This window comes from Mesonia sp. K4-1 (assembly GCF_008017825.1).
Taxonomy (GTDB): Bacteria; Bacteroidota; Bacteroidia; order Flavobacteriales; family Flavobacteriaceae; genus Mesonia.
The window spans coordinates 1-115,343 of sequence record NZ_VRLS01000026.1 but is presented as its reverse complement, the minus strand read 5'-3'; the positions used below and the strand labels follow the sequence as shown (position 1 = coordinate 115,343).

Annotated in this window: 107 protein-coding genes, 2 tRNA genes and 1 other RNA gene (1 of these 110 running past the window's edge); 55 read left to right on the top strand and 55 right to left on the bottom strand. The window is 32.6% G+C overall.

Annotated features, from left to right (window positions below; genetic code table 11):
- From FT986_RS04785 to FT986_RS04775, 3 genes are all read right to left on the bottom strand, one after another.
- Positions 1–347, bottom strand: the 5' portion of a protein-coding gene (locus tag FT986_RS04785) for a PLP-dependent cysteine synthase family protein (RefSeq protein ID WP_147864094.1). The gene continues 634 nt to the left of window position 1, outside the view; the window shows 347 of its 981 coding nt (coding positions 1–347); it begins with the start codon at positions 345–347; its stop codon lies beyond the left edge, outside the window.
- A gap of 250 nt (positions 348–597) precedes the next feature.
- A complete protein-coding gene (locus tag FT986_RS04780) occupies positions 598–981 on the bottom strand; it encodes an acyl-CoA thioesterase (RefSeq protein ID WP_147864093.1) in 384 nt (127 codons plus the stop codon).
- Positions 982–991: 10 nt separating this feature from the next.
- Positions 992–2,233: an FtsX-like permease family protein gene (locus FT986_RS04775; protein WP_147864133.1), complete on the bottom strand. Its 1,242-nt coding sequence runs from the start codon at positions 2,231–2,233 to the stop codon at positions 992–994.
- Positions 2,234–2,240: 7 nt separating this feature from the next.
- Here FT986_RS04775 and FT986_RS04770 point away from each other — a divergent pair, with 7 nt between their 5' ends.
- Positions 2,241–3,482, top strand: coding sequence for an exo-beta-N-acetylmuramidase NamZ domain-containing protein (locus FT986_RS04770; RefSeq protein WP_147864092.1), 1,242 nt, complete (start codon positions 2,241–2,243; stop codon positions 3,480–3,482).
- Here FT986_RS04770 and FT986_RS04765 read toward each other — a convergent pair.
- Positions 3,479–3,970 carry a YkgJ family cysteine cluster protein gene (locus FT986_RS04765; protein ID WP_147864132.1) on the bottom strand — a complete coding sequence of 164 codons (492 nt, stop codon included), beginning with the start codon at positions 3,968–3,970 and terminating at the stop codon, positions 3,479–3,481. The genes FT986_RS04770 and FT986_RS04765 overlap by 4 nt on opposite strands.
- Before the next feature lie 33 nt (positions 3,971–4,003).
- Between FT986_RS04765 and FT986_RS04760 the strand changes: the two genes are divergently transcribed.
- Both FT986_RS04760 and FT986_RS04755 read left to right on the top strand, forming a co-directional pair.
- Positions 4,004–4,711, top strand: coding sequence for a class I SAM-dependent methyltransferase (locus FT986_RS04760; protein ID WP_370451121.1), 708 nt, complete (start codon positions 4,004–4,006; stop codon positions 4,709–4,711).
- Positions 4,712–4,767: 56 nt separating this feature from the next.
- Complete coding sequence (locus tag FT986_RS04755; protein ID WP_147864091.1) at positions 4,768–5,541, top strand: hypothetical protein; 774 nt, start codon at positions 4,768–4,770, stop codon at positions 5,539–5,541.
- 127 nt (positions 5,542–5,668) lie between these two features.
- Here FT986_RS04755 and FT986_RS04750 read toward each other — a convergent pair whose 3' ends face one another.
- From FT986_RS04750 to FT986_RS04740, 3 genes are all read right to left on the bottom strand, one after another.
- Positions 5,669–7,288 (bottom strand): amidohydrolase, encoded by a 1,620-nt coding sequence (locus FT986_RS04750; protein WP_147864090.1) that lies wholly within the window; start codon positions 7,286–7,288, stop codon positions 5,669–5,671.
- Positions 7,289–7,393: 105 nt separating this feature from the next.
- Positions 7,394–9,142 (bottom strand): TonB-dependent receptor, encoded by a 1,749-nt coding sequence (locus tag FT986_RS04745; RefSeq protein ID WP_147864089.1) that lies wholly within the window; start codon positions 9,140–9,142, stop codon positions 7,394–7,396.
- 27 nt (positions 9,143–9,169) lie between these two features.
- A complete protein-coding gene (locus FT986_RS04740) occupies positions 9,170–12,193 on the bottom strand; it encodes a tetratricopeptide repeat protein (protein WP_147864088.1) in 3,024 nt (1,007 codons plus the stop codon).
- Between the two features lie 174 nt (positions 12,194–12,367).
- Between FT986_RS04740 and FT986_RS04735 the strand changes: the two genes are divergently transcribed.
- The 5 genes from FT986_RS04735 to FT986_RS04715 are packed head-to-tail and all read left to right on the top strand — an operon-like array spanning position 12,368 to position 17,682.
- Positions 12,368–13,051, top strand: coding sequence for a cell division ATP-binding protein FtsE (locus FT986_RS04735; protein ID WP_111541771.1), 684 nt, complete (start codon positions 12,368–12,370; stop codon positions 13,049–13,051).
- 6 nt (positions 13,052–13,057) lie between these two features.
- Positions 13,058–14,377 (top strand): hypothetical protein, encoded by a 1,320-nt coding sequence (locus FT986_RS04730; RefSeq protein WP_147864087.1) that lies wholly within the window; start codon positions 13,058–13,060, stop codon positions 14,375–14,377.
- A 7-nt stretch (positions 14,378–14,384) separates the two neighbouring features.
- The gene (locus FT986_RS04725; protein ID WP_147864086.1) at positions 14,385–15,320 is read left to right on the top strand and encodes a glycosyltransferase family 2 protein; all 936 of its coding nucleotides are present in this window, start codon (positions 14,385–14,387) and stop codon (positions 15,318–15,320) included.
- A 55-nt stretch (positions 15,321–15,375) separates the two neighbouring features.
- Positions 15,376–16,812: an MBOAT family protein gene (locus FT986_RS04720; RefSeq protein WP_147864085.1), complete on the top strand. Its 1,437-nt coding sequence runs from the start codon at positions 15,376–15,378 to the stop codon at positions 16,810–16,812.
- A 36-nt stretch (positions 16,813–16,848) separates the two neighbouring features.
- Entirely contained in the window at positions 16,849–17,682 is an 834-nt protein-coding gene (locus FT986_RS04715; protein ID WP_147864084.1) for a hypothetical protein, read from the top strand.
- A gap of 57 nt (positions 17,683–17,739) precedes the next feature.
- Here the strand turns inward: FT986_RS04715 and FT986_RS04710 are convergent, their stop codons facing one another.
- The 4 genes from FT986_RS04710 to typA all read right to left on the bottom strand — a co-directional run bounded on the left by FT986_RS04710 (position 17,740) and on the right by typA (position 23,606).
- Positions 17,740–18,594 (bottom strand): glycosyltransferase family A protein, encoded by an 855-nt coding sequence (locus tag FT986_RS04710; RefSeq protein ID WP_147864083.1) that lies wholly within the window; start codon positions 18,592–18,594, stop codon positions 17,740–17,742.
- A 1-nt stretch (position 18,595) separates the two neighbouring features.
- The gene (locus tag FT986_RS04705) at positions 18,596–19,765 is read right to left on the bottom strand and encodes a sulfatase-like hydrolase/transferase (RefSeq protein ID WP_187248575.1); all 1,170 of its coding nucleotides are present in this window, start codon (positions 19,763–19,765) and stop codon (positions 18,596–18,598) included.
- 560 nt (positions 19,766–20,325) lie between these two features.
- Entirely contained in the window at positions 20,326–21,645 is a 1,320-nt protein-coding gene (locus tag FT986_RS04700; protein WP_147864081.1) for an O-antigen translocase, read from the bottom strand.
- Between the two features lie 161 nt (positions 21,646–21,806).
- Positions 21,807–23,606 (bottom strand): translational GTPase TypA, encoded by a 1,800-nt coding sequence (gene typA, locus FT986_RS04695; RefSeq protein ID WP_147864080.1) that lies wholly within the window; start codon positions 23,604–23,606, stop codon positions 21,807–21,809.
- A 416-nt stretch (positions 23,607–24,022) separates the two neighbouring features.
- Between typA and FT986_RS04690 the strand changes: the two genes are divergently transcribed.
- The 4 genes from FT986_RS04690 (at position 24,023) to kdsA (ending at position 28,599) form a co-directional block, all read left to right on the top strand.
- Positions 24,023–25,183 carry a hypothetical protein gene (locus tag FT986_RS04690; RefSeq protein ID WP_147864079.1) on the top strand — a complete coding sequence of 387 codons (1,161 nt, stop codon included), beginning with the start codon at positions 24,023–24,025 and terminating at the stop codon, positions 25,181–25,183.
- 12 nt (positions 25,184–25,195) lie between these two features.
- Positions 25,196–26,809 carry a BCCT family transporter gene (locus FT986_RS04685; RefSeq protein ID WP_147864078.1) on the top strand — a complete coding sequence of 538 codons (1,614 nt, stop codon included), beginning with the start codon at positions 25,196–25,198 and terminating at the stop codon, positions 26,807–26,809.
- Positions 26,809–27,666, top strand: a complete 858-nt coding sequence (locus tag FT986_RS04680) for a universal stress protein (RefSeq protein WP_147864077.1) — start codon at positions 26,809–26,811, stop codon at positions 27,664–27,666. The genes FT986_RS04685 and FT986_RS04680 overlap by 1 nt, the downstream gene beginning before the upstream one ends.
- A gap of 114 nt (positions 27,667–27,780) precedes the next feature.
- Positions 27,781–28,599, top strand: a complete 819-nt coding sequence (gene kdsA, locus FT986_RS04675; protein WP_147864130.1) for a 3-deoxy-8-phosphooctulonate synthase — start codon at positions 27,781–27,783, stop codon at positions 28,597–28,599.
- 77 nt (positions 28,600–28,676) lie between these two features.
- Here the strand turns inward: kdsA and FT986_RS04670 are convergent, their stop codons facing one another.
- On the bottom strand, positions 28,677–29,531 hold the full coding sequence (locus FT986_RS04670) for an endonuclease/exonuclease/phosphatase family protein (protein WP_147864076.1): 855 nt from the start codon (positions 29,529–29,531) through the stop codon (positions 28,677–28,679).
- Positions 29,521–30,723 carry an NAD(P)-dependent oxidoreductase gene (locus FT986_RS04665; RefSeq protein WP_147864075.1) on the bottom strand — a complete coding sequence of 401 codons (1,203 nt, stop codon included), beginning with the start codon at positions 30,721–30,723 and terminating at the stop codon, positions 29,521–29,523. Before FT986_RS04665 ends, FT986_RS04670 begins: the two co-directional genes overlap by 11 nt.
- A 249-nt stretch (positions 30,724–30,972) precedes the next feature.
- Here FT986_RS04665 and ssrA point away from each other — a divergent pair.
- The 5 genes from ssrA to FT986_RS04640 all read left to right on the top strand — a co-directional run bounded on the left by ssrA (position 30,973) and on the right by FT986_RS04640 (position 34,652).
- Positions 30,973–31,372: a transfer-messenger RNA gene (gene ssrA, locus FT986_RS04660) on the top strand.
- Between the two features lie 135 nt (positions 31,373–31,507).
- A complete protein-coding gene (locus FT986_RS04655; RefSeq protein ID WP_147864074.1) occupies positions 31,508–32,686 on the top strand; it encodes a hypothetical protein in 1,179 nt (392 codons plus the stop codon).
- Positions 32,687–32,849: 163 nt separating this feature from the next.
- Positions 32,850–33,029, top strand: coding sequence for a tetratricopeptide repeat protein (locus tag FT986_RS16280; protein ID WP_147864129.1), 180 nt, complete (start codon positions 32,850–32,852; stop codon positions 33,027–33,029).
- Between the two features lie 150 nt (positions 33,030–33,179).
- Positions 33,180–33,383: a tetratricopeptide repeat protein gene (locus tag FT986_RS04645; RefSeq protein ID WP_147864073.1), complete on the top strand. Its 204-nt coding sequence runs from the start codon at positions 33,180–33,182 to the stop codon at positions 33,381–33,383.
- A gap of 39 nt (positions 33,384–33,422) precedes the next feature.
- Positions 33,423–34,652, top strand: coding sequence for an outer membrane beta-barrel protein (locus FT986_RS04640; RefSeq protein ID WP_147864072.1), 1,230 nt, complete (start codon positions 33,423–33,425; stop codon positions 34,650–34,652).
- A 38-nt stretch (positions 34,653–34,690) separates the two neighbouring features.
- On the opposite strand, the gene FT986_RS04635 is transcribed toward FT986_RS04640, so the two are convergent.
- The gene (locus FT986_RS04635) at positions 34,691–35,452 is read right to left on the bottom strand and encodes an XRE family transcriptional regulator (protein WP_147864071.1); all 762 of its coding nucleotides are present in this window, start codon (positions 35,450–35,452) and stop codon (positions 34,691–34,693) included.
- A 97-nt stretch (positions 35,453–35,549) separates the two neighbouring features.
- Here FT986_RS04635 and FT986_RS04630 point away from each other — a divergent pair, with 97 nt between their 5' ends.
- Both FT986_RS04630 and FT986_RS04625 read left to right on the top strand, forming a co-directional pair.
- Positions 35,550–36,812: a putative DNA modification/repair radical SAM protein gene (locus tag FT986_RS04630; protein WP_147864070.1), complete on the top strand. Its 1,263-nt coding sequence runs from the start codon at positions 35,550–35,552 to the stop codon at positions 36,810–36,812.
- A gap of 3 nt (positions 36,813–36,815) precedes the next feature.
- Complete coding sequence (locus FT986_RS04625; protein WP_147864069.1) at positions 36,816–37,580, top strand: TIGR03915 family putative DNA repair protein; 765 nt, start codon at positions 36,816–36,818, stop codon at positions 37,578–37,580.
- Positions 37,581–37,868: 288 nt separating this feature from the next.
- Here the strand turns inward: FT986_RS04625 and FT986_RS04620 are convergent, their stop codons facing one another.
- The 6 genes from FT986_RS04620 to FT986_RS04595 form a co-directional block, all read right to left on the bottom strand.
- Positions 37,869–38,144, bottom strand: coding sequence for an ATP-dependent Clp protease adaptor ClpS (locus tag FT986_RS04620; RefSeq protein ID WP_147864128.1), 276 nt, complete (start codon positions 38,142–38,144; stop codon positions 37,869–37,871).
- Between the two features lie 53 nt (positions 38,145–38,197).
- Entirely contained in the window at positions 38,198–39,031 is an 834-nt protein-coding gene (prmA, locus tag FT986_RS04615; RefSeq protein ID WP_147864068.1) for a 50S ribosomal protein L11 methyltransferase, read from the bottom strand.
- A 1-nt stretch (position 39,032) separates the two neighbouring features.
- Positions 39,033–39,782, bottom strand: a complete 750-nt coding sequence (tpiA, locus tag FT986_RS04610) for a triose-phosphate isomerase (protein WP_147864067.1) — start codon at positions 39,780–39,782, stop codon at positions 39,033–39,035.
- Positions 39,783–39,792: 10 nt separating this feature from the next.
- Positions 39,793–40,869, bottom strand: coding sequence for an ABC transporter permease (locus FT986_RS04605; protein ID WP_147864066.1), 1,077 nt, complete (start codon positions 40,867–40,869; stop codon positions 39,793–39,795).
- Between the two features lie 161 nt (positions 40,870–41,030).
- Positions 41,031–42,128, bottom strand: a complete 1,098-nt coding sequence (locus FT986_RS04600; protein WP_147864065.1) for a BT_3928 family protein — start codon at positions 42,126–42,128, stop codon at positions 41,031–41,033.
- 14 nt (positions 42,129–42,142) lie between these two features.
- Positions 42,143–42,688 carry a DUF1599 domain-containing protein gene (locus FT986_RS04595; RefSeq protein WP_147864064.1) on the bottom strand — a complete coding sequence of 182 codons (546 nt, stop codon included), beginning with the start codon at positions 42,686–42,688 and terminating at the stop codon, positions 42,143–42,145.
- 67 nt (positions 42,689–42,755) lie between these two features.
- On the opposite strand from FT986_RS04595, the gene folP reads away from it, so the two are divergent.
- Together folP and cdaA are read left to right on the top strand one after the other, a co-directional pair.
- Positions 42,756–43,574, top strand: a complete 819-nt coding sequence (gene folP / locus FT986_RS04590) for a dihydropteroate synthase (RefSeq protein WP_147864063.1) — start codon at positions 42,756–42,758, stop codon at positions 43,572–43,574.
- A gap of 33 nt (positions 43,575–43,607) precedes the next feature.
- A complete protein-coding gene (gene cdaA / locus FT986_RS04585) occupies positions 43,608–44,393 on the top strand; it encodes a diadenylate cyclase CdaA (RefSeq protein ID WP_147864062.1) in 786 nt (261 codons plus the stop codon).
- Between the two features lie 4 nt (positions 44,394–44,397).
- Here cdaA and FT986_RS04580 read toward each other — a convergent pair whose 3' ends face one another.
- Both FT986_RS04580 and truA read right to left on the bottom strand, forming a co-directional pair.
- The gene (locus tag FT986_RS04580; protein WP_147864061.1) at positions 44,398–46,167 is read right to left on the bottom strand and encodes an ABC transporter ATP-binding protein; all 1,770 of its coding nucleotides are present in this window, start codon (positions 46,165–46,167) and stop codon (positions 44,398–44,400) included.
- 4 nt (positions 46,168–46,171) lie between these two features.
- Entirely contained in the window at positions 46,172–46,912 is a 741-nt protein-coding gene (truA, locus tag FT986_RS04575) for a tRNA pseudouridine(38-40) synthase TruA (RefSeq protein ID WP_147864060.1), read from the bottom strand.
- Positions 46,913–46,985: 73 nt separating this feature from the next.
- Between truA and FT986_RS04570 the strand changes: the two genes are divergently transcribed.
- Positions 46,986–47,480 (top strand): metallophosphoesterase, encoded by a 495-nt coding sequence (locus FT986_RS04570; protein ID WP_147864059.1) that lies wholly within the window; start codon positions 46,986–46,988, stop codon positions 47,478–47,480.
- Positions 47,481–47,642: 162 nt separating this feature from the next.
- Here FT986_RS04570 and FT986_RS04565 read toward each other — a convergent pair whose 3' ends face one another.
- The gene (locus FT986_RS04565; protein ID WP_147864058.1) at positions 47,643–48,053 is read right to left on the bottom strand and encodes a DUF4293 domain-containing protein; all 411 of its coding nucleotides are present in this window, start codon (positions 48,051–48,053) and stop codon (positions 47,643–47,645) included.
- Positions 48,054–48,258: 205 nt separating this feature from the next.
- Between FT986_RS04565 and rho the strand changes: the two genes are divergently transcribed.
- The gene (gene rho, locus FT986_RS04560) at positions 48,259–49,884 is read left to right on the top strand and encodes a transcription termination factor Rho (protein WP_147864057.1); all 1,626 of its coding nucleotides are present in this window, start codon (positions 48,259–48,261) and stop codon (positions 49,882–49,884) included.
- Between the two features lie 149 nt (positions 49,885–50,033).
- Here the strand turns inward: rho and rpsT are convergent, their stop codons facing one another.
- From rpsT to proS, 4 genes are all read right to left on the bottom strand, one after another.
- Positions 50,034–50,282 (bottom strand): 30S ribosomal protein S20, encoded by a 249-nt coding sequence (gene rpsT, locus FT986_RS04555; protein WP_111541739.1) that lies wholly within the window; start codon positions 50,280–50,282, stop codon positions 50,034–50,036.
- A gap of 28 nt (positions 50,283–50,310) precedes the next feature.
- Positions 50,311–50,382 (bottom strand) — tRNA-Glu (locus FT986_RS04550).
- 43 nt (positions 50,383–50,425) lie between these two features.
- A tRNA-Glu gene (locus tag FT986_RS04545) sits at positions 50,426–50,497 on the bottom strand.
- A gap of 80 nt (positions 50,498–50,577) precedes the next feature.
- On the bottom strand, positions 50,578–52,056 hold the full coding sequence (proS, locus tag FT986_RS04540) for a proline--tRNA ligase (protein ID WP_147864056.1): 1,479 nt from the start codon (positions 52,054–52,056) through the stop codon (positions 50,578–50,580).
- 99 nt (positions 52,057–52,155) lie between these two features.
- Between proS and FT986_RS04535 the strand changes: the two genes are divergently transcribed.
- Together FT986_RS04535 and FT986_RS04530 are read left to right on the top strand one after the other, a co-directional pair.
- Positions 52,156–53,253, top strand: a complete 1,098-nt coding sequence (locus FT986_RS04535) for a hypothetical protein (protein WP_147864055.1) — start codon at positions 52,156–52,158, stop codon at positions 53,251–53,253.
- Positions 53,254–53,282: 29 nt separating this feature from the next.
- Entirely contained in the window at positions 53,283–54,800 is a 1,518-nt protein-coding gene (locus tag FT986_RS04530) for an OmpP1/FadL family transporter (RefSeq protein ID WP_147864054.1), read from the top strand.
- 6 nt (positions 54,801–54,806) lie between these two features.
- On the opposite strand, the gene FT986_RS04525 is transcribed toward FT986_RS04530, so the two are convergent.
- Positions 54,807–55,808, bottom strand: coding sequence for an FAD:protein FMN transferase (locus FT986_RS04525; RefSeq protein WP_147864053.1), 1,002 nt, complete (start codon positions 55,806–55,808; stop codon positions 54,807–54,809).
- A complete protein-coding gene (locus tag FT986_RS04520) occupies positions 55,808–56,167 on the bottom strand; it encodes a Na(+)-translocating NADH-quinone reductase subunit F (RefSeq protein WP_147864052.1) in 360 nt (119 codons plus the stop codon). Before FT986_RS04520 ends, FT986_RS04525 begins: the two co-directional genes overlap by 1 nt.
- Before the next feature lie 118 nt (positions 56,168–56,285).
- On the opposite strand from FT986_RS04520, the gene FT986_RS04515 reads away from it, so the two are divergent.
- Positions 56,286–56,750, top strand: a complete 465-nt coding sequence (locus FT986_RS04515) for a Na(+)-translocating NADH-quinone reductase subunit F (RefSeq protein ID WP_147864051.1) — start codon at positions 56,286–56,288, stop codon at positions 56,748–56,750.
- A gap of 72 nt (positions 56,751–56,822) precedes the next feature.
- On the opposite strand, the gene nqrF is transcribed toward FT986_RS04515, so the two are convergent.
- Genes nqrF through FT986_RS04485 form a run of 6 tightly spaced genes read right to left on the bottom strand, consistent with a single transcriptional unit; the run spans position 56,823 to position 62,884 of the window.
- Positions 56,823–58,130 carry an NADH:ubiquinone reductase (Na(+)-transporting) subunit F gene (gene nqrF / locus FT986_RS04510; RefSeq protein ID WP_147864050.1) on the bottom strand — a complete coding sequence of 436 codons (1,308 nt, stop codon included), beginning with the start codon at positions 58,128–58,130 and terminating at the stop codon, positions 56,823–56,825.
- 1 nt (position 58,131) lies between these two features.
- Positions 58,132–58,878 carry an NADH:ubiquinone reductase (Na(+)-transporting) subunit E gene (gene nqrE / locus FT986_RS04505; protein WP_111541730.1) on the bottom strand — a complete coding sequence of 249 codons (747 nt, stop codon included), beginning with the start codon at positions 58,876–58,878 and terminating at the stop codon, positions 58,132–58,134.
- Positions 58,879–58,906: 28 nt separating this feature from the next.
- Entirely contained in the window at positions 58,907–59,554 is a 648-nt protein-coding gene (locus FT986_RS04500; RefSeq protein WP_111541729.1) for an NADH:ubiquinone reductase (Na(+)-transporting) subunit D, read from the bottom strand.
- A gap of 3 nt (positions 59,555–59,557) precedes the next feature.
- The gene (locus FT986_RS04495; protein ID WP_147864049.1) at positions 59,558–60,307 is read right to left on the bottom strand and encodes a Na(+)-translocating NADH-quinone reductase subunit C; all 750 of its coding nucleotides are present in this window, start codon (positions 60,305–60,307) and stop codon (positions 59,558–59,560) included.
- Positions 60,308–60,309: 2 nt separating this feature from the next.
- Complete coding sequence (locus tag FT986_RS04490) at positions 60,310–61,527, bottom strand: NADH:ubiquinone reductase (Na(+)-transporting) subunit B (protein WP_147864048.1); 1,218 nt, start codon at positions 61,525–61,527, stop codon at positions 60,310–60,312.
- A gap of 4 nt (positions 61,528–61,531) precedes the next feature.
- Positions 61,532–62,884, bottom strand: a complete 1,353-nt coding sequence (locus tag FT986_RS04485) for a Na(+)-translocating NADH-quinone reductase subunit A (RefSeq protein WP_147864047.1) — start codon at positions 62,882–62,884, stop codon at positions 61,532–61,534.
- Positions 62,885–63,066: 182 nt separating this feature from the next.
- Between FT986_RS04485 and FT986_RS04480 the strand changes: the two genes are divergently transcribed.
- Genes FT986_RS04480 through apaG form a run of 3 tightly spaced genes read left to right on the top strand, consistent with a single transcriptional unit; the run spans position 63,067 to position 65,735 of the window.
- Entirely contained in the window at positions 63,067–64,317 is a 1,251-nt protein-coding gene (locus FT986_RS04480; RefSeq protein WP_147864046.1) for a DUF5103 domain-containing protein, read from the top strand.
- 20 nt (positions 64,318–64,337) lie between these two features.
- On the top strand, positions 64,338–65,345 hold the full coding sequence (locus FT986_RS04475; protein ID WP_147864045.1) for a DUF3667 domain-containing protein: 1,008 nt from the start codon (positions 64,338–64,340) through the stop codon (positions 65,343–65,345).
- Positions 65,346–65,348: 3 nt separating this feature from the next.
- Positions 65,349–65,735 carry a Co2+/Mg2+ efflux protein ApaG gene (gene apaG / locus FT986_RS04470; protein ID WP_147864044.1) on the top strand — a complete coding sequence of 129 codons (387 nt, stop codon included), beginning with the start codon at positions 65,349–65,351 and terminating at the stop codon, positions 65,733–65,735.
- Here apaG and FT986_RS04465 read toward each other — a convergent pair.
- Complete coding sequence (locus FT986_RS04465; protein ID WP_147864043.1) at positions 65,728–66,426, bottom strand: NRDE family protein; 699 nt, start codon at positions 66,424–66,426, stop codon at positions 65,728–65,730. The genes apaG and FT986_RS04465 overlap by 8 nt on opposite strands.
- A 129-nt stretch (positions 66,427–66,555) precedes the next feature.
- Between FT986_RS04465 and pruA the strand changes: the two genes are divergently transcribed.
- Positions 66,556–68,184, top strand: a complete 1,629-nt coding sequence (gene pruA / locus FT986_RS04460; RefSeq protein WP_147864042.1) for an L-glutamate gamma-semialdehyde dehydrogenase — start codon at positions 66,556–66,558, stop codon at positions 68,182–68,184.
- 110 nt (positions 68,185–68,294) lie between these two features.
- Here the strand turns inward: pruA and rsmG are convergent, their stop codons facing one another.
- Positions 68,295–68,924, bottom strand: a complete 630-nt coding sequence (rsmG, locus tag FT986_RS04455) for a 16S rRNA (guanine(527)-N(7))-methyltransferase RsmG (RefSeq protein WP_147864041.1) — start codon at positions 68,922–68,924, stop codon at positions 68,295–68,297.
- Between the two features lie 56 nt (positions 68,925–68,980).
- Positions 68,981–69,709: a TrkA C-terminal domain-containing protein gene (locus FT986_RS04450; protein WP_147864040.1), complete on the bottom strand. Its 729-nt coding sequence runs from the start codon at positions 69,707–69,709 to the stop codon at positions 68,981–68,983.
- 189 nt (positions 69,710–69,898) lie between these two features.
- Here FT986_RS04450 and FT986_RS04445 point away from each other — a divergent pair, with 189 nt between their 5' ends.
- Positions 69,899–70,999 (top strand): acyl-CoA desaturase, encoded by a 1,101-nt coding sequence (locus tag FT986_RS04445; protein WP_111541720.1) that lies wholly within the window; start codon positions 69,899–69,901, stop codon positions 70,997–70,999.
- A 14-nt stretch (positions 71,000–71,013) separates the two neighbouring features.
- A complete protein-coding gene (locus FT986_RS04440) occupies positions 71,014–72,201 on the top strand; it encodes a pyridoxal phosphate-dependent aminotransferase (RefSeq protein WP_147864039.1) in 1,188 nt (395 codons plus the stop codon).
- Positions 72,202–72,280: 79 nt separating this feature from the next.
- Here FT986_RS04440 and FT986_RS04435 read toward each other — a convergent pair whose 3' ends face one another.
- The 3 genes from FT986_RS04435 to trkA all read right to left on the bottom strand — a co-directional run bounded on the left by FT986_RS04435 (position 72,281) and on the right by trkA (position 76,168).
- On the bottom strand, positions 72,281–73,234 hold the full coding sequence (locus tag FT986_RS04435; RefSeq protein ID WP_147864038.1) for a T9SS type A sorting domain-containing protein: 954 nt from the start codon (positions 73,232–73,234) through the stop codon (positions 72,281–72,283).
- Positions 73,235–73,322: 88 nt separating this feature from the next.
- Complete coding sequence (locus tag FT986_RS04430; protein WP_147864037.1) at positions 73,323–74,819, bottom strand: TrkH family potassium uptake protein; 1,497 nt, start codon at positions 74,817–74,819, stop codon at positions 73,323–73,325.
- The gene (trkA, locus tag FT986_RS04425; RefSeq protein ID WP_111541716.1) at positions 74,819–76,168 is read right to left on the bottom strand and encodes a Trk system potassium transporter TrkA; all 1,350 of its coding nucleotides are present in this window, start codon (positions 76,166–76,168) and stop codon (positions 74,819–74,821) included. Before trkA ends, FT986_RS04430 begins: the two co-directional genes overlap by 1 nt.
- A gap of 129 nt (positions 76,169–76,297) precedes the next feature.
- On the opposite strand from trkA, the gene ubiE reads away from it, so the two are divergent.
- The 4 genes from ubiE (at position 76,298) to FT986_RS04405 (ending at position 79,184) form a co-directional block, all read left to right on the top strand.
- Positions 76,298–77,026, top strand: a complete 729-nt coding sequence (ubiE, locus tag FT986_RS04420) for a bifunctional demethylmenaquinone methyltransferase/2-methoxy-6-polyprenyl-1,4-benzoquinol methylase UbiE (protein ID WP_111541715.1) — start codon at positions 76,298–76,300, stop codon at positions 77,024–77,026.
- A gap of 4 nt (positions 77,027–77,030) precedes the next feature.
- Entirely contained in the window at positions 77,031–77,723 is a 693-nt protein-coding gene (locus FT986_RS04415; protein ID WP_111541714.1) for a porin family protein, read from the top strand.
- Positions 77,724–77,790: 67 nt separating this feature from the next.
- Entirely contained in the window at positions 77,791–78,519 is a 729-nt protein-coding gene (locus tag FT986_RS04410; RefSeq protein WP_147864036.1) for a carboxypeptidase-like regulatory domain-containing protein, read from the top strand.
- A gap of 392 nt (positions 78,520–78,911) precedes the next feature.
- On the top strand, positions 78,912–79,184 hold the full coding sequence (locus tag FT986_RS04405; RefSeq protein WP_147864035.1) for a hypothetical protein: 273 nt from the start codon (positions 78,912–78,914) through the stop codon (positions 79,182–79,184).
- Positions 79,185–79,317: 133 nt separating this feature from the next.
- Here the strand turns inward: FT986_RS04405 and FT986_RS04400 are convergent, their stop codons facing one another.
- Positions 79,318–80,040, bottom strand: coding sequence for an RNA methyltransferase (locus tag FT986_RS04400; protein WP_147864034.1), 723 nt, complete (start codon positions 80,038–80,040; stop codon positions 79,318–79,320).
- Positions 80,041–80,074: 34 nt separating this feature from the next.
- Between FT986_RS04400 and FT986_RS04395 the strand changes: the two genes are divergently transcribed.
- The 3 genes from FT986_RS04395 to accD are packed head-to-tail and all read left to right on the top strand — an operon-like array spanning position 80,075 to position 84,661.
- The gene (locus tag FT986_RS04395; RefSeq protein ID WP_147864033.1) at positions 80,075–82,642 is read left to right on the top strand and encodes a BamA/TamA family outer membrane protein; all 2,568 of its coding nucleotides are present in this window, start codon (positions 80,075–80,077) and stop codon (positions 82,640–82,642) included.
- Between the two features lie 54 nt (positions 82,643–82,696).
- Complete coding sequence (gene fbaA / locus FT986_RS04390; RefSeq protein WP_147864032.1) at positions 82,697–83,770, top strand: class II fructose-bisphosphate aldolase; 1,074 nt, start codon at positions 82,697–82,699, stop codon at positions 83,768–83,770.
- A 33-nt stretch (positions 83,771–83,803) separates the two neighbouring features.
- Complete coding sequence (gene accD / locus FT986_RS04385) at positions 83,804–84,661, top strand: acetyl-CoA carboxylase, carboxyltransferase subunit beta (RefSeq protein WP_147864031.1); 858 nt, start codon at positions 83,804–83,806, stop codon at positions 84,659–84,661.
- Between the two features lie 56 nt (positions 84,662–84,717).
- Here accD and FT986_RS04380 read toward each other — a convergent pair whose 3' ends face one another.
- The 3 genes from FT986_RS04380 to FT986_RS04370 all read right to left on the bottom strand — a co-directional run bounded on the left by FT986_RS04380 (position 84,718) and on the right by FT986_RS04370 (position 87,969).
- Positions 84,718–85,083: a heavy-metal-associated domain-containing protein gene (locus FT986_RS04380; RefSeq protein ID WP_147864030.1), complete on the bottom strand. Its 366-nt coding sequence runs from the start codon at positions 85,081–85,083 to the stop codon at positions 84,718–84,720.
- 20 nt (positions 85,084–85,103) lie between these two features.
- On the bottom strand, positions 85,104–87,350 hold the full coding sequence (locus tag FT986_RS04375) for a TonB-dependent receptor (protein WP_147864029.1): 2,247 nt from the start codon (positions 87,348–87,350) through the stop codon (positions 85,104–85,106).
- A 199-nt stretch (positions 87,351–87,549) separates the two neighbouring features.
- A complete protein-coding gene (locus FT986_RS04370; RefSeq protein ID WP_255505902.1) occupies positions 87,550–87,969 on the bottom strand; it encodes a hypothetical protein in 420 nt (139 codons plus the stop codon).
- 215 nt (positions 87,970–88,184) lie between these two features.
- Between FT986_RS04370 and rpsO the strand changes: the two genes are divergently transcribed.
- The 11 genes from rpsO (at position 88,185) to FT986_RS04315 (ending at position 102,715) form a co-directional block, all read left to right on the top strand.
- Positions 88,185–88,454, top strand: a complete 270-nt coding sequence (rpsO, locus tag FT986_RS04365; protein WP_111541706.1) for a 30S ribosomal protein S15 — start codon at positions 88,185–88,187, stop codon at positions 88,452–88,454.
- Positions 88,455–88,627: 173 nt separating this feature from the next.
- Positions 88,628–90,793 carry a polyribonucleotide nucleotidyltransferase gene (locus FT986_RS04360; protein WP_147864027.1) on the top strand — a complete coding sequence of 722 codons (2,166 nt, stop codon included), beginning with the start codon at positions 88,628–88,630 and terminating at the stop codon, positions 90,791–90,793.
- 309 nt (positions 90,794–91,102) lie between these two features.
- Complete coding sequence (proC, locus tag FT986_RS04355; RefSeq protein ID WP_147864026.1) at positions 91,103–91,912, top strand: pyrroline-5-carboxylate reductase; 810 nt, start codon at positions 91,103–91,105, stop codon at positions 91,910–91,912.
- A 19-nt stretch (positions 91,913–91,931) separates the two neighbouring features.
- Positions 91,932–92,711, top strand: coding sequence for a glutamate 5-kinase (proB, locus tag FT986_RS04350; protein ID WP_147864025.1), 780 nt, complete (start codon positions 91,932–91,934; stop codon positions 92,709–92,711).
- 46 nt (positions 92,712–92,757) lie between these two features.
- Positions 92,758–93,957, top strand: coding sequence for a glutamate-5-semialdehyde dehydrogenase (locus FT986_RS04345; RefSeq protein ID WP_147864024.1), 1,200 nt, complete (start codon positions 92,758–92,760; stop codon positions 93,955–93,957).
- Positions 93,958–94,051: 94 nt separating this feature from the next.
- Positions 94,052–94,759 carry a hypothetical protein gene (locus FT986_RS04340; protein WP_147864023.1) on the top strand — a complete coding sequence of 236 codons (708 nt, stop codon included), beginning with the start codon at positions 94,052–94,054 and terminating at the stop codon, positions 94,757–94,759.
- 10 nt (positions 94,760–94,769) lie between these two features.
- On the top strand, positions 94,770–97,559 hold the full coding sequence (locus FT986_RS04335) for a TonB-dependent receptor (RefSeq protein WP_147864022.1): 2,790 nt from the start codon (positions 94,770–94,772) through the stop codon (positions 97,557–97,559).
- The gene (locus FT986_RS04330; protein ID WP_147864021.1) at positions 97,559–98,797 is read left to right on the top strand and encodes a DUF4249 domain-containing protein; all 1,239 of its coding nucleotides are present in this window, start codon (positions 97,559–97,561) and stop codon (positions 98,795–98,797) included. The genes FT986_RS04335 and FT986_RS04330 overlap by 1 nt, the downstream gene beginning before the upstream one ends.
- A complete protein-coding gene (locus FT986_RS04325) occupies positions 98,790–100,022 on the top strand; it encodes a DUF4249 domain-containing protein (protein ID WP_187248574.1) in 1,233 nt (410 codons plus the stop codon). The genes FT986_RS04330 and FT986_RS04325 overlap by 8 nt, the downstream gene beginning before the upstream one ends.
- Positions 100,015–101,718: a hypothetical protein gene (locus tag FT986_RS04320; protein WP_147864019.1), complete on the top strand. Its 1,704-nt coding sequence runs from the start codon at positions 100,015–100,017 to the stop codon at positions 101,716–101,718. Before FT986_RS04325 ends, FT986_RS04320 begins: the two co-directional genes overlap by 8 nt.
- Before the next feature lie 133 nt (positions 101,719–101,851).
- Positions 101,852–102,715 carry an RNA polymerase sigma factor RpoD/SigA gene (locus FT986_RS04315; RefSeq protein ID WP_111541700.1) on the top strand — a complete coding sequence of 288 codons (864 nt, stop codon included), beginning with the start codon at positions 101,852–101,854 and terminating at the stop codon, positions 102,713–102,715.
- 88 nt (positions 102,716–102,803) lie between these two features.
- Here the strand turns inward: FT986_RS04315 and FT986_RS04310 are convergent, their stop codons facing one another.
- On the bottom strand, positions 102,804–103,808 hold the full coding sequence (locus tag FT986_RS04310; RefSeq protein ID WP_147864018.1) for a lipoate--protein ligase: 1,005 nt from the start codon (positions 103,806–103,808) through the stop codon (positions 102,804–102,806).
- Between the two features lie 142 nt (positions 103,809–103,950).
- Between FT986_RS04310 and rpe the strand changes: the two genes are divergently transcribed.
- Genes rpe through FT986_RS04295 form a run of 3 tightly spaced genes read left to right on the top strand, consistent with a single transcriptional unit; the run spans position 103,951 to position 106,348 of the window.
- Positions 103,951–104,616, top strand: a complete 666-nt coding sequence (gene rpe / locus FT986_RS04305) for a ribulose-phosphate 3-epimerase (RefSeq protein ID WP_147864017.1) — start codon at positions 103,951–103,953, stop codon at positions 104,614–104,616.
- 1 nt (position 104,617) lies between these two features.
- Positions 104,618–105,589, top strand: a complete 972-nt coding sequence (locus tag FT986_RS04300) for a YpdA family putative bacillithiol disulfide reductase (RefSeq protein ID WP_147864016.1) — start codon at positions 104,618–104,620, stop codon at positions 105,587–105,589.
- Positions 105,590–105,619: 30 nt separating this feature from the next.
- Positions 105,620–106,348, top strand: a complete 729-nt coding sequence (locus FT986_RS04295; RefSeq protein ID WP_147864015.1) for an NYN domain-containing protein — start codon at positions 105,620–105,622, stop codon at positions 106,346–106,348.
- A gap of 105 nt (positions 106,349–106,453) precedes the next feature.
- Here FT986_RS04295 and FT986_RS04290 read toward each other — a convergent pair whose 3' ends face one another.
- A complete protein-coding gene (locus FT986_RS04290; protein WP_255505901.1) occupies positions 106,454–107,308 on the bottom strand; it encodes a zinc-dependent peptidase in 855 nt (284 codons plus the stop codon).
- Positions 107,309–107,485: 177 nt separating this feature from the next.
- Between FT986_RS04290 and FT986_RS04285 the strand changes: the two genes are divergently transcribed.
- Positions 107,486–108,526, top strand: coding sequence for an NAD(P)/FAD-dependent oxidoreductase (locus FT986_RS04285; RefSeq protein WP_147864014.1), 1,041 nt, complete (start codon positions 107,486–107,488; stop codon positions 108,524–108,526).
- Between the two features lie 4 nt (positions 108,527–108,530).
- Here the strand turns inward: FT986_RS04285 and FT986_RS04280 are convergent, their stop codons facing one another.
- From FT986_RS04280 to FT986_RS04245, 8 genes are all read right to left on the bottom strand, one after another.
- The gene (locus FT986_RS04280) at positions 108,531–108,944 is read right to left on the bottom strand and encodes a DoxX family protein (RefSeq protein ID WP_147864013.1); all 414 of its coding nucleotides are present in this window, start codon (positions 108,942–108,944) and stop codon (positions 108,531–108,533) included.
- A 34-nt stretch (positions 108,945–108,978) separates the two neighbouring features.
- Positions 108,979–109,422 (bottom strand): hypothetical protein, encoded by a 444-nt coding sequence (locus FT986_RS04275; RefSeq protein ID WP_147864012.1) that lies wholly within the window; start codon positions 109,420–109,422, stop codon positions 108,979–108,981.
- Between the two features lie 80 nt (positions 109,423–109,502).
- Positions 109,503–110,426 (bottom strand): SdrD B-like domain-containing protein, encoded by a 924-nt coding sequence (locus FT986_RS04270; protein WP_147864011.1) that lies wholly within the window; start codon positions 110,424–110,426, stop codon positions 109,503–109,505.
- Between the two features lie 40 nt (positions 110,427–110,466).
- Positions 110,467–111,819 carry a S9 family peptidase gene (locus FT986_RS04265; RefSeq protein ID WP_147864010.1) on the bottom strand — a complete coding sequence of 451 codons (1,353 nt, stop codon included), beginning with the start codon at positions 111,817–111,819 and terminating at the stop codon, positions 110,467–110,469.
- Positions 111,820–111,824: 5 nt separating this feature from the next.
- The gene (locus FT986_RS04260) at positions 111,825–112,403 is read right to left on the bottom strand and encodes a hypothetical protein (protein ID WP_147864009.1); all 579 of its coding nucleotides are present in this window, start codon (positions 112,401–112,403) and stop codon (positions 111,825–111,827) included.
- Positions 112,393–112,668, bottom strand: coding sequence for a DUF2089 family protein (locus tag FT986_RS04255; RefSeq protein WP_147864008.1), 276 nt, complete (start codon positions 112,666–112,668; stop codon positions 112,393–112,395). Before FT986_RS04255 ends, FT986_RS04260 begins: the two co-directional genes overlap by 11 nt.
- A 72-nt stretch (positions 112,669–112,740) precedes the next feature.
- Positions 112,741–113,433, bottom strand: coding sequence for a nitroreductase family protein (locus FT986_RS04250; RefSeq protein WP_147864007.1), 693 nt, complete (start codon positions 113,431–113,433; stop codon positions 112,741–112,743).
- Between the two features lie 15 nt (positions 113,434–113,448).
- The gene (locus tag FT986_RS04245; protein WP_147864006.1) at positions 113,449–114,399 is read right to left on the bottom strand and encodes an endonuclease/exonuclease/phosphatase family protein; all 951 of its coding nucleotides are present in this window, start codon (positions 114,397–114,399) and stop codon (positions 113,449–113,451) included.
- Positions 114,400–114,593: 194 nt separating this feature from the next.
- On the opposite strand from FT986_RS04245, the gene FT986_RS04240 reads away from it, so the two are divergent.
- Positions 114,594–115,229 carry a hypothetical protein gene (locus FT986_RS04240; protein WP_147864005.1) on the top strand — a complete coding sequence of 212 codons (636 nt, stop codon included), beginning with the start codon at positions 114,594–114,596 and terminating at the stop codon, positions 115,227–115,229.
- Positions 115,230–115,343 lie beyond the last annotated feature (114 nt).

Sequence of the window (115,343 nt, the reverse complement as noted above, 5' to 3'; positions counted from 1 at the left end):
CAAACCACTACTTCACTCCCTACTGCTCTAAGAATATCTATTTTTTCTTTACTTTGCTTATCGGCGATAACGCAAACCATTTTGTAACCTTTCACAATTGCTGCTAAAGCAAGCCCCATTCCTGTATTTCCTGAAGTTCCTTCAATAATTGTTCCTCCTGGTTTTATTAACCCTTGCTCTTCTGCATCTTCCAACATTTTCACCGCCATTCTATCTTTAACAGAATTTCCCGGATTAAAAGTTTCGTATTTAGCTAAAACCAAGGCAGGAATTTCTTCGGCTAACTTATTTATTTTAACCAATGGGGTGTTCCCAATTGTTCCTAATATATTTTCCTTATAATCCATTTTTTATTTTTTTTAATGCGCAAAGGTAAGAAAGAATTTTGCACTAGTAAAATTGAATAACCATAGAAAACATACCTTGAATTGGGTATTGATAATCAGATGTGTAAATTTTAATTTAGTTTTCTTAATCAAGTATTTTCAATGACTAAAAGGAATAAACACCAATCTATTTATTCACTTTCATAAGAGTTGCTTTTTTCTAAAGCAACTCTTTTTATCTGAAGAGATAAGAGTAATAAGAATTAAATACCTATAAAATTTGAGTGGGTTTTTTGTTTTCATCTATTGCTACAAATGTAAACTCCCCCGAAACAGCTTTCTCACGGCTATCTTCATACATTTGTTCAATAAAAATATCTACGCGTACTTTAATACTTGTATTGCCTAAGTAAGTTACACGACCAACCAGCTCTACAATTGTTCCTGCGGGAATTGGCTTTTTAAAGTCTATACGATCACTGCTTACCGTTACCATTGGCTGTCTACTAAATCTTGTTGCAGTAATGAATGCTGTTTCATCCATCAATTGCATTGCAGTGCCACCAAACAGAGTGTCATAATGATTGGTTGTGTTAGGGAAAACAGCTTTAAAAATAGTTGTTTTAGAGTTATTTATTTTTTCTTCTAATGTCATTTTCTGGGTTTTACTCAAACTTAATTGCTCTACTAGGGCTAATTCTCGTAATTAAATATGATGGAACCAATAGCATTAATAAACATAAAGCTAAAGTTCCTATATTTATTAAAAGCACATATTCCCAATTAATATTCACTGGTGCTTCGGTCACATAATAGGTCTCTGGATTTAGCTTCATGATCTTTCCATATTTTTGCAAAAACAATAAGCCTAGACCTATTAAATTCCCCCAGAATAGTCCTTTTATAATAAGATATGCTCCATTATACAAGAATATTTTTCTTACACTCCAATCGTTACTTCCCAAAGCTTTTAACATCCCTATCATAGGGGTTCTTTCTAAAATAAGAACCAATAAAGCTGTAATCATATTAATCCCCGAAACAATTATCATAATACCTATGATCAAGGCTACATTAAAATCAAATAAAGACAACCATTCAAATATAGAATTATAAGATTGCTGTATAGTTTTGGCCTCTAAGAATGTATTGATATGTTCATTTACTTCTCCTCCTTTTTCTTCAATTTGATTAAAATCATCTACAAAAACCTCAAAGTTCCCTATTTGATCTTCTCCCCATTTATTTAAACGCTGAATTTGAGTGATATCGGCTATTAAAAAAGTTTCGTCAAACTCTTGAAAACCCGAATCGTAAATTCCAACAATTTCAAAAGCAGTAAGTCTTGCTCTTTCTTGATTAGCATCATTTAAAAAATAGATCACAACCTGATCATTTAACTCAAATCCCAATCGGTTTGCCATATAGGCAGATAGTAAGATCTCTTTACTGTATTTTTTTTCTTTCGTATAGGTAGGTATTCTTCCTTCGACCAAATACTCTTTTAGATAATCCCAACGATAATCTGCACCTACACCTTTTACAACAATACCTTCAAAATCGGTTTCAGTTCTAATCACTCCGTATTTTGTAGCTACTACCTGTATATGATCAATGCCTTCTACCTCATCAAAGTCTGGATAAAAATCTTGTTGTGAAGAAATGGGTTTAATTGAAATTTGAGAATTATTATTATTTAAATTCCCAATCGTAATATGGCCATTAAAAGCTGCAATTTTATCTCTAATTTTTTGTTGTAAACCTGTGCTTGTCGCCACCGAAACCAACATCATAATCACTCCAATCGCAATAGCTGCCACCGCAATTTTTATAATTGGTGCCGATATGCTACTTTTATAATCTTTAGCGCTTATTAAACGTTTAGAAATAAAGAATTCAAAATTCAAGTCTCGTATGTTTTTACATTTTTTCAAAAATACATTTTTTATCGGTGTCATTGCTATTGTTTCTTGCATTAGTCCGTCATCAAAAAAATCTCCTGTTCACGCTTCCGCGGAAGCAAAAACTAACACAACCCTCAATAATGAAAATAAATTAATCATAGGCGCCAATCAAACCGAAGCTTACCTCCCACTTTTAAAAGGTAAGAAAGTAGGCATTGTAGGCAATCAAACATCGGTAGTATTTAAAGGTAATGGAGGTTACACGCATTTGGTAGATTCTTTGGTTTCCTTGAATATTGATGTCGTAAAAGCTTTTTCTCCCGAACATGGGTTCAGAGGAAAAGCCGATGCTGGCGAAAAAGTGGTGGATGGATTTGATGCAAAAACGGGAATCTCTATCGTTTCTCTTTACGGAAGTAATAAAAAACCAACTCAAAAGCAGTTGGAAGGTTTAGATATTTTAGTCTTTGATATTCAAGATGTAGGCGTTCGATTTTACACCTACATTTCTACCTTACATTATGTAATGGAAGCTGCTGCAGAAAAAGGTTTAACGGTTTTAATTTTAGATCGTCCCAACCCAAACGGACATTATATAGACGGACCTATTTTAGAAAAAGAACACCAAAGTTTTGTGGGCATGCATCCAATTCCCATCGTCCACGGAATGACGATTGGAGAATATGCTCAAATGATTAACGGGGAAAAATGGTTACAAAACAATCTCATTTGTGATCTTATGGTCATTAAAATGATAAACTACTCTAAAAAAGATCATTATTCATTGCCTATAAAACCATCACCTAACCTACCCAACAATCAATCTATTAATCTCTACCCAAGTTTATGTTTTTTTGAGGGCACTCCCGTAAATGCAGGACGTGGAACTTCTAAACAGTTTCAAGTTTTTGGATCTCCAACCTTAGACTCCAATTATTTTGATTATAAATATACTCCGCAACCCAACGACGGAGCCAAACATCCCAAGAATCAAGGAAAAATCTGCTATGGTAAAGATTTAAGTGAAGAACCTCTACTTTCAACAATTGAATTAAAATGGTTGTTAGAAGCTTATGAAAAATCAGAAAATAAAAATGATTTCTTTACTCCGTTTTTTAGCAAACTAGCAGGAACCAAAAAATTACAACAACAAATTAAACAAGGTTGGGACTCTAACAAAATTAAAGCGAATTGGAAAAAAGGTATTGAAAACTATGGTAAAATGAGACAGCCTTATTTATTATACCATTAAGGTAGTCGCTTTTTCATTTCTTCCACAATATTATAAGCCGCAGGACAAATCGCTACATTTTTTAAGGTTAAATGGGCTATTTGCTGAAATTTCCTGCGATCGGTATGAGGAAATTTCGCGCAAGCTTTAGGTCTCACATCATAGATAGAACACATATTATCAGCTCCTAAAAATGTACAAGGCACTTGCTGCAACACATAATCATTTTCCTCATCAACCCTTAAATAAGCATCTATAAACGCTTGGGGTTTCATTTTAAAAAATTTAGAAATACGCTCCACATCCTTATTTGTAAATAAAGGACCTGTAGTTTTACAACAATTTGCACATGTAAGACAATCTGTTTTTTCAAATTCATCATCGTGTAATTCTTGCATTAAAAGATCTAAATGCTTTGGTGGCTTTTTTTTAAGTTTAGCAAAAAGCTTTTTATTCTCCTTATGTTTATCTTTGGCTTGCTTTGGCAAGTTTTTTAAAACCTCATCCATAGCTGCAAATATAAACATCTAAAAATATTACCTTTGATTGTACCCGACATTTTTGGCCAAGCTGTATTAGACTATTATCATCATAATGATTCAGAAAACATTAAAGTTCTCTCAGAAGATTTTGACGAAGACGAAATCCCAACAGATTATCTTTTTAGACAACTAAAAGAAATGCCTGCATTAGAGCAAAAGGCACTAAAATTATGTAAAGGAAAAACTTTAGATGTGGGTTGTTGCGCGGGCAGTCACGCCTTAGCATTACAAGAAAAAGGAATAGAAGTTAAAGCAATTGACATTTCTCAAGGTGCCATAAAAGTTGCTCGCTTACGCGGAATTAAAAATGCTGTGGTACAAGATTTCTTTGAAGAAAGAGAAAGGTTTGACACCATTTTAATGCTTATGAACGGAATTGGAGTTGTTGGTAAACTCAAAAATCTCACTCAATTTTTTCAACACCTTAAAACCATTTTAAACCCTGAAGGTAAAGTTTTGTTAGATTCATCAGATCTACAATATTTATTCGATAAAGAAGAAGATGGTTCTATTTGGGTAGACCCTAATCAATATTACGGAGAACTTAATTACCAAATCAAATATAAGAATGAAATTTCTGCTATTTTTGATTGGCTCTATGTAGATTTCAATTCTCTGCAATTAGCTGCAGAAAGCAACGGATTCTCTTGTAAGTTGATTCAAGAAGGAGAACATTATGATTATTTAGCGGAATTAAAGTTATCTTAAAGCCTCTGTAATTTGAAGAAGAGCTACTTATATTTCAAAAAAATAAATATCTATTTATGAAAAAAATTAGCGTACTCTCATTAATGTTTACCTTATTATTAATTGTTGGCTGTAGCAAAGATGATTCTAATGATAACGGAGACTCTCCTTCTGGTATTCCTGGTAATAACCTTAACCTTGGGGCTTCTGCAGAAGATTTATTAGGAAATGATATTTTTCAGAATTTAGAAGTTGAGGTGGTTTACCCAGATGGTTTTCAGCCACAAGCTCAGAGTTTAGAAAATTTAAAAAGTTTTATACAAACAAGAACTTTTAAAACTAATGTAAATATAACTCAGAGACAGATTGCTGCTCCGAGTGACGCTCCCTTTTCTATTGAAGAAATAAGAGAGATTGAAGCAAATAACCGAACGGCATTTAATGATGATAGTACAATCAAAGTTTTTGTCTTCTTTGCCAACGGAAATAGTGCGAATGATGAAGGAAATCAATTTACCTTAGGTACCGCTTATCAAAATACTTCAATGGTTATCTATCAAAAAACCATTCAAGAGACTACATCTGGTCTAACAGCACCTACTATTGTAGATGTAGAAACTACTGTTTTAAAACATGAATTTGCTCATTTATTAGGACTTGTAGATGTGGGGACACCGCTACAAAGCGACCATAAAGATCCAGAATCTGACGGGCATTGTATTACAGAAGGTTGTTTAATGCGCGCTCAAGCGGAATTCGCTTCAGGAATGATTGGAATGCTAGAGCAAGGAGAAACACCAAACTTAGATGCCGCTTGCATTGCCGATTTACAAGCTAATGGCGGAAGATAAATTTTAAAACCAACTTCTTTATCACACTTCGCATCAACATAGAAAAACTCATTCTGGCGGAAGGTCTGTAAATACTAATTTCTAAACCGTATTATTCTCGACTCCGCCCGAATTGACATTCAAAAAATTATTTTACTTGTTCTCCACCCACAAAAGTAGCCATTACCTTTGTTTTGGGTATTAATTTTGAATCTACTTGCATTATATCTTGATCTAACACAATAAAATCGGCTACTTTTCCTTTCTCAATACTTCCTTTCTCTTTTTCCTCAAAGTTAGCGTAAGCCGCCCAAATGGTCATACCGCGTAAGGTCTCTTCTCTAGATAAAGCATTTTCTTTTTGAAATCCTTCTTTAGGATATTGGTGAACATCTTGTCTAGCTACTGCTGCATAAAAAGTTAAAAACGGACTTACTTTTTCAACAGGAAAATCGGTTCCCAAAGCAATTTTTCCGGTTTGTTCCAAAAGCTTTTTATAAGCATAAGCATTTTTTAATCGCTTCTCTCCTATTCGTTCTTTGGCCCAATACATGTCGCTCGTCGCGTGTGTAGGTTGAACTGATGGTAAAATATTTCCGCCAAAGTATTTAAAATCTTTTTCGTCTATAATCTGGGCGTGTTCTACCCTCCAGCGCTTATCATTTTCGTGTTTTAAAATAGAATCATAAGTTCTTAATACAACAAAATTGGCAGAATCTCCAATGGCGTGCGTATTCATTTGATATTCGGTATTGCTTATTTTAGCCGCCAATTTTTTAAACTCATCTATACCAATCACCATAGCTCCAAAATGTTTTTTCTTATCGGAATATGGTTTTTTCAAGGCTGCTCCTCGTGATCCTAAAGCACCATCAGCATAAACTTTGACAGATCTAACATGAAGCCTATCTGTTTTCATAATTCCTTTATTCAAGAAATAATCTAAGTCCTCTTCTTGATTTTGAACCATAGCATAGAGACGCATTTTTAAATCTCCAGATTTTTGCAAACTATCGATAAGCATTATACTTTCTCTATTTAAACCAGCATCATCTATAGTTGTAAGCCCCAAATTGAAAGCAATTTTTTGAGCATCTAATAAGCCTTTGATTGCTTGTTCTTTGCTGGCTTTAGGAATAATATTCTCAACCAAGCTCATAGGGTTATCTATTAAAATTCCTGTCAGTTTCCCTCGCTTTAATTCTACTTCTCCACCTTCCACTTTAGTGTATCTATTAATCCCTGCGAGTTCTAAAGCTTTTTTATTCACTAACATTGCATGACCGTCAATTCGGGTAACTGCAATAGGAGTGTTAGGAAATAATTTATCTAAAGTATCTTTTGTGGGGAAATTTTTATCCTCCCAATCGTTTTGATCCCATCCTCTTCCCGTGATAAAACTAACTTGATTCTTTTCTTGAAATTTTATAATACGTTCTACAACCTCATCATAACTTTTGGTATTGGTTAAATCTACTTTTTGAAGTTGTAAACCTAGACCGTAAAAATGTGCATGGGCATCTATAAACCCAGGATAAACCGTACGTCCTTTAGCATCATAAACCTCTTTCCCTTTATATTTTAACTGTAATTCTTCTGCATCGGCTACTTCTATAATTCTCCCATTATTTACGGCAAAACCTTTAGCTATATTAAATTTCCCGTCTACGGTGTAGACTTTTGCATTTCTAACAATTAAATCTACTTGTTGCTTCTTTTGACAAGCTTGTAGACTTATTAATATAAAGAGGAATAATATTTTCTTCATGGAGTTATTTTTTACAAAAATAAAAAGCGTTTGCCATTGACAAACGCTTTTTAAATCAATATATTCTATTTAACTATTTTTTAATCAATTGTTGGTTGAGGATTTCTACCAATCAAATTGATAACTAGCTCCTGCCATAACTTGTAAACCTTGTGTTGGGTAACCTAACCAAGGTCTGTAGTTTTCGGTTAATAAGTTATTCCCACGTGCAAATAAAGAAAGTCGGTCGTTTAATTTATAGCCTACTCGCAAGTTAGCATCTAAGTAAGCATCCATTGTTCCTTTGGTTTGGTAAGTGCTTTGTACTCCTTGAAAGTCTAAATAAACATTACGTTCTCCTACGGCAAACATACTCGCACCTGCAAACCACTTTTCGGTAATTTGATAATCTAAAGCTAAAGAACCTTCAAACTCAGGTAAGTTCCAAACTTCATCCTGTGTATCGGCGCTATAGTTATTATAAGTTCCGTTAAGTCTCACATTAAAATCATCACTTAATGCAAATTGCAGTTCTCCAAAAAAAGAAACCGTCGTGACGTCATCATAAACCACTCCAAATGAATTGAAATTTTCATAGCCTTCCTTTGGAGTATTTCCTGTCGCTACATAAGGATTGTGAATAAACATAGGTTTATTGACTTCAGATTTATAGCTTCCGCGGATGTTATAACTTATTTGATCTGTAAATTTTCCTTTTCCTCCAAGGTAGATATCATATTGCTTATCGGTTGGTGCTACTAGTAAGGTTGGAGAAACAAACGGATTTTCTTGTACGAATTCATAATATGTATTTTGCTTTAATTCTCCTTCCGCTCCAGCGTAAGCGATAAAATAATCTCCCGCTACACGGTAACTCCCTGTCACTTTTGGATACAAATACAGGTTATTGTCTTCATTTTCTATATCCATAGAATACACCAACTGAGCTCCTAAGTTTACAGAAAGGTCTTCATTTTGTATTTGAATGCTTGGCGCTACACCTAAATTAAAGAAACCGTATTGATTGCTTACGGGAAGATTTTCGTAGCTTTCATCAAAATTTCCATTCACAAAGTCAAAAGAAAGCTCTGTCCCAATAAGTTGTTCTACAACCGGAAATTCTAACTTCGGAGTCCATTTTACATGGTTTTCACCGCTTCCAAAATTATCACCAAATCTTCTGTATTTAAACTTAGCTTCATCAAAAATCCCTTGTTCCATATCTATATTTGCCCCAAATGTCGCAGCATAATAAGAATGTTGAGGGTCGATTCCTGCTAATTCAATGTCTGTGGGTTGGAAATAATCTGGAATTCCATACCAGTTATAAACTTGGTGCTGAAAACCAGCATCTACTCCCCAAGTAAAATTACGTTGTTGAGCTTTATAACCAATTTCTAAACCTGTGTCATAAAACTTATCATCTAGACGAGCTTCATCTATTCCTCCTTGAGAAGAGTTATGCACCAAACCAATAGAAACTTCTTTACCTCTATCTAAGTTAATAGTGCTGTAAAATTCTGCCGCAATGTTAGAGTAATTACCAAAGCCTAAAGAAGCATAATTATCATAGAGTCGTGGCATAGATTTTCTAGTAACTCCAGCAGCTGTACCTTTTGCAGGTGTAAAAGTTGAAGCTACAGGGAACGAAAAAATATCGTAAGAAACTTGCTTCTTTTTGTTTTCTGTAGAGTCATTTATTACTGGGGTTTGCTTTACCTTAAACGCGTCACTTACGGTAGGCGAATAGGGTTTTACAATAATGAGCCTTTCGGTATCGATATCGCCTTCTTCATCTTCTTGAGCAAAAGCTACTCCAGTGAATAAAAAAGTGATACTGTATAAAAATACTTTACTTAATGAAATGCGTTGCATATAAGAAAGATTAGTTTGAGTTTAAAATTAGTTTGGGTTGGTTTCTACAGAAGAATTGGTTTTAGCTTCTTCAGTTTTAATACGAATCAATTCCGCTTTAGCTTCCTCTACCACTTTAGGAAAAGCTTCAAAATTATGGATAACATTTTCCAAGATATAGGTGGCTTGGTAAGCATCTTCAAGATCATAAAAGTTTTTAGCCATAATTACTAGACCTTTTGCTCCGTACATTTTATAACCAGAAAAATCTTTTGCCAACACCTGAACGGCAGCATTTGATTCTTTAAATTTAGAATCTTTTCTTAAGAAATAAGCCTCGTAATATTGTGCCTCGGCTGCTAGTTCACCTTTAGCAATTTTTTGAACTTCTTGGTAAGCGCTTTTAGCTCGATTTTCGTCTCCCGTCTTAATCGCAGATCTTGCAATAAACACTTGCGCATCACTTTTTACTTGATTTTCTATCTTTCCATTTTGTAAAACACGTTCTGCATATACAATGGTTTGTGCATAATCTTCTTGTTGATAGTAAGATTTCATTAGGTTAGATTGTGCAAATGTGATGTTTTGAGGAAAATCTGCCTCAGTTTCTAAACGTTTTAAAACAGGGATTGCTTTTTGATAATTTTTTTGCTCTAAATAAATTTGAGACAATCTTGCTAAAGCTTGCTCTGTAAACTCACTTCTTGGTTGCTGAATCACATAATTATAATGCGGCGCAGCTTCTGCTTTCTTATCGGTTTTAAATTGCAATTGAGCTAAGTAAAAGTTGGCCGAAGTCGCGTGAAGTCCGTTAGGGAACTCTTGTAAATACTTTTCAAAACCTTTTATAGCAGGATTCGTATTGTTTTGAATAAACTGTTGCTCTGCCGCCTCGTAAGTAGCATTATCAATATCAGAATCGGCTACCTCAACAAAATCTAAATTCTGTACCCAACTAGCATACTCATCGGTTCTACCTAAGTCTACATAAATACCTCGCGCCGTTTTTACCGCTTGTACCGCTTCATTGGTATTTGGATAATCTGCAACTACTTTTTTGAATTTAGTTAAGGCTTTATCGCTTTCATTTCCGTTATAGAAAATTAATCCTTGTTTCAATAATGATTTAGAAACAAAGGAGCTAGATGGCGTCTCGCTTTGTAATCTATCGTACGCTTTTAACGCTGCCGCGGAATTTTCTTCAGCCACGTAGGTGTTTCCTAATTCGTAAAGAGCGTCATCTTTGTAAATACTCTTTGGGTATTTTGAAACAAAGCTTTCTAAATCTTTAATTTTATCTTGGTTTTTATTGACGAAACCATAACTGATGGCTTTTTGGAAGTAAGCATAATCAGAATCAATTCCTTTTAAAGCAATCGATTTGTTGTAAGCTTCCATCGCTGGCCAATAATTACTCGTTACAAAATGACTGTCTCCCAATCTTAGGTAAGCATCATTTTTTTGAGTTAACGGAATATTGTTTTTTTCCGCGTAAGCATTAAAATGACTAATCGCATTGGCATATTCTTTCTTTTTAAAATACACATACCCAATGTTATAATCTATAGCTTTAAACTCTTCGGTTTGTTTGGCTGCGGTCATTCCCATAAACTCTTTGTAGCCAATTAATGCCGACTGGTAATTTTCTAAATTATAATCACTTTCTGCTTTCCAATAGGTGGCTTTTGCAGTAAAAGCGGCATCGTTTCTTTCTTTAAGCGACTTATTAAAATGTACTAAAGCTGCCGAATAATTTCCTTCATTATATAACTCTGTTGCTCTATAATAAGCTACTTTTTGATAAACCAGCTTGTCGTTATACTTGTTACTTCCTTCTAAAATGCTAAGTGCTTTTTGGTAGTTTTTAGAAGTAATGTAAGAGTCTATTAAAAGTTTTTCTATTTCCGTCGTAGCGGAATTATTAGGGTATTTTTCTAAAAAAGCGGTAAGTACTTCTGGAATGCTTTTGTAGTTATTCCCAATCTCGTAGCTCAATTTAGCATAATTTAAAGCAGCATCTTCCTGAATTTTTTCATCAAAATTCATTTCCGAAGCATTCTTAAACGCATTCAATGCTTGTTGCTTTTGGTTTAACTCTACATAAGATTCTGCTAGATGGTAATAGGCGTTTTGTGCCACGTGATTTTGGCCATCAATAATTTTATTAAACTCATTGATCGCATTTTGATATTCTCCTTGCTTATAATAAGCATATCCTAATTGGTAATAATCGGTATTATTCCATTTACCACGTTTACCTTGATATTCTTTTAAATAAGGAATAGCCTGGTCGTATTGTTCTAAATTAAAATAACTTTCTCCAATAATTTTATTAAGCTCAGATTTTTCTTGACGGTTAGAACGATCTAATTGAGCTTTCCCTAATTCTATCGCTTTCTCGAATTTTCCTAGCTTAAAATTCATATCACTTTGAAAGTAAGAAAGAGATTTATCTAATCTCCCATCCCCTTTCACCTCCTCAAACATATCATTTGCCTCTTGGTAATTGTCGCCTTCATAAGCAATAAACCCAAGGTAATATTTGGCTTGAGAACCATATTCCTTACTGTCTCTTACTCTATTAAAGTACGTCTTAGCTTCTTCTTTTCTCCCTGCTTTAAAATAAGCGTAACCGTTATTAAAATTAAATTCTTGCTGCTCTGCTCTAGAGAGACCTGCAGTATCTACTTTTTCATACCATTGTCTTGCTCTATTATAATCGCCATTATTAAAATAATAATTTGCTACATTTATATAAGCAGAATTACGCTTGGTGCTGGTAGGATGTTCATTTACAAAATCCTCCATCAAAGCATCGGCATTAGATTGGTTTAATCTTACGGCACAAATAGCAACGTAATAAGCACAATCGGCTTTAAGCTCTAAACTACTAACTTCTTGCTCTACTTTTTGAAATAAAGTTTGAGCTGCTTTGTACTGATTATTTTCAAAAAGTACCATCGCTCTATTATAATCTGCAAAATCGTTCGTGTATATGGCGGTTTGCTGACTCATTACTGGTACCGAAATACTTGCCGTTAAGGCCAAACAAAGACTTATTTTCTTTAACATGCAGCTAAATTTAATTATTATTTAATGGATCAAATATAGTGGAATTGCTATTTTGATAACGAAACTTTCTTGTGATAATTATGTTAATGTTAAATAAATCTTCTTAGATAGATTTTTGAGCCTTGTTTTTTCTTTACAAATATTCAATTACCTTTAAGCCTTAAAACTTTTAGTATGTCAAACCCTATTTTAGAACTCAAGAATGCTGCGGTTTACCAAAGAGAAAACCTTATTCTTTCTGATGTGAACGTAGAAATTAATAAAGGTGATTTTGTTTACCTTATCGGAAAAACAGGTACTGGTAAAAGTAGTTTTATGAAAACGCTTTACGGAGATATTCCGTTAAAAGAGGGAGAAGGGAGTATCGTAGGCTTTGACTTAAGACAACTAAAAGAAAAAAACATCCCATTTTTAAGAAGAAAATTGGGTGTAGTCTTTCAAGATTTCAAATTATTGAATGATCGTACGATTAAAGACAATCTTATGTTTGTTTTAAAAGCTACGGGTTGGAAAGAGAAAAAAGCGATGGAAAGTAAAATCGATCAGGTTTTAGATAAAGTGGGGATGAAAACTAAAAACTTTAAATACCCTTATCAGCTTTCTGGTGGCGAGCAACAACGTATTGCCATAGCGCGTGCGTTATTAAATGACCCTGAGTTAATTTTAGCCGATGAGCCTACAGGAAATTTAGATCCGCAAACTTCTGTTGAAGTCATGGAGGTTTTACAAGAAATTAACCGTAACGGAAACACCATACTTATGGCTACACACGATTATGCACTTCTCTTGAAATATCCGTCAAAAACATTAAAATGCGACGGACAAAAAGTATTTGAAGTAGTACAGAAAACTGCATAATTTATAATGGAAGTTTTATGTATAAGCTATTATGATAAATTTTCTCGTTTTTTTATAGGCATAGAAAAAGAGCTTAAAAAAACAGATCCATCTACTCAATTTGAAATATTAAGCCTTTACCCTAGCGGGTATTTTTACAGTTTATTTAGAGGAGTTACCTCTACACTAGCTTCTTTTAAATGTTGGCTTAGTGCTCATATAAATAGAAAAAAATATGCTTCAATACTTTCGCAAAAAAAACCAGTTTATAAAGAATTTGATTTAGACAAGTTAATCGATTATCAAATTAAATTAAACAAGAATATAAAAAGAGAATCACTTCTCTTGCAGGCGATAGAATATATTAACTTTATTGATAAAAAAACAACTACCTCCCCAGATGTAATTCTTCTTATAGGTGATTCTAGATTACTAATAGACATTACCAAAATCATTGCCAAAAGAAAAGGCATCAAGACTTACTTTGTAGAACAAGGTCCATATAACACTACCTTCTTTGACACTAAAGGCGTTAATGCAAATTCTTCAATTACTGGTTACCAGCCTGACATTACAGAAAATCGTAGTTTTAAGAAAGAAAAAATAAATCAGTTTATAAATAGAGTAAAAGATAAAAAATACAACCGGCTCCCGTTCTACAGAGGATTTGATCATATATTAGAGTTTTTGATTCAACATACCGTTTTATTACCTCCAGACTTAAAAAATCCTGCGACAAAAACATATAAAAAAGCACATTTATTAAAGGACCTCAAACTTGTTGAAAAAGAAAAAAATGTATTTCTATTAATTTGTCAAGTTCCTTTTGATGTTAACCTTACGCACCACAGTCCGTTTTATAGCAGTCACACTCAAATTTTAAAAGACGTTTATACACATCTTCCTGAAGACAGTGTTTTGATAGTTAGGGAGCATCCTTTATATAAGAAAAAATACGCAAAAGAGTTTTATGAATTTATCTCTACGCAACCTGATATTTATATTGATACCAACAAAAGTTTTTACGAAGTTTTAGAAAAAACCCATGCGGTTATTGTAAATAATTCAACTGTAGGCTTAGAAGCTATAATAAAAGGTAAACCTGTACTTGCGTTGGGAAATTCTTATTACGATCGAAGCGGAATATGTTTAAAGCTTCAGCATAAAAATGAATTAAAAGAATTATTAAAAGAAGTACTTCACTTTTCCGCAGAAGAAAATAAAATAGATATTTATCTTTATGAACTCTTTACGAATCACTTAATTAAAGGACATATTATTGATGAAAATTTAAATGCAGCAAAACAAATTGCTCATAAATTAAAAACTTTAACCCTTTCTAAATAAATTGAATATGCCTTTTTTCTCTGTCGTTATTCCTTTATATAATAAAGAAGTTCAAGTCAAAAAAACCTTGGAAAGTGTTCTATCTCAAAATTTTGAAGATTTTGAAGTGATTATTGTGGATGACGGTTCTACAGATGCTAGCTTCTCTGTAGTTAAAAGCTTCACTGACCCAAGAATTAAGTTATTTCAGCAAAAAAACAGCGGAGCATCTTCAGCGAGAAATTTTGGAATTAGTAAATCTAATAGCGAATATATTGCACTAATTGACGCTGATGATACTTGGAATAATCATCATTTAGAAGAGTTCTATAAAAGTATAAAGCTATTTCCTCAAGCTTCATTTTTTTGTAATGCATATAAGTTAAAATTAGGAGAAAATTACACACATAACGCCACGTATAAATTACAAGAACGACATAAAATCCAAATTGTTGAAGATTACTTTAAAGCAAGTATAATTCACCCGTTGGCTATGACTTCGGGCGTAGCTTTCACAAAACAATCTTTCTTAGATATTGGTAGTTTTAATACCACCATTTCTTCTGGACAAGATATTGATTTGTGGATTAGATTTGCTTTGCAAAAGACGATAGTTTTTAATCCTGCTGTTACTGCATGTTACGATAAAACCGTACCTAACAGCCTATCTAAAAAACAGCTAAGAAAGGTTAAGTATGAATTTCTAAATTCATACAAAGAAGCTGAACACACAAATGCATCTTTTAAAAAATACCTCGACCTAAATCGATATGCTGTAGCAATACATTGTAAATATCATAATGATACCGAGGTTTTAAATAAGTTTTTAAAAGTAATTGACCCCGAATCACTTAACGCCAAACAACGTTTCTTATTAAAGCTTCCTAATTCTGCCTTGATAGGTTTAAAGAAATTTCAACTATTGCTTATTAAAAAAGGAATTTATTTGACCGCTTTTAGGTAAGGCCAATGATTTTGCAAAAAATAGTAATCATAATAATATAGAATAAATAGAAAAAATGCTTTTTAACTCTATTGATTTTGCAATATTCTTACCGATAGTTTTTATTTTGTATTGGTTCGTAACAGAAAAAAACTTAAAACTACAAAACTTCCTAATTGTTATTGCTAGTTATTTATTTTATGGATGGTGGGACTGGAGGTTTCTATCATTAATTTTGTTTAGTACCCTTGTTGATTATTCTGTAGGCTTGAGATTGAAAGATGAAGAAAATCAGAATAAGAGAAAAATACTATTATGGATAAGTATATTGGTAAACTTAGGATTTCTTGGTTTCTTTAAATACTACAATTTCTTTTTAGAGAATTTCACAACTGCTTTCTCTTTTTTTGGAACAGAAATTAATGCTAATTCATTAAATATCATTTTACCTGTTGGGGTTAGTTTTTATACGTTTCAAACTTTAAGTTACACGATTGATATTTACAAAAGAAAACTTGAACCTACAAAAAATTATATTGCATTTTCAGCATTTGTAAGCTTCTTTCCACAGTTAGTTGCCGGACCTATTGAAAGGGCTACAAGTTTACTTCCTCAGTTTTATAAAAAAAGAATTTTTGACTACTCGAAGGCAGTTGACGGTATGCGACAAATTCTTTGGGGTTTATTCAAGAAAGTTGTAATTGCCGACAATTGTGCAGAATATGCTAACTTAATTTTTAATAATTCTGACAATTATTCGGGAAGCACATTAATTGTTGGTGCTATATTTTTTACATTTCAGATTTATGGTGACTTTTCAGGCTATTCAGATATTGCTATAGGAACATCAAGACTTTTCGGTTTTGACTTAAAGCGAAATTTTGCTTTTCCCTACTTCTCAAGAGATATTGCTGAATTTTGGAGAAGATGGCATATTTCACTTTCAACTTGGTTTAGAGATTATCTTTACATTCCTTTAGGGGGGAGTCGCGGTGGAACTTGGATGAAAGTTAGAAATACATTTATCATTTTTATCGTAAGTGGATTTTGGCACGGTGCAAATTGGACATTTATGGTTTGGGGGGCCTTAAATGCGATTTATTTTTTACCACTTTTATTGACTAATATCAATAGAAATAATTTAGAAATTGTAGCTCACGGAAAGTTATTACCAAATATGAGAGAATTAATATTGATGCTTACCACGTTTAGCTTAACTGTTCTCGCTTGGATATTCTTTCGAGCTGAAAATATCACACATGCTTTCAGATATATTTCAGAAATTTTTTCAATCTCAACATTTTCTATCCCCCAAGAACACCCTAAAAATATCATTTTACTATTAATGTTTTTTGTATTAATTGAGTGGTTGGGAAGAGAAGGTCGGTATGCTATTTCTCACCTTGGCACTACTTGGAGACGATCTGTGAGATATGCATTTTATTATGCAATATTAATTGCCATATTTTGGTTTGGAGGCAAAGAACAAGAGTTTATTTATTTTCAATTTTAAATGATGTATCGATTTATACGTAAAATAATCATTTTTATGATGTTACCCATTTTGTATTTTGGCACAAATATGATCATCAACTACTTTATATATAACAAACAACCTGTAGATATAAAAAACACTAACGTTATTATTGTAGGTGATTCACACCCAGAAAAAAGTTTAATCCCAAAGTATTTTTATGATGCCCAAAACATTTCTCAACCAGGGGAACCTTATGTATTAACCTATTGGAAATTGAAAAAAATCTTTAATTCATATATTCCCGATACTTTAATAATTGGATTTGCGCCTCAAAATATCACTCAATACAATGATTTAAAATTTTCAGATGAAAGGTGGTCCAGTGAAATGTTTAAAAGAAGTTATCCAATTCAAGAATTTACTGAAATTTCAAATGCAATTTCTGTTAACTATAAGACTTTTTATAAGGTACTGTGGAAGCAAACTGCGTTTTACCCTAAAACAAATCATGTTAATTACATAGGCAATTACTCTAACATTAATAGAAGTGACCTTAGCGATTCTATATTTGCTATAGAAACCCATTATTATCATAAAGGAGCAGAATTGAATGTATCAAAAACAGCTGTTAATCACCTAGATTCTATCATTCAATTATGCAATTCAAAAAATATTGAATTAATTATGACAAGTAATCCAGTTCATGAAAAATATCTTAAAAAAATCCCTGATGTTATCATGAATAAATATGTTGGTTTAACTAATAAATATCGTATTGACCATATTATGTATAACAAAACTACAGAGAAATATCCTGACTCACTTTACCTAAACTCAGATCATTTAAATGATAATGGAGCAAAAAAATTCACACAAGAATTTATTGATTATCTAAAAAATCGATGATAAATTTATAAAAATAAATAGTTGAGAGAACCCATAAGCTAATTTGCAATAATCACCTTAGTTTCTTTTTTCTAAACCTTTTTTTAATAAGATTTTGTAAGCGGCAATTCCTGAAAACCCCACCTTAACTTTGGGTAGGATTTCTTTAAATGAAATTCGGTTACTTACATACAAAAACCGCACATACTTAAACACCCACAAATAAGCTAACCCTCCATAATATTTATAATGAAAAGCACTTCTAGCTTTAATAACTTTTTCATTTTCACCAAAACTACCTGTGCTAAAATTAGGATGCACAAGTATAGTCTCTGGAACAAAATAGGCTTTAGCCTTGGCAGCTAATACATTTTTCATGAAAACATACTCATTAGCACATTCAAAAGTAGAACCAATACCAAAATATTTATTGTATAGAATATTTTGACCTTTTAATCTTTCAAGATCAAAACTGATAACAACTCCATTTACTTTTATAATAGATTTTTGTGTATGTAGAAAACTAAAGTCTTTATAATCTTGATATTCTTCACCATCTTCATTTAACATTTTAAAGGTGATTACCGTAGCTTCATTAAATTCATTATAAGCAGATAATATCTTTTTTTCAAAGCCTGCGCTATAAACCACATCATCATCAGCTACTAAGCAAATTTTATTTACAGCATTTTTTATAGCCATATTTCTACTTTGTGGCAATCCAGTTTCATGAGTATTGATGACTCTAATATTTTTAGAGTTAGAAGTTAGCACACAATCCTCCGTAGTCTGATTTATAATCAAAATTGAGTACTTAGATAAATCATTATTTTTAAACATTTTGCGTAAAAAATCTAATGATTTCCGATTCATCGTAGAGATTAAAATCTCGATATCATTAATACCATATGATATATGTTTTTTAGCCTCCATACTATTCTTTTTTTATAGTTTCATTGGCTTTCCAATCATAATTATCAAAATCAATACCCATACCTACGATTCGTTTTTTAAATTTAAATTCCTCTGAAAAGATACTTTTTTGTAATTCCAATTCGTCAAATTTAATCTTAGATAAATCTGACAAACTGTGTATAAAATCATCTAAAACATATGGCCTATTCGACTCAAATGAGAGATTATGATTTTCTATAAATTTTTCAGACTTCCATAATATAAACGGTATTTCGAACATCGTTTTTGTTGGATTATCATCTAGATGGCCTGCGAAATCTCTTACACCGTATAGCTCTTCTCCATGATCAGAAATATAAATAACATAACTTTCTTCTAATTTATCTTTCACTTTTGAAATAACTTCTGAAACAAAATAATCATTATATAAAACAGCATTGTCATAATTATTTCTTCTTTTCAATGCTAAATCTGAATTAAATTTACTTCTAGGTTTTGCAGTAAACTTTTCAAATTCTTTAGGAAATCTATCTTTATACCTAAGGTGAGTACCTAAAATATGTAATACAATAAATTTTTTATCTGAAGGGTCATTTAAAGCTTCTTCTAAGTGAGGAAATAGAATTTCATCATAAGGAGTAACAAAACTTGTTTTGGCTGTATTTGTATAATGATAAACATCTGCTGCCTTGGAAGCTTTGGTTATTAGACTTTCGGAGTAACCAATTGGACGCTGATTAGACAGCCAAAAGGTTTTAAAGCCAGCTTGATTAAAAAGTTGAACAATAGATGATTCGGAAGATTGTTCAAAATTGTTCAGTGTTAAAATTTTTTTTAGAGAGCCTATACTATATGCATGCGGACTGATTACATTATCATAGATAAATAATTCGTCCCTCAAAGCCGTTAAATTGGGAGTATTTTCCCGGTAATGCCCGTAAACTCCTAAATGACTTCGAGTTGTAGACTCTCCAATAACCAATACATATATTGCCTTTTTATTTTTTGAAAGATGTTTAACGTTAGAAAACTCACCTTCTTTTTTATCTATATCATAAGACGCAATTTTCTGTTGTTCTGACCAATAACTTAATGAGGCTTCACATAGAGCATAAGGAAAGTTAAATTTTATTAAATTCGTATAACTTAAAAAGCAAAGAGATAAAAAGAAAGGAATAACTAAAATCAATCTTATCTTTTTAATAATAAATATTGGTTTAAACCATTTGTTCATGATCTTATAAAAACCAATTCCAAAAAGCACTAAACACACAAAATAAAAAATTATAGGCAAGCTTAAATAAAATTGCAGAAACTCTTTAGCTTCAGCTATATTCGTCTCTAAAAGGATGAAAATTGTTGATGCGCTAAATATGGCTGAAAAAACTTTAAAAAAGCTAGTTTCTAAAAACAGAAAAAGTAAAAAAGCTACATAATGAAATAAAAGTAAAAACTTTTGAACTTTAGCATTTTTAAAAAACGGTACGGTTAACAATAACATTCCTACAAAAACCGTATTTTCAATCACATTCTTTATTCTATCTTTAGTTAGCTCTGAAAAATAAAGTTCATAGAAAAAAGATAAAACAATAGGTAGCAACCAAAAAAAAAGATAAATTTTTATGACTCGAATCCTTTCTTGACTTATTTGTTTCATCATGCGAAATCCACTCTATTCTTTAAACGTAAATTGCGAATATAATATATATTTGATCGTATATATAGTATTTTTAAAAGTCTAGTTAATACTTAACTATTAGAGCTTTTTGTATAATTTTTTACATATTTTAAATTAAACAAATCCTTTCTATAAATAAATAGTATGAGTAAAAAGTATAAGATGTTGATTAAAGCGTGTGCATAAACAACACCCTCAATACCTAAAACCTTTAAAAAGTAAATGCTGAATAGATAAAAACCAACGGCTTTAAATAAATCGGTTGCAATAAATCTTTTTACTTGTCTTTGAGCATGCATTTGATAGGTCATGACCAATGCTAATATATAAAAAAAGTCACCTATCAATTGACCTAAAAATAAATCTTGAACAGGTAAAAATTCTAGAGAATAAACTACCCTTAAAATGTAATATCTCAGAACATATATAACAATTAAACCTATTCCATAAAACGGAATAATTAATTTATAAAATTCCAATACGGTTTCCCTAAACGTATTTTTACTATTAGCTGCAGATAATTTTGGCAACACGTAGAGATTGATTATTGAAACCATAAGAAGAATGTAATGAGAAGACAGTCTACTCATAGCTTCCCAATAACCTGCATCTGTAGTTGACAATACTACCATAATTTCTCTCCTTACACCTAAGTAAACTAATGGAAACGTTATACTAGAGATTAAAGTCATTAATCCATATTTAGATAAACTAGAAACTATCTTTTTGGGGAAATAAAAAAGTTTTAAATTTTTAAAAAGGTAATAATAAGGTCTAGCGTAAAAAAGAGTAAAAATAAATTGAAAAGCAGAAAGTAAAATAACAGTCACAAATGCACCTTCAAGCTCTAGAAAATATAACAATATTGAGAATAAAACTAAATTGAAAATACTCGTAATTATATTTATAGAAATCACTTTTTTAAAAGCCGATAGACCTTGAAGTATAGATAAAACAAAAAGGTTAAGTGTATTTACAGGAAGACTAAATGCTATTAGATTTACTATCCACGCATACTCCTTGGTTTGAAAGATATATTGTGAAACCTCCTCATTAAACACTATAAGAAGTATACTAACGACTATACTTACTAATAAGCCTACACTAAAAAAAGTATTAGTTAGTATTTGTAATAGTTTTTTCTTTTCTCTACTCTTCGCTATATGGCTTACTACTCCTTTTTGTATTCCCGAAGAGGCTATAGTATTAATTAAGTTTTGACCATTTCTTAAGTTTCCTATGAGTGCAATACCTACTGGTCCTAAAAAATAGGCCGTAAGCTTAGAAATAATTAAACCTGTTATCATTTTCATTAAAATAGCTCCGCTGTTTAGTGAAGTTATTTTTAATAAAGGATTTTCTTTTATATAGTTTATAAATTTCGGACGCATTTAGATGAGTTAAGATACCTAAACAGTTTTATCAAAATTGAAGCTTATTATAATTGTTAAGGTTACGAAGATACAATAATGAAGATAAATCATTACAGAAGCTTTTATAAAAGAAAAACCCCAAACACAAGGCTTGGGGTTTTATTTAATTCCGTAAAGAATTATATAATCTTATTACGTTTACGCTCATTTTCCGTTAAGTAAATTTTTCTTAACCTTAAGTGGTTAGGAGTTACTTCTACGTATTCATCTTTTTGAATGTATTCTAATGCTTCTTCTAAGCTAAACTTAATTGCAGGAACAATTTTCGCTTTATCATCTGCTCCAGAAGAACGTACGTTAGAAAGCTTCTTAGTTTTAGTAATATTTACTGCCATATCATCTTGGCGAGAATTTTCACCAATAACCTGACCTTCGTAAATATCTTCACCCGGATCTACAAAGAACTTACCTCTATCTTGTAATTTATCGATAGAGTAAGGTATTGCCGAACCTTTTTCCATAGAAACCAAAGAACCATTTAAACGTTCTGGGATTCCTCCTTTTAAAGGTTGGTATTCTTTATAACGGTGAGCCATAATAGCTTCTCCAGCAGTAGCGGTTAACAATTGGTTACGTAAACCTATAATTCCTCTTGACGGAATAATAAACTCGCAAACCATACGCTCGCCTTTAGCTTCCATGCTCAACATTTCCCCTTTTCTCATGGTCACCATTTCAACAGCTTTACCTGAAACAGATTCTGGTAAATCTATAGTCAACTCTTCAACTGGCTCACACTTTACACCATCAATTTCTTTAATGATTACTTGTGGCTGACCAATTTGAAGCTCATAACCTTCTCTTCTCATCGTTTCAATTAAAACTGATAAGTGAAGTACTCCACGACCGTAAACTAAAAATTTATCGGCACTATCTGTTTCGTTTACACGAAGTGCTAAATTCTTTTCTAACTCTTTATTTAAACGGTCTTTAATATGTCTAGAAGTAACAAACTTTCCATCTTTTCCGAAGAAAGGCGAATCGTTAATGGTAAATAACATACTCATCGTAGGCTCATCTATAGCAATAGTTTTAAGACCCTCTGGATTTTCAATATCGGCAACGGTATCACCAATTTCAAAACCTTCTAATCCTACAATTGCACAAATATCACCAGCTTGTACTTCTTCTACTTTTCTTCTTCCTAGACCTTCAAAAGTATGAAGCTCTTTAATTTTAGTTTTTACAATGCTTCCATCTCTTTTCACCAAAGAAACTTGCATTCCTTCTTTTAGACTTCCTCTTTGTAAACGTCCAATAGCAATTCTACCCGTAAATGAAGAGAAATCTAAAGAAGTAATTAACATTTGAGTTGTTCCTTCCTCAATTTTCGGAGAAGGAATATGATCCATTACCATATCTAGTAAAGGTTCAATATTTTCTGTTTCATTTCTCCAATCATCACTCATCCAGTTGTTTTTAGCTGAACCGTAAACTGATGGGAAATCTAACTGCCATTCTTCTGCTCCTAACTCAAACATTAAGTCAAAAACTTTTTCATGTACCTCGTCTGGAGTACAGTTTTCTTTATCAACTTTATTGATAACCACACAAGGCTTAAGACCTAAGTCAATCGCTTTCTGCAATACAAAACGAGTTTGTGGCATAGGACCTTCAAAAGCATCTACTAACAATAGAACACCATCGGCCATATTTAAAACACGCTCTACCTCTCCACCAAAATCGGCGTGACCAGGAGTATCAATAATATTAATTTTTGTATCCTTATATACTACAGATACGTTTTTAGAGGTAATAGTAATACCACGTTCTCTTTCAAGATCATTATTATCTAAAATAAGATCGCCGGTATTCTCGTTTTCACGGAATAAACGGCAGTGGTACATAATTTTATCAACCAAAGTAGTTTTACCGTGGTCAACGTGTGCAATAATTGCAATGTTTTTGATTGCTGTCATAAAAAGCCCTTTTTAAAAGGCTGCAAATGTACGTTTAATTTTCTGATAATAAAGCTATAACCCAAAAATATAATATTACGGTGATAGAAACGTAAAATTTTAACAGTAAAACCTTAATTATTAGTCAAATTGGGCTTTGAATAAGAAATCTTCATTTACTTCACCCTAAGTCAATCTCTTTCTATTATTTTCTTTATTAAAACCTAAAAATGTTACTTTTCGGTTAAATAAATAAGGAAGCGAAACAGTAAATTAAGTAATAAAAAACTTAAAAGGGAGACAGTTTTAAAAGATAGCTCATTTTGTTACAAATATAAATAAACTCTAAATTATTATTAAATTTCGGTCAATTTCAGCGACTTTAAGATTTTTCAACTTAATTTTCCAAAATAACCCATCTGAAAAATCTATATAGAATGTCGAAAATTACTCATTTCTTATCTTTTTCTTTAGGCATTATTTTGTTTGCAACCCCCTTTTTAAGCTTCGGTCAAGACAAAGTTGCAGAAGAAAAAGAAAAACCAAAACTAGAACTTCACGGGGCCGTACGTTTTAATTACATCAATTCTTCTTGGAAGGCCGAACAAAAAGCTAAAGGTGGCGAGTTTGGGTATGATATGATCGCTATAAAACCTAAAGCTTCCTATAAAAAATTGTCCTTAAACGCAGAATACAGATTTTATTCCGAAGCCTTTGGCGGTAGTTTTTTAAAAAATGGATGGATCGCTTATCATTTTAACCCACAAAATCAAATACAAGCTGGATTAGTTTATGTCCCTTTCGGAATTCAGCAATACAATTCTAACAACTGGTTTTTTAACATCACCTATTACGTAGGTTTAGAAGACGATCATGATATGGGACTAAAATATGTTCATGAAGATGAAACATTTAAATATGCTTTTGCTTTCTTTAAAAATGCGGAGGAAATGCAATTTGTTGGTGGTGAAGAACACGATTCTAGTAGATATGCATACGATGTGGTGGGAAGAAATAAGGAAACTAATCAACTAAACGGTAATTTTGTATGGAAATTTGGCGGCCATGTAGACCACCGATTAGGTATTTCTGCACAAGTAGGGCAACTCTATAATTTAGATACTGAAGAAAATGGAAACCATTATGCTCTCGCTCTTCATTATGAAGTTTATTACCACGAATGGAATTTTAAAATAAGTCTTAACAATGTAGCTCATAACCCTAAAAATGGAGAAGGTTTATCTGACGACAGAATACAAATGGGAGCATATGGAATACCCTACGAAGTTGCCTCCAACTTTAATATTTATACCCTATCTGCTTCTAGAAAATTTGATATTAACTGGGGGCCTTTTGAAAAAATTGAAGCTTATAATGATTTTGGGTGGATGCAAAAACAGAAGAAAGAATTTGACTCTTCTATAATGAATGTAGTTGGTTTTAAAATTACCGCTGGGAATTTACTTACTTTTGTTGATTATGCCGCAGGGTATAATCACTCTTGGCTGGGGGGCAACTTTGTAGATGACTTTTCTACAGGAACCCCAGGAACAAAATGGGAAGCTCGATTCAATATAAATGTAGGATACTACTTTTAATCAAATTATTTTATGGCTAAAAAAGTTACGCGAAGCGACGAGAAAAAATCAATTTTTGGATTGGATGTAAACGGACCCGTTTTTTTTACATCGGTTATTTTCATAGTTGTCAGTATTACTCTTACAATTATATTTGAAAAGAAAGCAGAAACGGCTTTTGCTAATATTCAGCATGCGGTGGCTGAAAACGCAGACTGGTTTTTTATACTAACCATCAACTTATTTTTAATATTCTTAGTTTATCTCGCGTTAGGTAAATTCGGAAAACTTAGAATTGGCGGCCAAAATGCAAAGCCTGAATTTAAAAATATGTCATGGTTCGCTATGCTCTTTAGTGCTGGTATGGGAATTGGATTACTTTTCTTTGGAGTTGCAGAACCGATAAAACATCTTGGAAATCCCCCCACAGCAGAACCTAATACCGTAGCTGCAGCACAAGAAGCAATGAATTTCACCTTTTTACATTGGGGTTTTCATGCTTGGGCTGTCTACGCATTAGTAGGGTTAGCATTATCCTATTTCACATATTCAAGGGGACTACCTCTTACCATACGATCTATCTTTTATCCTTTTTTAGGTGATAAAATTCATGGAAGAATCGGAGATATCATTGATGTTTTCGCAGTTCTCGCTACTCTTTTTGGTTTAGCTACCTCTTTAGGATTTGGAGTTCAGCAAATAGCCAGTGGATTAAATCATGTATTCGGTGTTTCCGATGGTACGCTAACTCAAGTTTTATTAATTGCCGGGGTAACTTTAATTGCGACTACATCTGTAGTGTTAGGGGTTGATAAGGGTGTGAAAATTTTAAGCGAATGGAATATGAGAATAGCCGTTGTGCTTTTACTATTAGCATTAGTCTTAGGGCCTACTTTATTTATTTTTAGATCTTTTGTGGAGAACACGGGAAGTTATTTCTTCAACTTCTTAAAAATTTCCACTTGGAGTGAAACATACAGTGGTACAAGTTGGCAAAATGATTGGACAGTATTTTACTGGGGTTGGTGGATTGGCTGGTCTCCATTTGTGGGAATGTTTATTGCCAGAATCTCCAAAGGTAGAACTATTAGAGAATTTATTCTTGGAGTCTTACTCGTGCCATCACTAGTTACTTTCTTTTGGATGTCTGCTTTCGGAAGTGTTTCTATACAACAAGCATTAGGAGGTGACTCAAATATTGTCATGGCTGTACAAGATGATATAGCTACAGCTTTATTTGTTTTTTTTGAAGATTACCCGTTTTCAATGATTATTAACATAGTTGCAATTGTCCTTATTGCTGGTTTCTTTATCACCTCTTCAGATTCAGGTTCATTAGTAATAGACAGTTTAACATCTGGAGGTAAGATCGATGCACCAGTGGGTCAACGCATATTTTGGGCAGTCACCGAAGGTACAGTTGCTGCAGTTCTACTTATTGGAGGAGGTCTTGAAGCTTTGCAAACTGCAACCATTGTAACTGGTTTACCCTTTGCCCTCATTCTTCTAGTAATGTGTTACTCACTTTATAAAGGTTTGAAAGAAGATTATATAAAATTAGAAAAGAAGAAATCTGAAAAACAAATGGATGACTATGAAGGAGTAGTAAAAGATATTGTTGAACGTAGAAATAAAAAGGAATCGTAATGGAAAGTGTTAAAAATATTTTAGTAGCCTTAGACTTATCTTCCATTGATAATCATTTAATAGAATACAGCGCTTTTTTGGCTGAAAAATTAGAAGTCAGCAAAGTCTATTTTGTGCATAACATTAAAAAATATGAAATCTCAGAATTATTCGAAAAAGAGCTCAGCGAAATAAATTTAGATCAACTTATTGGAGATGAACTGAATGAAAAAATTGAAGAAAAATTTAAATCTAATATAAGTTGGGAGGTATTAATTTCTGAAGATTCTAATACAGAATCTTTGATAGATTATGTGGTAAATAAATATCAAATTCACCTTACCATCATAGGAAATAAAGTAGTGAAAGAAGGTACCGGAGTGGTGTCTGCAAAACTTCTTAGATTGCTTAAATGCAATATTCTTTCAGTGCCAAAATCTGCGCAATTAAGCTTGCAAAATATCTGGGTAGGAACAGACTTTTCAGGACATTCTAAAAAATCATTCCAATTTGTAGAAGAATTCAGGGGTAAGCTTGATATCTATTTAAAATCTATACACGTATATCACGTCCCTATGCAATTTTCACCTTATATTCAAACTAATACCGCAAGCGAAAAGATTGAAAAACACCTTCAGCAAAAATCAGATAAGTTTTTTAAGAAAATGATACTTACTCCACCAGAAGAAAACCTATTAATTTTTGCAAAAGACAAAAGCGTAAGTGAAAAATTTGCTATAGAAATTGAAAAAAATAATCCCGATTTAGTTATCATTTCAGATAAGGGAGGCAATAATATTTCTTCACTTTTAATAGGGAGTCTTACTGAAGAACTATTTGATGAAATTTTAAAAAGTCCTTTACTCATTATTAAATAAACACCTTATTTTATTACCATATTAGAGATAATATTGCCTTTTTATTTATTACAATATTTAACTTCCGCTTACGGTAAATAATTTCATTATCTTTGACTTTATAAATTTTTAATGATGAAACTTAATAAAATCCCACAGATAAAACATACCAATTCAGACAACTTTTTCTTGCTTTCAGGTCCGTGTGCCATCGAAAGTGAAGAAATGGCATTAAGAATTGCAGAACAAATAATTACGATTACCGATAAACTTGAAATTCCTTATATTTTTAAAGGAAGTTTTAAAAAAGCCAATCGCAGTCGTATAGATAGTTTTACAGGTATTGGTGATAAAAAAGCATTGAAAATACTCCGTAAAGTTTCTGAAACATTTCATGTCCCTACAGTAACCGATATTCATGAAGTAAGTGACGCGGCAATGGCTGCAGAATATGTAGATATATTGCAAATACCGGCTTTTTTGGTACGCCAAACCGATTTGGTTGTCGCTGCTGCGGAAACAGGTAAGGTAGTAAACCTTAAAAAAGGACAGTTTATGAGTCCAGAAAGCATGAAACACGCGGTAACAAAAGTAACCGATTGCAATAATGAACAAGTCATGGTAACCGACCGTGGAACTATGTTTGGCTACCAAGATATGATTGTAGATTTTAGAGGAATTCCTACTATGAGAGAATTTGCTCCCACGGTTTTAGATGTGACCCATTCTCTACAACAACCCAATCAAACAAGTGGTGTTACTGGAGGAAGACCAGATATGATTGAAACCATTGCAAGAGCTGGAGTTGTAAACCATGTAGATGGTTTATTTATTGAAACTCATTTTGATCCTGCGAATGCTAAAAGTGATGGCGCCAACATGTTAGACATTAAATATCTTGAAAAGTTACTTACCAACTTGGTAAGCATTAGAAAAACGATAAATAATTTTTAAAATTAAGAATTAAAACCTCTTTAATAAAAATTAAGGTTCACAAAAAAAGCTCAGTATTTTTATACTGAGCTTTTTTATTATAGAAGAGTTAATTCAACAAAAACTGGATAATGATCTGAGGGGTACATTTCTCCATACTTATCTTGAAGCACTTCATAAGAATTTACCTTTACATTTTCATTTACAAAAATGTAATCTAATCTATACTTATGGTTTTCGGTTCGATTATTAAAATAATTAAACGTACCTAGAGGTCCTTTGGGAACAGTTATGCTTGTTGTTTTAGCATCACTATAGTAATCTCTAAACCAAACAATGGGTTCTGAACTTTCTTTAGAATTAAAATCTCCTCCAATAATCACAGGATAATTATGAGTGTTTACTTTTTTCACCCATTCATCTATTAATTGCACTCCTTTTATTTTTGATTTTGAACCTTTACTATCTAGGTGAACGTTAAAAACATAAAACTTATCTTTAGTCACTCTATTCTCTAATAATGCATAAGTTACGATTCTTGCTCCATATGCATCCCATCCTATAGACTCTACTAAAGGGGTTTCAGAAACCCAAAAAGTTTTATTTTCTTTTACTTTAAATTTATTATTGTCAAAAAAAATAGCATTACGAGTTCTTAAATATTTGTCGCTTGTTCTAGGCTCTCCTATCACAGAAAAGTTATTGAATTTAGACTGTATATAATCTATTTGATGTTTTAATGGTTCTTGCAATATGTAAACATCCACCTCTTTTTCTTTCATCTGTTTAACCACGTGATCTTTACGATTTGACCAATGCTTCAGCCCACTGTCTCCTGATATTTTTACATTATAAGTCATTATGGCTAAGTTTTTTGTTTCTTCCTTATCTTTTAAAGAAGCACAAGAAGAAAGTAAAACCAAAAAGAGAAAATACAGATAGTTATTTTTCATTTACGTAGTTTTTTAAATAAGAATATCGAGAAGTAAGTTCGCCATTAAAGGTCATTCTAGCTCGATCTAAAATTCCGTTTTTATCATCATTAAAAAAAGCAGGTATCACGTGTTTTAAGAACATATCTCCAAATCCCTCGCTAGCATCCTTAGGTAACTCACAAGGTAAATTATCTACTGCCATTACTGTGATAGCATTTACTGCATCAAACTCAACCTCACTTTGAGTTTGAGGATCATATCCATAAAAAGGATTAGCTATGGTTGAAGGTCTAATAGTCGAAGCTATAGGACCATCTATATCACAACTAACATCAGCGATAAGGTTGATCTTAAATTCTTTCTTTTTAACGTCTTCTTTTGTAAAGAAATAAGGAGCTCTATCTCCATAAAAATGTCCTGCTATAAAATAGTCGGTAACTTTTGCAAAACGCATAAAGTCTGATTCATAGGCTTCTGGGAAATTATAAAAATTATACTTATCTAACTGCTTACCATCTTTTCTCTTATTGTAGTCCAGGACATCTATCATAGCATAAACTGGTTCTTCAAATGATTTGGTTAAATAATCATGAATATTTACTTTCTTGATATGAAGATGGTCCAAAATCTCTTTAGCACCATAGGCTACTTTGCCAGAACCACTCAATGCTATTTTTATGGAAGGGATTTTTATTTGCTGAAGGTTCTCTACTACTGCCTCATAATCTGGTAAACTTTCGACTTTAGGTAAATCAAATAGCTTATCACGAAGTCCTAATCCTCTAAATCCATTATAAGCTCCTACTATACCTGCATATCTACCAAAACCAATCAAACGACTATTATTCTCATCAACAATTACTTCATGGTCGTATAATTCTATATTTTTTTCTAATACCGCTTGCAAAAGTGGCCGATTATAAGGTTGCTTTTTTATGGTATGGGAAAAGAAGAAATATTTTTTATGAGGGATAAGAGAATCAATAGGCACTTCTTTAACACCTAAGAGGATATCACAATCACTTAAATCTTCTGAAATTTGAAAACCTAATTTTTCATATTCTTCGTCTGGGAATATTCTAATATTGGAAGACTCCACTACCAGTTCACACGTAGGAAATTGTTTTTTAAGCAACGATAGTTTTTGGGGTGAAAAAACAACTCTACGATCTGGTGGTGTTTTTCTTTCTTTAATGATTCCTATCTTCATAAACTGGTATAGCTTTTGTTGTTATAACTTGCATCAAATTGATGCGTAAATATATGATTTTATTGTATATTTGCCAGCCTTACTTTGTAGGTAGTTCTTTGAATTTTATTATTGCGTTAGGGATAGAAGCGGCATCCTTTTTAAGATTTTGCCCTTAGGCAGAAGTTGAAAAAGATATAGCAGATAGCTTTTTTTAGCTAGCGGAACGCCCAAAATATTATTCTTTTTTTCGTTTACACGAAATTTTTTGGGGTCGATTTGGTTTTGACAGCGAGTCTAATTGAATGGTAAGCACGTCGAGCGCTGGGATACAGCTCGTAAATCTCATATTTCACACTTTTTTAAACGGCGAGAATAACTACGCCTTGGCTGCGTAATCCGAATTATAGTAGGATACCTTAGTCCCTGTTAGACAGGGAGCCAAGATGTCTCGTGGCAGCCTTGATTTACGGCGACCACAATTGAGGCACCGATAAAGTAACTCTAGAAACTGTAGGGTCTTGATACAGTTTTAAAATTTAATTGAGAATAAGTATGTAGTTGGTGGCTTTCGGCCGGCTGCATATCGAAAAATAAACGAGAGATAAGCGTGTAGAAAGCTATTGAATTGCTTGTTTGGACGGGAGTTCGAGTCTCCCCGACTCCACAAATTTAACTGAAACCCGTTTTTTAAACGGGTTTTTTTGTTTTTAAGCTACTTTTTATGATTGAAAATTCATTAAATATTACTATATTATTTTTTGATTCTCATCCCCCAGTAATTTTTTAATGCAAAGTTGAGTAGATGAAGTTAGTAATCGTTTCCATTTTTTCTAAAAGACAAAACCCAATTTCAAAAAAATTTGGAGAAAGCATCATCCATCATTTTCAAAATGCGAGCGATGTAAAAGAAACGGTTGTAATTACTAATTCTAAATTTCCTATAAGTTTATCTGAAAACAACTTGAAAATTATACCAAAAGCTAGTTTTCAAGGTTTCAAAAATTCTTATAAAGTTTTAAAAATGATTTATAAAGAAAAGCCCGATGCTATTTTCTTTAATGTTGACTTTACTGATAAGTCTAAAAAAAGTGGGGTTTCTCTTTTTAAATTTTTAATTCCTAGTTTCTTTTCGTTAAGAAAAACACCTTCCATTTTATTCTTAAATAATTATCTTGATAAGCTAGAGCTAAATCGCACAACATTTTCTGGTGATTATTTTAATAATAAGGTTTTTAAAGTAAAAAAATATATCATCTTTAAAATCTTACCAAAGTTTAACTTAGTTACCTTACCTAACTTTAAAGACTTTAAAAGTTTTAATAAAGAATACCCTAAGTATCCTGCAAAGCATTCACCTTACGTAAGGACGGAAAGAGTTAGTCAACCTAACTTTTTAAATGCAGATAGAAATTTATTAAAAATAAATACATATTTAGGTTCGAATCCTAATCAAGAGCTTTCATTTTTACTTCGTACTGTAAAAAAAATCAATGAAGAAAGTATTGAAATCGCACTAAATACGAATCCCGATTATTTTGACCTTGAAGAATTCATAAATTTAAATGATATCCCCCAAAATATAAAGTTTGTCAATTATTTTACTAGCAATTATTTTGAATACATTAAAAATGGAAGTATGACTTTATTCACTACTTCAGATATTTTGAATGATAAAGATATATTACAAAATGCAAGTCTAATTGGTAAACCTATAATTGTTCCTAATGAAAATAATATAAGCTCTAAAATTAGAGAAGAAGGCTATGCTGCTCATTTTTTCTCCCCAAAAAACGAAATTTCTTTAGGCAAGGGAATTTCTACTATTTACAATAGTGAAAATTACACCCTAAAACTTGCTAAAAAGAATTATGCAACAGCCTCACAAAATACTCTCGAAAGCATCACCTCTGCTTATATTAATTTATTTACAAATTATATAAACAAGAAAAAATATGCAAACTGGAAAACTTTTCATGCATAGAAATTATAAGAATTTCTTTTTTATAATTCTTACAATTTTCTCTTTTGGGAGTCAAGCTCAACCTGTTATTGATTATTATAACGAGGGACTAAAAGCATTCCAACAAAAAAATATCATTTTAGCTATTTCATCTTACACTCAACCTATATAGGCAAATCCTTTTATAAAAGAAACGTATAACCAAAGAGCTGTTGAGTATAATGAACAAAAAAAGTATCATAGAGCTTTAAGAGATTACGACCAAGCCATAGTATTAGATTCATCTTACGCTATTGCATATTTAAATAGAGCTAATGTAAAATTCAAAATTGAGGGATATATCTGGTGCAATGAAAGACTATAATAAAAGTATTTCTCTAGATAATACATCTTACATTGCCTATTATAATAGAAGTTATTTAAAAAAAGTTGGAAAATTATAGAGCGCAATTAATGATTACAATTCTTCAAATCTTTTATAAGAAATTATATTGACAAGGGATATTGCCAAAGAATGCTTTCTAGATTTGAAAAATCAATAAAGGGTTATAATCAAGCTTTACTTATAGATTCAGAAAATCCTGAGCTCTATAGCAAAAGAGGATTTCATTATCTAATGTTGAATAAGAGAAATGATGCATGTAAAGATTGGAGTAAATCTTGTAAACTAGAAGATTTAGATGCTTACGACACTATAAAAAAGTTTTGTAATAATTAAATATTGATTATTATTGAAAACTCATTCCAAAATCATAACATGAAACAAATTTTACTTCTTCTATTCCTTACTTTTCACACTATATTATTTGCTCAAATTCAATATGAAAAAGGCTACTACCTCACTAATAATGGTGAAAAGGTAGAGGGATATATTGAAAATAAAGACTGGAAATATACTCCTGAATCTTTTAGTTTTAAATCGTCTTTCAATTCAAAAGAAAAAATTATTTCTATTAAAAACTCTAAATTATTTGCTTTTGAAAATTCAAAAGTTTTTGAAAAGTTCACTGTGAAAATTGATACTTCCAAAACTCAATTAAAAAATTTAAATACTGACAGGAATCCACATTATAATGAAAAAACTGTATTTTTAGAATTATTGGTTGAAGGAGACGCCAACTTATATTCTAATAATAGTACAAATTTTAAAAACAAATATTTTTTTAAAACTTCTACTAATACTATTACTCAATTAGTATTCAAAGAATACATCATCAAAAAAAGTAACAATGGCACCCCAAGTGTTGCAGAAAACAATTATTTCAAACAACAGATATTAAATAATTTGAAATGTAAAATTATTGACTTGAATAGAGTCAATAATTTATCTTATAAGAAAAAGAATCTTGTAAGAGTTTTTGAAGATTATAATAAATGTAAAGATGAAAATTATAATCCTTATTATGAGGATAAAAAGAACTCTCATAATATTGCATTATCCATTAGACCTGGACTAACATACTCCTCTATTGATTTTACTTATATTGATGATTTAAACGCAAAATTCGATACTGAAATCGGCTATAGAATAGGGTTTGAATTGGAATATATTTTACCATTTAATAATAATAAATGGGGAATCATTATAGAGCCAAGCTATTCTCAATATGACTCTCGAATTTTTCTTAAAGATAATAATGATTATACATATATAGATAATAGCCAAAATATTGAAATAACCTATAATTCTTTAGGTCTTCAAGCAGGATTAAGATATTATTTCTTTATAAATAACAAATCAAGTATTTTTATAAATGGAACCTTTTATCAACAGTTTTCAGCATCTAATTCTAATTTAGAAATTCAACACAGCAGAAATTTCTCAATATATAAATCAACAAACAATTTAGCAGCAGGAGTTGGTTTTAATTTTAATAGGAAAATAGCATTAGAAATAAATTATAGTAATAGAGAACTCTTAAATTATTCAGAAATATCTGCAAAGTATAATCAATTCTCTCTAATCTTAAGCTATAATTTTTTATAAATCAAGAAAAAAGCAGTAAAATTCCATCGCCTTTTTTTTTATTTCTTTAATTGACCCAATTGTCGTTTTAAATCATCCATAGATTCTTGTAGTTGTCTTAACATGCTATTTTCTGAATTTTCATCTAGACTAAAGGTCAATTTACTATTCACTTGCCATAGCTCTTGAATATTTGAAATTAATACATCAAAAGGAGGATATTCTTTATTCAAAGAAACTAATCTAATTTTGGAAGGATCTCCTAATTTATGTAGTTTCTTCACCACTACGGTATCATACATGACTACCACATATATTTTATGATCACTCGCTTCGGTAATGCTAGAAATGGCTTTTGCTAATACCCATTCTTCTGGTCTCAAGTTTGGTAACATACTATCTCCTTCTACCTGAAAACCTCTATAAGTAGCATTTCTAAACTGCGGTAAAGGAATATCAAAAGCTGGTAAATTTCTATACCAATCTACATCTTGCACGTTTTGAGGGTAACCTGCTGCAGCTTTCTGATTAACCATGAGAATATTTTCATTCTCTTCAGAATTTAATGTAATTACTTTAGGCATGGTATCAACTTGGTGTAAAGGAAGTAACTTTTGGTTACTCTCACCGAATAACCAAAGCGGATTAATTCCAAAATGCTTTAACAACTCCATTACAACGGTTCCAGAGAGTTTAGTTCTCCCGCGTTCAATATCTGCTGTAGAACTTTTTACTCCTAAAAGCTCCGCAAACTCGGTTTGAGTATATTGGTTCTCCTCCCTAACCTCTTTAAATCTTTTTATCTCGATAGTTGTTTCCATACTCAAATATATAAACATTTTAGGATATTGTCCAATATTAAATAGTATTATTTCCTAAATATAAGAATATCTCCATATTTTTGTAAAAATTCCTAAAATGAATTATGAGAGAATTAAAGATAAGTTAAACATTCTTGCAGATGCTGCAAAGTATGATGTTTCTTGCTCAAGTAGTGGTAGCAATAGAAAAAATAAAACAAATGGTTTAGGAAATGCTGAAGGTATGGGGATTTGTCATAGTTACACTCCCGATGGTCGTTGTGTTTCTTTACTTAAAATATTACTAACCAATTATTGTATTTATGATTGTGCATACTGTGTAACTCGTGTAAGTAATGATATTAAAAGAGCTGCCTTTAAAGTTCAAGAGGTGGTTGATCTTACAATCAATTTTTATCGCAGAAATTACATTGAAGGTTTGTTTTTAAGTTCCGGTATTTTTAAAAGTCCAGATCATACTATGGAACGCCTTATTCAAGTAGCGAAAAAGCTTCGTCTTGAAGAAAACTTTAATGGATATATCCACTTAAAATCTATTCCTGGTGCAAGTGATGAGCTTATGTACGAAGCTGGATTATATGCCGATAGGCTTTCCGTAAATATAGAGATCCCCACTAAAGAAGGATTAAAACTCTTGGCTCCCGATAAGAATAGAAAGGATTTCTTGCAACCTATGAATAAGGTGAAAAATGAAATTCAGAAATATAAATCTGAGCGAAAGTTAATTAAATCGACACCTAAATATGCACCCGCAGGACAAAGCACGCAAATGATCGTTGGTGCAACCAATGAAACCGATGCAGAGGTTATGTATACGGCCACATACTTATATAAAAAATATAATATGAAACGGGTGTATTATTCAGGATACATTCCAATTTCTTATGATTCTCGACTTCCTGCAATTGGAACAGAAGTCCCTATGTTGCGCGAAAATAGGCTTTATCAAACTGATTGGCTATTGCGGTTTTATGGTTTTTCAATCGAAGAATTATTAAATAAAAATCATCCTAATTTAGATAGTGATATTGATCCTAAACTAAGTTGGGCTCTACGAAATTTACATCATTTTCCTATAGACATTAATAAAGCTGATAAACAACTTCTAGCTAGAGTACCTGGTTTGGGGATGAAATCGGTTTATAAAATCCTTCACGGAAGGAAATATAGAAAACTCAATTGGGAACATCTTCATAAAATGGGCGTAGCACTTAACCGTGCCAAATACTTTATTACTTGCAATTCTAGAAATTTTGAAACTAAAGATTACACGCCTGCACAAATTAAATATAAAATCTTATCGACTAGTCAGACAAAATATAAAAATACGCTGTCTCAACAACTTAATTTATTTGGATAAAAGATGACTTATTTTTTATATGATGGTTCTTTTGAAGGTTTACTCACCAGTATTTTTGAAGTTTATGAATATAAACTTGATAAGGTTTCTATTTGTAAAATCTCAACTTATGAAAAAGGCTTTTTCAATAAAGAAATTGAAGTGATTACCCAACAAGAGAAATCTACAAGATTACAGAAGGGAATTATAAAAATGGGATCTGCTTTAGACTTTTCGCAAATTTATCGTGCATTTTTAAGTGAATTAAATGGTGTGGAGGATTTGATTCTCAATTATACTCAATATCTCTTTACGGAAAAAAGAAGTGTAGCTAAAGATTATGCTAATAAGTATGTATTAGAAATCTCTCAAATCGTAAAAAAAATTGGCAGAGAAAAACACCGGATGGATGCTTTTGTTCGATTTAGGCTTACAAAAGATAATATTTACTTTGCGACAGTAGCGCCAGATTTTAATGTACTTCCATTAAATGAAGCGCATTTTAGAAAACGTTATGCCGATCAAAAATGGTGTATTTACGATTTAAAAAGAAATTATGGTATTTTTTATGATCTTCATAAAACAGAAATTATAAGTTTAGATCTACCTACTAATATTCTCTCTTCCTCTGAAGAATTTTTCAAACCTGAGGAATTACACTTTCAACAGCTTTGGAAAAATTACTTTAAAAGCGCTACCATTAGCTCTAGAATTAATAAAAAACTACACCAGCAACACGTTCCTATACGTTATTGGAAATATTTAAGTGAAAAGTATTTACAAGTGTAACAGTGTTAAAATATGTTAAAAGCTACTTTGTTTTACATAGTACTGTAACAAAAGTACCAATCGTGCGTCTATTAGATATATCAATCTTTTAAAACGAACATCATGAAAACTGTAGTAAACGCATTAGACAAATTAAGTTCAAGCACTTTAAATCATCACGAAGAAAAGAAAAACACCTCCGTTTTTAGTCGAAAAAAATTATGGAATAGTAAACGTAGGTATTTGATTAGCTAAACCAAAAAAGGTTGACTTTACAGTCAACCTTTTTTATTTACTTTCAGTATTTAATTATTGTATTTCTGCACTTATACCTGCATCTAGCAACTTGCTACATCTCGGTTTTAAATCGTCATAATCTCCCGTTTTCACTTCACACTTACCTTTATAATGTATAAGCATTGTACATTGTTCTGCTTGTATAGGATCATGATCACAAGTCGCAATTAACATGTCTATTACGTGATCAAATGTATTTACATCATCGTTAAAAACAATAATCTGATTTTGTTTATTTACCTTTTCTTTGGTCTTAACTTCTTCTAAAACTTCTTCTTGTACGCTCATCATATGCAATTTTCTACGTTACAAAATTAAAGATATTTAGCTAGCCCAATAAATTATTTAACAAATTTTACAGCAACCCAATTTTCTCGAACCAAATGATTGTCGAGTTTTAAGCCTAAACTTTCACATTTTTCTGTAATAATAGGTAAATCCTCTTCGTAAAATCCGCTTAAATAAATCTCACCATTTTCTGCTAAGCAATCCGTGTAAACGGGTAAATCATTTAATAAAATATTACGATTAATATTTGCAATGATAATATCGTAACTTCTCCCAGGGAGTAAAGAAGCTTCCCCCTCTTCTACTTTTATAGTTGAGCAATTGTTACGCTCGACATTTTCTAAAGTATTTAAGTAGCACCAATTATCGATATCTATAGCTTCAACTGGAGTGGCTCCTTTCATTGATGCTAGAATTGCTAAAACTCCTGTACCGCAACCCATATCTAGTACACTTTTTTCTCGCATATCATCTTTTAATATATGCTGAATCATCATATGCGTTGTGGCATGATGTCCAGTACCAAAAGACATTTTAGGTTCGATAACAATATCATACTCCGTTTCCTTTTTTGGATGAAATGGAGCTCTTACTTGACAAACATTATCAACCAAAATAGGAGAGAAATTCTTTTCCCATTCTTCATTCCAATTCACTTGTTCAAACTCTTGAATGGTGTAACTAATCTTAAAATTTTCATTCTCTAAGATTGAAACTTCCTTTACTAAAGCTTCTTGGTGCTGGTCTTTAATAATGTAAGCTTCAATACCTTCTTCGGTTTCTACAAAACTATCAAATCCTAACTCTCCCAGCTCTGCAATTAAAATATCTGATGCGGGTTGAAGTGGTTCAACTTTAAAAAAATAACCAATATATACAGGTGTCATATTAAAAGGAATTAACGATTTGTGTAAAATCTTCGGCTTTAAGCGCTGCTCCGCCAATAAGTCCGCCGTCGACATCTTGCATGGCAAAAATTTCTTTAGCGTTGTTGGGTTTTACGCTTCCGCCGTAGAGAATAGAAACTTTTTCCGCTGTAGCGGAAGAATAAGTATCTGCAATCAATTTTCTAATCTCTGCGTGCATATCTTGTGCTTGCTGCGGACTAGCAGTTTCTCCTGTTCCAATAGCCCAAACTGGCTCGTATGCTAAAGTGATAGATTTCCACTCCTCTTCCGTTAAGGTAAAAACGCTATCGCTTAATTGTTTTTTAACCACCTCTACGTGTTTATTATTTTTTCTAGCTTCTAATTCCTCTCCTATGCAAAATATTATTTTTAAGCCTTTCGCTAAAGCAGATTTAACTTTAGAAGCTAACAACTCGTTATTTTCATTAAAAATACTTCTACGTTCGCTATGACCTAGAATCACAGTTTTTACCTGAAGACTGGTTAACATAGGAGCAGAAATCTCTCCTGTATAAGCACCGTTTTCTGCTTCGTGCATATTCTGCGCTGCAACTTCTATGTTAGTATCATTTAAAATTTCTTTAGCTAAATATAGATTGGTGAAGGAAGGTGCAACCATTACTTTTACTCCATCATTAAAATCTTTCTCTTTTAAATCATTCAGTAAAGTTTTCATTTCCTGTATATCACAGTTCATTTTCCAATTTCCTGCTACTATTTTTTCTCTCATAATTTCTTTTTTAAGTGTTGGCGATTTTTGGGTCTAACCAACCATAAATAATATCTACAAAAATATTAATAAGTATAAACATAAGCGCAATAATTAAAACCGATCCCATAATAATGGGTAGATCTAAGGTATTAAGCGCATTTACAATTTCTTTTCCCAAACCATTCCAGCCAAAAATATATTCTACAAAAACAGCTCCTGCTAACATAGAAGCAAACCAACCAGAAATCGCTGTAATTACGGGATTTAACGCGTTTTTTAATGCGTGCTTACGAATGATGGTGGGCATTGACAAACCTTTTGCTTTGGCTGTTCGTATATAATCCTGTTGTAAAACTTCTAATAAAGAATTTCTCATAAGCTGTATTACAACTGCCAAAGGTCGAATCCCTAAAACAATGGCGGGTAAAATAAGATTTTTGAGCATTAGATGATTTTTCTCTCCAAAATCATCTAATTCATATAAACTTCCGGTGGTGTTTAAATGCGTATATTCTCCCAAAACGTATGCAAAAAACCAAGCAAATAATATAGCGCTAAAAAATGAAGGAACACTCATTCCTACCGTACTCAAAACTTGTATGGTTTTATCGAGCCACGAATCCTTTTGTAACGCTGAAATGATTCCAAAGAAAATTCCGACAAGTAAAGCAATTGTAATTGCGGTAAAAGCGAGCACAAATGTATTAGGCAAAGTTTCTGCAATAACTGTTGATACTTTCTTCCCATTTTTCTGAAAAGATTCTCTTAAATAAGGTGTTTTTAACGCTAAACTCGTTCCTGAAATAGTAAACAGCTTTACTGCGTTATACTTGTTATCATCTAAATATGTATAATCATTTCGCTTTACGGAATGAAACGAAACTGGTGACAAATCATTAATGTAATACAAATACTGAACAGAAATAGGCTGATCAAATCCATATTTTGCTCTTACTGCTTCTAATTGCTCTTCACTTTCATTTTGGCCTAACATCATTTGTGCAGGGTCTCCAGGAAGTACAGTAAATAAGAAAAAGATGATACTTACCACACCAAACAGTGTGAGCAAAGCATAGCCTATTTTATAGATGATATATTTTAGCAACCTAAATCATTTTAAAAGTTTAAAATCTTTGGCAACAAAAAAATTCGATTGTATAGATTTCACTTATAATTATAAAAATCACTAATTACAAAAGAATACGTGTAGATAAGTCAATTGGTAAACAGATCAACTTTATCTTACACTTTGCCAAAGTATCTAGATTACCTGATCTCTAAATCTTCAGCATCATTCCAATGTAACTTTTGCATAATAGTACCTTTTTCTAAAGTTACTAAACCAGGATTAGAACGTACTATTGTTTTAATAGCCGTTTCATCTGCAAAATAAAATGGAATATCGATACCATAAATATCTTTAATTTTACTAATTTCATTAGGTCCAGAAGCAGACAAACCTATAACACGGTATCCTTTTTGTTGTGCTGCTGCAATTTCATCTTTAATAGCACTCCATCCTGCTTTTTCACTTTTAGATAAATTATAGGCAGATACCATAAGTACTTTAGGCGTACTTAAAATTTCTTCTGTAAAATCTTCTCCTCCTTGTTGTAAAGAAAAATCGTGAATTGGCGGTTCATAACCTTCTTCAACAACTTCTGTATTAACTTCTATAAACTCTCCATCGACAGATGGATAAGCACCTTGAGTTGTCACTATTTTTTCTTGTCCGCCTACGTTAAATTTCCAGTTATAATCATACACTGCTTGCTTAGCATCGGCTGGCATTTTCATTCCTTCAGAAATATTTGCTCCAACTTTATAGGCTCTAAAATCTATTGCAGGTAAATGCATTAAAACGTGGTAAGCAAAACCTAAACATCCTATAAACACTACAAATACAATCCACTTATGAGAAGCAGGTTTAAATATAGGGTTAATGTATTTTTGATTAAAAAATAAAATTAATATCAATACACTTAAAATAACATCCTTATAAAAAGATTGCCAAGGCGTTAAGGGAATCGCATCACCAAAACAACCACAATCGGTAACTTTATTAAAATAAGCAGAATAAAATGTAAGAAAAGTAAAAAAGGCAATCATTAGCAGTAAACTCCAAACAGTAAACTTTTTCAAATACCCTAAAAGTAAAGTTACTCCTAGCATTACTTCCGCAATTACTAAGATTACCGCCAAGGCTAAAGCAACTGGAATTAAAAAAGGAATATCTAAAACTCCCGGACTAAAATACTCTTGAAGTTTATATGAAAAACCAACAGGGTCATTGAGTTTTACAAAACCACTAAAAATGAAAAGTATACCTACAAATACTCTAGCAAAGCCAACTAATGCTTTCATAACAATTATTATTTTTAAGATTCGTGGAAGTTAAGAAGAATAAGGGCGAATACGGAATAATTAATCATATCTTGATAATTTGCATCGATCCCCTCACTTACGGTTGTTTTTCCTTTATTATTTTCTATTTGTTTTACGCGAAGAAGTTTTTGTAAAATTAAATCGGTTAATGAACTCACTCGCATTTCTCGCCAAGCTTCCCCATAATCATGATTTTTATTTTCCATCAATTGTTTGGTGACATTTACTTGCCGATCATAATGTTCTAACGCTTTCTCTAGAGAAAAATCGGGTTGCTCTGCCACCCCATTTTCTTGCTGAATTAAAGCCATAATACAATAATTAATAACTCCTATAAATTCTGGTATTTCTCCCTCATCAACTTTCTGCTCAGCATTTTGCTGTAAGCCTCTAATGCGTTGTGCTTTTATGAAAATTTGATCGGTTAACGACGGCAAACGTAAAATTCGCCAAGCGCTACCATAATCTTTCATTTTATGTTGAAACAATTCTCGGCATTTAGAAATGACCGAATCATATTGTAAAGAAGTATTTTGCATGAAAACGCTGTATTTTGCGTAAATTTCGGAGAAATATTTCAACTATTCAAAGTTATTTTATCTTTATATGACAATTAATTGCAACGGAAAGCTTATTTCGCTAGAAACTCCCAAAATCATGGGGATTCTTAACCTTACACCCGACTCATTTTATGATGGTGGATCTTATAAAAATGAACAAGAAATTCTTCAGCAAACCGAAAAAATGCTTGCCGATGGGGCATTTTGTATTGACGTTGGCGCATATAGCTCTCGTCCCAATGCTGAAGACGTTTCCACGGAAAAAGAAATGCAACGTCTAATGCCGGTAATTGAACTCTTACAAAAAGAATTTCCAGATATTATTTTATCTATCGATACCTTTAGAAGCGAAATTGCTAGAAAAGCTGTTGATAGCGGAGCTGCAATTATTAATGACATTTCCGGCGGAAGCCTAGACAAATTAATGATGAAGACTATAGGCGAATTAAAAGTTCCCTATATTTTAATGCACATGCGCGGTACGCCAAAAACGATGCAATCATTAACTCAGTATGATGACCTTTTACAGGATATAATCTACTATTTCTCTAATAAAGTAGCTGAAGCTAGAAGTTTTGGGATTCACGATATTATCCTAGATCCAGGCTTTGGATTTGCTAAAACTACTTCTCAAAATTTTGAATTACTTAAAAATCTTTCTTTATTAAACGTGCTCGAAATTCCCGTTTTAGCTGGACTTTCAAGAAAGTCTATGATTTATAAAACTTTAGAAATTTCAGCTAAAGAAGCTCTTAACGGAACAAGTGTTTTAAATACTTTAGCTCTACAACAAGGTGCTAAATTATTAAGGGTTCACGATGTAAAAGAAGCCAAAGAATGTATTGACTTGGTGGCTCAACTTTAGGATTAAATTTATAAATTTACAAAAAAGCAATATTTGGAAACCTTCAATTTTCTAGACTTACGCATTCTCGATATCATTGATATTTTATTGGTAGCTATACTTCTATATTATATTTACAAATTAGTAAAAGGGAGTGCTGCAATTAATATCTTTATAGGAATCGTAATTGTTTACTTAGCATGGAAACTAACTCAGGTTTTACAAATGGAAATGCTAAGCAGCATTCTTGGGCAATTTATTGGAGTAGGAATGTTTGCTCTTATTGTAGTCTTTCAGCAAGAAATTAGGAAGTTTTTATTAATGGTAGGTTCTACCAATTTTGGAAACAAGAGAAAACTCATTAAACACCTGCGTTTTTTAAGAGATGACGAAAAAGAACTAACTACCGATGTTACATCAATTATTAAAGCTTGTGAAAGTATGGGAAAAAGTTCTACGGGAGCTTTAATAGTTCTTAAGCGAAGTACAAGTTTAGATTTTATAAAAAATTCGGGTGACATTATGGATATTGAATTGAATCAACCCATTTTGGAATCGATATTTTACAAAAACAGTACTTTACACGATGGAGCTTTAATCATTGAAGAGAATAAAATAACGGCCACTCGGGTAATTTTACCCGTAAGTAACGATAGAAGTATCCCACTACGTTTTGGATTAAGACATCGAGCCGCAGTTGGAATTACCGAAAAAACTGATGCTTTAGCTTTAGTAGTAAGTGAAGAAACCGGACAGACCTCTTATATTAAAAATGGCTCATTTGAGATGTTCGAATCCTATGAAGAATTAGGTAATAAATTAAGAGAAGATTTAGAGTAAAACATTACTCCCCTACTTCTTCTTCCATAAATTGCACTTCATAGAGATTTCTATAATAGCCATTTTCTTGCTGAAGTAATTGGTGGTGCGTTCCTATTTCTACAATTTTTCCTGCATCCATTACAATAATTTTATCTGCTTTTTTTATGGTTGCCAGACGATGCGCAATCACAATTGATGTTCGTCCTTTTGTTACTTTATCTGTAGCTTCTTGCATAAGTTGTTCACTATAACTATCTACAGAAGAGGTAGCCTCATCTAATACTAGAATAGATGGGTTACTCACGTAAGCTCTTAAAAATGCTATTAATTGACGCTGACCACTAGACAACATTACTCCGCGTTCTTTCACATTGTAATGATAACCGTTAGGGAGGGTTGCTATAAAATTATGAACCCCAATTTGTTTGGCTGCATCTATTACTTCTTCTTCGGTAATTTCAGGGTTACCTAAAGTAATGTTTTTCATAATAGTATCTGCAAACAAAAATACATCTTGTAACACCACTGCAATCTCATTTCGTAAAGAACGAAGTGTAAATTCTTTGATATTAGTGTTATCTATAGAAATTTCACCACTATCGGTTTCATAAAATCTACTTAATAAATTAATAATGGTACTTTTCCCTGCTCCAGTAGCCCCAACAATTGCAACAGTTTCCCCTGCGTGAACTTCCAGAGAAATACCTTTTACCACTTCTTCTCCCTGAATATAGCTAAAGCGGATATCTTTAAACTTGATCTCTCCGGTTAAATTTTCCGCGGTAAGCGTACCAGTATTTTCTATTTTAGACTTGGTATCTAAGATTGCAAATACCCTATTAGCGGCTACCATACCCATTTGTAAAGTATTAAACTTATCGGCTATTTGTCTTAACGGACGAAATAACATCTGAATAAGTTGAATAAACATCACGATAATACCCAGGTCTAAAGTATCTCCGCTAGTAATTTGTAAACCTCCAAACCAAACGACTAAACCAATAGCGATAGAGCTAGACATTTCAGCAATTGGAAAGAAAATAGAGTTATACCACACTGTCTTAATCCACGCTTTTTTGTGTTTGTGGTTTATATCTTTAAAACGTTTGTATTCTATAGCTTCTCTTCCAAAAATATGTAGAATTTTCATACCCGTAATTCGTTCCTGAACAAAAGAATTAAGATTAGAAACTTGCGTTCTTACTTCTTCAAAAGCAATTTTCATTTTTTGCTGAAATACTCTCGTAGCATATAATATAAACGGAAGTACCGCTAAAACTAAACAGGTTAGTTTCCAATCTTGAAAAAACATAAAGACCAAAACCACTAACATTTTTAGCAAGTCACTTATAATCATAAATAAACCTTGACTAAAAATACTCGCTATCGTTTCTATATCACTTACCGCTCTGGTTACCAAACGTCCTACAGCAGACTGATCATAATATTGCTTTTTAAATTGCAACATATGATCGAAGAGATTAACACGTATATCTCTAATTACTTCTTGCCCTAACCAATTGGCGAAATAAATAAAACAAAATTGAAAAATTACTTCTAAAACAAGCACCCCTAGCATTAAAGCTACATAAAATATAAGGTTATCATTATCTTTAGGAACAATGCTGTCGTTAATTGTAATTTTAGTTAAATAAGGACGTAAAACACCTAGCAGTGAAAGTAATACTGCAGCAAAAGCGACAAAATAAAATGTCCATTTATAAGGATTGGTATATTTAAGCAATCTTCTAAACAAACCAAAATCAAAAGCATTTCCTGTTTTATTCGCCATTTTTTTAATATATTGAATTTGGGTATTCTACTTGTGTTAAAAATAAGCCTTTAGCATCTACTGATTTTCCTGCTAAAGAACGGTTCTTGCTTTGAATAACGTGATGCAAGTCTTCTATATTTCTTTTACCCACGCCTATTTCTAATAAAGTTCCTACAATTGCTCGAACCATATTTCGTAAAAATCGATCGGCTTTAATGGTAAATATCAATTGATGCTCTTTCTTCTCCCAATGCGCATAGGAAATCTTACAATTATACGTAAACACATCGGTTTTAACCTTGGAGAAGCATTCAAAGTCTTTATAATCCAATAAGATTTTTGCAGCTTCATTCATCGCTTCAACATCAATATTTTTCTTAATATAGTAAGCAGTTGCGTTACTAAAGGGATTTTTTTGAGTATCTACGTAATATTTATACTCTCTGGCAATGGCATCAAATCTTGCATGAGCTTTAGGCTGCACTGCAAATAACCTATTTACCGAAATACTAGGTGGCAACATCGTGTTTAACTTGAAAATAAATTCATGAACAATAAATTTTTTTTGTGTTTCAAAATGAGCTAAAATTTGTTTTGCGTGAACTCCCGTATCGGTTCTTCCTGCACCTACAATTTCAACATTTTCTTGCAAAGCGATGCTCAACTTATCTTCAATTACTTCTTGCACAGTGATAACATTGGGTTGTCTTTGCCATCCAAAAAAGTCTTTTCCGTTAAAAGATAAATCAATAAAATACTTCAATCTTAATTCTTATTTTTACCGTGCAAAGATACTTAAACATATTTTTCTACACCTTAGAAAACCCATATCCATTTTGAAAAAGATTTTACTTTTAAGCGACACCCACAGTTATATAGATGATAGAATTTTAGCGTACGCCCGTCAAGCGGATGAAGTTTGGCATGCGGGAGATATTGGAGATCTTAATGTAACCGATAAATTAAAAGAAATAAAACCCTTACGTGCAGTTTTTGGAAATATTGATAACCACGAAGCTCGAAAGGAATTTCCGCTGAATAATAGGTTTATATGTGAAGGTGTTGATGTCTGGATCACTCATATTGGTGGATACCCCAATAAATATTCACCTGCAATAAAAGAAGAAATTACAGAAAATCCGCCTAAACTCTTTATCTCTGGACATTCTCACATTTTAAAAGTAATGCCCGACAAAAAGTTAGGTTTATTACACATGAATCCTGGAGCGTGTGGAAAACATGGTTTTCATCAAGTAAGAACCATGCTTCGGTTTGAGGTTGAACAAGCCGAAATTAAAAACTTAGAAGTAATCGAATTGGGAACACGATAATTTTTTTGCAAAAGGGATAGCAGCGGCAGCCTTTTATGAGGCTTTCGCGGAATAAAAGCTATAGCGAATAGCCCGACCCAGAGGGTTTTGCCCTAATAACTAAAAAACCCAGAAGAAAAATCTCCTGGGTTCTTACGCACTAATACTACTAAGATGTTAGGTTTATCGTAAACGGTCTACAGATTTTACAAGCGCTTCGTCCTTCTTAATGGCTTTATTAGCCATTACAAGTAAAACGATAGAAATAATAGGAAGAAACATCCCAATACCTTTCTCTGAAATTTGCATTTCTCCAGGTATGATTAGCGACCAGTAAACAAAAAATCCTAGTAAAATAAAGTTTAATATGATGTTCAATCTGTTCATTACAAATTGAAGTTTTCTGTCTTTGTAAAGAAATATAGTAGAGAATGCCATAATACAACTCAGTAATAATGCTAAACCTACGTAAGACCTGTCTAAGGCAAACACCTCTTCTCCAGCCTCAGTTACCCAAAGGCTTAAAAAATAAGCTCCTAAAGTGGTAATTAAAACTACAAGTAGTAGATATAAACTTTGTATTCTTTGAATCATTGTTTTTTTAATTCTCTGAGCACAAAAATATAATATTAATTGTATTCTAAAAGTTTAAATTTAAAAATAAAGTTGTATAATTGCATAAACTAGTCGTAACCACTTCAATAAAGGTTACTTATAACTTCAAATTTTTTTCAAAAAAATCTACTTTGAAATTTTAGAAACTTTATTCTAAGAAAATATTATTATACCTCTTTATTAAATGTTAGAAATATCTGAATTAAAAGCAAAAAAGCTTCCTGAGCTTCAAGAAATTGCAAAATCACTTAATGTACCTAAGTACAGAACCCAAAAAAAATTAGATTTAGTTTATCAAATTTTAGATTATCAAGCTGCCAACCCTAATAAGGTAAAAGAAGCTTTAAAAGATGATACTGCAGAAAATAAGCCTGCTCCTACTAAAAAAACACCGGTTAAGAGAGAGCGTAAGCCCGCTCCTAAGCAAAATAAAGAAGAGAAAACTTCTCCCGTAGATAAGAAAGCTCCTGCTAAAAAACCTACTCATAATCCTACCCATAAAGAAGAGAAGAAAGATGAACCTAAAATTTCATCTAAAAACACTCCTTCTAAAGAGCAGGATAGAAAAACTCCTCAGCATAAATCTAATAAAGATAACAATACACGAGGAAAAAAAGAAAATCCTAAATCTAACCACCCAAAGAATAACGGGAATAGAGATAAAAGAAATCGTTACCGTGAGCCAGATTACGAATTTGACGCCATCATAGAAAGTGAAGGTGTCTTAGACATCATGCAAGATGGGTATGGTTTTTTAAGATCTTCTGATTATAATTATCTATCATCTCCTGATGATATTTATGTATCACAATCTCAAATTAGACTTTTTGGTTTAAAAACTGGAGATACTGTTTTAGGACAAATAAGACCACCAAAAGAAGGGGAGAAATATTTTCCTCTTATTAAAATCAATAAAATTAACGGCTTAGACCCTCAAGTAGTAAGAGATCGTGTGTCTTTTGAACACTTAACTCCGCTATTCCCTGAGGAAAAATTCAATATCGCCGAAAAGCAAAGTACAGTTTCAACGAGAATCATCGATTTATTTTCTCCTATTGGAAAAGGACAAAGAGGAATGATTGTTTCTCAACCTAAAACAGGTAAAACAATGCTTCTTAAGGATATTGCAAATGCTATCGCTGCCAATCATCCTGAAGTTTATCAAATTGTACTTTTAATAGATGAACGCCCAGAAGAGGTTACCGATATGCAACGTAACGTTAGCGGAGAGGTTGTTGCTTCTACTTTTGACAAAGAAGCTCACGAACACGTAAAAGTAGCTAATATCGTTCTTGAAAAAGCAAAGAGACTAGTTGAATGCGGGCACGATGTTGTTATTCTTTTAGATTCGATTACCCGTTTAGCAAGAGCATACAATACAGTACAACCTGCTAGTGGAAAAATACTAAGTGGAGGTGTAGATGCCAATGCATTACACAAGCCTAAGCGTTTCTTTGGTGCCGCTAGAAATATTGAAGGTGGTGGATCTTTATCTATTATTGCTACAGCGCTTACCGAGACTGGTTCAAAAATGGACGAAGTAATATTTGAAGAATTTAAAGGTACAGGTAATATGGAACTTCAATTAGATAGAAAAATATCTAACAGAAGAATTTTCCCAGCTATCGATCTTACTTCTTCAAGCACAAGAAGAGATGATATTCTCTTGGATGAAGCTACCATACAGCGTATGTGGGTGCTTAGAAAATATTTAGCAGATATGAACCCTATAGAAGCAATGGAGTTCATTAACGACAAAGTAAAACAAACTAGAAATAACGAAGAGTTTTTAATCTCTATGAATGGATAACAATCCATTTTATAATAACTAATAAAAAAGCCCTAACGAATTCGTTAGGGCTTTTTTATTTAACATTTAAGACAGAAGATAAAAAATTCTACCAAAAAAAGCCCCTAAAAAAGGAGCTTTTAAATATTGTAAGTATAAATTATAATAATTTATAGAGCCGCTACGTGCTTTGCTAATTTTGATTTTAAGTTAGCCGCTTTGTTAGAATGGATCACATTACGCTTTGCTAATTTATCAATCATTGCAACCACAGAAGGAAATAATGCCTCAGCCTCTTTCTTATCTGCACCCTTCAACTTCTTTATGGCATTACGTGTAGTTTTATGTTGGTAACGGTTTCTTAAACGCTTTACCTCACTATTACGTATTCTCTTTAATGCCGACTTATGATTTGCCATAACTCTTTGGTTTATTTATTTTTGATTGTAGTCCGTAGGGGAATCGAACCCCTGTTACATGGATGAAAACCATGCGTCCTAACCCCTAGACGAACGGACCATTAATTATTAATATTTCAATTGAGCAATATGCTCTACTCTTGTAGTCCGTAGGGGAATCGAACCCCTGTTACATGGATGAAAACCATGCGTCCTAACCCCTAGACGAACGGACCGTTATTATTTCAATGCGGATGCAAAAATAATACTTATTTCCAATGTACCAAAACTTAAGTAAAAAAATTTTAAAAAAATTTTAATAAGCCTTAGCAAAAAGAACTCTTTGACTAGAAGGATTGCCCGAAAACACACATTTACCATCCTCTTTATCAGCCTCTAAAGGAATACACCTAATCGTTGCTTTAGTAAGTTCTTTTATTTTAGTCTCTGTCTCTATAGTTCCGTCCCAATGAGCCGAAATAAAACCTCCTTTAGTCTTTAAAACATTTTTGAACTCTTCAAACGTATCTACTTTGGTGGTATGCTCACTTCTATAATCTAAAGCTTTTTGAAACAAAGTATCTTGAATTTCTACCATTAAGCCTTTTACCTTTCCTACAATTTCTGATTGATTTACGAATTCTTTCGTCAACGTATCTCTTCTTGCAAGTTCAACGGTACCCTTTTCTAAATCTTTAGGGCCAATAGCTATTCTTAACGGAACTCCTTGTAATTCATATTGAGCAAACTTCCATCCAGGTTTATGAGTATCACGGTTATCATATTTAACAGAAATACCAGCTTCTCGAAGCTCTGCCGCTAATTCATTTGCGGTTTCTGAAATTTCCTTAAGTTGCTCTTCTCCTTTGTAAATAGGTACAATTACGACTTGATTAGGCGCTAATTTGGGAGGTAAAACTAATCCTTTATCATCACTATGCGTCATAATTAAAGCCCCCATAAGTCTTGTAGAAACACCCCAGCTTGTAGCCCATACGTGTTCTAATTTCCCTTCTTTGCTAGCATATTTCACATCAAAAGCTTTGGCGAAATTTTGTCCTAAGAAATGCGAAGTTCCTGCTTGTAAAGCCTTCCCATCTTGCATTAGAGCCTCAATGCAAAAAGTTTCTTCCGCACCAGCGAATCGCTCACTTTCTGACTTTAATCCTTGCACCACAGGAATAGCCATAAAGTTCTCTAAAAAATTAGCATAAATATTATTCATCTGCTTAGCTTCAGCTAAGGCCTCACCTTTGCTTGCATGAGCTGTATGTCCTTCTTGCCATAAAAACTCTGCAGTTCTCAAAAATAAACGTGTTCTCATTTCCCAACGTACCACATTAGCCCATTGATTGATGAGAATTGGTAAGTCTCTATAAGACTGAATCCAACCTTTGTAGGTATTCCAAATAATAGCTTCTGAAGTTGGCCTAACCACCAGCTCTTCCTCTAGTTTAGCTTCAGGATCTACAATTAATTTTGATTTATCTTCTGGATCGGTTTTAAGCCTATAATGAGTAACCACCGCACATTCTTTAGCAAAACCTTCTGCATTTTTCTCTTCTGCTTCAAATAAACTTTTAGGCACAAATAAAGGGAAGTAAGCATTTTGATGCCCTGTCTCTTTAAACTTAGCATCTAATTCTGCCTGCATTTTTTCCCAAATTGCATACCCATATGGTTTTATAACCATACAGCCTCTAACAGCCGAATTTTCAGCAAGATCTGCTTGCACTACTAATTCGTTATACCATTTAGAATAATCTTTGTTTCTTTCAGTTAGCTTATTACCCATATATAAGATTTGGCACAAATGTTGTGTTTATGTTAATGAATTGTTAGTTCGCACAAAACTAATTAAATTTGATATGTTCAACAATTAAAACCGTAAGATATGCTATATCATCACATAAATATTAAAAAAATCATTCAACTGCCAATGTATTTATTCGCAGTTGTCACTCTAATTTCTTGCGGCTCATACGATAATTCTACTTATGAAGAAGATGGAATTTATGCCAGCAATAATAAAGTTATTAAAAATGAAACTTCTCAAACCATAAAACCAGATAATTATTACGAAAATTACTTTGCTGAACAAAGCGAAAAAATAAATGAAGCTCAGCAATATAATGAAGAAACAGCTGTATTTACAGATGTAGATTCATATTCTTCAAATAACAATCCCAATACTCAAAATATAAATAATGAAGAAGAATATTATGATGAAGGAAATTACAATAATAGTGAGGGAGGTTGGGGCTCTAATTCTTCAAATGTAACGATTAACTATTATGATAATAATCCATATATGTATGGCGGGTTTTATGACCCTTATTACGCATCATGGGGTTATGGTGGCGGATTTTATAACGGTTGGAATATAGGTTTCTCCTCGTGGGGATGGGGCGGCTACTATAGACCTTGGGGTTACTACGGATATGGCGGAGGTTATGGTTATTATGGCTATGGCGGATACTATGGTGGAGGATATTATAATAATCCCTACTACTATGGAAACTACGGCTATGCTTATCACAACAACGGCAGAAATAATAGAGGTAGATATGTTGCGAAAAGCGACTACAGAAGAAATGCCGCTACATCTAGTAGGAATTCAAATTATACCAGACGTGACGCTTCTACAGCAAGAAGAAACACTAACGTTAGGAATTCTAGCAATATAAATGCGCGAAGAAGTTCTAATAGCCGATACAATAGCAACTCTAGGACAAGAACTACCACAAGAAGTAGTTCTACACGATCAAATAACAGAAATAGCTATTATAATAATAGTTCTAGAACCACTAGATCATCTTCTCCTACTTATAATAATTCGAGAACGAGATCTTCTAATACTAGATCTACTAGAAGCACACCAACAACTAGGTCTTCTTCACCTTCAACAAGAAGTAATAGCTCAGGATCATCTACAAGAAGTTCTAGAAGCAGCGGAAGTTCTTCAAGCGGAAGAACATCTAGAAGAAGATAAAATTGCACCTAAACCCATTTTGAAAGATTATGAAATTTAACCTTGCTATAATATTCAGTTTTATATTTACTTGGGGCAACTATGCTCAATCTAGTAATGATGCTTTATTGTTTTCTTCTGAAGACTTGTCGGGTACTGCTAGATTTGTTGCTATGGGAGGAGCGTTTGGAGCCTTAGGAAGAGATATTTCTTCTTTAAAGGTGAATCCTGCTGGTTCTTCTGTTTTCTTACATAATTTCGCTTCATTTTCATTAGCTAATGAATCTTATGAAAATGATGTCCTATACCAAGGCAGCGCTTCTAATAGAAGTAATAATAATTTTTTCATTCCACAAGCTGGTGCTGTTTTTGTTTTCAACAATAGCAACCCAGATGCCAATGTATCTAAATTTACTATTGGTATTACTTACGACCAGAAAAAATCTTTAGATAATCGATTTAACGCTGCAGGAAATAACGAAAGTTCTATTGGAGACTATTTTGTTGATCTCGCTAACGGTGTTCCTCTAGACCTTTTAAATTCATTTTCTTTACAAGATAGATACATCTTTTTAGGAGAGGGAAATTTTAATAATGAAGGTTTTTCGAATACAGATTTGCAAAACGCCTTCCTTGGGTATAATGCTTTTCTTTTTGATCCTGTAAGTGATGATACAAATAACACTTCTTATACCTCTAATGTAAATAGTAATTCGGTTTTTCAAGATTACAATTACCGTTCAACAGGTTTAAATGGAAAGTTTTCTGTAAACGGATCTATGCAATTGTTTGATAATTTTTATGCAGGATTAAATTTAAACAGTCATTTTATCAACTACGAAAGATCCACTTCGTACTATGAAAGCATTGGAGGTTCTAGTGAAATTAACGAAGTAGTTTTTCAAAATAATTTAAGTACTATTGGTATTGGTTTTTCTTTTCAAGTAGGTGCAATCGCCAAAGTAAATGAATTTTTAAGATTAGGTGCTAGTTATGAATCTCCTACTTGGTATACTATATCTGATGAAACTTCTCAATATCTTTATTCATATAGCAATGAGTTTGGAGGCCAAGAAGTAGACCCGTTTGTCACTAATATATTTCCTAATTACAGATTAAGAACTCCAGGAAAACTTGTAGGTAGTTTGGGGTTAGTATTTGGAAAAACAGGAATCCTAAGTTTTGATTATAGTTATAAGGACTACTCAAATATGCAATTGAGTCCTGGCTACGACAACAACACTGATTACCGCATACAAAATCAAAATTTTGAAAACAATTTTGATGCTGCTTCCACATATAGACTTGGTGGAGAATACAGGATACAACGATGGAGTTTACGAGGCGGTTATCGCTATGAAGAAAGTCCGAATTCTAATACTATGAGCGAACTTAATGGTTACTCTGGTGGATTGGGATACGATTTCGGAAAATTACGCTTAGATTTCGCGTATGACTACTCTTCCCAAGATTATAACGCTAATCTTTTACAAACCGGAATTCAAGAAAGAGCTTCAGTAGATTTTAGCAGATCAAATTATATTTTGACTTTAGCAATAGATATGTAGAGTTTTTTATTCTACAATTCTATTTTTAAACCCGACAGACATAAATTCTTGAGCCTCATTATTACTATCTAAATACGTATAGTAAACTTCAATATTTTGAACGCGATTTAAAAACACTTGGGTTTTCTCATGCCCCATAGCCATAATCGTGGTGGCATAAGCATCAGCTTCAGCACAAGTTTCTGCAATTACCGAAGCACTTGTAATATCACCTTGCTCTGCTTTTCCTGTTAAAGGATTAATAGTGTGCACGTATTTATTTCCGCTAAGACTGTCAACTCTAAATTTTCTATAATTCCCACTTGAAGCCAAAGCTTCATCTTTCAACTTTAAAGTATGGGTATAACTACGATCTTCTAATTGAGATTGTATTCCTTCAATCCCCACTAGCCAAGCTTTATTTTTTAAAATATTTTTTCCTTTAACTCTTATCTCTCCCCCCAATTCTATAATATAGTTTTCTATTCCCTTAGATTCTAAAAATTGACCTATAATATCTATACCATAACCTTTAGCTATCGCATTAAAATCTAAATAGGTATTTTTATTTTCTTTACGGATTAGATTTGCTTCCGTCAAGCGGATTTTAGAAAAACCTACCATTTGTCGTAAGGAATCTAAAATCACACTATCTATGACCTTTAAAGGTTTATCTTCTCCAAAACCATAGGCATTGCGTAAAACACCAACTGTAGGGTCAAAATAACCTTTACTCTCATTATAAATACGTTGAGAAATCCTAAAAACTTTTTGAAATGAATCATCTATTTCAATTGTTGAATCTCCCGAATTAATCTTTGAAATATCACTTGTAGGCAAATAAGTGCTTAGCGATTGATTGAATTGATTTACAATAGAATCTATTTGATTTTCGTAATTCTCTTCTTGAAAATATTTAATATGATACTCTGTACCAAAAGCATTCCCCACAAGAAATGTTTCTTTATCTTTTTCGTCTTGGCAAGATATTAATAGCCAAATACAACATAAACTTAATAGGTATTTCATTATACGAGTTTTAATCCAGGATATAATTGGGCGTAATCTTCATCTTTAAGAACTGGTTTTTCAAAATCTTTACCATGTCCCAATCCTACTGCAGCGTAATAGGTAGTAGCATCAAATTTTTCTCCATGATTTTTCACTTTTTGCACAAGTGTTTTATCCATATCTGCTACTTTTTGAGGATGACAAATAGCTTTTACCACTATAAAACTCATTTGCTTTCCCTTTTGAACTACAAACTGAGGATTCCGTTTGAGTTTAGAATTTACAGCTAAAAATTCAAAGCCTTGTTTTTCTAAGTCCTCCCCTACAATATTCATTGCAAGGTTATGTAGTTCTTGTTCTGTTAATTTCTCATTCATTTTACAAATATAAGAAGCATTTTATATTAATATAAACCGAACGTATTAAACTGTTAATCTAAAGTCTAATTATGTGGTTTTGCTGATTTTTAATTAACTTTAGTTAAAACTAAAGCTTATGAGATCCCTAACACCTCGTTTTGACCATGCTATCAGTCAACTTTATAAAGCTTTTCATAGTAACCAATTAAATCCAGAATGCCATTCTCAGTGCGCTGTTGGTAATATATGCAATAATTCAACTGCCTGGCAGTATTTAACAGATCATCACGGTTCTGGAAAGCTAAGTTATGTTGGCCTTATACATCAACGCTTAGGGAGAAAATTTTACGGTTTTCAACCTATAGAATTACTAGAGATCGAACAAACTTTTTTAAAGGGATGCGGATATAAAACACCATTGGCTCATTATAAAAAGAAGGGAAAAAACACCAAAGATGATTTATTTAATGGATTAACAGAAGTCATTAGTTACTTATGCAAATTAGAAAAGATAGATAATATTATGGACTGTTCTCAGATCTTCAATTACAACGTAAATCATACTCCCGAAAAAGAATTATCAATCCTAGAAAAGCTTTAGAACTAGATAGAAATTTTAAATGAAAAAATTTGCAAAATAAAAAAGCCGCTTTCAAAAAGCGGCTTTTTTATTTTATCCTCCGAAATCATCAAATCGGATATTTTCATCTGGGATACCAAAATCTTCACCCATTTTCTGAACAGCTTTGTTCATTAATGGTGGTCCACAGAAGTATAATTCAATTTCTTCTGGTTCTTCATGTTTAGATAGATATTGATCTATTACCACTTGGTGAATAAACCCTACAAAACCGTCTCCTTCTGCATGAATATCATCTTTTACTTTCCAGTTATCTTCCTCTGCTGGTTCCGATAAGGCCAAGTAAAATTTGAAATTATCAAATTCTCTTTCTAATTCTCTAAAGTGTTCAATATAGAACAATTCTCTCTTAGAACGACCTCCATACCAATAAGTAACAGTTCTTCCAGTTCTAAGCGTTTTGAATAGGTGATAAAGATGTGAACGCATTGGCGCCATTCCAGCTCCCCCACCTACATAAAGCATTTCCGCTTCTGACTCGTTGATAAAGAACTCTCCATAAGGACCAGAAATAGTTACCTTATCTCCCTTCTTACAGTTAAAAATATAACTTGAAGCCACACCAGGATTTACAGACATCCAATCGTTTTTAGCACGATCAAATGGAGGCGTAGCAATACGAACATTTAACATCACTTCTCTTCCTTCTGCAGGATAAGAAGCCATCGAGTATGCACGTTCTACAGTCTCTGTATTTTTCATAACTAGTGGCCATAATTTAAATTTATCCCACTCGTCTTGAAATTTGTCTGGAGTTTCATGCTCTTCTGGGTGAGCAGTAATATCCATATCTTCAAACTTTACTTCACAAGGAGGAATTTCAATTTGAATATAACCTCCTGCTTTGTAATTCATATCCTCAGGAATTTCTACTACAAATTCCTTAATAAAAGAGGCTACGTTATAATTACGAACAACAGTTGCTTCCCATTTCTTAATCCCGAAAACTTCTTCTGGGATATGAATGTTCATATCTTGTTTTACTTTTACCTGACAAGATAAACGAGCTCCTTCTTTTAATTCTTTTCTCGAAAAATGAGGAGTTTCAGTTGGAAGAGCTTCTCCTCCACCTTCTAAAACGTGACACTCACATTGAATACAAGTACCCCCACCACCACAAGCTGATGGTAAAAATATCTTTTGATTTCCTAAAGTAGAAAGAAGAGTTCCTCCAGAGTCTACTTCAATTTTCTTCTCATCATTGATAGTAATAGTTACAGGTCCTGATGGTGAAAGTTTTTGTTTTGTAAATAATAGTAATGCAACTAATAATAAAGTAAGAACCAAAAAGGCTAAAACTGTTGCAATTACTACTCCTAATGTGCTTGCTGCTAAAAACATATTATTGATTTGTATTGTGTTCTGAAACCACAAAAGTAGTTCCTGAAGATTGTACATCGCTCTCTTCTATGGTTTCTTCGTTAAAACCAACATTTTCTGGATTACCATCTAAAGAAGGTTTCTTTTCTTCTCCCCCAGTTAACATTCCTCCAAAACTCATAAACCCGATAGCCATTAATCCTGTAATAATAAATGTAATTCCTAAACCTCTTAATGGAGCAGGCACATTACTATAACGTATTTTTTCTCTAATTGCAGCGATAGCTACGATGGCTAAAAACCAACCTATACCCGATCCAAAACCATAATTAAGCGCTAAACCTAAAGTTCCAATATCTCTAGATTGCATAAATAATGAACCTCCTAAGATGGCACAGTTTACAGCAATAAGAGGTAAGAATATACCTAATGAGTTATACAATGAAGGTGAAAATTTCTCTACAATAATCTCTACTAATTGAACCATTGTAGCAATGGTTGCAATAAATAAAATAAAAGAAAGGAAACTTAAATCATAGTCTGCATATTCTGCTCCTAACCATACTAATGCTCCTTCTCTTAAGATATATTGATCTAATAACCAGTTTAAAGGTACAGTTACTGTTAATACAAAGATTACAGCAGCTCCTAACCCTACAGCGGTACTTACTTTTTTAGATACAGCTAAATAAGAACACATTCCTAAGAAATATGCAAATACCATGTTATCTACAAAAATGGATTTAAAAAATAATTCTAAATGTTCCATATGATTTTATTTTATAGCGTTTTTGCTATTAATTTTCTTCAATTAGTTCTTTGTTCTTACTTCTTTGTACCCAAATGATAATACCTACCACTATAAGAGCCATTGGAGGCAATACCATAAAACCGTTATTTTCATAACCTATAGCATATAGTCCTGTTTTTTCTACAGAATCTCCTAATACTTTAAATCCGAATAAAGTTCCTGAACCTAAAAGCTCTCTAAAGAAACCTACAATGATTAAGATTAAACCATAACCTGCTGCATTTCCTATTCCGTCAAGGAAAGATTTCCAAGGACCGTTACCTAAAGCGAATGCTTCAAAACGTCCCATAATAATACAGTTGGTAATAATTAATCCAATAAATACGGATAGTTCTTTACTGAGTGAATAAGCAAAAGCTTTTAAAACTTGGTCTACAATAATAACCAATGTCGCCACTACTACTAATTGAACGATAATTCTAATTTTTGAAGGAATAATGTTTCTCATTAAAGAAATCACTACGTTTCCTACTCCCAATACAAACACTACCGAAATAGCCATTACAATTGACGGTTTTAATTGTGCCGTAATTGCTAATGCAGAACAGATACCTAATACCTGAATAGTAATTGGGTTGTTATCTGCTAATGGGTCTGTGATTAATTTTGAATCTTTTTTTGATAATAGTCCCATGGCTTATTTATTTAATGATTGAAAATAAGGTACATACATTTTAACATCTTTCTTTAGCATCGTAGCTACACCAGTACCAGTAATGGTTGCTCCAGCTAAAGCGTCTACTTGATTGTCTGAAGTATCTGTATTCTTAGGATCATTGTTGCTTTTTGAAACATCAATACCTTTAAACGCATCTCCATTAAGAAACTTTTCTCCTGTGAAATCATCCATAAAGTAACGTTGCTTAATTTCTGCTCCAAGACCTGGAGTTTCTCCTTTATGATCGTAGTAAACTCCCTGAATTGTCATGGACTTATCTACAGCCACAAATCCCCAAATAGCATCCCAAAGACCTTTACCTCTTACAGGCATAATGTAAATCTCTTTACCATCTTTTTCTGCTACAAACAAAGGAAGTCTTCTCTCGTAAGAATCATCTTTTGCTTTAGTTTCTTCTTTTTTCAAATCTATTAAGTAAGCCTCATCATTTTCGGTTACTTTATCTCCTTGAATTACCAATTGTTTCTTGATGTAAGTATTAAACTCTGCTTCTACTTTATCAGTAGAAATAAACTCTACATCGTTAGCCCCTTGATTATTATTTACACCCATAGCGTAAAGAATATTCTGTTGCTTTTCGTATTTCTCGTTAGCTTTAATCATAGGCTTTAATCCGCTAGCGAATCCTGCCAGTAGAGAACCTACAACCACCACCATAATGATAGCAAAAATGACGGTATAGCTATTTTTATCTGTATTAATTGCCATGGTTATGCTGTTTTAACTTTTAAACGTTTTTGTCTTCTCTTGATATTCCCTTGAAGAACATAATGATCTATGGTTGGAGCAAAAACATTCATTAATAAAATTGCTAAGAAAACTCCTTCAGGATAAGCTGGATTAAATACTCTAATCATAATAGAGATAAATCCGATAAGGAAACCGTAAATCCATTTTCCTTTATTAGTTTGTGAAGCCGTCACTGGATCTGTCGCCATATAAACTGCTCCAAACAACAAACCTCCAACTAATAAGTGTTCCCAGAAAGGTAAACTCATTAATCCGTAAAACTTAGAAGTATTTTCTATCCATCCTGCATCTACAACACCATTAAATATAAGTCCCATTACTAAAGCACCTATAAGTGTACTTAAGATAATTCTCCAACTTCCAACCTTGGTAAAGATTAAAAATAATGCTCCTATAATAATTAAGAGTTTTGAAGTTTCTCCTACAGATCCTGGAATAAAACCAAAGAACATATCTTGTAAACTATACATTACTTCTTGGTTTTGCGCATAGCTCCCCAAAATAGTTTCTCCAGAAATCGCATCTAAATTAGCTCCTCCAGCAATTTCTTTAGAACGTTCTACTGCTCCGTGTACCCAAACTTTATCTCCACTCATCCAAGTTGGATATGCGAAGAATAAGAAAGCACGAATAGTTAGTGCTGGGTTAAGAATATTCATTCCTGTTCCTCCAAACACTTCTTTACCTATAACTACTCCAAAAATAACCGCTACAGCAAGCATCCATAATGGAATATCTACTGGTACGATAAGTGGAACTAACATCCCTGTTACTAAGTAACCTTCTTCAACTTCGTGACCTTTAATTACAGCAAATAAAAATTCTACTGCAAGACCTACTCCGTAAGAAACAATAACTAACGGTAAGATGGTAAGACATCCCATTAAGAAATTATCCATCGTAAAAAAGTTCTCTAGAGGAGCTGCTCTTAAACTTTCATCTAAAGCTGCATAATGCTGGTATCCTGCATTGAACACCCCAAATAACAAACAAGGAACCAAGGCCATAATAACCGTATTCATAGTTCTCTTTAAATCATCTGCTGCACGAACATGTGAACCAGAATGAGTAGTTTCATTTGGCAGGTATAAAAAAGTATGCAATGCATTAAATGCTGGGGCCATTTTTTTACCCTCATACTTTTTCTTTAGCTTATGTAAATTTTCTTTCAATCCCATAATACTATCCTATTTCTTTATACATTAAATCTAATCCTTTTCTAATAATCTCTTGATGCGGCTGCTTAGATACACATATAAATTCTGTCAAAGCAAAATCTTCTGGAGCAACTTCATACATTCCAAGCACTTCCATTTGATCTAAGTCTTGCACCATACAAGCTTTAAGAGTTTGTAACGGATAAATATCTAAAGGAAAAACTTCTTCATAATTTCCTGTAAGTACAAAAGCTCTATGTTCACCATTTGTATTTGTGTTCAGCTCATATTTCTTATTAGGTGATAACCAAGAAAAAGTTAATGCTCTAGAAGTAGATACTTTATTGAAAATTGGCTTATTCCATCCAAAAAATTCATAATCATCCCCTTCAGGGATTATGGTTACCATATTTGCATTGTAACCTAAAAATCCATCTTTAGCTTCTTTCTTACCTGTAAGAACATCACCACTAATTACACGTACATTGTCTTCGTTAAGACCTGCATCGCTAACTATCCCGCTAAGGTTACTACCTAAAACGGTACGGTAGTATTTAGGAGCTTTAACACTAGAACCTGCTACTGCAATTGTTCTTTCTGGATTAAATTTACCAGTAAGTAACAACTCACCTATAGTCACCAAGTTTTGAGCATCGAGTGTCCAAATTGTCTCTCCTTTATTTACTGGAGCAATCATTGCAATTTGAGTACCTACATTCCCTGCTGGATGTGGCCCTTCTACTGAATGTAACTCTATATCTTTTAAAGAAGAAAACACAGAAGACTTTTTGTCTCTTACTCCTACGTGTACTTTACCTTCTGTCATTTTAGACAAAGCGGTTAACGCAGCCTGAAGTTCTTTTTCTTTTCCGTTTAGCACAAAATCATAATCTGGTGCTAATGGAGCTGATGAAAATCCTGAAATAAAAATATCTCTTGGCATTGTTTCTGCCTCAGCGATCACGTCATAAGGACGTTGCTTTATAAATGGCCAACAACCACCTTCTAAAAGTCTCGACTTAAGCACCTCTGCATCTGAGCTCTCAACATTTAAAGAACCTAAATCCTTTACTTCCTGCTGAGCATCAGCTTCGATAATGATACTTAAAATCACTCTTTTAGCACCTCTTTCTATAGTGGTTAAAGTACCACTAACAGGTGAAACAATTTTAATATCTTTATTGTCTTTGGAATAAAAAATGGGATCTCCCACTTTTACTTTCGCTCCTTCTTTGACCATCATTTTAGGAACAACTAAGTGAAATTCTGATGGTTTTATTGCAAAAGTCTTAGATTTTGGAGCGTTAGAGATGGTTTTTTCAGCCTCCCCTTTTAAGCGCAAATCTAGACCTTTCCTAACTTTAATGTCTTTTGACATAATCTTGTATAAGTTAATATTCGCGGTTGCAAATTTAATAATTAAATCCTCTTCTAGCTTCAAACTTAATTACAAGTTGCTTATTTATATAAATTCTAAATAAACTAGTTTTACAAAGTAGATTTACTTCCGTGAAAACGGCACATTTTATGTATATTTAACCGCAATTATTTTGTTGATTTATGAAACACTATTCGTTAGCCATCGTATTTTTCTTTTTTAATCTCTTATTGATAGGGCAAGAATTAGAAACTACTCCGCCAGAATACATAAGAACTATTCAATTTAAAGGAGAACAAGAGTTTGCAGGTACCCCAATTATATCTTTAGGACAACCCGTGGTCTTAGAGTTTGATGACCTTATAGGAGATGAAGCTGATTATTTTTACACCATTGAACATTATAATTTTGACTGGACTCCTTCCAATTTATCAAAGAATGAGTTTATGACTGGGTTTGATGACGTGCGAATTTTAAATTATGAAAACTCTTTTAATACGCTACAAATTTACTCTCACTATAATCTAACCATCCCAAATAAAAATACTCGCAACCTTAAAGTGAGTGGGAATTATATGATTAAGGTATGGGATGAAAATAGAGATTTGGTTTTTTCTAGAAAGTTTATGGTGTATGAAGATCTTGCCATTATTAAAGTACAAGTAAAACGTTCTAGAGATTTAAAGTTTATCAACACCAAGCAGGTAGTAAATTTCTCTGTAAATGGCGGAGAAAATATTTTAATAAGAAATCCCGATCAAAACCTAAAGACGCTTATTATTCCTAATAATAACCTTCAGAAATCTATTTACAACCTTAAACCGCAATATTCTGTAGGCAATGAGTTAATTTATAGGTATGACCAAGAAGCTTCATTTTGGGGAGGGAATGAATTTATATTTTTTGATAATAAAGATGTTCGCGCGTCTACACTAAACATTAGATCTATTCAACTTATAGATATCTACAACACCTATTTATATGCCGACAAAGTAAGAAAATTTGACACTTATACATACAACCCAGACATTAACGGGAATTTTGTTGTTAACACCATACAAGGAGACGATGCTACTATACAGTCTGAATATACTTGGGTTCATTTCTATTTAAGCAATTACGAACGTTTAAATGGTGGAGAAATTCATATTTACGGAAATTTCAACAATTACACTTTAGACGATTCTACAAAGCTCACCTATAATACTAAAAAAGACTTTTACGAAACCAAACGTCTTTTTAAACAAGGGTTCTACAATTATAAATATGTATTATTAGAAAAAGACGGAACCATTAATGAAGGTTATTTTTCTGGTGATTTTGATGAAACCGAAAATCAGTACAACGTGCTAGCATACTATAGAGAACTTGGCGGAAGATATGACAGGATTATTGGCGTAGGAAGCGCGAATAGCAGAAATATTACCAACTAATTTAATAAGCATAAGCCTCTATGAAAAACTCTAGGTTTTCTTATAAATATAGAGGCTCTCAATGCTTAAATTGTGATGCTCTATTAGATAAAAGCGATCGTTTTTGCCATTATTGCGGACAGTTAAACTCTACAAAAAAGCTCAGTTTCAAGGATTTTGCGTCAGAATTTTTTGGAGGTTTATTCGCCTACGATTCTAGAGTTTATAAGACCTTAAGGAAGTTACTTTTTTCTCCAGGAAGACTTTCAAAAGAGTATGTCTCTGGGAAAAGAAACACTTATGTAAACCCTTTTAGATTTTTTCTTAGCCTCGCTTTGATCATCTTTATCCTTTACGGAATAAAACTTTCCTATCAGAACGAAACCGAGAACGCTTTTAAAGATATCATTACAAGCACCGAGAGTGAATGTACATCTATAGAAAACTTTAAAAATTCAACTGCCTATTATTCCGAAGAGGAATTAGAGAAACTTTCCTTTCTTAATTCATCATCGAAAAGAATTGGTATTTACAACGAATATTACAAGATAAAAAAAGAACCTTCATCTCTAGTAGCATTAGAAGAACTAAATCATACCCACACGCGACTAAATTCTTATTACTATAAAAAAACATTACAAGTAAAAGAAGTCATGAAAGACCCGTCTAGCTTTATATCGTATATGGTTAGTAAGCTTCCTTTTATAATATTTTGCTTCATCCCCATCTCAGCTCTTTTTGTATGGTTAAGCTTCGGGAGAACCTCTTATAATTATATGGAGCATTTAGTGTTTACTTTCAATAATCAATCTTTTTTCTTTTTCACTTACGCGATAGCACTTACAATTAAAGACATCACAGGCTTTAGCAGTATCTATTTCTTATTATTCATCGTCTATAATATTCATTTTTATTTAGCGCTAAAGAGATTTTATGAGCAAAAAACTTGGAAAACAATTGTTAAGTTTGTGTTTTTAAATACTATATTTATTACCTTAGCATTGTTTGCTACAATAATTTCATTTTTTGGGACGTTTGCAATCTATTAGATTATGATTCAACAAGTAACACGAGGCATCAAGATTTCTGTAAAGACTAGTTTTCAAGGCACTTTCTTGAAGAACTACAAAATTCACTTTGCTTTTTCTTATCGTATTACTATTGAAAACCAAAGTAATGATTCGGTACAACTCACTTCCCGTTTTTGGAAAATTAAAGATGCTTTAAGCAGAAGTGAAATTGTTCAAGGCGAAGGTATTATTGGTAAAAAACCTGTTATTAAACCTGGCGAATCTCACACTTATAGTAGCGGCTGCCTTATCACTTCTCCTTTTGGATCGATGAGTGGACATTACAATATGGTCAACTTTACATCTACAAGAAAGTTTAAAGTCTTAATCCCTTCTTTTAAATTAAGTGCTCCATTTGCCCTTAACTAATTTCTAGTTTAGATATTTCATTATTTTTTAAATCTTCAAACTTAATAAGCTTTTGATTAGGTTTGATTACTACCTGCGTAATACTTGTTGTTTTCAATATTCCTCTATCAATAACTAAATCTCCTTTTTTTTGATGATGAAAATTTAAAATTTCTTTTTCAGAAATATCGGCATGAGATTTTAAAAATTCTTGCCAATATTTTTCTCGTGATTTTCGCTGAATTTGATCATAAGTCATAGAAGCTGACCAAATTTGAGATTCTACCTGTTCATTAAATAGGTGTTTTTGCTCTCCATCCCAAACCCATTTGAAGATTCTCAAATCACTTTTAAATTCTATATTGATAAGTGTAAAAGGTTCCACCTCAGTTAAACTAAAATTTTCAAAAAAATGTTCAATGTTTTCAGTTTTTAAAGCTTCTTTTACCACCACTCCTCTACTCATATTGTATTGTGGTTTACGTTGGTGCGCTTCAAAACCTCCATTCATCAAACACACTAAGCGTTGCCAAGAACTAACCCCGACCCAAGTTCCCCCAGCAATTTCATCTTTTGGGAACCACAAATCTATCTCATCTTCCATATAATGTTTAGGTGGTAAAGTTGGTCTATCTATAGATTCATCTCTATTAGAGGTAAACACAAAGGAGTGATCTTCCGCTTTAAGCGGAAAAAAGGTTAGAGTACACATAATTTTGGAAATCTTAAATTTACTTAACACAACTTAAGAAAACCTTAGCTTGAAACCAAAATCATGTTGGCATATTTTACTTATATTTATGCCGAAAATAATTTACGAAACAAAAAAACAAAAAATATTATGGGGAAAGGATTTTTTCACGTTCCGCCGGCAGAAAACGAGCCAATTAAAAGTTACGCTCCGGGTACTCCGGAAAGAGAAGAAGTATTACTCACTTACAAAGATTTATACAACCAAAAAGTAGATGTACCTCTTTATATTGGTGATAAAGAAGTTAGAACTAACAACACATCTAGCATACACCCACCACACGATCACCAACATAATTTGGGAGTATATCATTTAGCTGAGAAAAAAAATATAGAAGATTCAATTGAAGCTGCATTAGAAGCTCGCAAAGAGTGGGCTAACCTACCGTGGGAACAACGTGCCGCTGTATTTTTAAAAGCTGCCGAATTAATTGCTGGTCCATACCGTCAAAAAATGAATGCGGCCACCATGATTGGTCAGTCTAAAAATATTTTCCAAGCTGAAATTGATTCTGCCTGTGAAATTGTAGATTTTATACGTTTTAACGTAGAGTACATGACGCAAATTTATGATGAGCAACCAGAATCTGATTCTTCTGCTTGGAACCGTGTTGAACACAGACCTTTAGAAGGATTTGTTTATGCTATTACTCCGTTTAACTTTACAGCTATCGCTGGTAACCTTCCTGCAAGTGCTGCATTAATGGGTAACGTAACAATTTGGAAGCCAAGTGACAGCCAAATGTTATCTGCAAAAGTATTGATGGATGTTTTCCAAGAAGCTGGCGTACCTGCAGGGGTAATTAATATGGTTATGGGAGATCCTGAAATGATCACTGATACTGTATTAGCTAGTCCAGATTTTGCTGGAATACACTTTACTGGAAGTACAACAGTATTTAAAAATATTTGGGCAAAAATTGGAGCTAACATTCACAATTATAAAACTTACCCAAGAATAGTTGGAGAAACTGGAGGTAAAGATTTTATTATGGCACACCCTTCTGCTAATCCTAAAGAAGTTTCTACTGCTATTGCAAGAGGAGCGTTTGAGTTTCAGGGGCAAAAATGTAGTGCTGCATCACGTTGTTACATGCCAAAAAGTCTTTGGCCAGAAATTAAAGAACAATTGGTTGCCGATGTAAAATCGTTTAAAATGGGTTCTCCTGAAAATATGGAAAACTTCATTAATGCAGTTATTCACGAAGGTTCTTTTGATAAGTTAGCGAAGTATATAGACCAAGCTAAAAAAGACAAAGATGCAGAGATTATTGTAGGAGGTAATTATGATAAATCTAAAGGTTATTTTGTAGAGCCTACGGTTATTGTAACTACCGATCCTAAGTATACTACTATGGAAACTGAACTTTTTGGACCTGTAGTGACTATTTATGTATACGAAGATGATAAGTACGAAGAAACTCTACACGTTGTAGACAATACAAGTGCTTACGCATTAACAGGTGCTATTTTCTCTAAAGATCGTTATGCAGCAAGTTTAGCAACCGATATTTTACAAAATGCAGCTGGTAACTTCTACATCAATGATAAATGTACTGGTGCCGTTGTTGGAAGACAACCATTTGGTGGTGCAAGAAATAGTGGAACTAACGATAAAGCAGGTTCTAAACTTAATTTATTACGTTGGGTTTCTCCACGTTTAATTAAAGAAACTTTTGTTCCTGCAACAGATTACAGATATCCATTTATGGGTGAGTAATTTTTTAAAGATTCAAATAAAAAAAACCTGCTTTAGAGCAGGTTTTTTTTATTTAATATACTTTAAGCAATAAGTCGATATCTATAATGACTTGAACGTTTTAAAAATTTTTATCCTTTATATTTCATAGGAAGATGTACCACACTTTTGGTTTCAAAAAAATCTTCTTTAAAATAATCACTTAACGGATATATTTTTGCAGTCTGGTATTTAGCCAATTCCTCGCTTAAATCGCCGCCTTTTAAATACAGGATTCCGTTTTTAAGTTCGTGATTACTTTTTTTGGCTACCTTTCCTTTTACCCAGCGCACGAAGGTTTCCATTTGAGCAACAGCTCTACTTACAATAAAATCGTATTGTTCATCAACCTCCTCTACTCGACAGTTCGAGGTTTTTACATTTTCTAAGCTCAAACCTTCTGCTACTTCATTTACCACTTTTATCTTTTTCCCAATACTATCTACCAAATGAAATTGTACTTCAGGAAATAAGATCGCGAGAGGAATTCCGGGGAAACCGCCACCTGTACCTACATCCATTACCTTGCTGCCTGGTAAAAATGATTGAATTTTAGCAATTCCTAAAGAATGTAATACGTGTCTGGTATAAATTTCATCAATATCCTTTCTAGAAACCACATTGATTTTTAGATTCCAGTCTTTATATAAATCTTTAAGGCGTTCAAATTTGACTTTTTGATCTTCCGTTAAGTCAGGGAAATAAGTTGTAATTTCTTTCAAAATATAATTTTTTGCAAATATACTATCCTTTACTAAAACCTTAGGTATTAAAAATACTAAGTATCATTTTCTACAGCTTTTTGATGCTCAATATTACCTTTCCAATTACGCTTACGCTGATTTAAATTTTGAAAAGACTCTGCTTTACCATACATCGTAATTAAATCTTCAGGCCTAACCAAAGAGTCTCCATTCGGGGAACCTATGTATTCTCCCTCAACAGGTTGAATCCCCAAAACAATTACCCCTTCTCTACGTAAATCTAAATCCTTTAATTTTTTATTGGCTAGCCAACTTTCATGATCTACCCTTAATTCAGTAATTTGAAAATTATCTGCCAAATGTAAAATTGAAGCGTAATCTTTCACATCTATATCTGTATATTTTTTTAGAGCTTTCCCAATGACTTTCGACAACCACCGATCTATAATAGAGCTTCTTATTGCCCACCAAAGCAAACTCAAACCTACCACGATAATTAGTAATCCATACAATAAAGAACTTGTTTTGTTAGGAAGCACAAAAGCTAAAATTAAGGTTGACATAGTAGTTACAATCCCTGCATTCCCAACCAGCATAAGCATATAAATTATCTTTCTCCTCACAGGAAAATTCATTATTTTCTCAGATTCTCCCGTTGTAAACCCTGTTCCCGTATAAGCAGATCTTGCCTGAAATCTAGCACTTTCTGTAGATAATCCTGTATGTGCTAAAGCTATAGCTGCTACTCTCGTTATTAGAGCTGATAAAGTTACAATTACAAACAAAGAAATGGCTGGTATCATATTTTTTCTTATTTTAAATGCTTTATTCTATATAAAAATAAATAACATTTTCAATTTAAATAAAGATAAAACCTCTAAGAAACAATTAAAAAACAAATATTTAGTTATAGCTTAAACTATACTTTATGACTCTAAATGCTTTAATAAGCATATTAATTCATAAATTTGAAACTTCTTATTTTAAGATTAATGAAAGATCAAGTTGTAAAATTTTCTCGAATAGATTCCGCAAAGTTTTTTAGAACTTTAAATAAACGCGTAAATAACTATTTCAAAGAAAACGAAATCTCAAAAACAGGAAATTGGAAACTTCACCTTAAAACAATCGTGATGTTCTCTTTATTTCTTACACCCTATTTTTTAATGTTAACTTTAGACATCTCTCAATGGTGGATGCTCGTACTTACCATTGTTATGGGAGTTGGTATGGCTGGCGTTGGCATGAATGTCATGCACGATGCTAATCATGGCTCTTATTCTTCCAAAAAATGGGTGAACAAAGTGATGGGAAGCAGTATGTACATCCTTGCCGGAAATGTTTATAATTGGCAAGTGCAACACAATGTTTTGCACCACACGTACACAAACATTCATGGGCATGATGAAGACTTAGATGCCGGTAGAGTTATCCGCTTTAGCGAACATTCTAAATGGCATAAATTCCATAAATTTCAACATTACTACTCAGTTTTCCTTTACGGATTATTAACCTTTAACTGGGTTCTAACTACAGATTTTAAACAAACACACCGTTATTTAAAAAGAAAGCTATCATATGGTAAATTACCTAGTCCATTAAAGCAATGGAGTACAATTGCGGTGACTAAAACACTCTATATTGCGATTTGGATTGTTATTCCTATGCTTATTATGAGCATCGCTTGGTGGAAAATTTTACTCGGATTTTTTATTATGCATTATACTGCTGGGATCATTTTAAGTGTAGTTTTTCAATTAGCACACGTGGTAGAAAATACACAAATGCCGCTACCTGACGATAAAGGTTCTATGAAAAATACATGGGCTATTCATCAACTATTTACTACCGTGAATTTTTCTACGAAAAATAAAGTCGTAAACTGGTTTACAGGAGGTTTAAATCATCAAGTAGAGCACCATATTTTTCCAAATATTAGTCACGTTCATTATACAAAAATTTCTAAAATCGTAAAGGAAACTGCTAAAGAATGTAACCTTCCTTACCACGAATATAAAACTACCAGAGCAGCAATTATTGCCCACTTTAAACACCTTAAAGAAATGGGAACTAACCCTGCTTTAACTGCTTAAACCTACCAAACTTTATGCAAAATCAATTATCTGATAGAATCAACAAATTAGAAACTTCGGCTACATTAGCTATGGCTGCAAAAACACGCGAGCTAAAAGCTGAAGGTAAAAATATCATTGGCCTTAGTTTAGGCGAACCCGATTTTAACACCCCAGATTTTATTAAAGAGGCTGCCATTCAAGCCATTAATGATAACTATAATTCATATACTCCAGTAGATGGATACGACGAATTAAAGCAAGCTATTATCAACAAATTTAAAAGAGATAATAGACTTACTTATGATAAGTCTCAAATTGTCGTTTCTACGGGGGCAAAACAATGTTTAGCCAATGTTGCTATGGTTTGCATCAACCCCGGTGACGAAGTAATTTTACCTTGCCCATACTGGGTAAGTTATAATGATATTGTAAAAATTGCAGAAGGTGTGCCAGTAGAAGTTCCTACTACCATCGAGACCGATTTTAAAATGACACCCGAACAATTGGAAGCTGCGATCACTCCAAAAACAAAAATGTTGTGGTTTAGCTCTCCTTGTAATCCAAGCGGAATGTTGTACAATAAAGAAGAATTAAGAGCTTTAGCAGACGTTTTAAAGAAACACCCAGATATTATTGTAGTAAGTGATGAAATCTATGAGCACATCAATTTTGTAGGAGGTCACGTTTCTATAGCAGAATTTGAAGATATGTACGACCGTACAGTCACTGTTAACGGGGTCTCTAAGGCATTTGCCATGACAGGTTGGCGTATTGGTTATATTGGAGCTCCTCCGCACATTGCAAGAGCTTGTAACAAAATTCAAGGTCAATTTACTAGCGGAGCTAATTGCATTGCCCAACGCGCTACTATTGCAGCATTAGAAGCTCCTGTAAGTAAGATTTCTTTTATGATCGATACATTTAAAGAACGTAGAAAACTCATTTTAGATTTATTAAGCGAAGTTCCTGGTTTTAAATGTAATGCTCCCCAAGGTGCTTTTTATGTTTTTCCCGATGTCTCGGAATTATTTGGAAAAAGCTTCCGCGGAAAAACTATTAAGAACGCTACAGATTTGAGCATGTATCTTTTAGAAGAAGCCGAAGTTGCTACCGTAACAGGTGAAGCTTTTGGAGACGCTAACTGTATTCGTCTTTCTTATGCCGCGAGCGAAAAAGAAATTACAAAGGCTATACAACAAATTAAAGCTGCTTTAAGTTAAGTTTTAAAGCTACTTATTTTATAATTAAAAAAATGCTTCCTTAAAACAAGGAAGCATTTTTTTTAAAAGGTCATACATTTTATCGCTTAACTATTCGCTGAATAGCTTCTCCTTTATTGCTTTGTATTTTTACAAAATACATTCCGGTTGGAAGTTGAGAAATATCATATTCTGATTGTGAGCCAAAATAAGCAACTTCTTTCCCATCTATAGAAAATATTTGCACACGTTCTATTTCATCTGAAGTTTTTATTTGAAAACTGTTTTGCACAGGGTTAGGGAATAAAGAAACTTCTATTTTGCTTATAATATCTGCTGCTAATGTACAAACTCCTGTGTCATAATAATTAGGGATAACCCCATACATCGTCCAATTATCATAAGGAGAATTATTATTTGTAGCCGCAGTAGCATTATCTACCTTTAAACAAATAGGACGAGCAGAAGTATTCTCAACAGTTATCTCCATATCTAACATATAAATATTGTTGCCATTTTGGAAATTGATTTGCTCTAAATATTGCAAATATCCTGTATGCAAATATTTAATATTAGGGTTAGTGCTTAAATCTATTTCTTCAATATACATAGTAACCACATCATCTTGTCCCTCCATTACCCACAATTCTTCTAAATTTACCAAGCCTGTTAGGTCTAAATTTTTTAAGCCTTCATATGTCCAAATTTCTATCTTTTCTAAATTTACGTTAGCGGTTAAATCTAAGGTAATATCATTGTTATTTTGAAAGTGTGCTGCATCCCATATTTCTAATGACTCTAAAGCTGTAAAATCTTCTAGTCCTGTCAAATCATTAACCATGTATAAATCAAGCACCAGCACTGAAACTATATCGCTAGTTAAGACCTGACCGTTAATAGTACCGTCACTATCAATTCCTTCATCAATAAGATGCTGTTCAAAATTTTGGTCAGGTATGCTAGTGGTTTGGGCGGTGATTTTTAAACCTATAAACAGATTTATAAGTAGTAAAATTAGTTTGATTGAGATGAATTTTTGGTAAAGCTGCTTCATAATAATTTTCTAGAAATAAATTACTTACCTCTAAATATACCAAAAATAATTATGCTTTTACCTCAACTTTTTAACTGCCACTAATTTTTTAGCGGTTTCTCCAGAAGAAAGGAGTTAAAATAATAAGTACCGTAAACAGCTCTAAACGACCTATAAGCATAAGAAAAGCACACCACCATTTTCCTGCAGAAGGCAAAACATCAAAATTATTTACAGGACTTAAAGCTCCGAATGCAGGACCTATATTCCCCAAGGAAGAGGCAGCTCCACCAATAGCTGTAGAAAAACCTAAACCTAAAGACGCCAAGCCTATGGCTCCAATAATAAATGCTAACATATAGAGAATGAAAAAGCCTAATATGTTAAATACAATTTCTCCTCGAATACTTTTACCATTATAACGAACAGGCAAAATTGCATTTGGGTGTAGAGTTCTTTTAAATTCTGTAATTCCATTACGAATCATAATAATATGCCGAACCACTTTAACTCCACCCGAAGTAGATCCTGCAGATCCTCCCAAGAAAAACATTCCGAAGAAGAAAATGGTTAAAAATGGTGTCCAAATACTAAAATCTGCACTTACAAAACCTGTCGTTGTAATTACAGATAAAACTTGAAATAAAGCATGTCTAAAAGCACTCTCTGCCTCTCCCCAAACCATAGGATGCTCAATAGAAGATAAGCCTACATCGGCGTAAAAGTAAATGAGAAAAGCTGCTATTATCGTAAATGAAGTAATAAAAATAACATACCATTTAAACTCTTCATCTTTTAGAATACGCTGTACTCTACCTTTAAAAGCAAAGTAACTCATCACAAAGTTCATTCCTGCTAAGAACATAAACAATATAATGATGTACTGTATAATGGGTTTATGGTTCCAATAAGCAACACTGGCATTTTTTGTAGAGAAGCCTCCCGTAGAAAGCGTACTTAAGGCATGGTTAGCCGCATCGAACATTCCCATCCCAGCGACTTTAAGTAAAATCATTTCGGCTAAAGTATAGCCCACGTAAATAAACCACAAACGCTTGGCTGTATCAGTAATACGAGGTTTTAGTTTATCTGCACTAGGTCCTGGTGCTTCAGCAGCAAAAAGTTGCATCCCTCCGATTCCTAAAAGTGGCAGAATAGCAACGGCAAGCACTATTATTCCCATTCCACCAATCCAATGTGTTAAACTCCTCCAAAGTAAAATCCCTTCAGGAATAACTTCTATATCATTTAATATGGTAGCACCTGTCGTGGTGTAACCAGACATGGTTTCAAAAAAAGCATTGGTAATCGTTGGAATAGATTCAGTAAACAAATAAGGTAACATTCCGCTAAAGGCCATAAAAATCCAACCAAAAGTTACAATAATATAACCTTCACGTTGTTTCATTTCTTTTCGATGTTCTCTTGTAAAAAACATCAATAAAACCCCTATAAACATTGTGGTGATTGAAGCTCCTGCAATCTGCACCGTTACTCCATCTTTATAAAACCAACTTACAAGAGTGGCTATAATCATAAAACCGCCGTTGCATAGCAACAGAAGCCCCATAATATGTAGGATGATTTTATAATTAAGTTTTGGCATTATAAAAAGAGTTTTTCTACCTTATGTATAGATCTAGGCAAAGAACACACTACAACCCTGTCTCCTTCTTTTATTAAAAAGTCTCCCAAGGCTATTATTCCCTCTCCCTGTCTTACTACTCCTCCAATAATTGCTGAGCGAGGCAAATCTATATCTGCAATCTTCTTATTACAAACTTTAGAATTATGATTTACAATAAACTCTAGCAACTCTGCATTCATATTATTGAGTTTAGTCATAGCGACCACTTCTCCTTTTCTTACGTATCTAAATATGTTATTTGCAGCAAGAAGCTTCTTATTAATAAGCGTATTAATTCCTATAGAATGACTGAGCTGAAAATAGTCCATATTCTCCACCAAAGAAATTGTTTTTTTAACACTCTTAGATTTTGCCACTAAGCATGACATAATATTAGTTTCAGAATTTCCAGTAACAGCGATAAAAGCATCCATGTCATGGATATTTTCTTCTTCTAGAAGCCCTACATTTCTCCCGTCTCCTTTAATTACTAAAACCCTAGACATTTCATCGGCTAGCTCAAAGGCTTTATCATGATCTTTCTCTACCAGCTTTACATTAAATTTAGCTGCACTTAACACCATTGCAGTATGTCTCCCAATTTTACTTCCGCCAAGGATCATTACATTTTTAATCTCTTGTTTTACTTTTCCAGTAAGCTTATAAAGTTCTTGCACACCATCTTCGGTAGTGATGAAATATACTTGATCTCCTTCTCTAAATTGAGTATCTCCTCTTGGTATAAGAGTATATTGTGTACCAAATCGCTGAATGGCTATAGGAATAAAATGAAGTTTAGGAAAAATACTAGCAGCTTCTTTTACACTTTTTCCTACAAACGGAGCATTTTTAGATAACTTAAAACCAACCATAGTTAATTTACCATCATCAAATTGGAAGGTGTCATTAAACGCGGACTGATTAATAAGTAATTCTATCTCTTTTGCAGCAAGAGATTCTGGTGAAATAAGTTCATCTATACCAAACTTTACAAACCCAAGTTCATCTTTATTCTCAATAAACTCTGTGTTCGATATTCTTGCGATGGTTCTATTTGCCCCTAACTGTTTTGCTAAAACACAAATGGTAATATTGGTAGTTTCACTACTGGTGACACTCACCACCAAATCGGCTCCTTTTATTTGGGCATCGTTAAGAACCTTTATAGAGGTCGCATCTCCTTTAACTGTTCTAATGTCTAAATGGGTATCTGCATACTCAAGATTGACTTTGTTGTTATCTATTAAAGTGATGTCCTGCGATTCAAAAGAAAGTAGTTTTGCTAAATGAAAACCAACTTCTCCCGCTCCGGCAATAATAATCTTCATATAAAATGAAATTTTAGCAGAACAAAGATAAGCCTTTTAAAAGGATTTGCTAAAATCCTCTCAAGCAATTTTTTAAACCTTTAAAAGCAATATTAAAGCATAAAACTTATCTTTGCCAAAAAAATAAAGATGTCTAAGAAAGTTACACCCTACAAAGATTCTCAGCTTGGCAAGAAAAAGCAAGTAGAACAAATGTTTGATACTATTTCTGAAAATTATGACGGACTTAACCGTGTAATTTCATTTGGGATTGATACTTCTTGGAGAAAAAAAGTGATTGATTTGGTAAAACAAACCAATCCTAAAAACGCTTTAGATATTGCTACAGGAACAGGGGATTTAGCTATTAGCTTAGCGGAAGCAGGAGTTCCCAAAGTTGTGGGCTTAGATTTATCTGAAGGAATGTTGAGTGTAGGTAGAAAAAAAATTACAGAAAAAAAATTAGACCACATCATTGAAATGACTCAAGGTGACTCTGAAGCTTTACCATTTGAAAATGATTCTTTTGATGCGATAACTGTAGCTTTTGGAGTAAGGAATTTTGAAACGCTAGAAAACGGATTAAAAGAAATCTTACGCGTATTAAAACCTGGAGGTATATTTGTGGTTTTAGAAACCTCGGTTCCTACCAAATTCCCTTTTAAACAAGGTTATCGTTTTCATTGTAGGTTTATTTTACCTACTGTGGGTAAATTATTTTCTAAAGATAAAGTTGCTTATAAATATTTAAGTGATAGTGCGGCTGTTTTTCCATTTGGAGAAAAGTTCAACAATATTTTAGCAAAAGTTGGGTTTACACAAGTGAAACACCTTCCACAAACTATGGGAGTGGCAACGATTTATACGGCATCAAAATAAGTTTATGAAGAAAATTTTTTTTCTATTTATCTTTTTTATCGCATTTCAAACTACAGAAGCTCAATGGCTTTTTAGTAAAGAAAAAATTAAAAACAAAGAGAACTTTGACAAACAACGTTGGTCTTGGGGTTATTTTTTAGGTTTTAATTCTTACGATTTTAAGTTTGAATACGAAGGTCAGGCTCAAGATGTAATTGTCGAAAAAAGCTTAGGTTTCAATGTGGGGCTTTTAGGAAACTTAAGAATTAACGATTATATAGATTTAAGATTAGAACCTGGAGTAGTTTTTTCTGGTAGAAATTTAACCTTTCCAGATATTCCCGAAGATAACTTTAGAGAAGTAAAATCTACCTATGTTCACATTCCGCTACTGGTGAAGTTCTCAACCAAACGAATCAATAATTTTAAGCCTTTTGTCGTTGCAGGAGTTTCTACTTCGATTAATTTATCAAGTAATGAAAACAATCCCGATGATAACAGTGCAGGGGAATTTAGAATGATAAATAACACCAATTATTACGAAGTTGGTTTTGGTATAGATTTATACTTACCCTATTTTAAATTTACTCCATCTATACGCGGTATTTTTGCAATGACCGATGAGCTTAAAAGAGATGAAGATCCCAACAGCCCATATACTGGAAACATTGACAGTATGAGTACGCGAGGTATTTTTATTAATTTTACTTTTCAATAACCAAATAACTTTTTAGTTGATTCATATTTAATTCTTTATCTTTAAGATGAATTAAATATTTGTGTTTTTGAAATATACCATAGACATTCCCAAACCATGTGATGAAGGCTGGCAAAACATGACTCCTACCCAAAAAGGGAGGTTTTGTGCCAGTTGCCAGAAAGAGGTGATTGATTTCACACAACTTTCCTCTTCTGATATTGCTCGGAAAATAAAAAGCAGGAAGAATTTATGTGGCAGATTTACTAAAGACCAACTTCAACAAAATTATACAACCTCTTCCCAAAACAACTTAAGTCGTTTAGGGATTGCTTTAGGTTTAGGCTCTATTATTGCCGTAGCTCAGCCTAGTTTTGCTCAAGAAAAAAATATAAAAGTCCAAATAGAACAAGACATAGTAGATAAAGGTTTAAAAAAGAAGATCACTACTAAAAATGATTCTATTCTTTTTTCAGGAACAGTGTTAGATGATCAAAATCTTACGCTTCCAGGAGCAAATATAATTCAACTAAATAAAACCCACAGAACACAAGCCGATTTCGAGGGGAATTTTTCAATCTTTATTCATAAAGAAGATCTAAAGAATGATGTATTCTTAGAAATAACTTATACTGGATTTAAAAACAAAAAAATTAAATTAATAAAAGAAGAAGCTTATAAAAAACATAAAATAAATTTAGAATTTAGTGATGAGTTGACAGAAGTTTACGTAGGCTATGTCTATTATTCCCGTCCCAACATCTTCCAACGTTTCCTCAACCTTTTTAGAAGTAAAGAAAATAAACGACATTTTTAAATTGCACTAATTAATTAACCTCTTCTCCACTCACTTAATAAAATAGCGGTAGACGTGACTACATTTAAACTTTCGTTGATTGGTTTTCGCCAAATTAGGGAATACTTATTTTTTGGTGTGCTAGAGTTTTTATGGAGGAAGAAATGCCGTTGGCTTCATTGCCGTTATCTAACAATTTCAGTATCTGAAATTCTATATTTCCATTTTTTAACTACCGTTAGATTACTATATAACTTCAAAAAAAATAAAAGTTAAGTAGTATTAATGTTTTGAGGGATTGAAAATAAAAATTGACAAATTCCCCGTTTTATCTAGTGTCGTCTCTTTCCTTTTTTTTTATTTCGTGTTAACTTTTGCAAAAGGTTGATTATTAAATTTTGAAATAAATTGCAATGAAAAACATAACCAGACAAACAGTAATTATAACAATGGTGGTAACCCTATTTCTTTCTTTAGGGTTTAATAATATTGACTTATTCTCACCTTCAATTAAATTTATAATCAATGTAGCGCTACTTATCCTACAAATTACATTATTAATTTTACTAATGAAAAAGAATAAAAAAGATAATACTTCAAATAACAGAATAAGCAAAGGTTTAAAATTTGGCGGAATTGCTTTGCTTTTGTTACTAGGCTTTATAGCTTTTGGTTACTACAAATAAAAACTATTAAAGGCATAAATGATTCTCCATTTATCATTTTTTGTATATTAAACTAGGTCCTTATTCCCTATTTCTACACTTCCTCACCTTTTTAGAAGTAAAGAAAATAAGCGATATTTTTAAACTGCATTAATTACCCTCTTCTCCATTCACTTAGCAAAATAGCAGTAGCCGTGGCTACATTCAAACTTTCAGTAGATTGATTTTCGTCAAATTGGGGAATACTTATTTTTTGACTTGCTAAACTTTCGATAGAGGAAGAAATACCATTGGCCTCATTACCTAATATTAAAATTCCGCTTGACGGTAATTGGGTTTTATATACATTTTCACCATCCATAAAAGTTCCTAAAATTGGCAGCTCGGTGTTTTTTAAAGTTTCATATAAATCCGCGTAAGCGATATGAACTCTAGTAAGAGAACCCATTGTTGCTTGTACTACTTTTTCATTATAGCAATCTACGGTATCATTTGAGCACAAAAGTTGTTTTACGCCAAACCAATCACAAAGCCTAATGATAGTCCCTAAATTACCAGGATCTCGCACTCCGTCTAAAGCTACCACCAAATCTTGAAGTGGTTTTTCTTCTGTTTCTGGGATTTTAAACAAGGCTAAAGCAGTTTGAGCTGTGCTTAGTTTAGTAATCTTTTTAAGTTCTTGCGGTGTTACTAGAGTAAATTTATCTTTAGGAACAAAAAACAAATCGACTTCGGCAAAAAGCATTTCTAGTTCATAAGAAGAATTAAGGAGTTCTTTAATGACTTTTATTCCTTCTGCTACAAACAATCTGTTTTTATTTCGGTATTTTTTTTGTGATAGACTGTTTATTAACTTTATTTGGCTTTTGCTAAGCATAAATTGATGTATTTTTGAACCTAAATTATTTTTTTTGAAAGCTGTACCTGCAAAAATAACATTCTTACTTTTGGTACTTTTTATCTCGAGTTGCAACCCTGTAAAACGTGTAAAAAACAACCAGCATTTACTTACCAAAAATAATATTTTAGTAAATGATGAGCGTATTTCTACTCGGCAAATATACAACCAGTTGTACCAAGAGCCTAATGTAAAACTTTTAAGCTTTCCGTTAAGGTTACATATTTATAATTTAGCAGATTCTACTCCAGATACCAGCTTTACCCATTGGTTAGATAAAAAAGAAAAAAGAAGAGCGCGTTTAAAAAGTATTTATTCTGATAAGCAAGTAAAAAGAATACGTAGAGCCTACATTTCTTTTAATGAGTTTCTAGAAGAAACAGGGGAAGCGCCCACCATTGTGAGGGAAGAAAAAACCAAAAAATCTGCCAATAGACTCAAAGCTTGGTACTGGAATCACGGTTGGTTTAATGTAGAAACTGATTATGAAATTACTAAAAACGACAATCAACGTGCGCAAGTAGATTATATTATTAAACCTCACCAACCCTACTTTGTAGATTCTATTACAAAAAGAATTAAATCTCCCGTGGCAGATTCTTTATACCGAGAAAAGGAAAGTGAAGCCACCATTAAAGAGGGAAAACAATTTAACACAGATGATTTTGAAGCAGAGCGTGAGCGTATCACCTCCCAGTTTAGAAATAGTGGCTTATTTCATTTTGAAAAAGAATACATTTCTTTTGATGCTGATACTATAAATACGAATCATAAAGCCAATATAGATCTAGTAATTGCAAATAGAGAAATTACAAAGCTAGATTCTACTTACACCGTTCCTTATAAAATTCATTACATAAGTAAAGTAAATATTTTTCCCGATTACGCTTATGAGAATAAAAGTAAGCCTGTTACAGATTCTACAAGTTACAAAGGCTATGATATTTATAGTTTTGAAAAACTAAAATACAAGCCTAAAGCAATTTCTGATGCTGTTTTTATAAAAAAAGGAGAAGTTTACAAAGACATAGATCGTTCTTTAACTTTTAAAAGAATGAATGAGTTAGGACAATTTAAATATCCTAACATCCAATATGTGCCCGATCCAGAAGATTCTACAGGAACTCAACTTATATCAAATGTATTTTTAACCCCGAAACCTAAATTTGGGGTTACCTATAATTTTGATGTTTCCCGAAGTAATATTCAAGATTTTGGGATCGGATTTGGAGGTTCATTATTAATAAGAAATATCTTTAAAGGTGCCGAAAATTTAGAAATTTCGGGACGAGGAAGTATTGGTTCTTCTAAAGATGCTGCAGAAAGTGAAGACCGCTTTTTTAATATTTCAGAAATTGGGGGAGACTTAAGCCTTACTTTCCCTAAAATTGCCTTTCCTTTTATTAACACCGAGAATATTATACCTAAATCTATGTCGCCTTTTACTACGCTAAGTATAGGTGCGAGCACTCAGCAAAACATAGGATTAGACAAACAAAATGTAACAAGTAAATATTCATACCGTTGGTACCCTAATGCAGAGCTCACTCATAAACTTAATCTTCTAGATTTGCAGTATGTAAGAAATCTTAATACCAGTAACTATTTTAATGTTTATAGAAACTCTTTTAGTCGTCTCAATGAAATTGCTCAAGAAAATATAAGTAATGTTAATCCAAATTATTTTGAAGAATTATCTGAAGGAGACACCGGTGCCCCAGATTTAATTATTCCTGATGGAGTTAATAGATTTATAAACGACATTAATTCAAATGATGTTTCACTCCCCTCAGATGAATTAAGAGAAGCTAAAAATATCATTGAAAGAAAAGAGCGTTTAACAGAAGACAACCTTATCCTTGCCACTAGTTTCAATTACATTAAAAATACTAGGGAGAATATATACGATAATAAATTTACTCAGTTTAGATTTAAAATTGAAGCTTCAGGAAATACCTTGGCACTCGCTGCTAATTTGCTAAATCTAAAATCTAACAAATCTGATAATTTTGATTTATTCGGAGTTCAATTTTCACAATATTTAAAAGGAGAGATCGATTTTATAAAACATTGGGATTTAGGCAATAAAAATATTATCGCAGCTAGAGCACTAGGAGGTTTGGCGGTACCTTATGGAAACTCAAACAGCATTCCATTTGCACGAAGTTTCTTTGCAGGTGGAGCAAATGATAATAGAGGTTGGCAAGCTTACGATTTAGGTCCTGGTAGCACTGGTGGTGTAAATGAGTTTAATGAAGCTAACATGAAAATTACTTTTAATCTAGAATACCGCTTTAATCTTTTTGGCGCACTAAACAGTGCGTTATTTGTTGATGTAGGAAACATCTGGAATGTTTTAGATAATGTAGAAGATGAAGCTGCGCAATTTAATACCATTAAAGATTTAGAAGAGCTTTCGGTAAGTTCTGGTTTAGGGCTAAGATATGATTTAGATTTTTTCGTCATTCGATTTGACGTTGGTTTTAAAACGTATAATCCCGCGGCAAACCAAGAAAAATGGTTTAGAGATTATAATTTTTCAAATGCTGTTTATAATGTTGGTATTAATTATCCTTTCTAAGCGGTTTTATTTTATTAATTTTGCATCATCAATTATTTAACGCATATCAAATCTATGAGTCATAATATAAAATCAGGAGTAGCTACCGGTAAAGAAGTTCAAGAAATTTTTAACCACGCAAAAAAACATGGTTATGCTTTACCAGCTGTAAATGTGGTAGGTTCTAACACTGTAAATACCGTTTTAGAAACTGCGGCAGAGCTTAACTCCCCAGTAATTATTCAGTTCTCTAATGGAGGAGCTACTTTTAATGCAGGAAAAGGTCTTTCTAACGAAAACCACCAAGCTGCTATTTTAGGTGGTGTTACTGGAGCTAAGCACGTGCATGATTTAGCAAAAGCTTATGGAGCTACGGTTATCTTACATACCGATCATTGTGCGAAAAAATTATTGCCTTGGATCGACGGTCTTTTAGATGCTGGAGAAGAATTTTATAAAGTACATGGAAAATCGCTTTATAGTTCACATATGATAGATTTAAGCGAAGAACCTATTGAAGAAAATATTGAAGTTTGTAAAGAATATCTTGCCAGAATGAGTAAGATGGGAATGACCTTAGAAATTGAACTTGGTATTACTGGAGGAGAAGAAGACGGTGTTGATAATACAGATGTTGATTCTTCTAAACTTTACACTCAGCCAGAAGAAGTAGCCTATGCTTACGAAGAATTAAGTAAAGTTAGTGACCAATTTACAATTGCTGCTGCTTTTGGAAACGTTCATGGTGTATATAAGCCAGGAAACGTAAAGCTAACACCAAAAATTCTTAAAAACTCACAAAAACATATTTCCGATAAGTATAATGTAGAAAATAATCATATAGATTTCGTTTTTCACGGAGGGAGTGGATCTACCTTAGAAGAAATTAGAGAAGCTATTGGTTATGGTGTTATTAAAATGAATATTGATACCGATTTGCAATATGCCTTTACGGAAGGAGCTCGCGATTATATCTTATCAAAACAAGAATACTTAAAAGCTCAAATAGGAAACCCTGATGGGGACGACCTTCCTAACAAAAAATATTACGATCCGAGAAAATGGTTAAGAGAAGGTGAGATCACTTTTAAAAACCGACTTAAAAAAGCATTTGAAGATTTAAATAACGTTAATTCGTTAAGCAAATAAACTTAACTTTTACAAAACCTAATTTAGCACCCTATGGCTTGGTTTAAAAGAACAAAAAAAGGAATCCAAACGGCAACAGAAGATAAAAAAGATGTTCCTAAAGGATTATGGTATAAATCTCCAACAGGTAAAATTGTTGATGCAGAACAGCTAGAAAAAAACTTTTACGTAAGTCCGGAAGATGGTTATCACGTAAGAATAGGAAGTAAAGAATATTTCGAAATTTTATTTGATGATAACAAATATAAAGAGTTAGATAAAAATCTAACTTCGAAAGATCCCTTACAATTTGAGGATAAGAAAAAATATCCAGACCGTATTAAAGAGGCAGAAGCTAAAACCAACCTTAAAGATGCTATTCGTATTGGAGTAGGAAAATCTAAAGGAAATGATTTAGTTGTAGCTTGTATGGATTTCAGTTTTATTGGAGGATCTATGGGATCTGTTGTAGGAGAGAAAATTGCCCGTGCTGCAGATCATTCTTTAAAAAACAATATTCCCCTATTAATTGTTTCTAAATCTGGTGGAGCCAGAATGCAAGAAGCGGTTTTATCTTTAATGCAATTAGCTAAGACTTCTGTAAAGTTAGCACAGTTAGCTGAAGCCAAAATTCCTTATATTTCTCTTTGTACAGATCCTACAACAGGAGGGACTACTGCATCTTATGCGATGCTAGGTGATATTAATATCTCTGAACCTGGAGCTTTAATTGGTTTTGCAGGACCTCGTGTAGTAAGAGACACTACTGGAAAAGAATTACCTGAAGGTTTTCAAACAGCAGAATTTCTAAAAGAACACGGTTTCTTAGATTTTATAACTCCACGTAAAGAGCTTAAAAATAAAGTCAATTTGTATTTAGATCTTATTCTTAATCAACCTGTAAGAGCATAAAAAAAGCCTCTAAGATTTAAAATCTTAGAGGCTTTTTCTTTTAAATAAGGCAAAGCTTATTTATCCTTGTCATCTTTATGGTCATCTTTTACCACTTCATCACGATATCTACAGCAAAGATGAACGCTATTATATGCCTCTTCTGTTGCTGTTGCATTGGATAAATCATGCCCTACTTCTAAAATCCCTTTTTTTATCTCGTTTAAATTGGTCTTCTTTTCACTATAAATTAAATCTAATTGATGTGTATTTACATCCCAATTGGCGCTTTTTACACCTTTAGTCTTTATACAAGCTTTTTCAATACGTTCTTTACACATATTACAAACACCATCTACTTCAAAAGAAGCTTTTGCATTTTTATTTTGAGCAAAAACCATGGTTGTCACTAATAACAACGCTATACTTAATAATTTTTTCATCTTTTCTTATTTTAATTATTTTACTTAATTCTATATCTTAAACCTGCATAATATAAACTTCCAAAAACAGGTCCGTATACAAATGTACTATCAAAGTTTGATCCAAATGGATTCTCAGGATCTAAAATAGGGTTATCTTGTCTTACATTAGTAATATTTTCTCCGCCTACGTAAATTTCAAATCTAGGTGAAAAAACCTTTGTCACCTGTGCATTAATAGTAGAAACGGTTGGTGAATATTCTGGTAATTGAAATTCTGCTGGGTTAGCTACGGTAGATGGAAAACGCTGTTTTCCTAGCCAATTGTAAGTGACATCAAACTTCCATTGGCTATTATTTTTTATATGAGTTTCATAAGAGGCATTTGCAAAAAAACGATGTTGCGCTGTTAATGGTTTCATCTTTTCTCCAGTTTGATATTTTGTCTTTACATCATAATACTTATACGCCAATCTCACATCAAAATGTTCAAAAAGGTTATAATTGAATTCTGTTTGAAAACTATTGGCGTAACTATCATTTTCTAAATTATAGAAACTAATCTCTCTTGGATTTTCCCAGTCCACCACTACTTGGTTTTGAAAATCGGTTCTATAAAAATCAAAAGTTACATCTGCTTTGTTTCCAAAAAGGTTAAATCCTTGCAAATAAGAAACTCCGTAATTCCAAGCTATTTCTGGATCTAAACCATAAATATTTCCTTCCGCGGAAGCGTTAATATTGATATTCCTAGAGGTAGCAAATAGGTTTTGGTTTTCTGCAAAGATATTCGCCAAACGTTTTCCTCTCCCTACTGAAGCTCTAAACGCAGATTTTTCCCAAGGAGTATATCTTGCATGAACTCTAGGAGTGACAAACAATCCAAGCCTATTGTGATTATCAACCCGCATTCCTGCCGTAAAATTAAGGTCATCTAAATTGTCAAAATTATATTCGAAAAATGCCCCAACAGAGTTGTCGATTCGCTCGTAAGAAGTTGTTTCTACCAACTCATCATATTTATCATACGTAAAATCAAATCCTGTTTTAATTTTATGACGAGAATCACCAATAATAGAGTTATAGATAAAATTGGAGTAAATACTGCTGTGCTCAATGTCATATCTACGCAAACCAAAATAAGAATCTTGTTGATGATTGCTTACCGCAAACTGTAATCCTGCACTTCGCCATGGCAATTCTGGATTCACATAACCCAATTTACCTGAAAAATCGTAACGTGTAGTGTTAATTTCACTACCCCAAGCATTGGTCGTTAGTTTATCGGTATCGGGATCAAAATTAAGTTCTCCTGTTTGCTTTTCATCATTAAGATATCTTATATTAAAAAAGCCCACAAAACCATTTTCTGTATCGGTATACTGCCATCGGTTCATGACATTTACTTGTTGATATTGTGGCATATCTAAAAAATTGTCATCATTTACATCGTGTTCTTCTTGATGCGTATTCCCGTGAAGATAGACTCCTGTACTCCATTTTTCACTAACTTTGGTATTGTAGTGAGTATTTAATTCCAATCGCTGACTACTTGCGCCATATAAATTCACGAATAATTTATCGTCTTTCGTTGGTTTTTGGAGTTCGGCATTTATTTGACCGGCAATACTTTCATAACCATTAACCACGCTCCCTGCTCCTTTGGTAATTTGTATACTTTCTACCCACGTTCCAGGAGTAAAACTTAGACCGTAAGCTTGTGCAGCTCCTCTAACCGTAGGAATATTTTCCATAGCAATGAGAATATACGGACTTGTTAATCCCAGCATTTTAATTTGCCTGGTTCCTGAAATTGCATCGGCAAAATTAACATCAATGGAAGGATTCGTTTCAAAGCTTTCTGATAAATTACAACAAGCAGCTTTCAACAATTCGTCGCTGCTTACATTAATTACATTTTTGGCTTCAATATAAGAACGAGAAGTTGCTTTTTTTCTTGAAACAACTGTTACCTCATCTAAATTACCTTTAGAAATCAAGGAACTTTTAATTTGCTTGTTGGGATTTTTAACTTGAATGGTATCACTTTTAAACCCAATATAACTAACGACTAACTGCGAATAGCTTTCTTTATATGGAATAGAAAATTTACCATCAAAATCGGTTACCGTACCTACTTCGGTATTTAACCAGTATACATTTGCTCCTAATAAAGGAGTCTTTTTTGTGTCTGAATTTTCTTCATAAATAATTCCTTCTACTTTCTCTTGAGAAAAAATGCTTAACGGGAATAAAATGAGAAAAAACACATAAATTAATTTTTTCATTTTTTAAGATTATCTACTTAAAGCTTATTCAAATGGCTCTGAATAATACCTTTAAATATTATTTTTAAATTTACGTTTGTAATATAAAAATGAATAGTTTCCTTTTAGTTATGCTTCCGCGGAAAACAAAACGTATAAAATCGGCAATGTCGAAAATTTATGCAAATGCGGACTTAACAAGGAAACCTCTTAAAAAATTCTAAATCAAGAAAACTTGATGACATACTTGAATGTCTGCCACTAATTTGGGAGGAGAGTAATATTGATGCGGAATATAATATTCCGATAGGGGTTGAAATAAATCAATATAAGAAATAGAGAATGCCAACAAGAACACTTGCTGTGTATACTCCAAATCATCAAAATTTTTAGTTATAAGAACATCTTGCCCTTTTACCACGTCTTCAACATCATTGCAACAATCGGGTGGCGTAAAGTTAGTACTATCATCACTATTAGAACAAGGCTCTTTACTGCACTTTTCTACTGCAGAGAACACCGCAGAATCGATCAAAAAATCACCACAAAAATGTTTTTGAATGGTAAAAGAAGTAGTTGATAGCACTATTAAAACGGCTAACAACGACAAAAATATTTTATGGAGATTATTATTTTTCACAATGCAAAAATAACACATTTAAATGAATTGTAACAAATCCTATTTTTATTATTAACTGGTTTAACATTTAAAGAAATATGAATATATCTTTCAAATTAGGGTTTAGAACCCTAAAAATTCTTCTACTAAAAAACAAATTATTAAATTTTAAGCTTTATATTTGCCGCTTGATAGAAAAACTATCTGTACATAATAATCATTGAAATAATATTGGAATGTATTTAACAAAAGAAGAGAAACAAGGTTTATTTGAAAAGCACGGTAAAGGAAAAAACGATACCGGTTCAACTGAAGGGCAAATTGCTTTATTCACAAAAAGAATTGCACATATTTCAAGTCACCTAAAGACAAACAAAAAGGATTACAATTCAGAGCGTTCATTAGTAATGCTAGTAGGTAAAAGAAGAAGCTTACTAGACTACCTAATGAAAAAAGATATCGTTAGATATCGTGAAATCGTGAAAGAATTAGGATTAAGAAAATAATTTGAAAGGGGCTTTACGCCCCTTTTTTTATACTGTTTTTTCCTAGCAATAGGTTTTTCTAGAGAAAAAGAAAAAGCTACTATATTAGTTTTTCATTGGTCACTACAACACCACACACAACCCAGACCGTCATGGCAAGACGGAGACCATTGTTAACTTAGAATAAAAAAATTATGATTCCACAAGTTTTTAAAGAGGTAATCGATTTAGGAGATGGAAGAGAAATCTCAATCGAAACCGGAAAATTAGCAAAACAAGCCCACGGATCTGTGGTTGTTCAATCAGGAAACTGTATGTTACTTTGTACGGTAGTATCTAACTACAAACAAAGCGATGTTGACTTTTTACCACTTACGGTAGATTACAGAGAAAAGTTTGCTGCAGCAGGACGTTATCCTGGCGGTTTCTTTAAAAGAGAAGCAAGACCAAGTGATGGAGAAGTATTAACTATGCGTTTAGTAGACCGCGTGTTAAGACCTCTTTTCCCTAAAGATTATCACGCAGAAACGCAAGTGATGATTCAATTAATGTCTCACGACGAAAATGTAATGCCAGATGCTATGGCAGGATTAGCGGCTTCTGCTGCTATACAACTTTCAGATGCTCCATTTGAATGTCCTATTTCTGAAGCAAGAGTAGCTCGTGTAAATGGTGAGTTTATCATTAACCCTACTCGCACACAGTTAGAGGAATCTGATATCGATATGATGATTGGAGCTTCTACAGATTCTGTGATGATGGTAGAAGGTGAAATGGATGAGATTTCTGAAGAAGAAATGACTGAAGCGATTAAGTTTGCTCACGAAGCGATTAAAAAGCAATGTGAAGCACAAGTAAAATTAGCTGAAGCTTTTGGAAAGAAAGAAACTCGTGAATACGACGGAGAAAGAGAAGATGAAGCGCTAGAAAAGAAAATTCACGAAATGGCATATGATAAAGTGTATGCTATTGCAAAAGCAGGCTCTGCAAAACATGAGCGCACTGCCTCTTTTGGAGAAATAAAAGAAGAAATTAAAGCTAGTTTTAGTGACGAGGAAAGAGAAGATTACGGTAATCTTATTTCTAAATATTACGCTAAAGCGGAAAAAGCAGCAGTTAGAGATTTAACCCTAGAAGAAGGTTTACGTTTAGACGGAAGAAAAACAGATGAGATCAGACCTATTTGGTGTGAGGTAGATTACCTTCCTTCAACTCACGGTTCTGCCATCTTTACAAGAGGAGAAACTCAAGCTTTGGCAACAGTAACTTTAGGTACTTCTAGAGAAGCTAGTCAAATAGATATGCCAAGTTACGAAGGTGAAGAAACATTCTATTTACATTATAACTTCCCTCCTTTCTCTACAGGAGAAGCAAGACCAATTAGAGGTACATCTCGTAGAGAAGTAGGTCACGGTAACTTAGCTCAACGAGCTTTAAAAGGAATGATTCCTGCAGATTGTCCTTACACAGTGCGTGTAGTGTCTGAAGTTTTAGAATCTAACGGTTCTTCTTCTATGGCTACAGTATGTGCAGGTACTATGTCTTTAATGGATGCAGGAGTTCAATTAAAGAAACCCGTATCTGGTATTGCAATGGGATTAATCTCTGATGCTGAATCAGGAAAATATGCCGTACTTTCAGATATCTTAGGGGATGAAGATCACTTAGGAGATATGGACTTTAAAGTTACAGGAACAGCTGATGGTATTACAGCTTGTCAAATGGATATTAAAGTAAAAGGATTAAGTTATGACATTTTAGTAAAAGCTTTAAAGCAAGCTAGAGATGGAAGACTTCATATTCTTGAAAAACTAACCAATACTATTGAAGCTCCTCGTACAGATGTTAAAGGACATGCTCCTAAAATGATCACGCGTAGAATTCCTAATGAATTTATTGGAGCAATGATTGGTCCTGGAGGAAAGGTGATTCAAGAACTTCAAAAAGAAACAGGAACTACCATTGTAATTAATGAAGACCCTGTAACCGAAGAAGGAATTATTGAAATTTTAGGAACTAACCAAGAAGGTATCGACAAGGTTATCGCTAAAATTGATTCGGTAACATTTAAGCCCGTTAAAGGAAGTGTATATGAGGTTAAAGTCATTAAGCTTTTAGATTTTGGTGCTGTTGTAGAATATATAGATGCTCCAGGAAATGAAGTATTATTACATATTTCTGAACTTGCTTGGGAACGTACCAATAATGTTACAGATGTAGTTAAGATGGGAGATGTATTAGATGTAAAATATTTTGGAGTAGATCCAAAAACTAGAAAAGAGAAAGTTTCTAGAAAAGCACTTTTACCTAAACCACCAAGAGAAGACAAAAAAGAAGCTTCTCCTAAAAAAGAAGAGTAAAAAAGTTTATTATCTATTTAAAAAATAGCCTTAGAAATTTCTAAGGCTATTTTTTTTGACTTTTTTTTAAGATTTTTTTAACTGACAGGCTTTCACCTTTTCGACTACTTGGCAGTTTTGATGAATTTAAGAAATTATTATTAATCTTCATTTTTAGCAATTTAATATTAAAATAATGCAAAATTAAAGGTGATTCGCCCTAATTATTAGTATTTTGATAAAAATAATATATTTTAATATTTATTCGGGTGTTCCGTATAGATGTTGCACCTTATTATGACAGATATATAATTAACCTAAAACAATCACATGAAATTATTAGTAATAGGAGCAGGAAATATGGGATTAACCTATTCTGAAGGAATGGCAAAATCTCCTTTATTAAGCAAAAAGAAGCTTCAAATATTTGATACTGATCCTACCAAAATTGCAAGCTTAAAAACAACTGGCATTTTTGATGTTTACGAAAATTTAGAAGACTGCCTTCCAGAAGCAGATATGGTTTTTATTGCTGTAAAACCTTACCACGCAGATGATCTTTTCGATAAGATGAAACCTATGATTAATGATGGTCAAATTTTCGTTTCTCTCATGGCCGGCGTAACTATTGGAAATATTCAAGAAAATTTGGGAGTAAAAAAAGTGGTAAGAACCATGCCCAACTTGCCTGCACAGGTAGGAAAAGGAGTTACTTCATATACTGAATCTGAAGAAGTTTCAAGAATCGAACTTCTTATGATAAGAAACCTATTAGACACTACAGGTGCTTCTATTCACGTAGAAACCGAAAACTTTATTGATGCATCGACGGGTATTTCTGGAAGCGGACCAGCATATGTATTTTATTTTATGCAGTCTATGTTAGAAGCTGCTATGAAAATGGGCTTCTCAGATTACGATTCCAAAGTATTGGTAAGTAACACTTTTGAAGGAGCTGTAGAATTGTTTAATAGATCAGATATCTCTCCACAATTATGGATGGATCGTGTAGCCTCAAAAGGAGGTACTACTAGAGCTGCCTTAGATTCTATGGAAGATAATAATGTAAATGAATTAATTAAAGATGCTGCCTATGCTGCTTTCGACAGAGCAGTAGAATTAGGTGAAGCAGGTAAATAAACATAAACAAGAAATTATTATGAGTAAGAAAAGAGTTGTAGTAAAGGTTGGAACAAATGTAATGACCAACAAGGACAACCGCATTCTAGGACCTATATTAAAAGAATTGGTAAGACAAATTTCCGTACTATATGAGCAAGATATCATGGTGGTGTTAGTGTCATCGGGTTCTGCCATTGCAGGAAGAGAAGTCTTAGGGAAGTGTGATATTGAAGACCCTTCCACGAGGCGACAAGTATACTCTTCTGTAGGCCAACCAAGAATGATGAGACATTACTATAGTATTTTCCATGATTATGGAATGCGTTGTGCGCAAGTATTAGCAACGAAAAGAGACTTCGATCCTGGTAAGTATAGAGAAAACATGATTAACTGTTATGAAGGCTTACTATCTCAAGGTGTCATCCCAATCGCTAATGAAGATGACGCTGTATCACTAACAATGTCTATGTTTTCTGATAATGATGAATTAGCAAGTTTAGTTGCGGAACTTGTGGGAGCAGATAAGCTTATTATTCTTACCGATACAGATGGTCTCTATACGGGTCACCCAGATGACGATGAATCGGAAAAATTAGATCAAGTAACCACCGATCAAAATGTAGAGAAATACGTACAAGCCTCAGAAAAAGGAGAAGGCGAAGGACGTGGTGGTATGCAAAGTAAACTAAAAATTGCTAAGCAAACTGCACTCAAAGATATACCTACCTACATTGCAAATGGTAAACGACCTAATGTAATTGTAGATATAGTAGAAGGAAAAGATGTAGGAACAGAATTTATTTCTTCTGAAGATTAAATTTAGAGATTGTAGAACGAAAGAAATTTATAACAAAACATAAAGAATGGAACTTTTAAATTCAGACAAAAAAAATAATGTACTTCAATCGATGATGAATATTATCGATGCAAAAAGAAAAGATATCATTGCCGAAAATAAGAAAGATCTTGAAGCGTTTAAAAGAGACGATCAAGCTCTTTACGACAGATTAGTAGTTAATGAAGCTAAGGTCGACGGAATGATCCAAGCCATTAAAGAAGTAAAAGATCAAGAAGATCCTGTTGGGCAAACCATTTCTAATCGCACACTAGATAGCGGATTGAATATCGTAAATAAAACAGCTCCTTTTGGCACCATCATGATTATTTACGAATCTAGACCAGATGTAACTATTGAGGCTGCCGTTTTAGCTTTTAAAGCCAATAACAAAATTTTACTGAAAGGTGGTAAAGAAGCTTATCACAGTAATGTTATTTTAGAAAAATGTTGGCACGAAGCATTAGCTGAAAATGACTTAGACAAATCTTGGATTCGCTTGATGCATATTAACAGAGAAGAAACCCAAGAATTTCTTAGAAATCCTACCGAGCAATTAGATTTAATTGTTCCCCGTGGTGGAGAACGCTTAATTGGCTTCGTTAAAGAACACGCTAAATGTGCCGTTCTTATTAGTGGTCGAGGGAACAACTTTTTATATGTTTCTAAAAACGCCGATTGGGAAAAAACAATCAAAGTTATTGTAAATGCAAAAACCGATAAAATTTCAGGTTGTAATGCATTAGATAAAGTACTTATCGATAAGAATATTTCTAATTACGAGTCTAAAGTAAAAGAATTAGCATCAGTTTTAGAAGATAAAAATGTTGAGATCATTGTAGATAATGGAATTAAAAGTATTCTCAGCAACAAAGAAGAAATTTCTGGTAAAGACGTATGGCATGAAGAATTCTTAGCATTAAAGATTCTTATTGCAGAAGTAGATGGGCTAGACCAAGTTATTGAAATGATCAATGATTACTCAGGTGGTCATTCTGCTTCCATTATGACTTCAGATAACGCTGAGGCGGAAAAATTTATGGAACAAGTTGATAGTGCTGCAGTGTATCACAATGCCTCAACTCGTTTTACCGATGGAGGTCAAATGGGTGTTGGAGCAGAGTTAGCTATTAGCACCGACAAACTTCACCATAGAGGCCCTTTAGGCTTAAAACAGTTAGTTACAAACAAATATTATGTCTTTGGTGATGGTCACGTAAGGGTATAAAACCCTCTTTTAAGATTATTTTGTAATAAGGTAAGTTTTTATTCAAAACTTACCTTATTTTTTTTAAATTCGTTAAACATTTGAAAAAAACACAATGATCTTATTTAAAAATTATTACGTAGTAATTCTACTTCTTTTATTTACCTCCCACTGTTTTTCTCAAGATTCAAATGATTATTATACTACTTATGATTCCATTGTAAATAAAGTAAATCTTCCAGTTTATAACGGTATTCTATATCAAGATTTAGATTATCACGCTAAAGATAGTTCTCACCCCTATTTTAATGAAAATAAATATGCAGAGGGTAGTGTTTACCACATTAACCAATGGTATAATGATTTAGAAATAAAATATGATTTATTAAGACAGGTACTCGTTTTAAGCCCTCCATCATCTATTAAAAATATTGGAATCGAATTAAATCAAGAGAATATCAAAGCTTTTTATATAGGATCTATAAAATTTGTAAACCTATCAAACAAGTTTGATTCTGCTAAAGAAAAAGGTTACTACAGGCAAGACAAGATCTCTAATCAAATTGATCTCTTCACACATATATCAAAAACAAGTAAAGAATTTATTGCTTCAAGAAATGTAGAATTAAAGTTTTATACTTCTTATAACTTTATTCTTAAAAAAGGGGGGCAATACTACACCCTTAACGATAAAGATGATCTCTTAACAGCTCTCCCTCATAAAAAAGATCAAATAGACAAATTATACAAAAATAGATCTAAAGCTTCACATAAGAACGATTTGGAGTTCAACCTCTTTCTCTTAAAAAGTTTAAACCTTTAAATGATTTTTAATGCCTAAATTTTTAATTACCTCTCTCTTTTTTTTAATTATATTTTCAAAAGGAGAAGCTCAAACTATAGATCAGATAAGCTTCAATAATGAAACAATTGAAAGCGCCATTTTAAAGTTAGAATTAAAAACTCAAAAGAAAGCTTACTTTGATTCTGAGTGGCTGAAGGGAATCTACGCTCCCAATAAAAGCTATCAAGAAAAAACATTGACTTATATCTTAGACGATCTTTTATCTGACAATAATATTAATTATTTAGTTTATAATAACCAAATAATTCTATCAAAGAACAATTATATCTACAGCGTATTACCTGATAATTTTTACCCTAAAAGAAATAAAAGTTCTGATTCCATTACTTCAAATATCTCTGTTGCAGAAATAAACCCTGTATTCTATAAAAATTTTGAAAATATAAATTCTGATGACGAAATTGAGGAAAAAATTTCTTTTATAGGCAAACAAAAGGAGGTTAATGCTATTAAAACTTATACGATATCAGGAAAAATTACAGATAGAAAAACTGGTTTCCCGCTATCTTATTTAAATATAAAAACACTTAAAAATGACATTAGCACTATAACCAATGAAAATGGAGAATACTCACTTAAATTACCAATAGGTGAAAATACTGTGTTGGTATCGTCTATTGGTTATTTACCACAAAAAAGAAAAATAATTGTTTACAGTAATGGATCATTAAATTTTTCGTTAACTGAAAGCATTAGCCAGTTAGATGAGGTTATAATTAGCTCTAAAAACAGAGAAGTGATTAGAACAGCTATTACAGGAGTTACCACTATAGACGCTAAGGAGATTAAAAATATACCAATGGTTTTAGGTGAAAGAGATGTTTTAAAAGTAGCTGTAATTATGCCAGGTGTAAAAACGGCTGGTGAGGGCTCCGCCGGTTTCAATGTACGAGGAGGAAAAACAGATCAGAATTTAATCTTACTAGACGGTGGATTAATATACAATCCATTTCATTTTTTTGGTTTTTTTAGTGCCGTAAACCCTTACACCATTAGTAAGGTTGATATTTATAAGGGAAGTATTCCTTCTGAATTTGGAGGTAGACTCTCCTCTGTTTTTGATATTCAAACCAAAGATGGAGATAAAAGCAAATTTAGTGGTGAAGCAGGAATTGGTCCAGTAACCTCTAACGTAATGGTTAACATTCCTATTGTAGAGAATAAATCAAGCTTAATTGTAGGTGGTAGAGCTACATACTCTGACTGGATTTTAAAAAGTCTAGATGATGAAGATTTAAAAGATAGTCAAGCTTCTTTCTTTGATGGATTAATTAAATACAATCACATTCTCAATGAGAATAATAATATTGAAGCTACAGCTTATTACAGTAAAGATAAATTTAACTTAACTTCCGATTCTTTATACAGTTATAGCAATAGACTGGCTTCTATTAAATGGAACCATACATTTAGTGATAAACATAGATCTACATTTTTATTAACAAATACAAAATATAATTTTGATATTGATTATGAAAATAACGATGAACCTAGAGAAAATTTTGATTTTGGGTTTGAGATCAATGAAACTCTGGCAAAACTAAAATTTAACTATGCACTAAATAAAAAACATCATCTTACCTATGGAGTATCCTCAAAACTTTACAATACAAAACCTGGATTTTTTAATCCAACTGACTCTAACACCTTACTAGAAAGAAAAGTTATAGATGAGGAAAAGGCCCTTGAATCTGGTATTTTCATCGCAGATGAATTTAAGTTTAACGATAAACTCCTTATAAATGTAGGCGTCAGGTTGTCAAACTTCGTAAATTTAGGAAGTGGCACAGAACTAGTTTATGACAAGAATCTTCCTAAAAGTAATGAGTCCGTTATAGACACTCTCCAATATGGCAACAATGAAGTTATTGAAAGCTTCTATGGTATTGAACCTAGGGTCTCTCTTCGCTATTTTTTAACAGAAGATTTTTCTATCAAAGCTAGCTACGATAGAAACAAACAATACATTCATTTGCTATCTACCAACACAACACAATCTCCGACCGATACTTGGAAAATTTCAGATACCAATATTGAACCACAAACAGCAGATCAATACTCTATTGGGCTTTACAATAATCTAAAGATTAAAGGAGAAATATTTGAAGCAACACTAGAAGGATATTATAAAAACCTTGATAATATGTTGGATTACAAAGTGGGAGCTGAATTAATTCTTAATCAAAATTTGGAAACTGAAGTTATTCAAGGTAAAGGAAAAGCTTATGGTATAGAATTCTTATTAAAAAAACCTAACGGAAGATTAAATGGCTGGATTGGTTACACTTACTCTCGAACATTTTTAAAATTAGACGGAGAGTTTGACGAAGAAATTGTTAATGGTGGAAATTATTTCCCTGCTAATTTTGACAAGCCACATGACTTTAGCCTTGTTTTAAATTATAAATTAACTAAGAGATATAGTTTTTCGGCAAACTTTATATACCAAACTGGAAGACCAATAACTTACCCTGTAGGAAACTATGATTATAATAATGCTAGCTACGTTTTGTATAGTGATAGAAATGAATTTAGAATACCAGATTACTACCGATTAGATTTAGGAGTTAATATTGAAGGAAATCATAAAATAAAGAAGCTAGCACATAGTTTTTGGAATATTTCGATATATAATGTTTTAGGTAGAAATAATCCATATTCCGTATATTTTGTTACAGATAATGGAGAGGTAAAAGCTTATAAAACATCTATATTTTCCATTCCTGTCCCAACTGTAACCTACAATTTTAAATTTTGATGATGTTACTCAAAAAACACATTATTTTTTTATTTCTGATTATGGGTCTATATGGTTGTACAGAAGAATTTATTCCTTCTACAGAAAATTTTGAAGACCTTTTAGTCGTAGAAACAACAATTACGGATGAGTTTAAATTTCAGAAAATTAAACTAACAAACACTTATACTTTTGAAGATACATTGACACGGCCTGTAACAAATGCTAAAGTATTTATTAAAGATGATTTAAATCAAGAATACTTATTCCAATATAAAGAACAAGACACGGCTTACCTTTCTATCGAAAAATTTAAGGTAGAGCCTAATAAAACTTATCAGTTACATATTGAAACTGCATCTGGTGAGAAATATGAATCTTCACAAGAAACTTTACCTCCAGTTAGTAATCTTGATCTTCAGCTCTCAACTCAAAATATTGATGAAGAATTTGGAGCGGCATATAAAGTTAGTAGCAAAAGCGTTACAAATGATGCTGTTTATTACCGTTACGAATATCAAGAAGCATATAAGGTTATAGCACCTTATTGGGGACCAAGAGAAGCTGTATATGTAAGAGAAGCTCCATTTACTCCTGCCTACTGTTATATTACGCATCAATTCAGACAAGAACAAAATAAAGTTTGTTATACTGTTAAAGACTCGAAAGAGATTATTGTAGCTACGACCTCTAATCAATCTGACAATAATTTGTCTGAGTTTTTAATAAAGTTTATTCCGCAAACAAGTTGGAGGGCTGCACATCGCTATGCATTGAAAGTTAATCAATATGTTATAGATTATGACACCTATAATTATTACAGAACATTGAGAAAAATATCTGGATTTGGTGAAAATGAGAATACACTCTCCCCTAATCAACCTGGATTTTTACAGGGTAATATTAAATCGACTACCAGCAATAAAAAAATATTAGGATATTTCGAAATGGCTTCCTATTCTTCAAAAAGGATATTTTTTAACTACGATGATTTATATCCTAATGAGCCCAAACCAGAATATTATATAGATTGTATTGTTGAAAGATTTAGGAATGATAATTTTCCTTGTGCCCATTATATCCATTTTCTTGATCCATACGCAAGGTTTAGTGCATTGGTAGAATCTGGCTTTGGATCTCTTTACGAATTACAATTGGGGCAGAACGGGAGACCCGATATCTATTTAATGGTAGAAACTCCATGCTCTAAATGTACATCAATATCCTCAAATGAAATCCCTGACTTTTGGTATGAATAAGATAAAAATTACATATAAGCTCTATTTTCTATTTACAATCTTTAGTTTTTGGGGTTGTACAGAAGAATTTATACCCTCTACTGAAAATTTTGAAGATCTTTTAGTGGTAGAAACAACCATTACAGATGAGTTTAAATTTCAGAAAATTAAACTAACAAACACTTATACTTTTAAAGATTCCCTTGCCCTACCGGTAACCAATGCCAAAATTCTTATTAAAGATAATTTTGATCAAGAATATTTATTTCAATACAAAGAAGAAGATACAGCTTACCTTTCTTTAGAGAAATTTAAGGCAGAACCAAATAACTCTTATCAATTATATATTGAAACCGCATCTGGTGAGAATTATGAATCTTTACCTGAAACTTTGCCCCCAGTTAGCAATTTAGAGGTCCAGCTTTCTAAAGAAAATATAGATGATAAGTTTGGTGCAAGCTTCAAGGTAAATTCTACTAACCCTATAAATGAAGTAATATATTACCGTTATGAATATCAAGAAGCTTACAAAGTAATAGCACCATATTGGGGACCAAACGAGGCTATATATGTGAGAGAGTCGCCTTTTACTACTAATTACTGTTATATTAGTTACCAACCAAGGCAAGAAGATGATAAAGTTTGTTATACTGTTAAAGACTCTAAAGAGATTATATTAGCTACGACCTCTAATCAATCTGAAAGTAATTTATCTGATTTTTTGATAAAATTCGTACCACAATCAAGTTGGAGATCTGCGCACCGTTATGCTTTAAATGTGAAGCAACATGTTATAAACTATGATACCTATAATTATTATAGAACATTAAAAAAAATATCTGGATCGGGCGAAAATGAAAACACACTTTCTCCTAATCAACCTGGTTTTTTACAGGGTAATATTAAATCGACTACCAGCGATAAAAAAATACTAGGATATTTCGAAATAGCTTCTTATTCTTCTGAAAGAATATTTTTTAACTACGACGATTTATATCCTAATGAGCCTAAACCAGAATATTATATAGACTGTAATGTGGAGGAAATAGTGAGCGGATACCCTTGTGGGACTCCTCCTCTGCCTGAAAACCTTGAAAGGTTAATGAGTCTTATTAGTTTTGGTAATAAATCCCTATTTAAAATTAAACAAGGTGACCCTTGGGATACATATTTTATGGTTGAAACTCCTTGCTCTAAATGTACATCGATATCGTCTAATGAAATCCCAGATTTTTGGTATGAATAAAATTGAAAAAAAAATATTAGTATTTGTATTTATAATTACCACGCCATTAATGGCTAAGGTAAATTTTATTCAAACTAATTATCAAGTTCCTCAAGAAGAAATTATTATTTCCACGAATTATAATACTATTTTGACTGGTGAAACCTTAAATATTAATTTATGGATAAAAAATAAAAAAAGCGGTAAACCTTCCTTGATTAGCAAAGTTGCTTATGTAGACCTTATTGATCATAAAGAAAATATTATTTCTCAAAATAAAATAGCAATTAGTAATAGCTCTGGAAGCTTAAAGTTATTTATTTCCGAAAATTTAACTTCAGGTAACTATAAGCTGATTGCCTATACCAAATCGATGCTTAAAGGGACAAATTTCCAATTACTCACTAAAGATCTTATTGTTTTAAATCCGTTCAAAAAATTACCCGGTAACATCCAAATTAAAGATTCTGTTCATTATAATTATTCCTCTGAAGTATCCACTAATCGGAAATTAAAAATCAATACGGATAAAAAAAATTATAAGAAAAGAGAGGCTGTTAAGTTGGAAATTATAAACCCTGAAAACTTAATAGTTAATAATGCGTTGATTAGTATTACTAGAGTTGACAGCTTAGATTTCATTAATATAAATGAACCCAGTTATCCATCTTTTCGCTTAAAAAATAATTCTACTATTGTCCCAGAAGTTAGAGGAGAAGCCATTTCTGGTAAATTAGAATATAAAGAAGAGAGCAATAACACCAGTCTATCTAATAAATTTGTAATTTTATCTATACCTCAAAACGATTACAAGTTATATCTATCTCAAACCAACACTAAAGGAGAGTTTAATTTTACCATTCCTGAAGATGGTTATGACAATGAGATATTTTTACAGGTCTTTGGAGAAAATAAAGATAAATTTAATATTACTCTTAATAATACTCAAATTGATTATAGTAATTTAAAATTTAAAGACTCTATAAAAGTCTCAAGAGAATTAATTAAAAATATTGAAGAAAGGTCTATTGCTTTACAAATTGAAAATGCATATTACCTTAATAAAAAGGATAGTTTAATGCTTGAAAGAAAAAAAACTGCATTTTATCATCCTTCCGAAAAAGTATATGTATTAGAAAACTATACTAGCTTCCCTACTCTTGAAGAGACAATTATTGAAATTATTCCAGAAATGTATGTCTCAAAGAAAAAGAATGTACGTTCTATCGTTTTAAGAGATTTTAAGAATGATTTTAATAAAGAAATTTATGACAAAACACTAGTTCTGGTTGACGGTCTTCCTTTACAAAACTTTGAAACGTTTTTTGAATATAACCCTAAGAATATCGATAGAATTGAATTAGTAAATAGAGGTTATATAATAGGTTCTAAAATTTTTAATGGGGTAGTCAATTTTATCACTAAAAATGAGAATTATTTCGAAAAGGTAAATGATAATTACATCCACAGGTTTCAAATTATAAGACCCCAAACACCCACTGAATCTTATAAACCCAATTACGATAACAACAAATTAAGTAGAATACCCGATTATAGAAATCAATTGCTGTGGATAGAAAATTTCAAGATTAATAGCTCGAGTGAAGAAGTTTCTTTTTTCGCATCAGATTTAGCTGGAAAATATAAAATTTCTATACAAGGAATAAGTGAAGAAGGCACACCTATATCCCATTCTGCTTATTTTGATATTCAGTAATCTACACCTTATTATCTTTTATTAGAGAAAGTTTATTTTACCTATTAAGAATATTTTTTAAGTTTTTTGTAACATTTTTTTGAAAGTACTCGTATAAGATTATATAACCCATATTTAATTTTAGGAAGATTACATGAGACAACTCAAAATCACCAAACAGGTTACTAATAGAGAAACCGCATCTTTAGACAAGTATTTACAAGAAATAGGTAAAGTAGATTTAATTACCGCCGAAGAAGAAGTAGAGTTAGCACAACGTATTAAAGCAGGAGACGACAGAGCTTTAGAGAAGTTGACTAATGCCAATTTAAGATTCGTTGTTTCTGTTGCAAAACAATATCAAAACCAGGGTTTAACACTTCCCGATTTAATTAATGAAGGAAATTTAGGACTTATAAAAGCTGCAAAAAGATTTGATGAAACTAGAGGCTTTAAGTTTATTTCTTATGCGGTATGGTGGATTCGTCAGTCTATTTTACAGGCATTAGCAGAACAGTCTAGAATTGTTAGACTACCTTTAAACAAAATTGGTTCGATTAATAAAATCAATAAGACATTTGCTTTCTTAGAGCAATCACATGAAAGACCTCCAAGTCCAGAAGAAATTGCAAAAGAGTTAGACATGACCATTAACGACGTTAAAGAATCTATGAAAAACTCTGGTCGTCATATATCTATGGATGCTCCTCTAATTGAGGGTGAGGATTCTAACTTATACGACGTCTTACGTTCTGGGGAGTCTCCAAATCCTGATAGAGAACTTTTACACGATTCACTTAAAACAGAAATTGAAAGGGCTTTAGAAACATTAACTCCACGTGAGGCAGATGTGGTTAGACTTTATTTTGGTTTAGGAAATCAAAGTCCGATGACTTTAGAGGAGATTGGAGAAACTTTTGACCTGACTAGAGAAAGAGTTAGACAAATAAAAGAAAAGGCTATAAGAAGATTAAAACACACTTCTAGAAGTAAAATTTTAAAAACATATTTAGGTTAATATTTTATTATATTTGCCTTCAACAAGCAGTATGATAACTGTTCGTTTTTTGATTGATGAATGAACCCCGGAGTGATGACCGGGGTTTTTATATTTCATCTAGCCCATAAAGTAAGTTAACAAATTCTTGTTTATCTACATTCCCAAAATACTCATGTACATCTACAGGTTCTAGTGCTTTTTTTATCTCTGCCAAGTCATAACGTTTTCCTGTCAAAATCCCTTCAATAGTCCCCACAGGTTCTTTCCCGAAGAAATCTCCGTAAAATTTTATACTTTCTATATATCCTTTTTCTACAAAGATTCGAATATCAATTTCCCCAATAGAAAAACGCTTTACTCTGTGAATATTAAATTTTGGAGATTTACCATAGTTCCAGTCCCATTGCCCATATTTCTCTTCCTTTAATCTTTTTACTCCTTCCCACTCTTCTGCAGTGAGATAATAACTCCTAAAGTGCTCTTGTTCATCGTAAATTTCTTCAATAATTTTTTCTCTAAACGATTGTATGTCCATTGGAATATGTAAAAATTCAGAAATATTAGCAACCCTACTTCTTACCGATTTATGACCTTTAGATTGGATTTTACTCATCTTTACATTTAGCGTATTTCCTACTTCTTCTAGGTTACAATCAAAAAGCAACGTCCCATGACTAAACATTCTTTTTACGCTAGAAAATTGAGCATTACCAGATATTTTTTTATCATTCACTAAAATGTCATTTCTCCCTTCAAGCTCAGCTTTTACCCCTAAATTATTCAAAGTATTAATTACAGGTCTGGTAAAATCTCTAAAATTGTTGAGTTTAGTATTGTCATAATCTGTTATGAAACTAAAGTTCAGATTTCCCAAATCGTGATACACTGCTCCTCCTCCAGAAATTCTTCTTACTACGTGAACCCCATTTTCGTCAATATAAGATTGGTTAATTTCCTCTAAGGTGTTTTGATTTCTACCAATAATAATTGAAGGTTCATTAATATAAAACAATAGATAATCTTCACCTCTATCAAAGTTTCTTAAAATATATTCCTCTAAGGCTAAGTTAAGATGAGGATCATTAACTCCTTCATTTTCAATAAAAATCATGGCTACACTAATATTTGTTAGTAAGGTAAGAAAAAGCATTTTCCTAAAAAAATAAAAGAAACTACTTTTTATGTTTTTAGAAAATTAAAAACCAGACTCATATTAAATCTTTATTTTTGCATTGCAACATAACAAAACTCCCATGAAAAATAATAGATTAATTGCCCCTTCTATTCTAGCAGCAGATTTCGCTAACTTACAGAGAGATATAGAGATGGTAAATTCAAGTAAAGCAGACTGGTTTCATATTGATATTATGGATGGTGTCTTTGTACCTAACATAAGTTTTGGAATGCCTGTTTTAGATGCTATCAATAAACACGCAAAAAAGACAATAGATGTACATTTAATGATTGTAGACCCCGATCGTTATATAAATACGTTTGCTGATCTAGGTGCTGATATCTTAACCGTTCACCACGAAGCTTGTACACATTTACATAGAACCTTACAAGCTATAAAAGCTGCAGGAATGAAAGCTGGTGTAGCCTTAAATCCCCATACTAACGTTTCACTTTTAGAGGATGTCATACAAGACATAGACCTAGTTTGTGTGATGAGTGTTAACCCTGGTTTTGGAGGACAAAGCTTTATTGAAAACACCTATAGAAAAGTTGGTCAGCTAAAAGAGTTGATACTCAATAAAAATGCTTCAACTTTAATTGAAATTGATGGAGGAGTAACCGATAAGAATGCTCACGAACTTGTTAAAGCTGGTGCAGATGTATTGGTGGCAGGAAGTTTTGTTTTTAAATCTAATGATCCTTCAAGTACCATCGAAGACCTAAAAAATTTAGCGAACAATTAATATGTCCCAACCCGTAGATGTGATAATTATTGGCGCAGGCCCTATTGGCATTGCCTGCGGTTTAGAAGCAAAAAAAAGAAACCTTAACTATCTTATTATCGAAAAAGGTCCCTTGGTAAATTCCCTTTACCACTACCCGACCAATATGACTTTTTTTTCTACTTCAGAAAAATTAGAAATAGATAAGATTCCTTTTATAAGCAACAGCCCTAAACCTACCAAAAGAGAAGCTTTGGAGTATTACAGGAGAATTGCGACTTCTAATAATCTTCATATCAATCTTTTTGAAAAGGTAGAAAAAGTTGAAAAACAAAACAATAACTATCAAATCACATCTTCAAAAAGCACCTATACATGCAAAAACATTATTGTAGCTACAGGTTTTTATGACATTCCAAATAAACTTAATATTGTAGGAGAAGAATTGACTAAAGTAAGCCATTACTATCACGACCCTCATTATTATTCTGGGCAAAATGTAGCTATCGTTGGCGCTAGTAATTCATCGGTAGATGCCGCGTTAGAAATTTTCCGTAAAGGCGGAAATGTAACTATGATCGTTAGGGGAAAAGAAATTGGTGACCGAGTAAAATATTGGGTGAGACCCGATATTGTTAATCGTATTAAAGAAGGTAGCATTAAGGCTTATTTTGAATCGGAGTTGAAAGAAATCCGTGAAAACGAAATTGATATTGCTACTGCATCTGGTAATCTTACGCTTAAGAATGATTTTGTTCTAGCTTTAACGGGTTACCAACCCAATTTTGCTTTTTTAAATTCTATGGGAATAACTTTAAGTGATAAAGAAAAAAAGATTCCTACCTATGATTCTCAGACTATGGAAACTAATCAAAAAGGAATCTACTTGGCTGGGGTGATTTGTGGTGGACTAGAAACACATAAATGGTTTATTGAAAACTCTAGAATTCATGCCAAAATGATTATGGAGAATATTGATATTAAACCTAATTAAACTAACTTTAAGAAAATAAAATATTGCTTTATGGAAATTAACCTTGCTGTTTTAATTGATGGAGATAACATTACTTCTGCCTATGTAAAAGAGATGATGGAAGAAATTGCCAAATACGGTAATCCTACCATTAAGCGTATTTATGGAGATTGGACACAACCACATTTGGCAAAATGGAAAAAAGTTCTCTTAGAAAACGCTATTAACCCCATCCAACAATATGGATATACGCAAGGAAAAAATGCAACAGACTCTGCTATGATTATCGATGCGATGGATATTCTTTACAGTGATAAAGTAGATGGTTTTTGCTTGGTGTCTAGCGATAGTGATTTTACTCGTTTAGCAACAAGGTTAAGAGAAGCTGGTAAAAATGTTATTGGGATTGGCGAAAAGAAAACTCCAGAACCCTTTATTGTGGCTTGTGATAAGTTTATATACATAGAAATTTTAAAGAATAAATCTAAGCAGGATAATATCTCTAAAGAGAAAAATACCAAGAACGATGTAGATAAAATTACTCCAAAAGTAATAGCATTGATCGCTTCTACCATTTCTGACGTGGCCGATGAAGACGGTTGGGCTTTTTTGGGAGACGTAGGTAGTTTATTACAAAAAAAACAACCTAATTTTGATAGTCGTAATTATGGATTTCAAAAGCTTACTCCTATGATTAACTCCATCAACCAATTTGAGATTGAATCTAGAGATAACCAAAAAGGTAGACTTAAGCTTATTTACGTCAAAAATATAGAATAAGATTTAGGGCGCTACCCAAATAAATTTGGGTCGGGCTATTCGCTATATCTTTTTCTGCTTTTAAAAAGCAAAAAAAGGATGCCGCTACTATCCCTAACTCAAAAACTAATACCCTGCAAAATTATAATTGAGCATCTCTTTTATTTTCTTATAAAATTCGGGGAAGTTTTGTTTAAAAAGCAATGGTGATTCTATAAAAGATTCAACTAATACTGCTAAAAACTCAAATCTATTGGTAAAAGCGTAATCTCTAAAATACCGTGAATCAACCAACTTATTTCTAAGATGATCTTGTTTGAGCAAATCTTCTAACTCTTTATTAGCATCTCTAAATATGACCGCACTTATATTTTTATGATTGTAAGTATTAAGGTGAATCACGTGCATAAATTCGTGAATTGCCAAGTTTAAATTATCATTTGCCGATTCATAACCTTGTAGAAAGTCTTTCCAAGAAAAAACTAAAGCTTTCAACTGCGGATTAAATTCTCCTTTATGGTGTACTTCATTGATGGTAGAATAATAAATATCTGGATAAATAATTATTTTACTTAAACGTTTAAGTAAAAAATTACGCATTCCAAAAGTGAGCATTACTGCTGTAGCACCAATATATATTTTAACCTCATCGGTAACTTCAAACTCATCTCGACCTTCAAAACTTTTATGAGCTATAAAGGTGACCAACCTGTGTTGAAAAAAGGATTGTTGTCTCCTATTTAACCGATTGTAAAACGGAAACCTTTGTTTTATAAATTCTTGGTGCTGTGGAGAGATTTTTTTTAACCTAAAGTAAAAATGAGTGTAAAGCGGTTTTTTATAAAAATAGCTATAGATGTATTCTATCAACGTAATAGATTTTACAACTATAATAACTATTAAGGAGATTAAGAGTATTCCCAATACTATCACAACAAACACAAAACTAAATTCTTCCTCGCTCAATCGATTTTTTTTCATAAAGCTACTAAAACTTTTCTTAAAAAATCAAATAAATAAATCGCTAGAAATAAGATTTAAAAACGAATTTATGTTGGTGATAAAAAATCAAATTTTAGATGTTTTTTGAAAAGATTAAAACATCCTTAAACTTGTTTATAAAACCTAAATATTGTATTATACCCAAAACAAAATAAGATGCTAGATTTTATAGTAGTTGGAGCTGCACAAGCCGGTTTATCTATATCATATTACCTACAGAAACTTGGTAAAAACTTTATCATTGTAGATAAAGAAGATGAAGTCGGAGCTTCTTGGCTTAATCGGTGGGATTCTCTCACGCTCTTTACGCCTACAGAATTTAACCATTTGCCAGGATTAAAATTTCCTGCCCCTAAAGGACATTATCCTAATAAATATGAAGTCGCAGATTATTTTAAACTTTACGCTAAAGAGTTTAATCTACCTATAAAATTAAACACCTTTATCGAAAAAATTGAAAAAAAAGAAGGTCGGTTTATCATTACGCATAAACATGGAAGCTACGAAGCTAAAAATGTAGTGATTGCAACAGGACCATTCCACATACCTTATACGCCACCTTGTTCTGAAGACATTACAGATGATATTTTCCAAATACACAGTAATTATTACAAAAATCCTTCTCAATTAAATCCTGGACCTACAATGGTTGTAGGTGCTGGCGATAGTGGTTTCCAGATCCTTGATGAGGTTTCTTCCGATAAGGAAAGAAAAACCTATTACTCGGGTGAAACTAATATTGCTACTTTACCTCAAGAAATTTTAGGAAAAACTTTATGGTGGTGGTTTACCAAAACAGGATTTTTAAGTTTTAGTAAAAACTCATTTATAGGAAAAAAGATAAATCACTCCAGGCAACCGGTGATTGGCACCGATGTAAAAGAGATTTTAAATAGAAATAATGTAATCCCTGTAGGCAGAACTAATGATGCTCACCAAGAACAAATAGAAACTGAGAAGGAAACGATTAATGATATTAAAAATATCGTTTGGGCAACGGGCTACCGACCTAATTTTTCTTGGATAAAAGGTTTAGAATTAACCCCAGAAGGTTATCCTAATCATAAAAGAGGTATTAGTTCTATGAAAGGACTTTATTTTATAGGCTTGCCGTGGCTACATACTCGAGGCTCTGCTACGCTTGGTGGAATTAAAAAAGATGCCAAATACTTGAAAAAATATATAACTAAAAATTAATTTCTTACTTTCTCGTGAAAATATAATCTAGAGAATATTTTCCACTACCTGTATAAAAAAGCACTAAGTAGCAAATTAAGTACAATAGACCTAGTTCTTGTGCTTGAAAACCGTCTGTCGCGTGCACGACAAGAATTGCTACCGCCATCGTAATTATTAATGGAATAACAGCTAAACGTGTTCCCAGCCCCAGAATAATAAGAACCGAACAAATCACTTCGGCAAATACTGCTAAAGCTAAACTTGCCGTATCTCCAATCATAAGCGGATTGGCAAATACTATTTCTTCTCCACTAAAAAGTTGTAATAATTTAGGAATACCGTGTACTAGCATCATTCCCCCAATCGCTAACCTAAAAAGCAATAAAGCAAAGTCTGTTTTGGGCAGATTGAGATTTGTAAAGTAAGAACCTTTCATATCAAAATATTTTTAAGTGGAGAAGATACAATAATTACTTTTCTCCTAAAACCTTTTTAGCTTTAGCTACACTTTCAAAAACATCATCACGCATTTCTTTAGCTGATGAAATTTCTGGCTGAAGTCTTTCATTTTCTTCTGCCCATTGCTCATTATTAAAGTCTCTAGCTTTATGAACATCTGGATAGTTTTCTGAAAAGTCTTTCATCCAAGCCATCATATGATCATGTGCTTGCTCTAAACGCTCTTTAGCCATCACTAATTCTTCTTCAGGTGGATTAGAATCCGAATCTGATGCAATTTGCACTTCTAATTTTGCTATTAAGTCGGCTATCTCACCCATTTTAGGCATAGCTTCATCGTGATAGTCAAACACCTCCTTAAGAGTTTCATTATACTCTTTCTCTGCTTGAGAGGTTTCATTTTGACAACTAACTAATACTGCAAATACAGAAAATAATACGATAATTTTTTTCATCTCAAGTTTTTAATTAAAAAAGAAAATCACGGTTTAAAACTATGATTTTCTTTTCGTTTATAACTCATAAAATAACCTTTTTATTCCTTAATTAATCGAATCGTTTTTTCTCTCTGCTCTAATTTAATAAAGTAACTTCCTTTTGTTAGTGAACTTATATCTACATTTTGATTGGCCACCACATTAGTTTCTAAAACCACCTTTCCTAAAGCATCAATTATTTGAATTTCGCCAGAGTAATTTTTAAAATAAAAAGTTTCTCTTACTGGATTAGGATAAAAGTTTATGGAAGTCTGGCTAATACTTTCTACTAATAAACTTTCATAAAAACCGTCATTATTACTATTTATAGTATTTCCTGCAGTTATCATATCTACGCTAGGATTAGTCCCTGTAGTTTGTGTGGGTGATGAAAAGGGAAAATCAGGATCTGTTACATCTATTAAAGAAGTTACATTTCCTTCAGGAACTACTATTTCCCAATTTCCAATAGCGTCTGTAGAAATGGTTGTGGTTTGATTAAAAGCATCGGTTATTTGAACATCAACATCAGGAATTCCTACATCAGAACCATCTTTAACTCCGTTGTTATTTAAATCATTAAACAAGTTTCCTTGTAGAATTCCTGAAGGAAAAAAACCAAGATCTGTTGTGCCCGAGATAACTGCTGAATTAACAAATTGAATTAAACTTGGATTACTCCCTTCTGAAATGGTCATGTTTACGGGGTAATTAGGGTCGTTATCAACTGCATGTATGTAATATTCTCCCGTAGAAAGCTGAGTAGTACTATTCCAATCTCCATTAGCATTGGTGGTAAGTACATCTATTACAGTAAAAGTATCATCTTGAATGTTTATCGCTAGGTTAGCAACTCCATTTTCTGAAGTATCTCTTGTCCCATTCCCATTGGCATCTATATAAACATTACCACTAAGTTGAGAAAAACTAGACTGACTGATAAATAATATTCCTAAAATTAAAATAGTAGTTTTTAAAGTCACGTAGCAAAATTTAAAATTAACTCTACTAATTTAACATTTTTTATAGTTTATCTAAACTAAGTATCCAATTTTTTATGATTTCTAACACTTCCGGAGACATTGTTTCTTCTATTTGAGCGTACTCATTAGGCATGCCTGTGACAGCTTTTTGAAATAGATGATTTAAGCCTTCCATTTCCTTAATCGTAACGTTTTTATTTCCGCCTTGAGCGAGATTATCTTTAATAGCCGTTAAATTCTGGTGGGCATTTACTTGCATATCTTTACTACCATTTATCGCTAAAACCGGACAAGAAACTTGTTGTAATGTTTCTTTAGGGTCGTAAGTAATAAAAGAATAAAACCACCTGTCACTAACACTTTCAATTTGTTGGGTTATCTCTATGTTAGACATCGATTTTGATTGGCCATATTTTAGAAATTCTTTATTTATTTGACTTTTATCTACGGTATTGACAATGTCATAAAAGCCTTTATTTAAGCTAATGATAGAATCTACAGTAGCCTTAGGCATACCCGATCTACTATAAATGTCTTTTTGTTGTTGCAGCAATACTTTATCTAAGCGCTCTCCTGGTCCAGCTAACGTGGTGATCCCAGCTATTGTTTTATCCTTAGATGCCACCAACGGAGCTACCATTCCGCCTTCGCTATGACCTAAAAGAATAATCTTGTTTTTATCAATGTCTTTTCTATTTTTTAAATAGCTAACAGCAGCTTTAGTGTCTTCGGCAAAATCGTAAATTGTAGAAGTATCAAACCTTCCTGTAGATGCTCCCACGCCGCGATCATCATATCTTAACACCGCAATTCCGTTTCGGGTTAAATAATCTGCTAACACCAAAAACGGTTGGTGGCCCATTAACTCTTCATTTCGGTTTTGAGGTCCGCTACCACTTATAAGAATCACTGTAGGGAAGTTTTTAAGGTTTTTAGGCTTTGTCAAAGTTCCTGCTAGAGTTACCGTATCATTCGTATTTTCAAAAGTCACTTTTTCTTCCATATACGGATAAGGTTTTGTGGGAGTCTGTGGTCGATTAAGCTTTGTTTCTTTTTGTGTTAACCTTAACGGAAGTTGTAACCCGCCTTGCTGAAAAGTTCCTTTAATCTCTTCATTATTCAATACTCCTGTAAACTTCATCATTAGATTAGGTGCAGAAATTTCTAAGGTATCGCGTGTAAAAGTTGTGTTTCCCATAGGAATACCTTTAGCTCCTTGGTCGGGACTATCCATCGTACTCTTAAAGTTCGCACCCTTTTCTTCTACGTGAAAAACAATACGAAGCTTTTGCCCTTGAACCTCTAAAGATCCATACCAGCTTCCTGTAACTTCTTGAGATTTTACCGAAAAGCAAATCAGTAAAAAAGTAAAGCTTAAAAGTAAATTTTTCATAAGATTTAGTAGTTAATTAATAATTTCGATAAAATTTCTGAAGCAATTATGGCTAGCACAAAAAGGAGCGTAAACTTAACGCCTTTTCCGTTTGAAGCTACCTTTATTCCTTTATATAAAAGTACTAGCTGCCATACAATTGCTAGAAGAGAAAGCCCCGAAAAAACAAGTAAAATTAAAAGTTGAGGTATAACAATTCCGCCAGACATTATTGCTGTAGGATCTTTTAAAATCTCCTCTGACATATTTACCATAAAGTCATTTACATTAAATAAGCTAAATGGGTAATACGGTATTCTTGCTATTAAGGAAACCGCCAAAACATCTACAATTCGTGTTCTTTTGTTTATCAATAAACTTAACGCTCCTAAACAAATGAGTAAACACAATATATTTATTAAATTATCGACAAAAGGATGCCACACCTCTATGTGCGCAACAAAATGTAAATCTAAAACTCCGTCAAAACGAGCATTAAACAGGTAAGCTAAACCCGAACCTACGCATAGAGCCACCAACCCTAGACTAAGCAAAAAACGCTCTTGGTAACGTTCAAACGGATTAAAAAACAGTTTATAATTCATTTTTAAGAAGATTTAATTTTTTAATCACTTCATCGAGCATATTTCTTACGGTAGGATAGCTTTTTTTTAATTGGGTTGCCATTTTTTTGAGGCTTCCGCCAGAAAGCACGAAATCTAAAATAAATTGCTGATCTTCTCTTGGTAAATTCATCATCACTGGTAAATCATAACTACCAGAAATTAGGGTTTCGCAGTTTTCACAAGAAAGCTGACTTACTTTTAGCGTTTCTGAACAACTAGGACAATGAACAGGTAGTTTTTTCATTTTACACAATTAATTTAAATAAAATTAAGTTATTATTTAATAATATTAAAATTAAATTTGACTTTATTTAATTTATAAATAAAAACCACTAACCTCTTCTATTTTTTTTCGATGAATATCGGGCACAAAAACTGGGTTTTGCGGGTATCCCACAGGAAGTAATAAATAAGGCCTCTCGTTAGCCGGACGTTTTAACACTTTACTTAAAAAATTCATAGGACTTGGCGTATGTGTAAGTGTTACCAACCCTGCTTTATGAATGGCTGTAATAAGCATTCCGCAGGCGATCCCAACCGATTCGTTTACATAATAATTATTTTGCTTCTCCCCTTTCTCATTGATATCGTAAGCTTTCTTCATCACGACAATAAGCCAGGGTGCTTTTTCTAAAAAGGGTTTATCTGCATCGGTAGCTAAAACTTCTAAATCTTCTTTCCATCGTTCACTCATCCTAGAAGTGTAATTTTCTCTTTCCTCTGCTTCTGCGGCAATTCTTATTTGTTGTTTTATGTTAGAATTAGAGACCGCACAAAATACCCAAGGTTGTTTATGAGCTCCAGAAGGAGCTGTAGAAGCCGTTTGTATAATATTTTCGATCACTTCTTTTTCTACAGGTTGGGTTGAAAATTCTCTAACCGACCTTCTGTGATTCATTTCCTTATAAAAATTTGCACTTCTTAAAATGCTCTCTTCTTGACTCACCGACTCTACATCGTATTTAATATGTCGATGTCCTTTTATACTCTTTTCCTTAGGTATTTTCATAAGTGAAATTTAAAATTATGGTAAACTGATTTCTAAATATATAGGTAAATGATCGGAGCCTATATTCTCACCTACTTCTCTTCTAAGCACGCTTACATCCTCACTTACCAAAGCATGGTCTAAAGTGGTTTGAAGAAGAAAAGCATTGGCCGGCCAAGACGGTAAAATACCAAATCCCTCCCGACTATCTTTTAAAGAAGCTTTCTCTTTAAAAAGTTGAAAATTCTTAGAGAAAGACGAGGTGTTGAGGTCTCCTATCACTGCCACGTTGTCGAAGTTTTCTCGAGATATAAAAGCTGCCAGGTGAGTTAAATGTTTATTTCTTACTTCAAATTGACGTTGACCTACTGGCGGAAAAGGATGTGTAGCAATTAACGAGAATGAATTTTTAGCTCCCTTAGTTTGTAATAGAATAGAAGGCAATTGTAATTCATTAAAATACACCGTTTGCATGCTTGCTGGCAATTTACTCCAAACACCTATACCAAAATTATCCTCTCTTAAAACTTTGTGTCGATAAGAGTAGGACTCTAAAGTTTCTACAAGTTGTTTATCCCAATAAGAATTGAATTCTGATAAAACTAAAATATCAGGATTTTTGTTTTCTATATGGTTGATTACAGCTGTAGCGTTTCTATTGGCGGAAAGTAAATTAATACTCATCATCGAAATAGGATATGCATCTTCTATTTTCGCTTCCGCGGAAGTATTAACATACAATGGTATAATTTGAGAGCAACTAAAGACAATTCCTACCCCCAGAAAGAATACCCACTTCCATTTCCTTCTAAAGACAAACGGGAGGATTAAAAAAGACAGTAATACCCCATACTGCACCTGAAAGTTAGAGAAAATATCTATCCACCAAATGTGGTAAATAAAATATGGAAGTACACTTAACCCGATGATTGTTATAGCTAATAACTGGATTAAGCTTTTTAATAATTGTCTTTCCTTCGCGCTCATAGTTTTTAAAAATAGATATTAAAAACAAAAAAGGTCTCGTTTACACAAGACTTTTTATAACACTCCAACCAAATGAATCAATAAAGGAATCATACATATAATAAAGTGACGATATCCTGAAATCTTTAGTTTAAAAGTTTATTTTTGAGTTGATATAAGGAGTTGTACACAATTAGAACAAAACCGACCGAAATTTGAATTGTACCGAAATAGATTGGAATTTAGTATTTGATATTTTAAAAAGCATATCAATAATTATTGCATCTGGAGTTGCTATTTACGGAATCAACTCTTGGAGAAGAGAAACTAAATGGAAACGCAAATATGAATTAGCCGAGGAAGCGTTATCTCTTTTTTATGAGGTTCAAGATGCAATAACTACAATAAGAAGTCCATTTGGTAATGTAAACGAAGGAAAAACTAGAGAACGCAACGAAAATGAAAGAGCTGAGGATACAAAAATCCTGGATAGAGCTTACGTCGTAATTGAAAGGTTTGAAAAAAATAAGGAACCTTTTTTCAAGTTAAGAGCCTTAAAATATAGATTCAAAACTATATTCGGTAAGGAATCGGAAAATTATTTTAATGATTTAGTAAAGCTTACAAATCGAATATTGACAGTTTCTGGTTTTCTTGGAAGGTATTGGAAAGACCAAGGAAAATGGAATTACACAGATGAACAAGAGAAAAAGAATTTGGAAAGAATAGAAGAATATGAATCAATCATTTGGGAAGGTTGGGGAGATAGAAAAGACGAAATAAAAGAGGAATTGGAAAGGATAATTGAAGGGATTGAAAGTGTATGTAATAATGTATTAAAGAATCAATAACTGTGTACAACAATGGTAACCGTTGCACAAGTCTATTATTTCTAATAAAACTATTTTTTTAAGCCGCTTTTAAGCGGTTTTTTTAGTTTTAGACCGTTGATAAACTTGATAAAT

Bases quoted from the DNA above. Each gene is read 5' to 3' on its own strand.
- FT986_RS04780 (WP_147864093.1), bottom strand. From the start codon at position 981: ATGACATTAGAAGAAAAAATAAATAACTCTAAAACAACTATTTTTAAA.
- FT986_RS04770 (WP_147864092.1), top strand. From the start codon at position 2,241: ATGTTTTTACATTTTTTCAAAAATACATTTTTTATCGGTGTCATTGCT.
- FT986_RS04765 (WP_147864132.1), bottom strand. From the start codon at position 3,970: ATGGATGAGGTTTTAAAAAACTTGCCAAAGCAAGCCAAAGATAAACAT.
- FT986_RS04755 (WP_147864091.1), top strand. From the start codon at position 4,768: ATGAAAAAAATTAGCGTACTCTCATTAATGTTTACCTTATTATTAATT.
- FT986_RS04750 (WP_147864090.1), bottom strand. From the start codon at position 7,288: ATGAAGAAAATATTATTCCTCTTTATATTAATAAGTCTACAAGCTTGT.
- FT986_RS04745 (WP_147864089.1), bottom strand. From the start codon at position 9,142: ATGCAACGCATTTCATTAAGTAAAGTATTTTTATACAGTATCACTTTT.
- FT986_RS04740 (WP_147864088.1), bottom strand. From the start codon at position 12,193: ATGTTAAAGAAAATAAGTCTTTGTTTGGCCTTAACGGCAAGTATTTCG.
- FT986_RS04735 (WP_111541771.1), top strand. From the start codon at position 12,368: ATGTCAAACCCTATTTTAGAACTCAAGAATGCTGCGGTTTACCAAAGA.
- FT986_RS04730 (WP_147864087.1), top strand. From the start codon at position 13,058: ATGGAAGTTTTATGTATAAGCTATTATGATAAATTTTCTCGTTTTTTT.
- FT986_RS04725 (WP_147864086.1), top strand. From the start codon at position 14,385: ATGCCTTTTTTCTCTGTCGTTATTCCTTTATATAATAAAGAAGTTCAA.
- FT986_RS04720 (WP_147864085.1), top strand. From the start codon at position 15,376: ATGCTTTTTAACTCTATTGATTTTGCAATATTCTTACCGATAGTTTTT.
- FT986_RS04715 (WP_147864084.1), top strand. From the start codon at position 16,849: ATGATGTTACCCATTTTGTATTTTGGCACAAATATGATCATCAACTAC.
- FT986_RS04710 (WP_147864083.1), bottom strand. From the start codon at position 18,594: ATGGAGGCTAAAAAACATATATCATATGGTATTAATGATATCGAGATT.
- FT986_RS04700 (WP_147864081.1), bottom strand. From the start codon at position 21,645: ATGCGTCCGAAATTTATAAACTATATAAAAGAAAATCCTTTATTAAAA.
- typA (WP_147864080.1), bottom strand. From the start codon at position 23,606: ATGACAGCAATCAAAAACATTGCAATTATTGCACACGTTGACCACGGT.
- FT986_RS04690 (WP_147864079.1), top strand. From the start codon at position 24,023: ATGTCGAAAATTACTCATTTCTTATCTTTTTCTTTAGGCATTATTTTG.
- FT986_RS04685 (WP_147864078.1), top strand. From the start codon at position 25,196: ATGGCTAAAAAAGTTACGCGAAGCGACGAGAAAAAATCAATTTTTGGA.
- FT986_RS04680 (WP_147864077.1), top strand. From the start codon at position 26,809: ATGGAAAGTGTTAAAAATATTTTAGTAGCCTTAGACTTATCTTCCATT.
- kdsA (WP_147864130.1), top strand. From the start codon at position 27,781: ATGAAACTTAATAAAATCCCACAGATAAAACATACCAATTCAGACAAC.
- FT986_RS04670 (WP_147864076.1), bottom strand. From the start codon at position 29,531: ATGAAAAATAACTATCTGTATTTTCTCTTTTTGGTTTTACTTTCTTCT.
- FT986_RS04665 (WP_147864075.1), bottom strand. From the start codon at position 30,723: ATGAAGATAGGAATCATTAAAGAAAGAAAAACACCACCAGATCGTAGA.
- FT986_RS04655 (WP_147864074.1), top strand. From the start codon at position 31,508: ATGAAGTTAGTAATCGTTTCCATTTTTTCTAAAAGACAAAACCCAATT.
- FT986_RS04645 (WP_147864073.1), top strand. From the start codon at position 33,180: ATGCTTTCTAGATTTGAAAAATCAATAAAGGGTTATAATCAAGCTTTA.
- FT986_RS04640 (WP_147864072.1), top strand. From the start codon at position 33,423: ATGAAACAAATTTTACTTCTTCTATTCCTTACTTTTCACACTATATTA.
- FT986_RS04635 (WP_147864071.1), bottom strand. From the start codon at position 35,452: ATGGAAACAACTATCGAGATAAAAAGATTTAAAGAGGTTAGGGAGGAG.
- FT986_RS04630 (WP_147864070.1), top strand. From the start codon at position 35,550: ATGAATTATGAGAGAATTAAAGATAAGTTAAACATTCTTGCAGATGCT.
- FT986_RS04625 (WP_147864069.1), top strand. From the start codon at position 36,816: ATGACTTATTTTTTATATGATGGTTCTTTTGAAGGTTTACTCACCAGT.
- FT986_RS04620 (WP_147864128.1), bottom strand. From the start codon at position 38,144: ATGAGCGTACAAGAAGAAGTTTTAGAAGAAGTTAAGACCAAAGAAAAG.
- prmA (WP_147864068.1), bottom strand. From the start codon at position 39,031: ATGACACCTGTATATATTGGTTATTTTTTTAAAGTTGAACCACTTCAA.
- tpiA (WP_147864067.1), bottom strand. From the start codon at position 39,782: ATGAGAGAAAAAATAGTAGCAGGAAATTGGAAAATGAACTGTGATATA.
- FT986_RS04600 (WP_147864065.1), bottom strand. From the start codon at position 42,128: ATGAAAGCATTAGTTGGCTTTGCTAGAGTATTTGTAGGTATACTTTTC.
- FT986_RS04595 (WP_147864064.1), bottom strand. From the start codon at position 42,688: ATGCAAAATACTTCTTTACAATATGATTCGGTCATTTCTAAATGCCGA.
- folP (WP_147864063.1), top strand. From the start codon at position 42,756: ATGACAATTAATTGCAACGGAAAGCTTATTTCGCTAGAAACTCCCAAA.
- FT986_RS04580 (WP_147864061.1), bottom strand. From the start codon at position 46,167: ATGGCGAATAAAACAGGAAATGCTTTTGATTTTGGTTTGTTTAGAAGA.
- FT986_RS04565 (WP_147864058.1), bottom strand. From the start codon at position 48,053: ATGATTCAAAGAATACAAAGTTTATATCTACTACTTGTAGTTTTAATT.
- rho (WP_147864057.1), top strand. From the start codon at position 48,259: ATGTTAGAAATATCTGAATTAAAAGCAAAAAAGCTTCCTGAGCTTCAA.
- rpsT (WP_111541739.1), bottom strand. From the start codon at position 50,282: ATGGCAAATCATAAGTCGGCATTAAAGAGAATACGTAATAGTGAGGTA.
- proS (WP_147864056.1), bottom strand. From the start codon at position 52,056: ATGGGTAATAAGCTAACTGAAAGAAACAAAGATTATTCTAAATGGTAT.
- FT986_RS04535 (WP_147864055.1), top strand. From the start codon at position 52,156: ATGCTATATCATCACATAAATATTAAAAAAATCATTCAACTGCCAATG.
- FT986_RS04530 (WP_147864054.1), top strand. From the start codon at position 53,283: ATGAAATTTAACCTTGCTATAATATTCAGTTTTATATTTACTTGGGGC.
- FT986_RS04525 (WP_147864053.1), bottom strand. From the start codon at position 55,808: ATGAAATACCTATTAAGTTTATGTTGTATTTGGCTATTAATATCTTGC.
- FT986_RS04520 (WP_147864052.1), bottom strand. From the start codon at position 56,167: ATGAATGAGAAATTAACAGAACAAGAACTACATAACCTTGCAATGAAT.
- FT986_RS04515 (WP_147864051.1), top strand. From the start codon at position 56,286: ATGAGATCCCTAACACCTCGTTTTGACCATGCTATCAGTCAACTTTAT.
- nqrF (WP_147864050.1), bottom strand. From the start codon at position 58,130: ATGTTTTTAGCAGCAAGCACATTAGGAGTAGTAATTGCAACAGTTTTA.
- nqrE (WP_111541730.1), bottom strand. From the start codon at position 58,878: ATGGAACATTTAGAATTATTTTTTAAATCCATTTTTGTAGATAACATG.
- FT986_RS04500 (WP_111541729.1), bottom strand. From the start codon at position 59,554: ATGGGACTATTATCAAAAAAAGATTCAAAATTAATCACAGACCCATTA.
- FT986_RS04495 (WP_147864049.1), bottom strand. From the start codon at position 60,307: ATGGCAATTAATACAGATAAAAATAGCTATACCGTCATTTTTGCTATC.
- FT986_RS04490 (WP_147864048.1), bottom strand. From the start codon at position 61,527: ATGGGATTGAAAGAAAATTTACATAAGCTAAAGAAAAAGTATGAGGGT.
- FT986_RS04485 (WP_147864047.1), bottom strand. From the start codon at position 62,884: ATGTCAAAAGACATTAAAGTTAGGAAAGGTCTAGATTTGCGCTTAAAA.
- FT986_RS04480 (WP_147864046.1), top strand. From the start codon at position 63,067: ATGAAACACTATTCGTTAGCCATCGTATTTTTCTTTTTTAATCTCTTA.
- FT986_RS04475 (WP_147864045.1), top strand. From the start codon at position 64,338: ATGAAAAACTCTAGGTTTTCTTATAAATATAGAGGCTCTCAATGCTTA.
- apaG (WP_147864044.1), top strand. From the start codon at position 65,349: ATGATTCAACAAGTAACACGAGGCATCAAGATTTCTGTAAAGACTAGT.
- FT986_RS04465 (WP_147864043.1), bottom strand. From the start codon at position 66,426: ATGTGTACTCTAACCTTTTTTCCGCTTAAAGCGGAAGATCACTCCTTT.
- pruA (WP_147864042.1), top strand. From the start codon at position 66,556: ATGGGGAAAGGATTTTTTCACGTTCCGCCGGCAGAAAACGAGCCAATT.
- FT986_RS04450 (WP_147864040.1), bottom strand. From the start codon at position 69,709: ATGATACCAGCCATTTCTTTGTTTGTAATTGTAACTTTATCAGCTCTA.
- FT986_RS04445 (WP_111541720.1), top strand. From the start codon at position 69,899: ATGAAAGATCAAGTTGTAAAATTTTCTCGAATAGATTCCGCAAAGTTT.
- FT986_RS04440 (WP_147864039.1), top strand. From the start codon at position 71,014: ATGCAAAATCAATTATCTGATAGAATCAACAAATTAGAAACTTCGGCT.
- FT986_RS04435 (WP_147864038.1), bottom strand. From the start codon at position 73,234: ATGAAGCAGCTTTACCAAAAATTCATCTCAATCAAACTAATTTTACTA.
- FT986_RS04430 (WP_147864037.1), bottom strand. From the start codon at position 74,819: ATGCCAAAACTTAATTATAAAATCATCCTACATATTATGGGGCTTCTG.
- trkA (WP_111541716.1), bottom strand. From the start codon at position 76,168: ATGAAGATTATTATTGCCGGAGCGGGAGAAGTTGGTTTTCATTTAGCA.
- ubiE (WP_111541715.1), top strand. From the start codon at position 76,298: ATGTCTAAGAAAGTTACACCCTACAAAGATTCTCAGCTTGGCAAGAAA.
- FT986_RS04415 (WP_111541714.1), top strand. From the start codon at position 77,031: ATGAAGAAAATTTTTTTTCTATTTATCTTTTTTATCGCATTTCAAACT.
- FT986_RS04405 (WP_147864035.1), top strand. From the start codon at position 78,912: ATGAAAAACATAACCAGACAAACAGTAATTATAACAATGGTGGTAACC.
- FT986_RS04400 (WP_147864034.1), bottom strand. From the start codon at position 80,040: ATGCTTAGCAAAAGCCAAATAAAGTTAATAAACAGTCTATCACAAAAA.
- fbaA (WP_147864032.1), top strand. From the start codon at position 82,697: ATGAGTCATAATATAAAATCAGGAGTAGCTACCGGTAAAGAAGTTCAA.
- accD (WP_147864031.1), top strand. From the start codon at position 83,804: ATGGCTTGGTTTAAAAGAACAAAAAAAGGAATCCAAACGGCAACAGAA.
- FT986_RS04380 (WP_147864030.1), bottom strand. From the start codon at position 85,083: ATGAAAAAATTATTAAGTATAGCGTTGTTATTAGTGACAACCATGGTT.
- FT986_RS04375 (WP_147864029.1), bottom strand. From the start codon at position 87,350: ATGAAAAAATTAATTTATGTGTTTTTTCTCATTTTATTCCCGTTAAGC.
- rpsO (WP_111541706.1), top strand. From the start codon at position 88,185: ATGTATTTAACAAAAGAAGAGAAACAAGGTTTATTTGAAAAGCACGGT.
- FT986_RS04360 (WP_147864027.1), top strand. From the start codon at position 88,628: ATGATTCCACAAGTTTTTAAAGAGGTAATCGATTTAGGAGATGGAAGA.
- proC (WP_147864026.1), top strand. From the start codon at position 91,103: ATGAAATTATTAGTAATAGGAGCAGGAAATATGGGATTAACCTATTCT.
- proB (WP_147864025.1), top strand. From the start codon at position 91,932: ATGAGTAAGAAAAGAGTTGTAGTAAAGGTTGGAACAAATGTAATGACC.
- FT986_RS04345 (WP_147864024.1), top strand. From the start codon at position 92,758: ATGGAACTTTTAAATTCAGACAAAAAAAATAATGTACTTCAATCGATG.
- FT986_RS04340 (WP_147864023.1), top strand. From the start codon at position 94,052: ATGATCTTATTTAAAAATTATTACGTAGTAATTCTACTTCTTTTATTT.
- FT986_RS04335 (WP_147864022.1), top strand. From the start codon at position 94,770: ATGCCTAAATTTTTAATTACCTCTCTCTTTTTTTTAATTATATTTTCA.
- FT986_RS04330 (WP_147864021.1), top strand. From the start codon at position 97,559: ATGATGTTACTCAAAAAACACATTATTTTTTTATTTCTGATTATGGGT.
- FT986_RS04325 (WP_187248574.1), top strand. From the start codon at position 98,790: ATGAATAAGATAAAAATTACATATAAGCTCTATTTTCTATTTACAATC.
- FT986_RS04320 (WP_147864019.1), top strand. From the start codon at position 100,015: ATGAATAAAATTGAAAAAAAAATATTAGTATTTGTATTTATAATTACC.
- FT986_RS04315 (WP_111541700.1), top strand. From the start codon at position 101,852: ATGAGACAACTCAAAATCACCAAACAGGTTACTAATAGAGAAACCGCA.
- FT986_RS04310 (WP_147864018.1), bottom strand. From the start codon at position 103,808: ATGATTTTTATTGAAAATGAAGGAGTTAATGATCCTCATCTTAACTTA.
- rpe (WP_147864017.1), top strand. From the start codon at position 103,951: ATGAAAAATAATAGATTAATTGCCCCTTCTATTCTAGCAGCAGATTTC.
- FT986_RS04300 (WP_147864016.1), top strand. From the start codon at position 104,618: ATGTCCCAACCCGTAGATGTGATAATTATTGGCGCAGGCCCTATTGGC.
- FT986_RS04295 (WP_147864015.1), top strand. From the start codon at position 105,620: ATGGAAATTAACCTTGCTGTTTTAATTGATGGAGATAACATTACTTCT.
- FT986_RS04290 (WP_255505901.1), bottom strand. From the start codon at position 107,308: ATGAAAAAAAATCGATTGAGCGAGGAAGAATTTAGTTTTGTGTTTGTT.
- FT986_RS04285 (WP_147864014.1), top strand. From the start codon at position 107,486: ATGCTAGATTTTATAGTAGTTGGAGCTGCACAAGCCGGTTTATCTATA.
- FT986_RS04280 (WP_147864013.1), bottom strand. From the start codon at position 108,944: ATGAAAGGTTCTTACTTTACAAATCTCAATCTGCCCAAAACAGACTTT.
- FT986_RS04275 (WP_147864012.1), bottom strand. From the start codon at position 109,422: ATGAAAAAAATTATCGTATTATTTTCTGTATTTGCAGTATTAGTTAGT.
- FT986_RS04265 (WP_147864010.1), bottom strand. From the start codon at position 111,819: ATGAAAAATTTACTTTTAAGCTTTACTTTTTTACTGATTTGCTTTTCG.
- FT986_RS04260 (WP_147864009.1), bottom strand. From the start codon at position 112,403: ATGAATTATAAACTGTTTTTTAATCCGTTTGAACGTTACCAAGAGCGT.
- FT986_RS04255 (WP_147864008.1), bottom strand. From the start codon at position 112,668: ATGAAAAAACTACCTGTTCATTGTCCTAGTTGTTCAGAAACGCTAAAA.
- FT986_RS04250 (WP_147864007.1), bottom strand. From the start codon at position 113,433: ATGAAAATACCTAAGGAAAAGAGTATAAAAGGACATCGACATATTAAA.
- FT986_RS04245 (WP_147864006.1), bottom strand. From the start codon at position 114,399: ATGAGCGCGAAGGAAAGACAATTATTAAAAAGCTTAATCCAGTTATTA.